We start from the raw sequence: 114,363 nt of genomic DNA, 5'->3' as shown, positions 1-114,363 counted from the left end.
ATCTTGTTCGGGTGGCTAGCACGTTCAAGACCGGCGAGACAAGAGGACAGGCCTTGCCATGGCAGCAAATCCGGCACAGGTATTGATCCATGACAGAACCTGCTGAACCCGGATTTCTCCTTGCCCACCGCCGGCTGAAACTCGACACCCTGGTGCGGTTGCGCTGGCTGGCTGTGGCCGGACAGACCGTTGCCCTGCTGATTGTCCATCTCGGTCTCGGCTACCCGCTGCCGGTTGCCCCTGCGTTCGCGCTTGTGGCGCTGTCCGCCTGGGTGAACGTGTTCCTGAAAATCCGTTCCCCGTCGGCGCTGCGGTTGTCCGACCGCTCCGCCGCTGTCCAGCTTGCCTATGACATCCTTCAGATGTGCGGGCTGCTCTATCTCACAGGCGGTCTGGGCAATCCCTTTGCCTTCCTGCTGCTTGCCCCGGTGATGGTATCGGCGACCGGCTTGTCCGGCCGCCTGACCCTTGCACTCGGCCTGCTGGCGACCGCATGCGCGACAGCGATTGCATTTTTCCACCTGCCGCTGCCCTGGCCAGACACGGCCGTCTTTGCGCTGCCTGTTGTTTATTCGGTCGGCATCTGGATCGCGCTGGTCTGCTCGCTTGCCTTCATGGCGGCCTATGCCTTCCGTGTGGCGGTCGAAGCACGCCAGCTTGCCGATGCCCTGGCCGCCAGTGAGCTGGTGCTGGCGCGCGAGCAGCATCTCAACGCACTGGATGGCCTTGCCGCCGCCGCCGCGCACGAGCTTGGCACGCCGCTCGCCACAATCTTCCTGACGGCGAAGGAACTCAGCCGCGAGTTCGAGCCGAGTGATCCACGCGCCGAGGATGTTGCCCTGATCCGCTCGCAGGCCGAACGGTGCCGCGATATCCTGCGCCAGCTGACGACCCTGTCCAGCGACAAGGACATGCACTTCCAGCGCATGCCAATGTCGCAGCTGATCGAGGAAGTGGTCGAGCCGCATCGCGGCTTCGGAATCGCAATCAAGGTCGCCATGAGCGGGGAAGGCTCCGAGCCCGTAGGCTCGCGCAATCCGGCGATCCGCTACGGCCTTGGAAATCTGCTCGAGAACGCCGTCGACTTTGCCAAATCGACCGTCCAGATCACCTGCAGCTGGGATTCCCGGACCGCGCGCATCATCATCACTGACGACGGACCCGGATTTTCCGCGGACGTATTGTCGCGGATCGGCGAGCCTTACATCTCGGCGCGCGGCGCGCGGAGTGCCGTCAACCATCCCGGTGGCGGCCTCGGACTTGGCTTCTTTATCGCGAAAACATTGCTTGAACGGACCGGTGCACGGCTGTCGATGGAAAACCGAGCCCCGCCCGAGACCGGCGCCATCGTGCGCATCACCTGGCCGCGCGCCAGCATCGAGGCACAGCGCAATATGGACCCGGCTTCGGATTCCGGCCATAACAGCTTTCATGGTCCCGGCACATTGCTGCCGTGAACCGGGAGGACGTTGCTTACGTAAACCCAGACAACAGGATCGCAGGACCCATGACTGACCCCGAGCTTCGCCAGATCGAGGCTGACGACAAGAGCCTCCTGATCGTTGACGATGACAAGGCCTTCCAGACCCGGCTCGCCCGGGCCATGGAAAAACGAGGCTTTCTCACCGACACCGCTGAAGGTGTTCGCGAAGCGGTGGCCAAGATTGCGGCATCTGCTCCGGCTTTCGCCGTGGTGGACATGCGCCTGGGTGATGGCAGCGGACTGGACGTCATCGAGGCCCTGCGCCAGCACCGCCCGGATGCCCGGGCCGTGATCCTGACCGGATACGGCAACATTGCCACCGCCGTCACGGCGGTGAAACTTGGGGCAATTGACTATCTGTCGAAGCCTGCCGACGCGGATGACGTGTTCGTGGCGCTGACCCGCGAAGGCGACGAAAAGGCCATCCCGCCGGAAAACCCGATGTCCGCGGACCGTGTGCGCTGGGAGCATATCCAGCGGGTCTACGAAATGTGCGAGCGTAACGTGTCTGAAACGGCGCGCCGGCTCAACATGCACCGCCGGACGCTTCAGCGCATCCTCGCCAAACGCGCGCCCCGATGACCGTCAGGGCGCGACCGCAAGCTTCGCGCCAGCCTGACCGGTAACCCTGCCGCCAAATGCTCGCCACGTTCTGATTTTACAGCGCGGCAATCACATGTATCGGGCTTGTCCTGCTGCATGTGTTCTTGCGTCTGTTTGTGCCCGGCGGCTAAATGCCGCGACAGGAAACGCGGGTTCAAGCGATGGTGAAATCCGTGCGGATTTGGTGTGAGGGGCGGATGCGGTTGAACGGTTACTGCGCAACGACGAACCTGGATTCGCAGACGTTTCTGGCGCGCGGGCGGCTCGCCCCGGCCAAGGCCGGGCTCACTGCCGTGCTTGCCGTGATCCTGTGTTCGACAGGAACGGCCATCGCCCAAACCCCGCCCAAGGAGATGCGAGTCCAGGTCGTACCGGCCGAGCCGGGCATCCGCTCGATCCTCGTCAACAAGCGCTATCGCCCGATCATCTCACGCGGCATCGAAGGAGCCGTCGTCGAGACCGTCACCGGCAACGTCGATCCTGGCACAGTGGGCTGTCAGGTCGATCTCGAGATTACCCTTGAAAACAGCCGCGTGCTGCGCCGGGCTGCCGACATCTGCGGCTCTGGCGGTACGGTTGTTGTCGACGTCAACAAGGACCCAGGCCTCGGCCGGCCACGCGTCGTTGGCACAGATGCGGCGCCGGTGGCACCGTCTCAGCCCGCTGCCGCCTCGACCACGCGCCAGCCTGCAGAGCCTGCAACACAGCCTGCCCAGTCAAAGGCACCCGCGGAAGCCGGATCGGCGGCTGTCACTGTGCAACAGCCAGCCCAGGCACCTGCCCAGCAATCTGCCCAGCCGACGGCTCCAGCCGCGCCCGCACAGGCCCAGTCACAGGTACAGTCTCAGGCACAGGCACCGGGGCAGGTGCCTTCCGTTGTCACCGAAGCCCTCACACGCCAACCGGATGCGCAGCAGCCCTCGGTTGGCGCCCTGCCAGCAACAATTCCGGGCGCCGCACCAATCGTTCCAATTGCGCCGGTCGAACGCATATGGAGCACAACGGGCACACAGCTTGGCTCGAAGACCGCAGGCCTGCTTCACGCCTCAGCGCAGGGAACGGACCGTGACTTTGAGGCCAGCTGCACGCCGCAGTCGGGCTTTGCGACGCTACGTGTGGCCAGGGTTTCGCCGCGCATCACGCCCGGCAGCACGGTACCGGTCGCGATCCGGGCGGAAGAGTTTTATGCCACCTATGACGCGGTCGGGACCACGCCTGGTAATGGCGCCGGCAGCTGGCCCGAGTTTACCGTGAGCCTCACCGATCCGTTGTGGGATGCCATGGCGCGCAAGTCGCAGCTGGAAGTCATCATCGACGGCCAGACGGAGGCGATCTCACTGAAGGGAAGTGCGCAACCCGTCCGCCTCTTCACGGCAACCTGCGCCGAACCGCAAAAGATCGTTGAGGAGAGCCAGGATCCGGCCCTCGCAGGGGCAGGCGAACTGTCCTGCGCGGAGTATGGATCTGTCCGCTCGCTGGACGGCGGTTTTCGTGGACGCATGGTGTTCCGCAACGCGCGCTCGGAACCGGTGGACGTCTCCTGGATCGACTATTCCGGCGGCCAGCGTTTCTATGCAAGGCTGCTTCCTGGACAGGTGCTGGACCAGGAGTCCATTCTGTCCAACGCGTGGCTGGTCACAAATGCCGGTGGCCAATGCCTTGGCCTCTACGTCAGCCGCGCGCCGCGTCAGGATGTCGTGATCGGCAATCGTGCGTCCGGTGGTGCCAACACATCAGCCACCCTTCCGGCGCCGCTGCCAACTGGCCCGCTTCCGCCTGCGCCGGTCGGCGGTGTCGACCCTGTCAACTATCTCTGCACGGCCGGGATCGATCTTCAGGTGCTGTTCGACGGCACACGAGATGTTGCCGTAGTGACCGAGTTCGGCCAGATCTCGGTTACGTTGCCGCGCGTTCCGAGCGGATCCGGATTCCGCTACGAAAGCAATGGCTATAGCTTCGCCGGGCAACGCGACAACGCGACCTGGTCGCGGCCAGGCCTCTATGACGCATTCTGTGGTCGAAACTAGATGCGAGCTAACGATCAGTCGCATCTTTATCTTTTCCATAAGAAAGGAAGTATTTACCTCTGACACCGAGAGTTCTTCTAGGGAAGAAACGACTCGGAAGCCACGAAGATGTCCTTTACGCGCCTGCCGCTGGTTTGGAAGATCTCCATACCTATCGTCACTATTTTTGCCTTCACGGTTGTTCTCGGCCTCGTCAGCCTGAATTCGCTCAGCAAAGCAATGCTGGATGAGCGTTTGCATTCAATCCGCGAGCTGTCCAAGGCATCGCAGGCCATTGCAGGCGCATATCACGCAAAGGAAACAAGCGGTGAGCTAACCCGCGACCAGGCGCAAGCAGCGGCAAAGCAGGCCATCGGTGCAATTCGGTTCGACGGCGACAACTACATGTTTGTCTACGACGAGACGGGCAAGAACCTCGTTCATGTGAATGCAAAGCTCATCGGCACCGACATGAGTGGCGTCCAGGACCAGAACGGCACCCGGATCGTGATGGAGCTGGTCAAGGCTGCGCGGGCGGGCGGTGGATCACTTCTCTATCCGTGGCCGCGCCCAGGAAGCGATGTTGCTATCGACAAGTGGGGCTGGGCCGAAGGTTTTGCGCCTTGGGGCTGGATGATCGGGACCGGCGTTTACGTTGACGATCTGGATGCAGCATTCTGGAACCAGGCGATGGTGATCGTCGCGATTGCAGCAATCGGTGCGCTGGTCGCCGGACTGATTGCTTTCGCTGCAGTGCGCAGCATCGGTCGTCCGATTGCCAACCTGACGGCCAACATGCGCCGACTTGCAGATGGGGAAAGCAACATCTCCATCGAAGGCTCGGATCGCGGCGACGAAATCGGCCAGATGGCAGCTGCCATGGAAGTGTTTGTTCGCAACGAGCAGGCTCGCAAGGCGTTGGAAAGCGATCAGCTGGCCCGCCAGGAAGATGCTGCCCGCCGTGGGTCGGAAGTCCAGCGCCTGAGCGCCGATTTCGACAGCCAGATCACCGCCATGATGGGTGTCATCGAACAGTCGGTGAAGAAGCTGCAAGACGCCTCGCACGAGATGATCCGCGGCGCAGAGCAGACCACCCGTCAGACTGGCTCGGTGACATCGGCCTCCGAACAGGCGGCCCGGAACGTCGAGACCGTGGCCGCCGCAGCTGAGGAACTCTCTGCCTCCGTCGCCGAGATCCGCCGCCAGGTGCAGCAGTCGACCCAGATCGCCTCGAAAGCCGCATCGGAAGCCAGCTCCACCAACAAGCGCATGAACGGCCTGTCGGAAGCTGCTGGCCGCATCGGCGAAGTCGTCAACCTGATCCAGGCAATCGCCGAGCAGACCAACCTTCTCGCGCTCAACGCCACTATCGAGGCGGCACGTGCCGGTGAAGCCGGTCGCGGATTTGCCGTCGTGGCCGCTGAGGTGAAGGAGCTGGCCAACCAGACTTCCAAGGCGACCGAGGAAATCTCCAGCCAGATCTCCGCGATCCAGTCGGAAACCGAGAAAGCCGTGCATGCGATCTCGTCGGTCACACAGATCATCGACCAGATGAACGAAATCGCAGGGTCCATTGCCTCTTCCGTGGAAGAGCAGGGCGCGGCGACGTCCGAGATTGCCCGCAACGCCACCGAAGCCTCGCGCGGCACGATGGAAGTGACCACCAATATCTCGGAAGTCTCGCGCGCGGCTGAAACCACCCGCATGACGGCAGGCACGGTGGATGCCGCCGCCCAGCAGCTCGAACAGAATGCCGGCCAGCTCCGCCGCCAGGTTGCCGACTTCCTTGGCGGCGTCCGCCGCCAGGCTTCCTGACAACCATACCGCCTCAAACACAAAGCCCCGCCGGCATGACACCGGCGGGGCTTTTGCTATCGGGGTTGAGGTCAGCAGTCAGATCTTGCGCAGGGCGACCTTGGCGATGCCGTGGCTTGCATCCTTGGTCAGGATCAGGTCAGCGCGGGGCCGGGTCGGGAAGATGTTCTCGCGCAGGTTCTGGAGGTTGATGTTCGTCCAGATGCTCTTGGCCTTGGCCAGCGCTTCGTCATCCGTGATGCGCGAATAGCGATGGAAATAGGAATTCGGGTCACGGAACGCGGTTTCGCGCAGGCGCATGAAGCGGTCGATATACCACTTCTCGAGGATGTCCTCGGGAGCGTCGATGTAGACCGAGAAATCGAAGAAGTCGGAGACGAAGGGCACGGCGCGGCCATCCTTTGGCAGTTCGCGCGTCTGCAACACGTTGAGCCCCTCGACGATCAGGATGTCCGGCTTGTCGACGGTCACGGTCTGTCCGGGCATCACGTCATAGTAAAAGTGGGAATAGACCGGCGCCGAAACGTTTCGCTTTCCTGCCTTGATGTCCGACAGGAATTTAAGCAGCGCCGGACGGTCAAAGCTCTCCGGGAAGCCCTTTCGCTGCATCAGGCCTTCCTGTTCCAGCACCGCATTAGGAAACAGGAAGCCGTCTGTGGTGATCAGATCGACCTTCGGGCTCGCAGGCCAGCGCGCGAGCAGGGCGCGCAGGATGCGGGATGTGGTCGACTTGCCGACGGCAACCGATCCGGCAATGCCGATGATGAAGGGCGTCTTGCCCTCTTCAACGTCGAGAAACCGCTTGGTCGCCTGATGCAGGATCAGCGTGGCTTCAGCGTAATAGGCCAGCAGACGCGACAGCGGCAGATAGACGCTTTCGACATCTGCCATCGAGATGGGATCATTGAGACCACGCAGCTCGTTGACCTCGACGGCCGTGAGGGTCATCGGGGTGTCGGCGCGCAGATGCGACCACTCGTCCTTGGTGAAGACCCGGTAGGGCGAAAGGTCCATGCTGTCAGCGCGGGGGGCGGTCTGGTCCATCGCAAGTTCCGGTTTCAGGCGTATGTATCGTACGGGTTCATGGCCGTGTCCCGGGCCAGCGGTCCGGGGTTGCTGCGGACTTCCCGCGACAGGAATCAGTCCGCCGGGCGCGATGCCTTTTCCTCAAGCCCGGTGCGTCCGGTCCGCGAGGCCAGTTCCGCCATGACGGCGGACAGGGGCACATCACAAACCTTGAGCACCACGAGCAGGTGGTACAGCAGGTCGGCTGCCTCCCCCGTCAGGCCCTCGCGGTCGCCCTGGACAGCAGCAATCGCCGCTTCCACGGCTTCCTCGCCCAGTTTCTGGGCGCATTTGCCGACACCCTTGCCGACCAGCTTGCGGGTGTAGGACGCCTCGTCCTCGCTGGCCGCACGGGTGGCAACGATGGCGTCGAGGTCGGCCAGGGTAAAGGCGGTCATCTGATCAGCGTCTTTTCTCGTTTGGGAAAGTCTTACACCGGATCTTTTCGCAAATCAGGTATCCATTCGCATAGGTATCCCAGCGGCAGCCATATGCGCCTTGGCCTCTGCGATGGTGTAGGTGCCGAAGTGGAAGATCGAGGCGGCCAGCACGGCGGTGGCGTGGCCATCGCGCACACCGTCTACCAGATGATCAAGCGTGCCGACGCCGCCCGAGGCGATCACCGGCACTGGCACCGCATCTGCAATCGCGCGGGTCAGCGGGATGTTGTAGCCGGCCTTGGTGCCGTCGCGGTCCATCGAGGTCACCAGCAGCTCGCCGGCGCCCAGCTCCACGACCTTGCGGGCAAACTCGACCGCGTCGATGCCGGTGGCGTTGCGACCGCCATGGGTGAAGATCTCGAAGCGATACGGCTCGCCCTCGGCACTGACCTGCTTGGCATCGATGGAGACAACGATGCACTGCGAACCGAACTTTTCGGCCGCCTCGCGCACGAAGTCCGGATTGGTGACGGCAGCGGTGTTGATCGACACCTTGTCCGCGCCGGCGTTGAGCAGCTTGCGGATGTCTTCCACCTTGCGCACGCCGCCGCCGACAGTCACCGGCATGAAGCAGGCCTCGGCGGTGCGGCGCACCACGTCATAGATGGTATCGCGGCCGTCGCTGCTCGCCGTGATGTCGAGGAAGCAGAGTTCGTCGGCGCCGGCAGCGTCATAGGCCTTGGCGGCCTCCACCGGATCGCCGGCATCGACCAGATCGACGAAGTTGACGCCCTTGACGACGCGGCCGTCCTTGACGTCGAGACAGGGGATGATGCGGGCCTTGAGGGTCATGCGCGGGCCTTTGCATTTTCATGGCCACGCAGATATGGAATCTGAATGGCAGAGGCAGACAGCTCTTACATCTTCTATGCAGACGAAAGCGGTGATCATTCGCTGACGTCCATCGACGTGAACTTTCCAGTTTTTGCCTTGTCGCTCTGTGGCTTCAAAAAATCAAGCTATTGCAACCAGATCGTTCCCCGCTTCCAGCGGATCAAGTTCCGCTATTTCGGCCATGATGCGGTCATTCTGCACGAGCACGAGATCAGAAAGCAGAAGGGCGATTTCAGGCTTTTCACTGATCAGAGGCTGCGCGAAAGCTTCCTGCAAGATGTGTCAGACTGCATCGAGGCTTCGTCCTTCCGGATCGCCGGATGCGTCATCCTGAAAAGTGAGCTGAAGCTGGATTTCTTTCCGGACAATCCTTACGCCATCGCTCTCGGGGTCTGTCTTGTGAAGGTTTACCAGTTTCTCAAGGCGAAGAAGGAAGCCGGCAGGCGGACGTTCTTCATCTTCGAGAAGCGCGGGGCACGTGAGGATCAGGAGCTGGAACTGGCCTTTCGCCGGATCATTGCCGGAGACAACCAGATCCGGAAGCCAATGCCCGGCTTTGAGGTGATTTTTCTCGACAAGAAATCCAATTCAACGGGTCTACAGATTGCCGATCTAACCGCCCGGCCCCTGGCCCTCAGCGTTTTCCGCAAGGATCAGCCGAACCGGGCCTTCGAGATCCTGTCCCAAAAGATGATCGGCGGCATATCCCTGGATGCGAAGGGACGTGGAACCTTCGCCTGAAAAGCGAAAGGCCCCGGATTACTCCAGAGCCTGACGCCGACCGGGAACCCCCAATCCATTTGGATCAAAGATAAGGGATTTTCAGATTTTGTCAAGCCTTTTCATAGACTTAAGCAAACAGTTCCAACCCCTTCATCTGATTCAGCTTTCCCTTGCCGCCCGGATCAACCGCATCGCCTCGGCCGGGTCGAGCCGGCCGTCATAGAGCGCGCGGCCGGAGATCGCGCCCTCGAGGATCGCGCAATCGGGCTCCAGCAGGCGATGGATGTCGTCGATGGAGGCAAGCCCGCCCGACGCGATCACGGGGATAGAGACTGCGCGGGCGAGTTCCAGCGTCGAGGGGATGTTGAGGCCCTTCAGCACGCCGTCGCGGTCGATGTCGGTGTAGATGATCGCCGACACGCCGGCGTCCTCGAAGCGGCGGGCGAGATCGACGGCTGTGAGTTCCGAAGTCTCGGCCCAGCCCTCGACGGCCACATGGCCACCGCGGGCGTCGATGCCGACGGCAACCTTGCCCGGAAAGGCCTTGCAGGCCGCCTTGACGAGCTCCGGATCACGCACGGCCACCGTGCCGAGGATGACGCGGGCGATGCCCTTGGCAAGCCAGGCCTCGACATGGGCCAGCGTGCGGATGCCGCCACCAAGCTGCACCGGGTTCTTCGTTGAAGCCAGAATGGCGTCCACGGCGTCACCGTTGCGGCTCTCGCCGGCAAAGGCGCCGTTGAGGTCGACCACATGCAGCCATTCGAAGCCCTGGTCCTCGAAGGTCTTGGCCTGGGCGCCGGGATTGTCGTTGAAGACGGTGGCCTCGTTCATGTCGCCGAGCTTCAGGCGAACGCACTGGCCGTCCTTGAGGTCAATGGCGGGGAAGAGAATCATACTACGCTCCGTGCCTCTTTTGTTCTTTTTGACCGGCTTTTTCCACAACCGCAGAAAATACGCTGCAATCGAAATCTGAATAAATATTTGAAAATATTATAATTTCCCGCTGATGCCCTACTGCCTTGCATGAAGGCTTTCAGTATAGGCATCGCGACCGACTCGCCATATGATCTTAGTTTGTAGAAATCAAAAGAAAAGTCGGGATTCCGGCCCGACTTTTCTTGCCCGACCAACATAAGAGCACTGGCGGGCGTTGCACTTGTAAATGCGTCTATGACGGAATCATACCCATCTCGGGCCGTCAATATGGAAATTGTATGCAACTTGGTTCCAGTGCCCTGGCTCAGAATACGAGGTAGCATATGAGTGCTGGTAAGTTGACTGAAGATGAAGCCATAGCGGGTACCATTGAACGATGGCAAGGGAGAAAAGTCCGTGAGCTTGTCGCCAAGTACGGAGTTGATCCGCGCCGTTGGTATGAGGTTTGGCAAGGGAAAGTACACCCTGAAGCGCTTCCAAAAGCATACAAAAAGCTTTGCCAAATTGACCCTACGCTTTCTAAATCCATAAATCCGAGTCCAAGCAAGCCAAGATTTAAGGTAATGGCGATACCTCAGGACCGTGATCAGCTAGATTTGTTCGAGTAAGAAAATCCCAACTGGGCGCCTCAGGGCGCCCAGTCCAGGAAATTGGCGATCAGGCCGAGGCCAAGCCGCTGGCTCTTTTCCGGGTGGAACTGCGTGCCCACCATGTTGTCGCGTGCCACCATGGCGGTGAAGGTGCCGGCGTAGTCGAAAGTGGCCAGCCGATGCTCGTCCTTCGTGCAGGCGAAATGGAACGAGTGGACGAAATAGGCGTGCAGGCCATCGGGGCCAACATCGAGACCCTTGAGAACCGGATGGCTCTGCGGACGAACGGCAATCGTGTTCCAGCCCATATGCGGGATCTTGAGCGCCGGGTCTGAGGGCTGCATGGCCGCGACATCGCCCGGGATCCAGTCGAGGCCGGCCACGGTCTCGAACTCGAGCCCGCGCGAGGCCATCAGCTGCATGCCGACGCAAATGCCGAGGAACGGCCGCCCCTTGCTGCGGACGGCTTCTTCCAGCGCCTCGGTCATGCCAGAAACAGCGTCGAGACCTCGGCGGCAGTCAGCATAGGCGCCAACGCCCGGCAGCACGATGCGGTCCGCCTTCGCGACCCGGTCCGGATCGGCGGTGACGAACACATCCGGCACGCGCGCGTGCTCTCGGGCCGCGCGCTCGAAAGCCTTGGCGGCGGAGCGCAGGTTGCCGGAACCGTAATCGATGATGGCAACGCTCAACGGATGCCTCCCTGGCCAAGCGTGAGACCGACGACCGGCTGGGTGCCGATGCGCGGAACGATGCCGCCAGCAGGCGCAGACGGGCGGGGGGAAACGGGACGCGGGGTCTGCGTGCCCATGAAGTAGCGGATTTCTGCTTCCTCGGCGGTGTCTGCGGCGACGACCGCCGCAAAGCGGTAGCCGCGCCGCTCAAGCTGCCAGCGGCGCAGGGTGCCGGCCTCGAAGCCGATCAGCAGGCTGGCGCAGAAGGCCGCAATGCCAGGAACAGAATTGCCGAGCGCCAGCGTGCCGAGCTCAAGGCCCAGCGTCAGCACCAGATACCCGAGAAACGGCAGCCAAAGCCGGTTCCACAGCATCCAGAGCCCGGAAAAGACGAAGGCCGGGGCCGAAAACCCGTCGCGCACGAACACGACCCGCTCCGCCGCACGCGGCGACGGCAGGCCGGACGGCGCGACCGCATCCGCTTCGGGCGGAAGCATCACCATGTAAACGCTCATGTCTCGCCTCGTTCAGCCGCCGAGCTGGCCCTTGGTGGTGGGAACGCGGCCGGCCTGGCGCGGATCGACCTCGATGGCCTTGCGCAGGGTCCGGGCCACCGCCTTGAAGCAGGTTTCGGCAATGTGGTGGCAGTTGGAACCGTAGAGATTGGCGATATGCAGGGTGATCCCGGCATTCATGGCGAAGGCGCGGAAGAATTCCTCGAACAGCTCCGTGTCGAAGTCCCCGACCTTCGGGCGCGGGAACTCGACCTGCCAGACAAGGAAGGGCCGGCCCGACACATCCAGCGCGCAGCGCGTCAGCGCCTCGTCCATGGCCAGATGGGTGTCGGCATAGCGGGTGATGCCGGACATGTCGCCCAGCGCCCGCGACAGCGCCTGACCGAGCGCGATGCCGACATCCTCGACCGTGTGATGAAAATCGATGTGGGTGTCGCCCTCGGCGCGGATCTTGATGTCGATCAGCGAATGTCGCGCAAGCTGTTCCAGCATATGGTCAAAGAAACCGACGCCCGTCGCCACGTCATAGGCGCCGGTGCCGTCCAGGTTGATCTCCACCTCGATGCGGGTTTCCTTGGTGTTGCGCGAGATCGTCGCTGTGCGCATCTGTCGTCCTTCCCTCGGCCGGTGAGGAGCACCGGCGAAACCGCGGTGTTTTAGCAGGCGCGGGAAGCCATTGAAACAAAAATGGACTGACCGGTCCATTGGCCGCAAGAACCGGAAAGGACCGGCTTGCTTTCCCTGCTGCTGCACGCAAACGACTGGCGGAAGCGCAGGGCTGCTGGTACTAGACCGCCACACCAAACGTGCCATCGCCCTGTCAAATGGAGCCTCCCATGACGCGCCGCAGTCCCTTTGCCCCGCAGTCTGCCACCGGCCGGCTCGTGCTGCCCCTGGACGTGCCGACAGTTGCCGAGGCGCGGGATCTGATCGCGGCGACCAAGGGGGCGGTCGGCGTGTACAAGATCGGGATGGAGCTGCAGTTTGCCGGCGGACTGGAGCTGGCCCGCGAACTGGCGGGCGAGGGCATCGACGTGTTCCTCGATGTGAAGCTGCTCGACATCGACAACACCATCGCCAGCGCCGTGCGCAACATCGCCCGCATGGGCGTGCGCTTCGTCACGCTGCATGCCTATCCGAAGACCATGCGCGCCGCCGTGACCGCGCTTGAGGACACAGGCATCACCGATCTCTGCCTGCTCGGCGTTACCGTGCTCACCTCGATGGACGAGGCGGACGTGACTGCCGCCGGATACGGCAAGCAGGTGCGCGATCTCGTCACCAGCCGGGCCGCCGATGCCCGGGCCGCCGGAATGGGTGGCCTCGTCTGTTCGCCGCTGGAAGCGCCGCTGGTGCGGCCGCTGGTTGGCGAGGAGCTGGTGATCGTGACGCCGGGCGTGCGCCCCGCCGGCAGCGACCACGGCGACCAGAAGCGCGTGATGACCCCGGCGGACGCAATCCGCGCGGGGTCCGACTATCTCGTCATCGGCCGGCCGATCAGCCGGGCTGCCGATCCGCGCCGGGCCGCCGAGGCCATCGTCGAAGAGATTGCCTCGGCGCTGTGATCCTCGGGACCATCGAGACTCAGGTGCGGGGCTCTGCCATTGCGCCTGCATCAAGGTTCAGGACCGGATCTTGCTCCGGCCCCGCACCTGACCAGTCCAGCTTGCGGGTTGCGAACATGGTCACCGCAATGGCCGCAAAGGCGATGAACGAGCCGACCAGCATGGCATAGTCTTCCTCGCGCATCAGCAGGTAGAGCGTGCCGTAGACACTGGCGAGCACCAGACCCATGACGAGGCCAGCCCGGCGGCTGGCAACCAGCAGCCCGATGTAGATCGCAATGAGCAGGGTCACCGCAGTGGATGCCGCCAGATAGGCGATGTCGTAGCCGACGTGTTCGGCCAGCGCGAGCAGCATCACATAGAACACGACCAGCGCCAGGCCCGTCAGGCCATACTGGGTCCAGTGCACGCGCCCCGGCGCCCGCATCTCGATCAGAAACACGGCGAGGAAGGTGAGCGTGATGAAGAAGATCGCGTATTTCACCGACCGGTCGATGGTCTGGTAAAGATCGACCTGCTGCACGAGGTTGACGCCGAGCGTACCCAGCTCGAACGGCAGCCTGCCATCGAACTCGACATCGGGCAGACCGCGGGCAAGGTTCGGCAGCGACCAGCTGGCCGTGAACCCGTCCGCCGTGATCTCGCGCTGATCCGGCAGCAGGCCACCGGCAAAGCCCGGATGTGGCCAGTTCGACGTGAGGCTCACCTGGGTTGTCCGTCCCATCGGCGCAACATGGAAGGCGCTCGACCCGTTCAGCACGATCGGGATCTCGAAGCCGAAGCCGCTGGTGGCTTCAGCCGGCGTCACGGTGCTGTTGATCGCATAGCCCGTGTTGCCGGGCAGGCCCGTGCCGGCAGTCCCCGGTTCGAAGGCGCGCGGCTTGCCACCATCAACGACCAGGAGAATTTCCGACTTCACGGAGCGAAGTTCGCTCAAGGACGCGATCACGCGCGGCTGTTCATCGGACGCCCGAACCTGGCCGCCGTGGCGGGGCGGCACCCTGTCCGCCGTCATCGGCGCGAAGTGACCGGTGAGGCGAATGTCGGCGCGGTAAACCGGCAGGCTGTAGAGCGACAGCTTGCGGTCTTCCGTTGCGATCTTCGCACGGATGTCGAGGTCGCGCGGAAGCGACACGGCCCAGCGCCTGTATCGTTCCGTGCGGCGGCGCACTTCGCCGTTCACGGTCTCCTCCCGAGGCACCTCCTCGATGAAATAGGACACCAGAACCGGGCCGATGACTGTCTGCTTGCGACCCCAGCCGGCCGCGATGTCCTCGGCTACATCGCGGGCCCGGAATTGCCGCTCGTCAACGAGGCTGGACACCATCACGGTTGGAATGAGCAGAAACAGGGTCAGGACTGAAATGATTCCGGCCTTGAATGCCGGCGACGCCAGAACCCGGCGCAATGCACCGAGCAGGGCCATGCAGAATTGCGCAAACGTCATGATCAAAAGCCTTCTCGAAATGGAAGTGCAGTATGATCAGGCGCCTGATCTTGGCGTTTCAGATGATGGTTTGGAGAATTCTTCGCGGCGGCGCTGTGACCCTTTTGGACATGTGTGACCGGGATCACGATTTCTGCCCAGTTTACCGTTCGCGCGTTTCCTGGATCGGCAAGGGCCGCTGTTCCTCGATGGCTTCCATCGCGAAATAGGAGGTCACACTATCCAGTTCGACGCCTGCAATCAGGCGGCGATAGACGGAATCGTAACTGGCCATGTCCCGGGTGACGACCTTGAGCAGGTAGTCGTAGTCCCCGCCGATGCGGAAGAAGTCGATGACCTCGGGAATGGTCTGTACATGGCGGCGGAAGGTCTCGAGCCATTCGGCCGAATGGTGCCGGGTACGGATCATGGCAAACACCACCAGATCAAGCCCGAGACGGGTGCGGTCAAGCTGCACGGTCTGGCCGGTGATCACGCCCTCTTTCTTGAGGGTCTGGATGCGGTTCCAGCAGGCGTTGGGAGAAAGGTTCACCTTCTCTGACAATTCGCGCTGGGTCAGGCTGCCATCCTGCTGCAGGGCCTTCAGGATGGCCTTGTTGAACTGGTCAATCATTCCCGGGTTCCATCGAACAAATTTCAGGTCATTGATCTCCAGAGTGTGAAATTTTGGAATTCATCTCAAGAGGCATCGCATAAATTCTTCCGAATTCGCTCTTTTGCAGGATGCCCGCCATGCCGATGTCCCTTGCCGATTTCCGTGACCACCTGGCCGCAAACCCATCGCTCGTTGATACGCTGCGCGCCGGATTGATCGGCGAAGGCATCGAGATCGAAGGCGCGTTCGGGTCGCGCAAGCTGGTCTATGCGGATTACACCGCTTCCGGCCGGGCCCTGCGGCAGGTGGAGGAGTTCATCCTCGCCGAGGTGCTGCCCTATTACGCCAACAGCCACACGGAAGCGTCCTGGTGCGGCGCGCGCATGACGCAGCTGCGGCGCGAGGCGCGGGCCCTGATCGCAGAGGTTACGGGCGCGGGCGAGGACTGCACCGTCATCTTCACCGGCTCGGGCGCGACGGCGGCAATCAACCGGGCGGCCAACCTGTTCGGCGTCGCGGGCCTTCATGGCACGACAGGCGACGACCGGGCGGCGGTCCTGATCGGCCCCTACGAGCATCATTCCAACATCCTGCCCTGGCGCGAGAGCGGCGCCGAGGTGATCGAGATCGCCGAGGCGGCCGAGGGCGGCCCCGACATGGCGCAGCTTCAGGCCGAGCTGATCCGTCTGGCCGGCCGGCCCCTCGTCATCGGCGCCTTTTCCGCCGCCTCCAACGTCACCGGTCTCTTGACCGATGTGGACGCAGTGACGCGGCTGCTCAAGGCGCATGGGGCGCTGGCGCTGTGGGACTATGCCGGCGGCGGCCCCTATCTGCCGATCCGCATGAACTCCGGCAGCGACTGTGCCAGGGATGCAATCGTTGTCTCGCCACATAAGTTCCCCGGCGGACCGGGCGCCTCGGGCATCCTGATCATCCGCAATTCGGCCGTCCGGGCGGTGAAGCCGACCTGGCCGGGCGGCGGCACTGTGTCTTTCGTCTCGCCCTGGGGGCACGACTATTCCGCCTCACTGGCGGCCCGTGAGGAAGCCGGCACGCCCAATGTCATCGGTGACATCCGCGCCGGCCTTGCCTTCCTGATCAAGGATACGGTCGGCGAGGACTTCATCCTCTCCCGCGACAAGGCCCTCGCCCGGATGGCCTTCGCGGCCTGGGCCGGACACACGAGCCTGAAGATCCTCGCAGGCGACAAGCAGGACCGGCTGCCGATCTTCGCCTTCCAGATCGAGGATGCGGCCGGCAACCGGGTGCATCCGCAGCTGTTCACACGGATGCTGTCGGATTTCCACGGCATCCAGGCACGCGGCGGCTGCGCCTGCGCCGGGCCCTACGCACACCGGCTGCTCGGCATCGACCAGACGCGCTCGGAAGAGCTTCGCGCCTCGATCCAGGCGGGCGAGGAGATGGAGAAGCCGGGCTGGACACGGCTCAACTTCAGCTACCTGATGGACGATGCCACCGCGCGCTTCATTCATGAGAGCGTGGCGCAGCTGGCCCGCGACGGCCAGGAACTGGCCAAGCTCTATGTCGGCGATCCGCGCACCGCGCGGTTCCGCAAGGCCGGTTGAGCCCTCGCATATCGGGTGGCTGAACCGGGGTAGGGCGGGGTAAGGTCAGGCAGTATTCAATGCCCGACCTTGCCGAGTGATCCAGATGGCCAATGCCTCCCAGTCCGACCTGTTTGCCGCCACCGATCTGGCGACCGCCCGCGCCAATGCGGTTAGCGCCGAGCTGATCCCTGCCATCGCCACCGGCGAGGATGCAGCGCGCGACTATCAGGTCGTGCGCGAGACGTTGGAGCGCATCACCGAGACCTGGCGCGACCAGCCGCAGCTTGATGATCTGGCGCGGCAGGTGGGCCTGCAGCCGATCCAGCTGCAGCGCGTGTTCTCTCGCTGGGCCGGGCTGACACCGAAGCAGTTCGTCCAGGCGATCACGCTCGACCACGCCCGCGCGCTGTTGCGCGATGCGGCCAGCATCCTCGACACGTCCTACGAGGTCGGCCTGTCCGGTCCCGCCCGGCTGCACGACCTGTTCGTGACGCATGAGGCGATGACACCGGGCGACTACCGCGGCCGCGGCGCCGGCGTCACCATCCGCTACGGCTTCCACCCTTGTCCCTTCGGCCAGGTGCTGCTGATGATCACCGAGCGGGGACTCGCGGGCCTTGCCTTTGCCGATCCGGGAGAGGAAACGTCAGCATTCGAGGACATGAGCAGCCGCTGGCCGGCCGCCAGTTTCGTCGCCGACCAGGAGGCAACGCTGCCCTATGCCGTGCGGGTGTTTGATCCCTCGGCCTGGGCGTCCGACACGCCGCTCAATGTCGTCTTCATCGGCACCGATTTCGAGATCCGGGTGTGGCAGACGCTGCTGAAGATCCCGATGGGCCGGGCCACCACCTATTCCGACATCGCCCGCAGCCTCGGCAAGCCCAGCGCGGCGCGGGCGGTGGGCACGGCGGTCGGGCGCAACCCGATCTCCTTCGTCGTGCCCTGCCACCGGGTGCTCGGCCGCACCGGCGGCCTCTGCGGCTACCACTGGGGCCTGACCCGCAAGCGGGCGATCCTCGGCTGGGAAGCCGGACTGACGGGGCCTGTACTGCAGATGGGCTGAAGCGCAGGCCCTATACCGGCCCTGAGCAATTCAATGCGCTTCATCCCAGGTATCGGCAGCGCGGGCGTCGACCTGCAGCGGCACCGTCAGGCGAAGGGATGGTTCGCAGGCTGTCTCCATCACATGGCGGATGACAGGAATGGCCTGATCGACGCCGGCCTCATCCACCTCGAAGATAAGTTCATCGTGAACCTGCAGCAGCATGTCGGCAGATGAGTTGGCAGCGGCGAGCGCGCCCTCCATCCGCACCATCGCCCGGCGCAGGATGTCGGCGGCCGATCCCTGGATCGGCGCGTTGATCGCCGCCCGCTCGAAGAAGGCACGCATGGACGGATTGGACGTGTTTACGTCCGGATAGTGCGCCTTGCGGCCGAAGATGGTGGTGACATAGCCCTTGTCATGCACCTCCCGCTTCACCGCTTCCATGTAGTCGCGGATGCCGGGGAAGCGCTGGAAATACATCTTGATGTAATCGCTCGCCTCCCCACGCGAGATGCCGAGCTGGGCAGCAAGGCCAAAGGCCGAGATGCCATAGATGATGCCAAAGTTGATCGCCTTGGCGCGGCGGCGGACCATCGGATCCATGTCCTTCACCGGCACGCCGAACATCTCGCTCGCCGTCATGGCGTGGATGTCGAGACCATCCGCAAACGCCTTCTTCAGCTGCGGGATATCAGCGATATGGGCCAGCACGCGCAGCTCGATCTGGCTGTAGTCGGCCGAGATCAGCTTGCGGCCCTTGTCTGCCACGAACGCCTTGCGGATCTTGCGACCAGCTTCAGTGCGGACCGGAATGTTCTGCAGGTTCGGCTCCGACGAGGACAGGCGGCCGGTCGTCGTCGAGGCCAATGAGTAGGATGTGTGGACGCGCCGGGTTTCGGGATTGATGTAACCGGGCAGCGCATCGGTATAGGTGGACTTCAGTTTGGCCAGCTGACGCCACTCGACGATCTTGACCGGCAGTTCGTGTCCTTCAGCTGCCAGATCGTCGAGCACGGAGACCGAGGTGGACCAGGCGCCCGTCTTGGTCTTCTTGCCACCGGGTAGGCCCATCCGCCCAAACAGAATGTCGCCCAACTGCTTCGGCGAGCCAATGTTGAACGTCTCGCCGGCCAGCGCGTAGATCTCAGACTCGACGGCCGCCATGCCTTGCGCGAATTCACCGGACAGGCGCGACAGCATCTGCCGGTCGATGGAAATGCCGCGCCGCTCCATGCGGGCCAGCACCGGCACCATCGGCCGCTCCAGCGTCTCGTAGACCGTGGCCATGGCCTCGGCGGCCAGACGCGGCTTCAGCACGCGCCAGAGCCGCAGGGTCACGTCCGCATCTTCGGCGGCATAGGCTGTCGCCTTGTCGATCGCCACCTTGTCGAAGGTGATCATCGACTTGCCCGAGCCGGCCACGTCCTTGAAGGAAATCGGCGTGTGCCCGAGCCAGCGCTCCGACAGCTCGTCCATGCCGTTGCCGCCCTTGCCCGCGTCCAGCGCGTAGGACAGAAGCATGGTGTCGTCGAGCGGGCCGATGGCAACGCCGTAGCGCAGCATCAGGAGATAGTCATACTTGAGGTTCTGGCCGATCTTGAGGACGCCGGCGTCCTCCAGCAGCGGCTTGAGCACATCCAGCGCCTCGCGCATCGGGATCTGACCGGGAACCAGACCGCCGCCGCCAAGTAGATCACCTTCGCCGTCGACATGGCCAAGCGGCACGTAGCAGGCACGGCCAGGCCCTGTCGCCAGCGACACGCCGACGAGGCTCGCCTGCATCGCGTCCAGCGAGGTGGTTTCCGTGTCGAAGGCAACGAGACCAGCTTCGGTCGCCTCGGCGACCCAAGCCTTCAGCCGGTCGAGATCGCGGACGGTCTCATAGGCCGCGTGGTCGATCTTGAGGCTGCGGGCTTCTTGCTGCCGCGCATCCACGAGCGCGCGGGCCGTCATCAGTCCGGCAGGAACGTCGGCCGAGACAGCCGCGGAACGAGGGCTTGCCGAGGCGTCCGGGAGATCGACGGATGCTGGGGCGTCGCCGCGCTCCATCTGGCGGCCCTTCGCATCAGGTGTGTGCCAGCCGGCAATCTCGAACTCGGACGGTTCGATATTGGCAACCTCGGCCCCTGTCGCATCGGCGACGCGGCGGGTGAGGGTGGTGAACTGCATCGCCTTGAGGAACCCGACAGCCTGGGGCCCGTTCACCGGCTCCACGGCCAGATCCGTTACGGGAATGAGGACCGGGACATCGGTCTTCAGCGTCACCAGCTGCTTGGAAATGCGGGCCTGTTCGGCAAATTCGATCAGATTTTCACGGCGTTTGGTCTGCTTGATGGTGTGCGCGTTGGCAAGCAGCGTTTCCAGATCGCCGAACTCCAGAATGAGCTGCGCTGCCGTCTTGAGCCCAATGCCGGGAACACCCGGCACATTGTCGACACTGTCGCCAGCCAGCGACTGGACCTCGATGACCTTGTCCGGACCGACGCCGAATTTCTCGAACACCTCCGGTTCGCCGATGACCTTGTTCTTCATCGTGTCGATCATGCCGACGCGGGGACCGATCAGCTGCATCAGATCCTTGTCGCCGGACACGATGGTGACACGCGCGCCCATCTCCGCCGCCTGGCGGGCATAGGTGGCGATCAGGTCGTCAGCTTCAAAGCCTTCCTGCTCGATCGAGGGCACATTGAAGGCACGGGTGGCCGTGCGGATCAGGCCGAACTGCGGGATCAGATCTTCCGGCGGTTCGGGGCGCTGGGCCTTGTAGGCCGGATAGATCTCGCTGCGAAAGGTCTTCGAGGAGTGGTCAAAAATGACGGCAAAATGGGTCGGCTCATCGCCCTTCTCCGGCGTCAGACCTTCGGTCAAGAGCTTCCACAGCATGTTGCAGAAGCCGGAGACCGCGCCGACCGGCAGCCCGTCCGACTTGCGAGTCAGGGGTGGCAGCGCGTGATAGGCGCGGAAAATGAAGGTGGAACCGTCGACCAGAATGAGGTGGTCGTCAGCGGTGAGCGCGGGGGAGGAAGCATCGTTCGACATGGCGCGGATCATGCCCGCTTGGCCCGGAGGATGAAAGGGCGAATGTGCGTCCGCAGCATTGCCCAGGGGGCTGATCATTCCGCCGCCGCGCCTGCTTCTTTGTGTGCGACTTGCCGTGTGACATGCGCCCAGGCAAGGCGCCTGAACAGGAACCAGCCGTAACCTGTGCGCTTGACGGCGAAATAGAGGATGAGCGGTCCGGTCACGGCGGCAATCGTAACCAGCAAGGACAGTGTACCGGTATCGAACAGTCCCAGCTTGGGCAGCAGAATCCGCGCCACCGCCATCGGAAAGAAGAAAGCGAGATAGATGACGATGGAATGCGCGCCCATCCAGCGCAGCCCGGCAAGCCGGCCTGACGAGGCAAGAAGACTGGAGATGAGCACCACAGCGACACCGCCTGCAGCACCCAGGGCCAGTGACAGGCCAGGAAGCTGATAGATGCCGGTCGCAACCGATGCCGCGTTCAGGCAAGCCCAGATGACGATTGCAGACAAGGCGGCCGCTCGTCTTTCCGTCGCAAAGGCGGCGAGGGAAAACAGGCGCGGCGCAAAAATGTAGCCTGCGAAGAAGAAGACATAGCGCTCGGCGAAATAGTCGACGATGTAGACGCCGGTTTCGATGGAAGTTATTTGCAGCAAGGCTGCAACGCCCAGTGTCAACTGCCAGGGAATCTTGAGGTCATGCAGAATTTTCGTGACGACAAAGAAGATTGCCAGAAGGTAGACGAACCACAACGTGCCAAACGGTTGCACGAAGGCGAAAAAATACTCACCCACTGTTGCCCCGACACCCTCTGACGCAATCATGCCGGGCGCCTTGACCGCGAACTGGATGGTCAGCCACAGGATGTAGAAATACAGGAAATGCACGACCTTGCGGTCCAGATAGAGCCGCCAGTCCCTGTCGAGGACATTGGCGACAAACAGGCCGGAGATCAGGAAAAAGTCCGGCATCCGGAACGGGGTTGCAAACAGGACAACCGGATGCATCCAGCCGGCTTCACCGGCGGCAAATTCCATCCCCAGAACACTGTGCATCATGACAACCAGCACGATGCAGATCCCGCGCGCGTGATCGATCCAGTCGATGCGGGGCGGTCGGGCTGAGCGCATGTCGGAGGGCGTGTCGGTTGTCATGGTCCAACCATAGCGCGAATTGCTGGCCGCTGTCGGTTAACGTTGCAGCGCAAACTGTCACATCTGACGAGGTTGCGGTCACAAGCTTGTGAAGGCCGAGCCGCGGCTTCCGGTCGTCAGTTGTTCCGGTCGTCCGGCTTCTGCCAAGGGCTGCCCAGCGCGGGACGGTTTGAAGAAGTGCTGTCTTCTGAAGGGGTTGCGTCTTCCCGGTGCCAGTCCTGTGCGTCCAGGTCAACGACTGTCGGACCACGGGTTCCGGAGCGCTTGGCAGCGATGATCGTTGCGCGGCTGGCCATGCGCCGGACCAGAAGGCTGCGCAGCGGCGGAATGAACAGCAGCAGGCCGAGCGTATCCGTGATGAACCCCGGCAGAAGCAGAAGGATGCTGGCGGTGACCATCAGCACACCATGCATCATTTCCTCGCCCGGCACCCGGCCAGCGTCCAGCTCGCCCTGCATCTTGCGGACAAGCGACAGGCCCTGGTGCCGCAGCATGGCCGTTCCGGCGACGGCGGTGGCGACTGTCAGGAGGACAGTCGGCAGGATTCCGATCTCCTCACCGACCATGATGAAGACGGAAATCTCCGCCAGCGGGAGAAGGATGAGACCGGCAAGAACCAGAAAGGCCACGAAATACCTGACGTTGACTGTTGGCTAACCCGCCCAAGATAAGGTGCCTTGAACGGGATTGCGAGTATCCAGCCGGGGGCGTCCAACAATCGCCTTGCTCTTGGCACTGGATGCTGGTTCAAGAACCCCTACATTCAAAGGAACCTGACCGGTGGATCCGGGGTGCGCCGACGGCATCCGGACATCAGGTCAGGGATCACAAGCCGGTAGCACCCATGAGCGACGTTCTGGACATCTACAACATCATCCTCCTGGCACTGGCTGTCTTCGTGTTCTTCAAGTTGCGCTCGGTTCTGGGCAAGCGGACGGGCAGCGAGCGGCCGCCGTTTGACCCCTATTCCAAGCCTTCCCAGGACCGGGAAGACCGCGACAATTCCAAGCCTTCGCGCGACAATGTCATCCCATTGCCAGGCGCTCAGACAGGTCCTGCGCCGGAAGAGCCGGTTGCCGGCGATGTCGTCCTCGACAAGGTCGCCCCCTCCGGCACCGCCCTCAACGCTGCGCTGCGCCAGATCCTGTCGGTGGACCGGACCTTCGAGCCGGAACAGTTCCTGCAGGGTGCCAAGGCAGCCTACGAGATGATCGTCACTGCCTTTGCCGAAGGCGACCGCAAGACGCTGAAGCAGCTCCTGTCGAAGGACGTGTTCGAAGGCTTCGTGACTGCGATCAACGACCGCGAGACGCGCGGCGAGGTGGTCGAGTCCACGTTCGTCGGCATCAACAAGGCCGAGATCGTGGAAGCGGCGCTGAAGGGCTCGACCGCTCAGGTCACGGTGCGGCTGCAGAGCGAACTGATTTCCGCCACCCGCGACCGCGACGGGCACGTCATCGATGGCGACCCGACCAAGGTCAGCGAAGTCGTCGACATCTGGACCTTTGCCCGTGATACGGGCACCCGGGACCCGAACTGGAAGCTGGTCGCGACCGAATCGGCGGAATGACGCCTCTCGTTTCGCGCTTCGGCGCGTTGTTCATGATCCTGACCGCCGCCCTGAGCCCTGCTCCGGGCGGCGCATTTGCAAAACCGGGGAAAGCAGCGTCCGTGTCCGATGATCTGACATCACGCCTTGCTGCCGGTTCCTTCGCTGACATGCCCGGCTGGGACCAGGACGACCATGCGGCGGCCCTCACTGCCTTCCGACGCCTCTGCGACATCCGCGATGACGCCCAGCCGGGCGCGCCGGCGACGGCCGAGCCGCAGAAAATGCTGCTGGCCGAACTAAAGCGGATCTGTGACCGGGCACCGGAAACAGCATCAGCAAAGACGGCGCGTGCGTTCTTTGAGGAAGCGTTTGTTCCGGCCCGGTTCGACGCGCCGGGTTTTGTCACCGGCTACTATGAGCCCGAAGTCGAGGGGTCGCGCCGCCCGTCGGCCACCTATGCAACGCCGCTTTATGCTGCCCCCGAAGGGCTGACGCTCGTCAACGACCGCAACCGGCCGAAGGGATGGCCGGAGGGGGTCACCCATGGGGTGATGCGGGGCGGCAAGATGGAAGCGATGCCGGACCGGCCGGCCATCATGGAAGGCGCGTTGAAGGGCAAGGGGCTGGAGCTGATCTGGCTGAAAAGTCCGGTTGATGCGTTTTTCGTGCATGTGCAGGGCTCGGCCCGCGTACGGCTTGAAGACGGTTCGGTGATGCGCGTGGGATATGCCGGCAAGACCGGGCATCCCTACACGGCAATCGGCCGGGTGCTGGTGCAGGCGGGCGAGGGCACGCCGGAAGACTTCACCATGACCGGCCTGAGAGCCTGGCTGGCGCGCAATCCCGACCGGATGGACTGGCTCTTCGCGCATAACCGCTCTTTCATCTTCTTCCGCGCGATCGACGACATTGATCCTGCCGAAGGCCCGATTGGTGCTGCCGGCGTCCCGCTGATTGCCGGTCGCAGCATCGCCATGGACCGGACTTTGCACACCTATGGCATGCCGGTCTTTGTTGATGCTGATCTCGGCGGATCCGGACTTGCCGATCCGCGCTGGCAGCGGCTGATGATTGCCGACGACACCGGCTCGGCCATCAAGGGCCCAGCGCGCGGCGATCTGTTCATCGGGTCCGGTGCTGAAGCCGGGGCAATTGCCGGGGCCGTCCGGCATCCGGCGACCATGGTGCTGCTGTGGCCGCGCCGGCTGGTTCACCTGCTGGAGCCGCGCTCTTGAGCGGCGGACGGCGCAGGGGGCCACGCAACCTGTCGGGCGAAGAGCGCGAGCTGTGGAGCAAGGTTGCCTCGACAGCGACGCCGCTGAAGTCGACAGCTTGGCCGCCGCCCGACATGCCACCGCCACCGCAGCCGCAGCCCGCCGCTGACGAGACAAGTGCAACAAGCGCTGCCACATCCCCCCCGGCCACAGAAACGGCGATGCGCCCGGCACCGCAGCCGAAAGGACCGCCGCCGCTTGCGCCGATCGAGCGCCGGGTGCGGCAGAAGGTGGTGCGTGGCCAGCGCCGCATCGACTCGCGCATTGACCTGCATGGCCTGACGCAACATCAGGCGCATGACCGGCTGCGCGGGTTCTTGCGTCTGGCCCAGCAGCAAGGCCATACATTCGTGCTTGTGATCACCGGCAAGGGCGGTTCCGGCGCCATGGCGGCCTACATGGACGAACGCGGCATCCTGCGCCGTGTCGTGCCGCAGTGGCTGGCGATGGCAGACCTGCGAACCATCGTTCTGGGGTTCGAGGAGGCGCATCTGACCCATGGGGGCTCGGGTGCATTGTATGTGCGGCTGCGCAAGCTGAAGGACAGCTAGAGCATCCTGCGTTCCGGAGCGCGCGGGGTGATCCTGCAACTGAAGACTGACCAGCATCCGGATGGAAAACCCGCGCCGGTGGGCCATCCGCTGATCTGAGGGAACCGGGCATGACACCGCTGGGGGCAAAACTGCGGGAGATGCGGGCAAAGCGCGGCATCTCGCTGAAGGAGATGGCGGCAGGCCTCGCCGTTTCGAGCGCCTATCTGTCCGCGCTGGAACATGGCAAGCGGGGCAAGCCGACCTGGTTCCTGGTGCAACGCATCATCGCCTATTTCAACGTGATCTGGGATGAAGCAGAGGAAATCCAGCGTCTTGCCGAGATGTCGGATCCGAAGGTGACGCTCGACACCTCCGGCCTTGATCCCCGGGCCACCGAGCTGACCAACCTGCTGGAGCGCAAGATCGGCGGGCTCAGTCCTGAGTCCCTCGAACATCTGTTGCACCAGCTGCGCGTGGTCGCGGCCCGCGACAAGGTGTGATGCCGAGCTTGTACCGGCCTGTCATGGGGCTATTGTCCCGCAACATGGTGGCGAAAGCCGCCCTTCCAGAGAGACAAGGATCCGCAAAGGACCATGAGCCACCATCCTTCCGACTATTCCGACCTGATCGATGCCGAGGCGTTGCGGGCAAAGCTGACCAGCCTGACGGCGGCCCATGACGGACTTGGGACGGATTTCAAGGTCCGGGCGGCGGTTCTGGCCGAACTGAAGGCGGCAATGCGCGCTGGCCGTGAGGTGGCACAGGAGCATCTGCGCCGCGAAGGCGGCGGCCTTGCCTGCGCCCGGCGGCTGAGCCATCTGCAGGATGAGCTTATCCGCGTCGTCTATGACTTCGCGCTGGCGCATGTCTACCGGATCACCAATCCCTCGACGGCCGAGCGCATGGCTCTGGTTGCCGTCGGCGGCTACGGACGCGGCACGCTGGCCCCCGGCTCGGACGTCGATCTCCTGTTCCTGCTGCCCTACAAGCAGACCCCCTGGGGCGAGCAGGTGGTGGAATACATCCTCTACATGCTGTGGGACCTGGGCCTGAAGGTCGGCCATGCCACCCGCAACATCGAGGAATGCATCCGCCTGTCGCGGTCCGACATGACCATCCGGACGGCCGTGCTGGAAGCGCGGTTCGTCTGGGGTGAGGAGACCCTGTTCCAGGAGCTGCAGGCGCGGTTCGACGCGGATGTCGTGGCCGGCACCAGCTCCGACTTCATTGCCGCAAAGCTTGCCGAACGCGACGAGCGCCACAAGCGGCAGGGCATGTCGCGCTATCTGGTCGAGCCGAACATCAAGGAAGGCAAGGGCGGTCTGCGCGACCTCAACACCCTGTTCTGGATCGCCAAATATCACTACCGGGTGCGGCGCCAGTCGGAGCTGGTGTCGAAAGGCGTCCTGTCCCGGTCGGAATACAATCTCTTCGTCAAATGCGAGGACTTCCTGTGGGCAGTCCGCTGCCATCTGCATTTCCTTACCGGGCGGCCTGAAGAACGGCTGTCCTTTGACGTCCAGCGCGAGATCGCGATCCGGCTTGGCTACACCCAGCATCCCGGGCTGAAGGACGTCGAGCGCTTCATGAAGCACTACTTCCTGGTCGCCAAGGACGTGGGCGACCTGACGCGCATCCTGTGTTCGGCCCTTGAGGCGCAGCATGTGAAGTCGCCCCATGGCACGGGGTTCACCGGCCTGATGCTGCGGCTGAAGAGCCCGCGCGGTCCGGCCGCGCAGCCGATCCGCGAGGCGCCGGGCTTTGTCGCCGAGAACGGGCGAATCAATGCGGCCAGCGACATGGTGTTCCGGGAAGATCCCGTGAACCTGATCCGCGTGTTCCAGGTGGCCGACCGGCTGAACTACATCCTGCATCCGGAGCTGATGCAGCTGATCCATCGCTCGCTGTCATTGATTAACAGCGCCTTGCGCGACAATCCGGAAGCCAACCGGCTGTTCGTGTCGATCCTGACATCGCGATCGCAGCCGGAAGCGACCTTGCGCGCCATGAACGAGGCCGGCGTGCTGGGCCGCTTCGTGCCGGACTTCGGCAAGGTCGTGGCGATGATGCAGTTCAACATGTACCACCACTACACGGTGGACGAGCACCTGCTGCGCTCCATCGGCGTTCTGGCCGAGATTGAACGAGGCGGAGCCGAGGGCGAAAATCCGCTCGCCAGCCAGCTGATCAAGTCGATCCAGAACCGGCGCGTGCTGTATGTGGCGATGTTCCTGCACGACATTGCCAAGGGGCGCCCCGAGGATCACTCGGTCGCCGGTGCAAAGATCGCGCGCAAGCTGTGCCCGCGGCTCGGCCTCAGCGCAGCCGAGACAGATACGGTCGCCTGGCTGATCGAGCATCACCTCGACATGAGCACCTATGCGCAGTCGCGCGATCTCTCCGACCGCAAGACGATCACCGACTTTGCCCAGATCGTGCAGAGCCTGGAGCGGCTGAAGCTGCTGCTGATCCTGACGGTTGCCGATATCCGCGCCGTTGGTCCCGGGGTCTTCAATGGCTGGAAAGGCCAGCTGCTGAGGACGCTCTACTACGAATGCGAGCCGCACCTGACCGGCGGACACAGCCAGTTGAGCCGCAAGGAAGTGGTGACCGACGCCAAGGAACGGCTCCTGGAAAAGCTCACCCACTGGACCACGAGCGAACGCCAGTCCTATGTCGGCCGGCACTATCCCGCCTACTGGATGCGGGCGGAAATCGACCGGGCGATTGCCCATGCCGAGCTGATCCGCCGGGCCGACGCGCGCAACGAGAAATTTGCCGCCGAGGTGCGCACGCATGCCTTCGAGGGCGTCACGGAAATCACCATCCTTGCGCCGGACCATCCGCGCCTGCTGTCGTCGATTGCCGGGGCATGTTTCGTCACAGGCGCCAACATCGTCGATGCGCAGATCGACACGACGACGGATGGCTTCGCGCTGGATTCGATCTTCGTTGGCCGCGAGCTGCCCGATGATGCCGACGAGCGCCGGCGCGGCGAACGCATCACCGACATCATCCTGAAAACCCTGCGCGGTGAGATGCCTCTGCCGGAACACATCGCCAAGAAGGCCAACATGAAGGGGCGCATGAAGGCGTTCCGGGTGGCGGCCGAGGTGCTGGTCAACAATTCCTGGTCGGACAGCTACACCGTCGTGGAAGTCAGCGGGCTGGACCGGCCGGGACTTCTGTACGAGCTGACCCGGGCGATTGCCGGGCTCAACCTCAACATCGCCTCCGCGCATATCTCGACCTTCGGCGAGCGGGTGGTGGACGTGTTCTACGTGACCGACCTGACGGGTCAGAAAATCTCCAACATCAGCCGTCAGGAGACGATCCGCGAGCGGCTGACCGAGGCGGTGGAAGGAAAGCCGGAGCCTGCCCCTGTAACGTCTGGCTGATGGAACGCCAATGAGCCTGATCCGCAACTTTGCAACGGTCGGTGCGGCAACGCTTGCCAGCCGCATTCTTGGCTTCGTGCGTGATGCCATGCTGGCGGCCGTGCTGGGAGCCGGACCGGTGGCCGACGCCTTTGTTGTGGCCTTCCGTTTGCCGAACCTGTTCCGTCGGCTGTTTGCCGAAGGGGCCTTCAACTCCGCGTTCGTGCCCCTGTTCGGGCGGGCGCTGGAGGAGGAGGGCGAAACGAGGGCGCGGCAGGTGGCCGGCGAAATCGCGTCCGGCATGCTGTTCGTGCTGCTCATCCTGCTGGCCATCGCCGAAATGGCGATGCCCGCCGTGGTCTGGGTTCTCGCACCGGGCTTTCTGGAGGATCCGGCCAAGTTTGACCTGACCGTGCTGATGTCGCGGATCACCTTTCCCTATCTGGTGTTCATGTCGATGCTGGCGCTGATCGCGGGCATCCTGAACACCTATCACCGCTTCGCCGCCGCTGCCTTTGCCCCGGTGATGCTGAATGTGGTGATGATTGCCGTGCTGGCGGGCATCGTCCTCTCCGGTGTGATCGAGGAACGGCAGATCGGCCTCATCCTCTGCCTCGGCGTTTCCGTTGCCGGGGTGGCGCAGCTCGCTGTCGTGCTGTGGGACATGAAACGGCTGGGCTTTCGCCTCACCCTGCCACGGCCGCGCCTGACGCCGGCGGTGCGCCGGCTGGTGACGCTGGGCGTACCCGGGCTCATTGCCGGTGGCATCACCCAGATCAACATCGTCGTCGGCCAGGTGATCGCGTCGGCGCAGGCGAGCGCGAATGCGCTGCTTTACTACGCCGACCGGCTGTATCAGCTGCCGCTCGGGGTCATCGGGATTGCCATCGGCGTCGTGCTGCTGCCCAGCCTGACCCGGCAGCTGCGGGCCGGCGAGGATGCGCAGTTCCAGAAGACGCTGAACGGGGCGATGGAACTGTCCTTCGCCCTGACGCTGCCGGCCTCTGTTGCGCTAGTGGTGATCCCGGATGAAATCGTCTCGGTGCTGTTCGGGCGCGGGGCCTTCGATGCGGCGGCGGTGAGCGGAACGGCGGCGGCGCTGGCGGCTTTTTCTTTTGGATTGCCGGCCTATGTGCTGAACAAGGTGTTCTCGCCCGGCTATTTCGCCCGCGAGGACACGAAGACACCGATGTGGTTTGCCGGACTCAGTGCGCTGATGAATGTCGTGCTGTCGTTGCTGCTGTTTCCGGTGCTGGCGCATGTGGGCATCGCGCTGGCGACGACGGTTGCCGGATGGGTCAACGCGCTGGCGCTTGGGGTGGTGTTGTGGCGACGTGGGCATTTTGAGCCGGATCTGGTAGTCCTGCGCAAGATCGGGCTGCTGGCGGTGGCAAGCGCCGTCATGGGCGTGTGCGTTCATCTCGGGGCAGAGGCCCTGGCGGGCGCGCTGGGCGGGCCATCGCTGGGCATTCGTGTGGCCGCGCTGGGTGTGCTGGTGGCCGGCGGGGTCACGGTCTTCGCCGGTCTGGCGCAGGTCACCGGCGCGGCCGACCTCATTGGCCTTGCGCGGATGATCCGCCGGCGCAAGACCGGGGCATGAGGCGCGTTGCTGCCGCTTGCCTTGCTGCGGGCGCCACGCCATAAGTCCAGCGGCATCCTGCCTTTCCCAATTTCAGGCCCTTCCAACCGGCCGACTGTTTCAGGGATTTTACATGACAGCGCTCCAGCCCCGCTGCTTCTCCGGTGTTCAACCGACCGGCAACCTTCACCTCGGCAATTACCTCGGCGCTGTCTCGCGCTGGGTGCCGATGCAGGATCTGATGCCGACGATCTTCTGCGTCGTCGACATGCATGCGATCACGGCCGGCTTCCCCGATGCGAAGGACCTCACCAACGCAACCCGTGAAGTCACCGCCGCCTTCATCGCCGCAGGCATCGACCCCAAGCGCTCGGTGATCTTCAACCAGAGCCAGGTGAAGGAACACGCCGAGCTGGCGTGGATCTTCAACTGCGTGGCGCGCATGGGCTGGCTGAACCGCATGACGCAGTTCAAGGACAAGGCGGGCAAGAACAGCGAGAACGCTTCGGTCGGCCTCTTTGCCTATCCGAACCTGATGGCGGCCGACATTCTGGCTTACCGCGCGACGCATGTTCCGGTGGGCGATGACCAGAAGCAGCATCTGGAGCTGACCCGCGACATCGCGCAGAAGTTCAACAACGACTTTGCCGAGCGGATCAAGGAACTGGGGCTGGGTTCGCCCAACCCGACGCCGTCGCCGGAAAGCCCGGAGCAGATCTATCTGCCGCTGCCCGAGCCGATGATCGCCGGCCCCGCGCCGCGCGTGATGAGCCTGCGCGACGGCACGAAGAAGATGTCGAAGTCCGACCCCTCGGATCTGTCGCGCATCAATCTGGCGGACGACGCCGACATGATCGCCAAGAAGATCAAGAAGGCCAAGACCGATCCGGAGCCGCTGCCGGGTGAACTGGAAGGCCTCAAGGGCCGGCCGGAAGCCGAGAACCTGGTCGCGATCTATGCCGCGCTCGCCGGCAAGACCAAGGACGCGATCATCGCCGAATTCGGCGGTCAGCCGTTCTCCGTGTTCAAGCCGGCGCTGGCCGAGCTTGCCGTGGAGCGGCTTGCGCCGCTGAACGCCGAGATGCGCCGGCTGATGGCCGATCCGGCGGAAATCGACGCCGTCCTGAAGAACGGCGCCGAACAGGCTTCCGCCATCGCCGAGCCGGTGCTGCGCGACATGCGCAAGATCATCGGCTTTCTGGATGTGAGGTAAGCGGATCGACCCCATATGGGTGAGATCGCACCACGTACCGGACAAGGAGACAGTCCATGGACTTCATGAAGATGATGAAGCAGGCGAAGCAGCTGCAGGAGAAGATGGGCTCGCTGCAGGAAGCCTTTGCCAATATCGAGACCGAAGGCAGCTCAGGCGGCGGCATGGTGAAGATCACCATTGCCGGCAAGGGCGAGATCCGCGGTATCAAGATCGATCCGTCGCTGCTGAAAGAAGAAGAGGCCGAGATCCTCGAGGACCTGATCATCGCGGCCCACAACGAGGCGCGGATCAAGGCCGAGACCCTGATGCAGGAAAAGACCCAGGAACTGATGGGTGGCATGGGGCTTCCGGCCGGCATGAAGATGCCGTTCTGACAGACCGGCTGCGGGCCGGGCGCCAGCGCGCCGGCCCGCGTGCGGACAAGAAAACAGGGAACACGAGATGGCAGGGCGCAAGGTCGCAGGTCCGGAGATCGAACGGCTGATCCAGCTGCTCGCACGGCTGCCCGGGCTCGGGCCGCGGTCGGCCCGGCGCGCGGCCCTGCATCTCATCAAGAAGAAGGAGCAGCTGCTGGTTCCGCTCGCAGACGCCATGGGCGTGGCGGTGGAGAAGGTTGGCATCTGCTCGGTCTGCGGCACGGTCGACACCTGCGACCCTTGCACAATCTGCTGCGACGATGGCCGGGACGAAACCGTTCTGGTCGTGGTGGAAGATGTCGCGGACCTGTGGGCGCTCGAGCGCGCCGGGGCCATCAACGCCCGCTACCATGTGCTGGGCGGCACCCTGTCGCCGCTGGACGGAATTGGCCCGGAAGATCTCAACATTGCCGCGCTGGTTGCCCGCGTCGAGGCGGGATCGATCCGCGAGGTGGTGCTGGCAGTGAATGCGACGGTCGAGGGCCAGACCACGGCACTCTACATCACCGATCAGCTTTCCAGCCTTGATGTCACCGTCACACGGCTGGCGCATGGCGTGCCGGTGGGCGGCGAGCTGGACCATCTCGATGAAGGCACGCTGATGCAGGCGCTGAAGGCGCGAACCCGGTTCTGAGCGGTCATTGCGATTGCCGGTCGGCCTGCCTATGTGAGGGCGGTGACCGAAATGAAGGAACCAGGACGAATGTTGTCTGATGCGCTGCGGGCCTTTGGCCAGGTGTTTGAACCCGCCTTTCGCACCATCCTGATCAAGTCGCTGGCCTTCTCGATTGCGGTTCTCGCGGTGATCTGGATCGCCCTGCAGGGCGTTGTCGCCGGCTATGTCGAGCTGCCCTATCCCTGGCTCGACACGGTGGTGTCGATCCTGACCGGCATCGGCGCGATCTTTGTCCTTGGCTTCCTGGTTGCTCCAGTGACGGCGCTGTTTGCCGGACTGTTCCAGGACGATGTGGCAGCGATTGTCGAGCAGACCAACTACGCTCACGAACAACCTGGCCGTGCCATGCCGCTGGGTGCTTCACTTGCCGCAACCGTCAAGTTCACCGGTGTTGTCATTCTCGGCAATATTGTTGCGCTGGTTCTGCTGCTGGTTCCCGGCGTCAATCTGATCGCGTTTCTGGTGGTCAACGCCTACCTGCTCGGCCGCGAGTTCTTCGAGTTTGCCGCCACGCGCTTCATGAGCCCCGTCGAGGCCCGCGCGCTGCGAAAGGCGCACTCCGGAACAGTGTTCATGGGTGGGTTGCTGATCGCCGGCCTTCTGGCTGTCCCTGTGCTCAACCTCGTGACACCGGTCTTTGCGACCATCTTCATGATGCATGTCATGAAGAGGACATTGCGTCGCAGGTGATTGCAGTTTGCTGACTTTCACCCTCAGGTTAATTTCGACGGCTGATCTAATCGATTTTGTCCCGGAACGGGTCTGATCCTTGTCCGTGGCGGTGAAGACCTTTTCAGATTTCACCCTTAGGATACTTTGACGCGTCCGTTCGTTGGCGCTATTACGCCTCTAGACAACGCCAGCTGATGCTTACGTTTACGCAAACGTAAGGTTGGCGTCGGACGGGAGAGAAAGTCCATGCCGGATGTCGATATGAAGGGCAGCCGCCCTCTGTCGCCCCATCTTCAGATCTACAAGCCGATCCTGACGATGGTGATGTCGATCCTGCACCGCATCACCGGTGCAGCGCTGTACTTCGGGACGCTGCTTCTTGCCTGGTGGCTCATTGCCGCCGCCAGCGGCCCGGCCTATTTCGATTTCGTGAATGACCTCATGGGGTCGATCCTCGGCCGCCTGGTGCTGTTCGGCTTCACCTGGGCCCTGGTGCATCACATGCTTGGCGGTCTGCGCCATTTCGTCTGGGACATGGGCGCGGGCTTCGGACGTGAAGCGCGCGAATGGCTGGCCCGGGCAACCATCATTGGCTCCGTTGCGCTGACGATCCTGCTGTGGGTCATCGGCTACATGGTTCGCTGAGGAGACACGAATGACCGATATGCGCACTCCGCTCGGCAAGGTCCGTGGCCTCGGCTCGGCCAAGGAAGGCACCGAGCATTTCTGGCGCCAACGCGTCACCGCGGTGGCCAACGTGTTCCTGATCTCGTTCTTCGTGGTTCTCGTGATTTCCCTGCAGGGCGGTAGCCATGCGGATGTGGTCGCGGCGCTGAAGAACCCGCTGATCTCGATCCTGCTGCTGCTCGTCATCCTGTCCGGCGTCTATCACATGAAGCTCGGGATGCAGATCATCATCGAAGACTATGTCCATGGTGACGGCGTGAAGTTCCTCGCGCTGATGGCCAACATCTTCTTCTGTGCCGCCGTCGGGCTCGGCTCGGTGTTCGCGGTTATCAAGATCGGCTTTGGAGGCTGACCCACATGGCCAAGACCTATGAATTCGTCGAACATACCTTCGACGTGGTGGTGGTCGGTGCCGGCGGTGCCGGCCTGCGCGCCACGCTCGGCATGGCCGAGCAGGGCCTGCGCACGGCCTGCATCACCAAGGTGTTCCCGACCCGCTCGCACACCGTTGCAGCACAGGGCGGCATTGCCGCCTCGCTGAAGAACATGACGCCGGACTGCTGGGAATGGCACATGTTCGACACGGTGAAGGGCTCCGACTGGCTCGGCGATGCCGACGCCATGGAGTATCTCGCCCGTGAGGCACCGAAGGCCGTTTACGAGCTGGAACACTACGGCGTGCCCTTCTCGCGCACCGAAGACGGCCGCATCTACCAGCGCCCCTTCGGCGGTCACATGCAGAACTACGGCGATGGCCCCCCGGTGCAGCGCACCTGCGCCGCAGCCGACCGCACCGGCCACGCCATCCTGCACACGCTCTATGGCCAGTCGCTGAAGAACAACGCAGAGTTCTACATCGAGTATTTCGCGCTCGACCTGATCATGTCGGATGACGGCGTGTGCCAGGGCGTGATCGCCTGGAACCTCGATGACGGCACCATCCACCGCTTCTCCGCCAAAATGGTGGTGCTGGCGACCGGTGGGTACGGCCGAGCCTATTTCTCGGCAACCTCCGCCCACACCTGCACCGGCGACGGTGGCGGCATGGTCGCGCGTGCCGGCCTGCCGCTGCAGGACATGGAATTCGTGCAGTTCCATCCGACCGGCATCTACGGCTCGGGCTGCCTCATCACCGAAGGCGCGCGCGGCGAAGGCGGCTATCTGGTCAACTCCGAAGGCGAGCGCTTCATGGAGCGCTATGCCCCGTCGGCCAAGGACCTTGCCTCCCGCGACGTGGTGTCGCGCTGCATGACGATCGAGATCCGTGAAGGCCGCGGCGTCGGCAAGAACAAGGATCACATCTTCCTGCACCTCGACCACCTGGATCCGGCGCTTCTGCACGAGCGCCTGCCGGGCATCTCGGAATCGGCCAAGATCTTTGCCGGCGTCGATGTGACCAAGGAGCCGATCCCGGTCCTGCCGACCGTGCACTACAACATGGGCGGCATCCCGACCAACTACTGGGGCGAGGTGCTGAACCCGACGGCGAGCGACCCGAACCGCATCCAGCCGGGCCTGATGGCCGTGGGTGAAGCGGGTTGCGCCTCGGTGCATGGCGCCAACCGCCTCGGCTCCAACTCGCTGATCGACCTGGTCGTCTTCGGCCGCGCTGCTGCCATCCGTGCCCGCGAGGTCGTGGATCCCAAGAGCGCCGTGCCGACGCCGAACGAGCGGTCCTGCGAAGAAATCATGGCCCGCTTCGACAAGACGCGGCATGCCAGCGGCTCGACGCCGACGGCCGTGCTCCGCGAGAAGATGCAGCGCGCCATGCAGGAAGACGCGGCCGTGTTCCGCACCCAGGAAAGCCTGGAACAGGGCTGCAAGCGCCTGTCCGCGATCTGGGGCGAAATGTCCGACATCAAGGTCACCGACCGCTCGATGATCTGGAACTCGGACCTTGTCGAAACCCTCGAGCTGCAGAACCTGATGGCCAACGCCATCACGACGGTCTACGGCGCCGAGGCCCGCAAGGAAAGCCGTGGTGCCCACGCACGTGAGGACTACAAGGATGGTCCGCTCGGCGGCCGCGACGACGTCAACTGGCGCAAGCACACGCTGGCCTGGGTCGACGAAGCCGGTGCCGTCAAGCTCGACTACCGCGCCGTGATCACCGAGCCGCTGACCCGCTACGAAGACGGCGGCATCGACCCGAAGAAGATCGCCCCGAAGGCGCGCGTCTACTAAGGACTGTCCATGGTTGCCGCTCTCGCCCGGCCTGACATCACCTCGCCCTTCGGCACATACCGTGCCGAGGGACTGGTGAAGTTTGCCTGGGCGCTGGCGGACCGGCACGACCTGTCGGCCTTCCTGCGCAAGCGGATCCGCAGCCTCGTCGCCCGGGTGTTTTCCGGCCCTTATGACACCGTGGTGGAGGGACTGAAGTTCCGCCTCTATCCCGGTGGCAATTACGATGACCGGAAAATGATGGCCAAGGGCCGCCTGCCCGAACAGGCAGAACACCGGCTGATTGCGCCTCTGCTCGGCAAGGACCGTGTCTTTGTCGACGTGGGGGCCAACATCGGCACCTACAGCCTGTTTGCCGCCGCAAGCGGAGCCGAGGTTCTGGCCGTCGAGGCGAGCCCCGACACGGCCGACAAGCTGGCCTTTAACCTCGCTGCCAACGGCGCGTCGGATGTCCGCATCGCCCGCACGGCCGTGGGCGCTGAGGACGGCGAACTGTCGCTGTGGCGCGAGCCCTCGAACGCCGGCTTTGCGACGCTGGTCGAAGACCTGACCCAGGGCGAGTGGGCCGGCAACTGGAGCGCTTTCCGCGTGCCGGTGCGCCCCCTGGCCGATGTGGTGGCCGAGGCCGGACTGACGCGGATCGACGTGATGAAGATCGACGTGGAGGGATTTGAGGACCGTGTGCTGGTGCCCTATCTCTCCACCACCAGCCGGGACCTCTGGCCCCGCGCCATTCTGCTTGAAACAAACTGCCGGCCGCATTGGACCGAGGACTGCCTGAGCCTGCTCACGCGCCTTGGCTATGAACAGGCCGGCGAAACCAGAGACAACATCCTGTTCAGCCTGAAGGCCTGACGGGGAACCCATTGGCCCGGACATCCATCCGGCGCCGTAACGCGGAGCGACGAGAATGGTTCAGCTGACGCTTCCAAAGAATTCCAAGGTGACCGAGGGCAAGGTCTGGGACAAGCCGAAGGGCTCCACCAACCTGCGCGAATACCGGATCTACCGCTGGAATCCGGATGACGGCCGCAACCCGCGCGTGGACACCTATTTCGTCGATCTCGACGATTGCGGTCCGATGATCCTGGACGGGCTCATCTACATCAAGAACAAGATCGACCCGACGCTGACCTTCCGCCGTTCGTGCCGCGAGGGCATCTGCGGCTCCTGCGCGATGAACATCGACGGCACCAACACCCTTGCCTGCACCAAGGGCATGGACGAGGTGGGCAAGGGCGCGATTGCGATCTACCCGCTTCCGCACATGCCGGTGATCAAGGACCTGGTTCCGGACCTGACCCGCTTCTACGCCCAGCACCGCTCGATCGAGCCCTGGCTGAAGACCGTGTCGCCGGCCCCGGAAAAGGAATGGCGCCAGAGCCACGAGGACCGCGCCAAGCTGGATGGCCTCTATGAGTGCATCCTCTGCGCCTGCTGCTCGACCTCCTGCCCGTCCTACTGGTGGAACGGCGACCGCTACCTCGGCCCCGCAGTGCTGCTGCAGGCCTATCGCTGGCTGATCGACAGCCGCGACGAAGCCAAGGGCGAGCGCCTCGACAACCTCGAGGATCCGTTCCGCCTGTACCGCTGCCACACGATCATGAACTGCGCCCAGGCCTGCCCCAAGGGCCTGAACCCGGCCAAGGCCATCGCAGAGATCAAGAAGATGCTGGTGGAGCGCCGCGTCTGACGCGACGCCGGAGCGCATCGGAATTGTTTGGGGGGCAGTCGCAAGGCTGCCCTTCTTTTTGGGCTTCCAGCCGGCGTGACCGGGCTATAGGCTCGCCGCTCGCGCATCGGGACCATAGCCCTTGCGGTTGAACGAACGTCAGGCAGTCATGTCCAGAATTCCAGTCAAGATCTGTGGTCTTTCGACCGAGGAGACCCTGCAGACGGCGATTGACGCCGGTGCGGACATGATCGGGCTGGTGTTCTTTCCCAAAAGCCCGCGGCATGTGTCCCTGAGTGATGCCTGCCGCCTGGCGGATATGGCGCGCGGCAAGACCGAGATCGTGGCGCTGACAGTCGATATGGATCTGGCCGGGCTGCAGCGGATCAACGAGCTGGTGAAGCCGGACCTGTTCCAGTTTCACGGCTCGGAAACGCCGGAAGCCTGTGCTGCGGCGCGGATCATGTTGCGCACCCGCATCATCAAGGCGATTGGCGTGCGGGAGAAGGCTGACACCGAGAAGGCACTGCCCTATGTCACGGTGGCCGAGTGGATCCTGTTCGATGCCAAGCCGCCGGCGGACTCGGATGTGCCGGGGGGTCACGGGGTTCCCTATGACTGGACGATCCTCAAGGCGCTTGACCTGCCGCGCCGCTTCATGCTTTCCGGGGGGCTCGATCCAGAGAATGTGGGCCGTGCCATCGCCATGAGCGGGGCGCCGGCCGTAGATGTGTCCTCGGGCGTGGAACGCGCCAAGGGCGTCAAGGACAGCGATCTGATCCGCGCCTTTATGGCGGCCGTTCGATCGGCGGAAGATGTGAAGGAGTGACGAGACGTGACCACAATGGCCAACACCCTGCGCTCGGGACCGGACGAGCGCGGCCACTTCGGGATCTTCGGCGGCCGCTACGTGGCCGAGACGCTGATGCCGCTGATCCTCGACCTCGAGAAGGCCTATAACGACGCCAAGGCGGATCCTGCCTTCAAGGCGCAGCTCGACGATCTCAACACCCATTACACCGGCCGGCCGTCGCCGCTGTATTTCGCCGAGCGCCTGACCCAGCATCTGGGTGGTGCCAAGATCTACTTCAAGCGCGACGAGCTGAACCACACCGGCAGCCACAAGATCAACAACTGCCTCGGCCAGATCCTGCTGGCCATGCGCATGGGCAAGACCCGCATCATCGCGGAAACCGGCGCCGGCCAGCACGGCGTGGCAACTGCCACCGTCTGCGCCCGTTTCGGCCTGCCTTGCGTCGTCTACATGGGCGCGACCGATGTGGAGCGCCAGAAGCCGAACGTATTCCGCATGAAGCTGCTGGGCGCCGAGATCGTTCCGGTCACCGCCGGTGCTGGCACGCTGAAGGACGCCATGAACGAGGCGCTGCGCGACTGGGTCACCAATGTCGACAACACCTATTACCTGATCGGCACCGCCGCTGGCCCGCATCCGTATCCGGAGCTGGTGCGCGACTTCCAGTCTGTGATCGGCAAGGAAACCCGCGAGCAGATGCTGGCCGCTGAAGGCCGCCTGCCGGACGCGATTGTTGCTGCCGTCGGCGGCGGCTCGAACGCGATCGGCCTGTTCCATCCGTTCCTCGACGACAAGAGCGTCGAGATCTGGGGCGTGGAAGCTGGTGGACGTGGTCTTGAGGGCAACGAGCATTGCGCCTCGCTGAACGCCGGCAAGCCGGGCGTGCTGCATGGCAACCGCACCTATCTGTTGCAGGACGCCGACGGCCAGATCCTGGAAGGCCATTCGATCTCGGCCGGCCTCGACTATCCCGGCATCGGACCGGAGCATTCGTGGCTGAAGGAAATCGGCCGGGCCAACTATGTGCCGATCACCGATGACGAGGCGATGGAAGCCTTCCAGCTGCTGACACGCATCGAAGGCATCATTCCGGCGCTGGAGCCGGCGCATGCACTGGCCCAGGTGATGAAGCTGGCGCCGAAGATGCGCAAGGATCAGATCCTCGTCATGAACCTGTGCGGCCGTGGCGACAAGGACGTGTTCACTGTCGGCAAGATGCTGGGCTTCGACCTGTAATCACAGGATCAGACGCGCGAAACCAAAAGGCACCGGATCGTCAGATCCGGTGCCTTTGTCGTTTCAGTCGATCACTTCATCGGGATAGACGCCGAAGAGGCGGGTCTGTTCGACCCAGCCATCATAGTCGCGGCCTTCGATGCGGCACCAGCCCTTGGCGCAGGACTTCACATTGGCCAGCACCTTCGGCGCGAGATAGGCAACGACGCCCGAATCGACATCGGCCTGAGCGTAAAGCGGCGTGTTCTCTCCGCTCGTATCCCAGGGCGTCACCAGCACGGTGCGGCGGCCGGACAGGAGCGAATGGAACAGCCAGCCTTCCTTGCCTTCCCAGTCGCGGACGCGGCGCCAATTCTCGAATTCCTGGGTGATCTCGATCGGCAGGCCCGACTTGACGTAGGTCCAGGCGATCTCGTGCCCGTCGGAGGGGCCAAGACGGACGTTGGAACGGTCTGACTTGAGGCTGACGAAGCGGGGGATCGGCTGGCCACTGCTGCCGGTGCGGGTGGTTTGCGCCTGCACCAGGGGAGCCGCAATCAGGATCAACGAAAGCGCGAGAAGGGCGCCAAGGCCGCAAGAAACCGTCCTGTTGCGCCGGGGCTTGGATTGCCTGTTCATGCCTTCCTCTTGTTCTGCCTTTTCCCCGTTTAACGGGTTCGCGGGATGGTTTCCAGATCTGCCCTGGCCGGATTGCCGGCTTCTGCCCAGCCATCACGCAGATCCGCCGGACACCGGATACCCGACCAATGTCGGGTCCCTGCGCCTTTTGGCTCCCCTTGTATCTGGCGGACCATCTGGTAAGGAGAACGGGAGAGGCTGGTTGGTGCCGACGCCATCCGGCTGAAGTGTAATTCCGTTAGGGTTAAGGCGCCCTCAACGCAACGCAGAAGGCAAGTGGCATGGCGAAGAAGAAGCCTGTGGTTGTCGTCACGCGCAAACTTCCGGACGTCGTCGAGACGCGGATGCGGGAACTGTTCGAGACGCGCCTGAACGAGAGTGACCGGCCCTACACCCAGGCCGAACTGGTCGAGGCCGTAAAGACCGCAGATGTCCTGGTGCCGACCGTGACCGACCGCATCGACGCGGCGCTGCTGTCGCAGGCCGGTCCGGACCTGAAGCTCATTGCCAACTTCGGCAATGGCGTCGACAACATCGACGTGGTCAGCGCCAACAACCGCGGCATCAACGTCACGAACACGCCTGGCGTCCTCACCGAAGACACCGCCGACATGACGATGGCGCTGATCCTGGCCGTGCCGCGCCGTCTCGCCGAAGGCATCAAGGTGATGAACACCGGTGAATGGTCCGGCTGGTCGCCGACCTGGATGCTTGGCCACCGGATCTGGGGCAAGCGCCTCGGCATCATCGGCATGGGCCGCATCGGTCAGGCAGTCGCACGCCGGGCCAAGGCGTTCGGCATGTCGATCCACTATCACAACCGCCGCCGGCTGCATTCCGACATCGAGGAATCCCTCGAGGCCACCTACTGGGAAAGCCTCGACCAGATGCTGGCCCGCATGGACGTCGTGTCGATCCACTGCCCGCATACGCCGGGGACCTATCATCTGCTGTCGGCCCGCCGCCTGAAGCTCCTCAAGAAGGACGCCTATGTGGTGAACACGGCCCGCGGCGAGGTGATCGACGAAAACGCGCTGATCCGTCAGCTTGAAGCAGGCGAGCTCGCTGGTGCGGGTCTCGACGTGTTCGAGCACGAGCCCGCGGTCAACCCGAAGCTGGCGCAGATGGACAAGGTGCTGCTGCTGCCGCACATGGGGTCCGCGACGCTCGAAGGCCGTATCGAGATGGGCGAGAAGGTCATCATCAACATCAAGACCTTCATGGACGGCCACCGCCCGCCGGATCGCGTCCTGCCGTCGATGCTTTGAACTGACGAACGCAACGGTGTCACCCCGGCCAAGCGCAGCGCCGAGCCGGGGTCTACTCGTTTGCAGAGCAAAGCAATGTGCTGAAGTGCATAAAGAGCCTCGCAACAGCGTTTGCTCTGGGAGCGAGTAGGCCCCGGGTCTCCGCTTCGCTGCGCCCGGGGTGACACGGAGCAAGGGCTTGGCATAACGGCGTTTTTTGTTCTCCGCAGTCATCCCCGCCTTGTGCGGGGATCCATGCTCCATGGACCGCCTTCAGAAGCTATTGGTACGCCCTGGCTTGAGGCCTAGAAGCTGGATCCCCGCACGAGGCGGGGATGACCACTGGGGGCGGGGCTTGTCTGCAAGGTCTTTCCACCAGCGCTGCAGCGGTTCTCGCTTGAGGCAAGGCAGGTTTCTCACCTTGCCTGCCGTCAGCCAGCTTCCTTTGCCTCGTATTTCTTCCAGATCGCGCTGTCGCCCATGCCCTTGATGAAGCCGGCGTGGCGGTCGAGATCCTCGGCGGTGAGGCGCGAGGGCAGGGGGGTGGGGCGAGGGCGAGCCGGGGCGGACGTCATCTGGCCGTCTGCGCCACTGTCACCCCGGTTTTGTGCGCCAGATCCGGCCTGGTCGATGTCAAATCCCAGCGCCCGCTGCCGTCCGCCGATCAGCTCAAGGTAGACTTCGGCCAGCAGCTCACTGTCGAGCAGGGCGCCGTGCTTGGTGCGGCGCGAATTGTCGATGCCATAGCGCGAGCAGAGCGCGTCGAGCGAATTCGGCCCCATCGGATGCTTGCGGCGGGCCAGTTCGAGCGTATCGATGACCTGGGTGCGCGGGATCGGCGGCCGGCCGACACGGTTCAGCTCCATGTTGATGAAGCCCATGTCGAAGGACGCATTGTGGATCACGAGGGTCGAGTCCCCGACAAAGGCGAGGAAATCATCGACCACGGCCGCGAATTTCGGCTTGTCCGACAGGAACTCGGTCGACAGGCCGTGCACCGCGAACGCGCCCTCCGGAACATCCCGTTCCGGGTTGATGTAGACGTGGTAGGTGCGACCGGTCGGGACGTGATTCAGCATCTCGACGCCGCCAATTTCAACCAGGCGGTCGCCGTTGCGCGGATCGAGTCCTGTGGTTTCCGTATCGAAGGCAATTTCACGCATGGGCTGGGTCCGAATGGTCGGGCAGGGCTAGGGGCAAGACTCGCTTCTTACTGGCGGCCATGCAATCCGAAAACATCGTTATCCTGCCTTGCTTGCCAGCGGTGCCCGGCCTTTGGCTGCCGGGGCTCTAGCCCCGACCGGCCAGCGCACGCAGGATGCTGGCGACGGAGCGCCGCGCGGCGTCCACTCCATGATCAGTCTCGACGAGGAAATGCGCCCGGCGGCGCTTCTCGGCGTCCGGCATCTGCCGCGCGAGGATCGCCTCGAAACGTTCAACCGTCATGCCCGGCCGTGCCAGCGCACGCGCACGCTGGGTTTCGGGCCTGGCTGTAACGACCGCGACGGCATCGACACGGTGCTCGCCGCGCGTTTCGAACAGCAAGGGGATGTCGAGGGCGACAATCCGCCGTCCTTCCCTGCGGCTTCTGTCCAGAAACGCCAGTTCCTCCTCGCGGACGAGCGGATGCACGATGGCCTCGAGACGGGCAATGGCCTCGGGTTTGCCGAGCACTGCATTTCCAAGGCGTGTCCGGTCGACGATGCCACCAGCGACGGTACCCGGAAAGGCGGCCTCGATCAGTGGCGCAGCCCGACCAGAATACAGCGCATGCACCGTCGCGTCGGCGTCGTGCACCGGAACCCCGGCCTCGGCAAACAGCTTGGCCGTGGTCGATTTGCCCATGGCAATCGAGCCGGTGAGACCCAGACGGATCATTTGGCGGCATCCAGATCGGCGAGGATCAGGTTGCGCAGCTCTGTATCAACCTGCGGCCGAAAACCAAACCAGCGTTCAAAGCCATTTACAGCCTGATGCAGCAGCATGCCGAGACCATCGACGGAAACGTTGCCCCGCTCCCTTGCCGCGCGCAGGAGGCCGGTTTCCAGGGGAACATAGACCGCATCGGTCACCAGGGCATCCTGCGGCAATCCGGAAAGGTCGATGTCCAGCTCGGGCTTGCCCATCATGCCGAGCGATGTAGTGTTGACCAGAACCCGGGCCTGTTCAAGCACAGTCCCCAGCTTGTCCCACGCATGAGCCACAACGTCGCTGCCGAAATGATCTGCGATTGCCTTGGCTTTTTCCTCGGTCCGGTTGATCACGTGTACTGGAGCGAAGCCGCGCGAGAGCAAGGCCCAGACGATCGCCCGCGCAGCACCGCCTGCGCCCAGGACCACGGCCGCCCCCTTGGTCTTGTCCCAGCCCGGCGCAGCCTCGTCGAGGTTGCCCAGAAAGCCGAGACCATCGGTGTTGGCGCCGCACAGCCGGCCATTGTCCAGCCAAAGCGTGTTGGCCGCACCCATGGCCGTGGCCGCCGGATCCAGCCAGTCGCAAAGCGATGCCGCCAGCTCCTTGTGCGGCACCGTGACATTGCAGCCGGTGAGCCCGGATGCGGCCAGATCCCGGTAGAACCGTTCGGCATCTTCCGGTGCGACGGCCACGCGGCCATAGTCGCCGGCAATGCCATGCTTTTTCAGCCAGTAACCGTGAATGAGCGGGGAGCGTGACTGGGCGACGGGCCAGCCGGTGATCGCGGATCGGCGGAGGTCGGTCATACGTCGGTCTCCCCAAGGGCGCGAAGCTCGCCCAGCAGCGGCAGCAAGGGCAGGCCGAGAATGGTGAAATAGTCGCCTTCAATCCGCTCGAACAGCCGGACGCCGACGTTTTCCAGCTGATAGCAGCCGACGCTGGACAGGACCGCATCCCCGGCGAGCGCCAGATACCGGCCAATCTCAGCTGGGGACAGAGCTCGCATCGTCAGCCGGGCGGTCGAGACATGACGCCAGAGGACTTCATCACCGCGCGCCAGAACGACCGCAGAATGCAGCTCGTGAGTTTTGCCGGACAGGCCCAGCAGCTGGCGGCGGGCTGCTTCCATGTCAGCCGGCTTGGTGAAGCGCGCATTGCCAAGGCCAAGCACCTGATCCGCGCCGATCACCAGATCCTGCGGCCGGCGGCCGGCGACGTCGAGGGCCTTGGCCTCCGCCAGCACCTGGGCGATGTCCTCAGGGGGGAAGCCTGCCTCCAGCAGCGGCGCTTCAACGGCGCGTTCATCAACGGTTGCCGGGTCGACCGTGAAATCGAGCCGGGCATTTGCAAGCAGAGTGGCGCGAATCCGGCTTCCGCTGGCGAGCACAAGGGCCATGAGAGTTTCCGTTTGCTGGGCCGGTCAAGCGAGGGACTGAGCCTCTCCGGCGTTCCTGAAGTGGCGATAGAGTTCCATGATCTCTGCCGCCGTCTCTTCAATGGAGCGGCGGGTGACATCGATCAAGGGCCAGCCCTGTTCCACGCACAGCCGCCGGGTGGCCGCGATCTCCCGGGCGATCTCGCGCCGGTCGATGTAGAGATCATTATAGCCCTCGGAATTAAGCGAGAGCACACGGTTCTGACGGATCTGCTGAATGCGCTCGGGTGAGGCAATCAGGCCAACAACGAGCGGGCGCGTCAGGCGGGTCAGATCCTCAGGCAGGGGAATGTCGGGGACGATCGGGACGTTGGCGCATTTGATGCCACGATTGGCGAGATAGATGCAGGTCGGGGTCTTCGAGGTGCGGCTGATGCCGACGAGAACGATGTCGGCCTGATTGAGGTTATCCGCGATCTGACCGTCGTCATGCATCATCGTGTAGTTCAGCGCATCGATGCGCTTGAAGTACTCGGCATCAAGCGCGTGCTGCCCGCCGGGACGCCGGGTGAAGGGCACATTGAGGTAGGACTGAAAAACAGCGAAGACAGGATCGAGGATGTTAACGAAAGGGATACCAATTTCGCGGCAAAACCGTTCCAGCCGCTCGGCAATCTCCTTGTCGACCAGAGTGTAGAGCACGATGCCCGGTGCCTGCTCGATCTGGCCGATGACACGGTCGAGCTGCTTGTGGGTGCGGACCAGCGGATACATATGTTCGATGGCCTGCACCGCCTCGTACTGAACGGTCGCGGCACGCGCCACGGTCATCAGCGTCTCGCCGGTCGAATCGGACACGAGATGGAGGTGGAAGTAGTGTCTGGATTTTCCCACAACAAATCCTCTCGCATGTGGATGGCGGGGGACAACCCGGCCTCTCCAGCTCCAGGCAGGAAAAGTCATCCCCGCTGAGCCGATTTCATTAACAGATCGTAAAATCGCGGCAACCGATGCCGAAACGGTTCGGCACTCATGTGGATCAACAGGGCCTTCCGGCCTCACCCTCAGTTTATCCACTTCGGCCACAAGTCTTAAGGAAGCATTAACAACAGGCCAAGCTTTTGTTTTCGCTTCTTTTTTTGATTCAGCCGGATTCAATCCCCGATGCTTGTCCAGACCGCGCGGCGATTCATCCCGGCGCGAAAAGTCAGAGGATGGATTGTGGACAACGAATGATCCCGGTAATCCACCCTTAAGAATAAGAAACAGATTCAAATCTACCGAGACTCCCTTACTGGGGCCCTGACGGGAAAAAGGACCGAGCCATGAAATCGAACGACCGGGCCGTCATGCGCGTACTTGCTGGTGAAAGGCTCTACCCGCCACCGGTCTGGATGATGCGACAGGCAGGGCGGTATCTGCCCGAGTACCGGGAGACCAGGGCCAAGGCGAAGAACTTCCTCGACTTCTGCTACAATCCGGATCTGGCAACGGAAGTGACGCTTCAGCCGATCCGCCGTTACGGCTTTGATGCGTCGATCCTGTTCTCGGACATCTTCGTCGTTCCGGATGCCATCGGCTATCCGGTTCGCTTTGAGGAAGGGCGTGGACCTGTTCTCGAACCTCTGTCGCAGAATGTGCTGGACCGGCTTGAGCAGGGACGAGCAGAGGCTCATCTGGCGCCGGTGATCGAAACGGTCCGCCGTCTGCGCCGCGAGCTTCCGGAAGAGACCACGCTGCTGGGCTTCTGCGGAGCCCCCTGGACCGTTGCCTGCTACTCGGTCGCAGGTCATACGACGCAGGACCAGACAGCCGCCCGGGTTGGCGCCTATCGCGATCCGGCCCTGATGCAGCGGTTCATCGACGAGCTTGTCGTCGCATCCATCGCCTATCTGATCCGCCAGCTCGATGCCGGCGCCGACGCCCTGCAGATTTTCGACACGTGGGCGGGTGTTCTCGACGATGCCGGCTTTGCCCGCTGGTCGATCGAGCCAACCCGCCAGATCGTTGCCGGCGTGAAGGCAGCCCGGCCGGATGCGCGGATCATCGGCTTCCCGAAGGCATCGTCAGCCCGCCTGGCGGCCTATGTGGCTGGCACAGGTGTGGATGCTGTGGGCCTTGACTGGACCGCGCCGGATCACATCGCCCAGTCGATCCAGAAGTCGGTACCCATCCAGGGCAATCTCGATCCGATGCGACTGGTTGCCGGTGGCGCGGCGCTGGACGATGGCATCGCCCATGTGCTCGAGGCGCTGGGGCAGGGTCCGCTGATTTTCAATCTTGGCCATGGCGTAACGCCAGAGACTGATCCGGCGCATGTGGCCCGGATGGTCGAGCGCGTGCGGCAGGGATGAGGAGGACACGATGGATCTCTATCTCTGGCTGAAGTCGCTGCATGTCATCGCCATCATCGCCTGGATGGCCGGGATGCTGTATCTGCCCCGGCTGTTCGTCTATCACGCTGATGTTCCGGTCGGGTCACCGCAGTCCGAGACCTTCAAGGTCATGGAACGGCGGCTGCTGAAGGCGATCATCAATCCGGCCATGATCGTGGCCTGGATCCTCGGACTGTGGCTTGCCTATGAGCTGGATGCGTTTCGCGATGGCTGGTTTCACGCCAAGCTCACGCTGGTGCTTCTGATGTCCGGCGTGCATGGATACCTGTCGCGCTGCGTGAAGGTCTTTGCGCGCGACGAAAACACGCGGCCTGCACGGTTCTATCGCATCCTGAATGAAGTCCCGACGCTGCTGATGATTGGCATTGTTATCCTGGTTATCGTCAAGCCATTCTAAGTGCCGCTACGTATACACGAACTTCCAGGTTCCGCTGGCGCGATAACGCTCTTGCGGGACTTGGGCGAAGCAGCTATGTTCGCTGCCAACTTCACGAAAGGCGCGCGGGGTGCACCCCCGAAACGAGCCCAAGGGCGAAGCTAGTCGGCATCCCTCACGCCGGCACACGCCGAGACTTCACTTCTGTAGCCGATCTTCAATCGCGTTTCGGAAATCAGAAGCGTCCTTCCGCGTACTCATCTCCCACCCAACAGAGAACGACCCCAATTTATGCGGGAAATGAAACTCAAAGACCTGAAAGCCAAAACCCCGACCGAGCTTCTGACCTTCGCGGAAGAGCTTGAAGTTGAAAACGCCAGCACCATGCGCAAGCAGGAGCTGATGTTCGCGATCCTGAAGAACCTTGCGGCGCAGGATGTCGAGATCATCGGCGAAGGCGTGGTCGAGGTCCTGCAGGACGGCTTCGGCTTCCTGCGTTCGCCGGATGCGAACTATCTTCCGGGCCCTGACGACATCTATGTTTCGCCGTCACAGATCCGCCGCTTCTCCCTGCGGACCGGCGACACCGTCGAAGGCCAGATCCGCAGCCCGAAGGAAGGCGAGCGCTATTTCGCGCTGCTGAAGGTCAACACCATCAATTTCGAGGATCCGGAGAAGACCCGGCACAAGGTCCACTTCGACAACCTCACCCCGCTTTATCCCGATGAGCGGTTCAAGATGGAAATGGGCGATCCGACCTCGAAGGATCTCTCGTCGCGCATCATCGATCTTGTTGCGCCGCTCGGCAAAGGCCAGCGCGCCCTGATCACCGCGCCGCCGCGCACCGGCAAGACGGTGTTCCTGCAGAACATCGCAAAGTCGATCACCACCAATCATCCCGAATGCTACCTCATCGTTCTGCTGATCGATGAACGTCCGGAAGAAGTGACGGACATGCAGCGGACGGTGAAGGGCGAAGTGGTGTCCTCCACCTTCGACGAACCGGCAACGCGCCACGTGCAGGTTGCCGAGATGGTCATCGAGAAGGCCAAGCGCCTGGTAGAGCATGGCCGCGATGTGGTCATTCTGCTGGACTCGATCACCCGCCTCGGCCGCGCCTACAACACCGTCGTGCCGTCTTCGGGCAAGGTCTTGACCGGTGGTGTTGATGCAAACGCCTTGCAACGCCCGAAGCGCTTCTTCGGTGCCGCACGTAACATCGAAGAGGGTGGTTCGCTGACCATCATCGCGACCGCGCTGATCGACACTGGCAGCCGCATGGACGAAGTGATCTTCGAAGAGTTCAAGGGAACGGGTAACTCCGAAATCATCCTGGACCGCAAGATCTCCGACAAGCGCGTCTATCCGGCCATCGACATTCAGCGCTCCGGTACCCGCAAGGAAGAGCTGCTGGTACCGCAGGAACGTCTCAAGAAGACATTCGTCCTGCGCCGCATCCTCAACCCGATGGGTACGGTCGATGCGATCGAGTTCCTGCTCGACAAGCTCAAGCAGACCAAGTCGAACGACGATTTCTTCGACAGCATGAACACCTGATCCGAATCGGATCCGGTTCAGTTTCAAAGGCGCCGGCGGCAACACCGGCGCCTTTCGTTTTGACAGCTACCCCTCACTGGATTTGAATCGGACGCGTATCGAAAGGCATTCCCATGATCCGTCTTGAAACAGAGCGCCTCATTCTCCGCCCCTGGGAAGACAGGGATCTCGACGCGTTTGCAGCGATGAATGCCGATCCGGAGGTCATGCGATATTTTCCGTCGGTGATGGACCGGGACGGGACTGCTGCCATGATGGAGCGTGCGCGGGCAAAACTGGCCGCTGACGGCTTTTGCGTGTTTCCCGTGGAGCGGAAGGCGGACTGTGCCTTCCTCGGCTTCGTGGGGCTCAACAGGCCATCCTACGACAAGCCCTTGCCGTTCGATCCTTGCGTCGAGTTCGCCTGGCGTCTGGTCCGATCAGCGTGGGGGCAGGGCTATGCCACCGAGGCGGCCCGGGCCTGGATAGGATTCGGTTTCGAAACACTCGGCCTTGACGAGATCGTTGCCTTCACCACCGTGACCAATATCCCGTCACAGAAGGTGATGCAGCGGCTGGGAATGGTCCGCGACCCGGCGGACGATTTTCTGCATCCGATGCTGGCGCAAGATCATCTGCTCGCTCCGCATGTTTTGTATCGGCTGGCGCGGACATAGGGATCAGCGACGACATCCCCGATTCACGTGAAACATCGGTCGTGAAACAGCAGCCGTGGCAGCGCCGAAAATTGACCTCCATTTGAATCGGCGGCGGATTGATCGGGCAGTGACACGGGACGAGGCATGTCGTCTGCGCCGGATCGAATCGGCTGCGCATCGATCACGGCGCATGACTAGGCATCCGCTGCAGAAGCCTGTATGCGGCTGGGTCAGGTTATTTCGCTTGTTGCAGTCAGGTTCGGTTCAGTTCGATGCATGACACGATCTATGCCCTCTCCAGTGGTGCGCTGCCGTCCGGCGTTGCGGTGATCCGCCTTAGTGGCCCGTCGGCGCTGGCGGCCTTGTCGGCGCTGACTGGCCGGTCGTTTCCAGCGCGCAAGGCAAGCCTCAGTACACTCAAGGATCCGCAGACCGGCGAGGTGCTGGATCAGGCCCTTGTCGTCGTGTTCCCAGGACCAGCGAGCTTCACTGGAGAAGATGTGGTGGAACTGCAGTGCCACGGTGGCAGGGCGGTCGTTGCGGCGGTGCTGGCAGCGCTTGGACGGCTTCCTGACCTTCGTCCTGCCGAGGCCGGGGAGTTTACCCGCCGGGCTTTCGAACAGGGACGGATGGACCTGACAGAGGTCGAGGGTCTTGCCGATCTCATTGCGGCCGAGACCGAGGCGCAACGACGTCAGGCCTATCGGCAGATGGATGGCGCGCTCGGCCGGCTCTATGAGGGCTGGCGCAAACGTCTCCTGCACATGCGGGCGATGATCGAGGCGGACTTCGACTTCGCCGATGAGGACGATGTTCCCGGCAGTGTTGCCGATGAGGTCTGGCGGGAGGCGGGCGCGCTCCGCTATGAGGTGGCTGCCCATCTGGCTGCCGGGCCGCGTGGTGAACGTTTGCGGGAAGGGTTGCAGGTCGTTCTGCTGGGAGCGCCCAACGCCGGCAAGTCGAGCCTGCTCAATGCCATTGCCGGCCGGGATGTCGCCATTGTCACCGAGGAGGCGGGGACCACTCGCGACGTGATCGAAGTGCATCTGGATCTTGGTGGCTATCCTGTCACGCTGGCGGACACCGCGGGACTTCGAGGCGATGCGGGCCGGGTCGAGCTGGAAGGCATCCGCCGGGCGACCGAGCGAGGGCGTGCTGCCGACCTTGTTCTCTGGCTGCAGGAACCAGGTGGACCGGCACCAGATGATCGGGACAATGGACTGCCCGATGCCATCAGGATTGAGTCGGTTCCGGTCTGGTTGGTTCGGACCAAGACCGATCTTGAGACTCCTTCGAAACGAGACTCATCCGAAACAGAGCTTGGTTTTGCTTTGTCGATTGCAAAAGGGGAGGGGCTCGCCGGGTTGCTGGATGCGCTTTCTCATTTTGCTGGCGAGATGTTTGGGCGGGGTGAGACGTTGGTGGCGACGCGGCAGCGACACCAGCATCACCTCCGATCCTGTCTCGATGGTCTCGATGAAGCTCTTCGTCAGACGTATCTGCCGGTGGAACTCAGGGCAGAGGACTTGCGGCGGGCCGGCGATAGCCTGGGCCGGATCACCGGGCGGATCGACGTTGAGGATCTGCTCGATGTGATCTTCAGCGAGTTTTGTATCGGCAAGTGAATGTTTCACGTGAATCCGGTTCGTTGTCGAACCGACCCATGTTTCACGTGAATCATTTCAGGTTCGACGCAACTTGTTTCACGTGAATCAGCGGCCCGGTAATGCGTGGATCAGGCGGCGGGTGTTTCACGTGAATCCGTGTCGCCTTGGTAATTGTCCGGGTTGATTCACGTGAAATCACTTTGACCAAAGCAGGTCGGATTCCCTATAAGGAAGCGAATACGTGAACCGGTTTGGCCGGAGAGTCGCGCTGTCCGCAAGGCGGGTAGCCAGGTCAGGTTCCGGGCGTTCCTTCCAATTGAAACACGGTGACGGGCAGGCATTGGTCTGCGTCGAATGGGTGCGGTGCGGATGACTGAGTCGTTGCGATTTGATGTTGTGGTGATCGGTGGAGGTCACGCCGGCTGCGAGGCGGCTGCGGCTGCGGCGCGGCTTGGCGCGCGCACCGCTCTTGTCACGCATCGGTTCGAGACCATCGGGGTCATGTCCTGCAATCCGGCCATCGGTGGTTTGGGCAAGGGGCATCTGGTGCGCGAGATCGATGCGCTGGATGGTCTGATGGGGCGCGTCGCGGACCGGGCGGGTATCCAGTTTCGCATGCTCAACCGGCGCAAGGGTCCGGCGGTGCGTGGGCCGCGCGCCCAGGCGGATCGCAAGCTCTATCGCGAAGCCATGCAGGCGGAGATCCGGTCTGCGGCAAATCTCGAAGTCGTCGAGGGAGAGGCGGATCAGCTGCTGCGCCAGGATGGCGTGATTTGCGGTGTGGCGCTCAAGGATGGCCGCGCGATCAGCTGCGGTTCCGTGGTGCTGACGACGGGGACATTCTTGCGGGGGCTGATCCATATCGGTGATCGCAAGATCCCGGCGGGTCGTGTCGGTGAGGGTCCGGCGCTGGGTCTGTCGGCGTCGCTCGAAGACATTGGCTTTGCACTCGGGCGCCTCAAGACCGGAACGCCGGCGCGTCTGGATGGTCGCACCATTGACTGGGCGCAACTTGAAGAGCAGCCGGGGGATGACGAGCCGGTACCGTTCTCCACGATGACGACTGCAATCACGACGCCGCAGATCTCGTGCCACATCACCCGCACAACGGATGAGACGCACCGGATCATTCGCGAGAACCTGTCCAGGTCGGCGATGTATTCCGGCGAGATCAAGGGGCGCGGGCCGCGCTACTGTCCGTCGATCGAGGACAAGATCGTCCGCTTCGGAGATCGCGACGGACATCAGATCTTCCTGGAACCGGAAGGGCTCGACGACCATACGGTCTATCCGAATGGCATTTCCACCTCTCTTCCGGAGGATGCGCAGCTGGCGTTTCTCAAGACCATTCCGGGTCTCGAAAACGTGTCGGTGCTGCAGGTGGGTTATGCCATCGAGTATGACCACGTGGATCCACGTGAACTGACGACGACGCTGGAGGCCAAGCGTTGCAAGGGGCTGTTCCTCGCCGGCCAGATCAACGGCACGACTGGCTATGAAGAGGCGGGGGCGCAGGGGCTGGTTGCCGGCCTCAATGCCGCATTGCGCGCGGGCGGATCGGCCCGGGATTTCGTCGTGGATCGGGGGCAGGGCTATATCGGCGTCATGATCGACGATCTGGTGACGCGCGGCATCACCGAGCCCTACCGCATGTTCACGTCCCGCGCCGAATACCGTCTGTCGCTGCGGGCGGACAATGCCGATCAGCGGTTGACACCTTCGGGCATCGCGCTTGGATGTGTCGGGTCTTCCCGTCAGGCTGCGTTCGAGACAAAGCTTCAGGAACTCGATGCAGCGAGGGCGCTCATGCAGGGTCTGTCGATCACACCGGCCCAGGCGGTGAAACAGGGCCTACCGTTGAACCAGGACGGCATCCGGCGCAGCGCCTTTGATCTTCTGTCCTATCCCGACATGACGGTGGATCAGCTCTATCCGGTCTGGCCGCAGCTGGCCGACATTCCGGCCTCGATTGCGGAGCAGGTGGCGACGGATGCGCTCTATGCGGTCTATCTCGATCGGCAGGCGGCCGATATCGCTGCTCTTCGCCGCGATGAAGCTCTGACCATTCCGGATGCGTTCGATTTCTCTGCGCTGGCCGGGCTGTCGAACGAGATCAAGCAAAAGCTCGAAACGGTGCGGCCGGCGACGATTGGCCAGGCATCGCGCATGGACGGCATGACGCCGGCCGCCCTGACCTTGTTGCTGTCTCAGGTCAAGCGCCAGGAACGGCGCGGGGCGGCGTGAAGGACCTGTGAATATGGCTGGGACAAACCCCCTCGATGGCCCGCATGTTCTGCGGGAATACGCCTCTGTTTCACGTGAAACTGAAGCCCGGTTGAAAACCTACGTGGATCTGGTGCTGCGCTGGCAGCCGGCCCAGAACCTGATCTCACCGGCGACAATCCCGGAGATCTGGCGGCGGCACGTGGCCGACAGCCTGCAGCCGTATCTGGTGCGGCCGGAGGCGAAACGGTGGGTGGACCTCGGCAGCGGGGCGGGGTTCCCCGGGATCGTTACGGCGATCCTCCTTGCCGACACTCCGGGCGCCCATGTCTATTTCGTCGAGAGCAACCAGCGCAAGGCGGCGTTCTTGCGCACTGCCCTGCGCGAGACCGGATCGAGTGGCACCGTCATTCCGGCCCGGATCGAGTCGGTTGCGGAACAATGGACGCATGGTCCGGTGGATGCGGTTTCAGCGCGTGCGCTGGCGGCGCTGGACCTTCTGCTGGGGTTTTCCCGGGCGTTCATGGACCAGGGCGCGGTGGCTGTTTTCCACAAAGGGCGCGATTTTCAGCGTGAGGTTAATGAAGCGTCTCACGCATGGGCCTTTGATCTGGTAGAAAAGGCCAGTCTCATTGATCCCGAGAGCCGCATGTTGATCCTCTCCAACCTGACGGCCCGATCTGACGAGGAAGGTTCCCGCTGATGAACAGGCTTCCTGAAACCCCGCGCGTTCTGGCGCTGGCCAACCAGAAGGGTGGCGTTGGCAAGACGACGACGGCCATCAACCTTGGTACCGCTCTTGCCGCCATCGGCGAGCGAGTGCTGGTCGTCGACCTTGATCCGCAGGGCAACGCCTCGACGGGTCTCGGGATCGATCGCCGCGACCGGGCGCTGTCGACGTATGACGTGCTCTGTGGTGACTGCAGCATGGAAGAGGCGGTGAAGGAGACGGCGGTGCCGCGTCTCTGGGTCGCTCCGTCGACGATGGATCTTCTCGGCCTCGAGCTGGAAATTGCCTCCAGCGCCGATCGCGCCTATCGCCTGCGCAAGGCCATCGACGAGTTTGCCTCGTCGCGGCTGTTCCGCGAGATGGGCTTCTCCTATGTGCTGGTCGACTGCCCGCCGTCGCTGAACCTTCTGACGATCAACGCGCTGTCGGCGTCGCACTCGATCCTGGTGCCGCTGCAGTGCGAGTTCTTCGCGCTGGAAGGTCTGTCGCAGCTGCTGTCGACGGTCGAGCAGGTGCGCAACGCGCTCAACAACGAGCTGACCATCCACGGCATCGTGCTGACCATGTACGACAGCCGCAACAACCTCTCGAGCCAGGTGGTGGCCGACGTGCGCGAGACGATGGGCGATGCGGTCTACGAGACCATCATCCCGCGCAACGTGCGCATTTCGGAAGCGCCGTCCTATGGCAAGCCGGCGCTGCTCTACGACCTGAAGTGCTCCGGCAGCCAGGCCTATCTGCGGCTTGCTTCCGAGATCATTCAGCGTGAGCGGGAACTGCGCCGCGTCGCGGCCTGAGACCGGTTGGCCCGCGAGGGCTTGCAAAGCATGATATCCAACGCGGCGGCAGCGCCGCGTTTTCCATTCTGACGATATGACGAGCGCCAAGCGGAGACACACGATGGCTGAAGACGGTGGACGCAACAAGCGGCTGGGCAGGGGCCTTGCGGCACTGATCGGAGATGCGGGCATCGTTCCGGCCTCGCAGGATCAGGCGGCAGTGCAGGCGGACAAGACCCCGCCGCGCGACACGCGCAAGGTTCCGATCGAGTTTCTGGAGCCGAACCCGCGCAATCCGCGCAAGACCTTCCACGAGAAGGATCTGACGGAGCTGACCGACTCCATCCGCGAGAAGGGCATCATCCAGCCGATCCTGGTGCGTCCGGCCGCGGGCAAGCCGAACCATTTCGAGATCATCGCCGGTGAGCGCCGGTGGCGGGCCGCACAGCGGGCGGGCCTGCATGACGTGCCGGTGCTGATCCGCGAGATCACCGACCAGGAAGCGCTTGAGCTGGCGATCATCGAGAACGTGCAGCGCGCTGATCTCAACCCGATCGAAGAGGCGCTCGGCTATGAGCAGCTGACGGCCGAGTTCAACTACAGCCAGAATGATCTGGCGCGCCTGATCGGCAAGAGCCGCAGCCATGTCGCCAACACCATGCGCCTCCTCAAGCTGCCGAATGCCGTGAAAGACTATCTGTCGGAAGGGCTGATCACGGCGGGCCACGCGCGCGCGCTGATCACGCTGGAGGATCCGTCGGCGCTGGCCGAGCTGATCGTCGAGAAGGGTCTGTCGGTGCGCGAGGCGGAGAAGCTGGCACAGGATCCGGAGATCCTGTCAAAGCTGTCCGGCAGCAAGGATCCTGCGGCCAAGGTGGAGAAGGATGCGGACACTCGCGCCCTGGAAAAGCGCCTCACCGACAGCCTCGGGCTGAAGGTCGCCATCGGCCACAAGGCAGGCAAGGATTCGGGCGAGCTGAAGATCAAGTATGCCTCGCTGGAGCAGCTCGACGAGCTGTGCCGCAAGCTGGGCATCGAAACCCGTTAAGGGTTCGTTAGGATTTTCGAATCGGAAGCGGTCCGGATTTTCCGGGCCGCTTTTGTTTTATCTGCGAGATCTGCTGCGGGCTGTGGCGACGCGGGCTAGGGTCAGCAGGGCTTCGGACAGGACCGGCATGCCGATGCGGTCATTAAGGCGGGCGATGCGCATGGCGTCGTAAAGCCGGTCCATCGCCTTCTCCAGGTCCTGGGAGTTCCAGATCGACAGCTGCCGGGTGAGGGCTGGCTTGCGCTTGAAGAACACCGGCGGCTTCACCGTTTCGATGACCTGCGCGGCCGGGGTGCCGCTGTCAACGTCGGCGCGCAGGCGATGCAGCCACTGGAAATGCGCGAGGGTCTGACCGGCGATCACGGAGGCGTTGCTGCCTGCTGCATCCAGGCGTTCAAGCCCGTGGTCGAGGGCGGGCAAGTCGCCACCGGCTGCCGCGTCGATCAGCTCGGACAGTTCGAAGGCCGAAGCATCGCCGATGATCGCCTCGATATCATCCGTGTCGATGCGGCCCTTGCCGTGGGCATAGAGGCAGAGTTTGCGCAGCTCGCCACGGCTGGCCATACGGTCGGCGCCCAGAAGGCCGTGCAGGCTCGCGCGGGCTTCCCGGGTGATGGTGAGCCCGGCCGCCCGTGTTTCCTCGTCTATGAGCGTTTCCAGGTCCCTGGCTGTGTCCGCATAGCAGGGCACGGCGACGGCACGCTTGTCGTTCTCGAACAGCTTGCGCAGGCCTGTGCCCTTCTTCAGATCGCCGGCCTCGATCACCACCACGGCGGGGCAGTCGAGCAGGTTGACCACGGGAGTGACGGCAGGCAGCAGGTTGCGGCCTCCGGCATCCTTGACCCAGATGGTGCGGCGGCCGCCGAACAGGGGAATGGTGAGGGCCTCGTCGATCAGCCGATTCGGATCTGAAACGAGATCGCCGGCATCGAGCTTTGCCTGGCTGAAGGGGTCGTCGTTGCCGGCGCTGTAGGCGGCAACGAGGGCCTGTGCCCGTTCGGACACAAGCCCCGTATCGGGTCCGTAGACCAGGATCGCGTGGACATTCGCCGGCGGCTTGGCGACAAAACGATCAATGTCGCCGGCTTTCAGCGCGACCACGGGATCACCTCACTTGCGAGTGGCAAAGTAACCGGCGATGCGCGCCTGGACGTCCTGCGCCACCACCTTCGCCGCCCGCTCTTCCGCATCACGGCGGGCGCGCAGGTTGGCGAAGCGCTGGCTGGAGAAGTCGTAGGAGGCGGTTGCGAAGGACTTGCCGGTCATCAGGGTCCGGTTGTCGGCCGCATCCGCCAGCACGAAGGTCACGTTCATCGTCGTCGAGTAGGCCGAGGGCACGTCGGCAAGACGCTCCACACCGACCTCGGCAACGCCGATGTTCATGACCATGCGCAGGCGGTACTTCTTGGCCGGCGGATAGGTGCCGCGCTCGAAGCCGAACAGCAGCTCGTTGTAGAGCACGCGCCGGGCATCGGAGAGCCGGGTTTCATTGACGGTGTCGATCTTCTCGATCTCGATCGCCGCCAGTTCACCCTGCACGGTTTCCCCGGCCGGGCCGGACGTGGTTGGCAGCTGGCCATAGAGCGGCCGCACCTGGCAGCCGGCCAGCAGAACCCCGCTGGCCAGAACCAGAGCAATCCCGAAAGAGGTGCGGCGCCCGCGCGCCCAAGCGTCAGCCAACGACATTCACGATCCTCTGCGGCACGACGATGATCTTGCGCGGTGCGCGGCCTTCAAGCGCCCGCTGAACGAAGTCCTGTGCCACTGTGGCTGCTTCGACGTCCGCCGTCGAGGCATCACGTGCCACGGTGATCTCACCCTTCTTCTTGCCGTTGACCTGCACCGGCAGGACAATGCTGTCCTCGACGAGCAGCGCCTCATCCAGAACCGGCCAGCGGGCTTCGGCGACGAGGCCGGACTGGCCAAGCTCGGTCCAGCATTCCTCGGCAAGATGCGGCATCATCGGTGCCATCATCATGACAAGGTATTCGCAGGCTTCCCGGGCGGCCCAGGCGGCATCGGCGTCGGCCAGCCCGTTGTGGACGGTCTTGCCGATCTGGTTCACCAGTTCGTAGATGCGGGCAACGGCACGGTTGAAGCCGAGGCCTTCGATGTCACGCGACACGGCAGCCAGCGTCTTGTGGGTGGCACGGCGCAGCTCAAGCGCGGCATCGCCCATCTGCGGGGCCTCGGTGCTGCGCTTCGGCGTGGCGGCAACTTCGCCGACCAGACGCCAGACGCGCTGCACGAAGCGCCAGGAGCCCTGAACGCCTTCCTCGGTCCAGATGACATCACGCTCCGGCGGGCTGTCCGACAGCACGAACCAGCGCGCGGTGTCGGCACCATAGGTGGCGATGATGTCCGTCGGGTCGACCGTGTTCTTCTTCGACTTCGACATCTTCTCGATGGAGCCGATGGTCACCGGAGCGCCGGTGGCAATCTCGATGGCAGAGCGGGTCTCGCCTTCGATGAACTGCACCTCGGCCGGGCTGAGCCACTTGCCTTCCACGCTCTTGTAGGTCTCGTGCGTAACCATGCCTTGGGTGAAGAGGCCCTTGAACGGCTCCTTCAGGTCCAGCGCGCCGACCTTCTGCATCGCGCGGGTGAAGAAGCGCGAATAGAGCAGGTGCAGGATCGCATGCTCGATGCCGCCGATGTACTGGTCGACAGCCAGCCAGCCGTTGGCTGCTGCCGGGTCGGTCGGCTGGTCGTGGTGCGGAGCGGTGAAACGGGCGAAGTACCAGGAACTGTCCACGAAGGTGTCCATGGTGTCGGTCTCACGGCGCGCCGGCTTGCCGCATTTCGGGCAGGAGCAATGGCGCCAGGTGGCGTGCCGGTCGAGCGGGTTGCCCGGCTTTTCGAAATTGATGTCGTCCGGAAGCTTGACCGGCAGGTTTTCGTCCTTCTCCGGAACCACGCCGCAGTCGTCGCAGTGGATGACCGGGATCGGGCAGCCCCAGTAGCGCTGGCGCGAAATGCCCCAGTCGCGCAGGCGATAGTTCACCTGGCGGGTGGCCTGCGCCGCGCCGTCGATGATCACGGCCTCGAGCTTGCGGGCGACCGTCTCCTTGGCATCGGCGATGCTGAGGCCGTCGAGGAAACCGGAGTTGAAGATGGTGCCATCATCCGTGTAGGCGACGTCGGCGACGGTGAAGGCGGCCGGATCGGCATCCTTCGGCAGCACGACGGGCTTGACCGGCAGGCCGTACTTGCGGGCGAAATCGAGGTCGCGCTGGTCATGCGCCGGGCAGGCGAAGATCGCGCCGGTGCCGTAATCCATGAGGATAAAGTTGGCGACATAGACCGGCAGCTCGATGGAGGCATCCAGCGGATGCTTCACGCGCAGGCCTGTGTCCATTCCCTTCTTCTCGGCCGTCTCGATGGCTTCGGCCGAGGTGCCGATGCGGCGGCAGTCCTCGATGAAGGCGGCCAGATCCGGATTGCTCTCGGCGAGCTTCACCGAGATCGGGTGATCCGGCGACAGGCCCATGAACGAGGCACCGAACAGCGTGTCGGGGCGGGTGGTGAAGATCTCGAGTGTCTTGTCGCCCGTCGGGGCCGGAGCGGTGAACTCGAAACGGACGCGCAGGCCTTCCGACTTGCCGATCCAGTTCTTCTGCATCAGGCGGACCTTTTCCGGCCAGCGGTCGAGCGTGTCGATCGCTTCCAGAAGATCCTCGGAATAGTCGGTGATCTTGAAGAACCACTGGGTCAGTTCGCGCTGCTCGACGAGTGCGCCGGAGCGCCAGCCGCGGCCGTCGATCACCTGCTCGTTGGCGAGCACGGTCATGTCGACCGGATCCCAGTTGACCTTCGACTTCTTGCGGTAGACGAGGCCGGCTTCCAGGAACTTCAGGAACAGGCGCTGCTGCTGCGTGTAGTACTCCACGTCGCAGGTCGCGAACTCGCGGCTCCAGTCCAGCGACAGGCCCATGATCTTGAGCTGGCCGCGCATGAACGCGATGTTCTCGTAGGTCCAGTCCTTCGGATGGACGTTGTTCTGCATGGCCGCGTTCTCGGCCGGCATGCCAAAGGCATCCCAGCCCATCGGATGCAGCACGTTCAGGCCCATTGCGCGCTTGTAACGAGCGACCACGTCGCCCATGGCGTAGTTGCGCACATGGCCCATGTGAATGCGGCCGGACGGGTAGGGGAACATCTCCAGCACGTAATATTTCTCGCGCGGATCGTCATTGGACGTCTTGAACACGTCCTTCTCGTCCCACACCTTCTGCCAGCGCGCTTCGACGTCGCGTGCGTTGTAGCGTTCCCGTTCCGTAGCCATCAAATTCGCCATTTCACTGGCGCCCGCAAAGCAGGCGCATCAAACAAACATCTGCCGGACTGTCACCAGAATTTCCCGCAAGGGTCAACATGATTGGCTGAAATTGCGGCGCTTTTCGCGCCTGCAGCACTGTCTGAACCGTTGCCCAGAAACGCAGTGGCTTGAACCGGACAGGCTTGCCGCCGTATCAGGGCTGTCAGGGACCGATCCGGTCCGCATTTGCCGGAGTTACACCATGGCCGACACAGCAACAGATCGTCTCGCAACGGTCATCGCCGACATCCGGAGTGCCGAGGCCGAACACGGCCGCGAAGCGGGCGCCGTTACGCTCATCGCTGTTTCCAAGACATTCGAAGCCGATGACATCCGGCCAGTGCTTGTGGCTGGTCAGCGTGTGTTCGGGGAGAACCGGGTGCAGGAGGCCATGGGGAAGTGGCCGGCGTTGCGGCAGGACTTTGCCGGCATCGAGCTGCATCTCATCGGACCGCTGCAGTCGAACAAGGCGAAGGAAGCGGTCGCAACCTTCGACGTGATCCACACGATCGACCGGGAAAAGATCGCGCGGGCGCTGAAAGATGAAATGACGGCGCAGGGCCGGGATCTGCCGTGCTTCATCCAGGTGAACACCGGCGAGGAACCGCAGAAGGCAGGCATCGCGCCGAAAGAGGCCGATGCCTTCATTCGCCTGTGCCGGGAGGACATCGGCCTGACCGTGATCGGCCTGATGTGCATTCCGCCGGTCGAGGAAGCGCCGGGACCGCATTTCGCACTGCTGCAGAAGATCGCGCAGCGCAACGGTCTGTCGCAGCTGTCGATGGGCATGTCTGCCGACTATGAAACCGCCGTCTCCTTCGGGGCGACGCATGTGCGGGTCGGTTCGGCCATCTTCGGCGGCCGCGGCTGAGACGGGCGACACGGGAGATATCGGCCATGATGTTTGACGGCATCAACCTCGTCGGTGTGGCCCTTGCGGCCGTTGCCAGCTTTGCATTCGGCGCGCTGTGGTATGGCTTGCTCGGACGGCCGTGGCAGCGTGCGGCCAGAATGTCGGCCGATGCGGCGCGGCCGGGCCCGATCACCATGCTGGTGACATTCGCTGCCGAGCTGCTGATGGCCTTCATCTTTGCCGGCGTGATCTATCATGCTGGCGGCCTCAGCGTGAAAAGTGGCCTGATTTCGGCTGGCATGATCTGGACCGGATTTTTCCTCACATCGCTGGTTGTGTCGCATCGGCATCAAAAGACTAGCCCGCTCCTCCTGCTGATCGACGGTGGGCACTGGCTGGGTGTTCTCTTGATTCAGGGTGCCGTGATCGGACTTGTCGGGTGACCTAAGCACCGAATCTGTCTACGAAAGTTCGACTTATCCCTAATGGACGTTCCCCGCTTCGCTGAGCATAATGCCGCCGAAACGGGGTTCCCTTGGGGAAACCATCCGGAAGTCTGTAGGGAGGAAGGCATGTCTGACAACGTGTTCCCGGTGTCGGCGGAAGTGGCGGCGCACGCCCTCGTCGACAACGCGAAATATCAGGAAATGTATCGTCAGTCAGTGGACAACCCGGATGCGTTCTGGGGTGAACACGGCAAGCGCCTTGACTGGATCAAACCTTATTCTCGCGTCAAGAACACGTCGTATGACTATCACAACGTGTCGATCAAGTGGTTCGAAGACGGCACGCTCAACGTGGCCGCGAACTGTGTTGATCGTCATCTTGCGACACGCGGTGATCAACCTGCGATCATCTGGGAAGGCGATGATCCGTCCGAGCACAAGATCATTACCTACAAGGACCTGTCGCGGGAAGTGAACCGCTTCGCCAACGTGCTTCTCGCCAAGGGCGTGAAGAAGGGCGACCGCGTCACGATCTATCTGCCGATGATCCCGGAAGCGGCCTACGCGATGCTGGCCTGCGCCCGCATCGGCGCGATCCACTCGATCGTGTTTGGCGGCTTCTCGCCGGACAGCCTGGCGCAGCGCATTGCCGACTGCAAGTCGACCTGTCTCATCACCGCAGATGAAGGCCTGCGCGGTGGCCGCGGCGTGCCGCTCAAGGCCAATGCGGACAAAGCGGTCGAGAAGGCTCCGATCGAGACCATGATCGTGGTCAAGCGCACCGGTGGTGCCGTGACCATGACCCCGGGCCGCGATGTCTGGTACCACGAGGAAGTGGCCAAGGTTTCCGACGTTTGCCCGCCGGCCGAGATGAACGCGGAAGATCCGCTGTTCATCCTCTACACGTCCGGCTCCACCGGCAGCCCGAAGGGGGTGATGCACACCACCGGCGGCTATCTGGTCTATGCCTCGATGACGCATCAGTATGTCTTCGACTACCACGACGGCGACGTCTACTGGTGCACGGCGGACGTGGGCTGGGTCACCGGCCACAGCTACATCGTCTATGGGCCGCTGGCCAATGGCGCGACCACGCTGATGTTTGAAGGCGTTCCGACCTACCCGAACGCGGGCCGGTTCTGGGATGTGGTCGACAAGCACAAGGTCAACATCTTCTACACGGCGCCGACCGCGATCCGCTCGCTGATGGGCGCCGGCGACGAGCACGTGACCCGCACGTCGCGCAAGAGCCTGCGGCTGCTGGGCTCGGTGGGTGAGCCGATCAATCCGGAAGCCTGGATGTGGTACTACAACGTTGTCGGCGAGAAGCGGTGCCCGATCGTCGACACCTGGTGGCAGACCGAGACCGGCGGCATCCTGATCACGCCGCTGCCGGGCGCGACGGCGCTGAAGCCGGGCTCGGCCACGCGGCCGTTCTTCGGTGTCCAGCCGGCCGTGGTGGACGCGGAAGGCAACATCCTCGAGGGTGCGACCGAGGGCAACCTGGTCATCGTCGACAGCTGGCCCGGCCAGATGCGCACCGTCTATGGCGATCACGAGCGCTTCGTGCAGACCTACTTTGCCACCTACAAGGGCATGTATTTCACGGGTGACGGCTGCCGCCGCGATGCCGATGGCTATTACTGGATCACGGGCCGCGTCGATGACGTGATCAACGTGTCCGGTCACCGCATGGGGACGGCCGAGGTGGAAAGCGCCCTGGTTGCGCATCCGAAGGTGTCGGAAGCCGCTGTCGTGGGCTATCCGCATGACATCAAGGGGCAGGGCATCTACGCCTATGTCACGCTGATGGCCGGCGAAGAGCCGAGCGAGGCGCTGCGCAAGGAACTGGTGGCCCATGTCCGCAAGGAAATCGGCCCGATTGCCTCGCCGGACCTGATCCAGTTCGCGCCCGGCCTGCCGAAGACCCGCTCCGGCAAGATCATGCGCCGCATCCTGCGCAAGATCGCCGAGGACAGCTTCGAGAACCTCGGCGATACCTCGACGCTGGCCGATCCTACTGTGGTCGAGGACCTGATCGAGAACCGCCAGAACCGCGACTGATCCGGCCCCTATGCTGATCCCGAAAGGCCCGCCAAACGGCGGGCCTTTTGTTTTGGCTGGTCGCGTCAGCACCCGGTTTTCTGACTGAAACACCACCCGCTCCGGTCATCCCCGCCGCCGTGCGGGGATCCAGATTTTCAGGGATGATCCAGGTGGGGGGTAGGTGAACGGGTCAGATCCCCGCACGGGGGCGGGGATGACGTCCGTGGGTGTGGCAATGGCTCATGCCCAGTCTTGGCAAAGCACTGGCAGGGCCAACAAAAAACCCCGGCGCGATGCACCGGGGCTTGAGTTTTTGTCGCTCTGAAAAGGGTCAGCTCAGGCCCAGGGGCGGGACTGGGCGGCCTTGGCTTCGAAGCTGTCGATGGAGGCGGCCTTTTCCATGGTGAGGCCAATATCGTCGAGGCCGTTCAACAGGCAGTGCTTGCGGAAAGGGTCGATCTCGAAGCGGATCACGCCGCCGTCCGGGCCCTTGATTTCCTGGGTTTCCAGGTCAACCGTCAGGGTCGAGTTGGCGCCGCGCGAGGCGTCGTCGAGCAGCTTGTCGTGCTCTTCCTTGCTGACGACAACCGGCAGGATGCCGTTCTTGAAGCAGTTGTTGTAGAAGATGTCGGCGAAGGACGTGGAGATCACGCAGCGGATGCCGAAATCGAGCAGTGCCCACGGGGCATGCTCGCGGGAGGAGCCGCAGCCGAAGTTGTCGCCGGCGACGAGGATCGATGCGCCCTTGTAGGCCGGCTTGTTCAGGATGAAGTCGCCATTGTCCGAGCCATCCTCGTTGTAGCGCATTTCCGAGAACAGCGCGGTGCCGAGACCGGTGCGCTTGATCGTCTTCAGATACTGCTTCGGGATGATCATGTCGGTGTCGATGTTGATGATCGGCAGCGGTGCGGCGACACCCGTGAGCGTGGTGAACTTCTGCAAGGCGTTACTCCAAGGTCTCTGGTCTTTTGTTCTTGTGGCCCCGCCGTCAGGCGGCGAGGCTTGTTGCCGGGGCGACGCCCAGCAGGATGTTGAGGTTCTGCACGGCGGCACCCGAGGCGCCTTTGCCGAGGTTGTCATAGACGGCAATGATCGCGGCCTGGGCGCGCGCATCATTGGCGAAGACATAGAGCCGCATCGCATTGGTGCCGTTCAGCGCCTGCGGGTTCAACTCCGATGCCCGGTCAAGCGGCGACAGCGGCGCGACCTCGACGAACCCGTCGGTCTGGGCCGCAAAATGGTCGGCGATGGCGGCGTGAATCTCTGCGCCGGACGGCACCTTCGGCAGGAGGGCGAGGTTCAGCGGAACGCTGGTGATCATGCCCTTGTAGTAGTTGCCGACCGACGGCACGAACAGCGGCGCGGATGACAGGCCGCTGTAGCGCTGCATTTCCGGCAGGTGCTTGTGATTGAAGGCAAGGCCATAGGGCAGGAAGACGTTGGCCGCATCGCCCTTTGCCTCGTAGTCCTCGATCATCGACTTGCCACCGCCGGAATAACCGGAGATGCCATTGACGGCGACGGGGAAGTCGGCAGGAACCAGTCCGCCTGCAATCAGCGGCCGAAGTGCCGCGATCACGCCCTGCGGCCAGCAGCCCGGGTTGGACACGCGCTTGGAGGCCGCGATGGCGGCCGGCTGCGACTTGTCCATTTCGGCAAAGCCATAGGTCCAGCCTTCGGCCACGCGGTAGGCGGTCGATGCGTCGATGACGGCGGTGGTGTCGTTGGTGATCAGCGACACGCTTTCCTTGGCCGCCTCGTCTGGCAGGCAGAGAATGGCTACATCGGCGGCGTTGAGCAGTTCGGCGCGGGCGGAGAGGTCCTTGCGGCGCTCCTGGGAAATGGAGAGCAGCTCGATGTCGCGGCGTTCAGCAAGGCGCTCGCGGATCTGCAGACCCGTCGTTCCAGCCTCACCATCAATGAATACCCGCGCCACCATGGGCCTGTTCCTTTCCCTCATGTCGAATGTCTGGACTGCGATACGCGCATCGCAACGTGCCGGGTTTTACACGCAAACGGCCACCCTGTCACGGCACGCGCATCCCTTCAGTCCGGGCAGAAACTCAACGGGCCATTGAGTGATACTCATCATTCGGCCGCATGTCGGCGGCAGCTGCAACCCGGTTCGACATGTTGAAGAAGGCGGTGACCGATGCGATGTCCCAGATGTCGCGGTCGCTGAAGCCGACGTCGCGCAGCGCCTGGCGGTCATGCTCCTCGATCTCGGCCGGGCGCTCGGTCAGCTTGTGCGCGAAGTCCAGCATGGCCTTCTGGCGCGGGGAGAGGGGGGCGGCCCGATAGTTCATCACCATCATCTCGCCAAACATTGCGTTGCCAGACAGCTGCCTTACGGCGGCGCCATGGGCAGTCAGGCAATAGAAACAGCGGTTTACCGATGACACGACCACCGCAATCATCTCGCGCTCCAGCTTGCTGAGGGCCGAGGCGCCAAGCATCAGGTCGTTGTACATGTCAGTGAAGGCGCGCAATTTCGTGTCGTCAAAAGCGTAGGCAATCAAAACATTCGGAACAAGTCCGAGCTTTTCTTGACATTTTTCGAAATACCGTTGCGTCGTTTCGCTGAATTCGGCGGAGCCTTGCAGGTTCAGGGCAATCACTGGCGCATTCGACATTTTGTAATCCCTCCCGGTTATCGTCATTTTTTAGGCTAGTTCGCTAATCTAGCATGCTCGCCACTGAGTCGCGGACCAGGAGGAACAAGATGCCGCACGCAAGGGAACACCGGAAAGCCGAACTGATTGCAGAGGTGCGGCAGGCACTGGCAAGCGGACATCCGGGCCTCGCGGACTTTGCCGAGGAACTGTACCTGCGGGGTGCGGCCGAGGATCTTGTCGCCTACAGCGCCGACGAGCTCGCAGGCTTCGCCAAGGCAGCCTATGCCGGCTTTGAAGTTCACGCTGCGGGCACGCATCGCGTCAGCGTGACCAATCCGGCCTTCAAGGCCGCCGGCAAGATGGCCGGTGAGGTGACGGTTGTCGAACTGGTCAATGACAACATGCCGTTCCTGGTCGATTCGGTGATGGCCGAACTGCAGGACAGCCGCCTCGAAGTGCATCTGGTGCTGCACCCGATCTATTCGGTCGAGCGCGATGCCGGCGGCAAGCTGGTGTCCGTCGCCGGACGCAAGCAGGCCAGCGCACGCGAGGACAACCAGGAAAGCCTCATCCACATTCACGTCAGCCGCATCGGATCGGAAGAAGCCCGCAAGGCGCTCGCCGATCGGCTGAACCTGATCATGGCCGATGTGCATTCCGCGGTGACGGACTGGAAGCCGATGCGCAAGCGGCTGAACACCGCGATCAACACCTACAAGACCGCTGTCGTGAACGGCCGCGACGAACTGTGGGAGGCGATCCACTTCCTGGAGTGGATGGCGAATGACAATTTCATCTTCCTCGGCATGCGCGAGTACACGTTCAATGGCAGCGTCGAGGACGGCGAGCTGATCCCGGTCGACGGGACCGGTCTTGGTACGCTTGCCAATCCCGATGTCCGCGTTCTGCGCCGTGGTACGGAATTCGTCCAGATCACCCCGGAAATCCGCGAGTTTCTCAAGCGTCCGGATCCGCTGATCATCGCCAAGGCGAACGTGAAGAGCCGGGTGCACCGCCGGGTCTACATGGACTATGTCGGCACCAAGCTGTTCGACGAAAACGGCACCATGGTCGGTGAGCTGCGGGTCGTCGGCCTGTTTGCCTCGACCGCCTACAATGAGCCGACCGGCAAGATCCCGTTCCTGCGCCGCAAGGTCGCCAGTGTTCTGGCGAAGGCAGGCCTTGATCCTGACGGTCATTCCGGCCGCGCCCTCACCAATGTGATGGAAACCTTCCCGCGCGACGAGCTGTTCCAGATCGACCAGGAAACGCTCTACGATTTCGCCATGTCGATCCTGCAGCTCGACGAACGCCCGCGCATCCGCGTGCTGGCCCGCGCTGAAAAGTTCGACCGCTATGTGTCGATCCTCTGCTACATCCCGCGTGACCGCTACACGACCGAAGTCCGTCTCAACGTCGGGACCTACTTTGCCTCCGTGTTTGATGGAAGGTTGTCGGCCTGGTACGTGACCTATCCGGAAGGTCCGCTGGCCCGCGTGCACTTCATCATCGGCCGCGACAAGGGCAAGACGCCGGTCGTGGCGCAGGAGGACCTGGAACTGGCTGTCGCCTCCATGGTGCGCACCTGGCCGGATGGCCTGCGCGACGCCTTCAAGGAGCGCTTTGACCCTGAAACCGCGCACCGCCTGTCCGAACGCTATGCACTGGCTTTCCATGGCGGGTACAAGGAAGTCTATTCGGCCGAGATGGCGCTGGCGGACGTGGTCAAGATCGAGACCCTGTCGGAAGAGCGCAAGACCAGCATCACCTTTGCCCGTGCCTCTGCCAGCCAGGCGGACCGGCTGTCGCTGAAGGTCTACAATCTCGGTGCGCCGATCCCGTTGTCCGCGCGCGTGCCGCTTCTGGAAAACATGGGTTTCCGCGTCATCAACGAGCGCACCTATCGCATCACGCCGACGGACATGCCGCTCTACTACCTGCATGAAATGACGCTGGAAGCGACCCGTGGCTCCGACTTCGACCTGACGGCGGGCCTGAAGGACCGGCTTGAGGCGCTGTTCATGGCAGTCTGGCTGGGGCAGGCGGAAAACGACGGCTACAACGCGCTTGTCCTGAGCGCGGGCCTTGCCTGGCGGGATATCGCCATGCTGCGCGCCCTGTCCAAGTATCTGCGTCAGGTCGGCATCCGCTATTCCGAAGACTACATGTGGACGACACTCAACAACTACCCGGCGATTGCTGCGGCGTTGGTCGAGCTGTTCCACATCCGTTTCAATCCGGCCTTGTCCGACAGCGACCGCACGTTGAAGACGGCCAAGCTGGAGGATGAACTGACCACGGCCTTCGATGCCGTCGTCAGCCTGGACGATGACCGCATCCTGCGCCGGTTCCAGAATGTCATCGACGCGACGCTGCGGACCAACTTCTTCCAGCTCGGCCAGGACGGCAAGCCGAAGCCGACCTTTGCCTTCAAGATCAACTCCCGGGCCATCGAGGATCTGCCGCAGCCGCGCCCGTTCCGTGAAATCTCGGTGTACAGCCCGCGCGTCGAAGGCATCCACCTGCGATTCGGCAAGGTGGCGCGTGGCGGCCTGCGCTGGTCTGACCGCCCGCAGGATTTCCGCACCGAAGTGCTGGGCCTGGTGAAGGCACAGCAGGTGAAGAATGCCGTGATCGTTCCGGTCGGTTCCAAGGGCGGCTTCGTGCCCAAGCGCCTGCCGGTGGGCGGGGATCGTGAAGCCGTGTTTGCCGAAGGCACCGAAGCTTACAAGATCTTCGTCGGCTCGCTGCTCGATGTGACGGACAACCTCAAGGGTGATCATGTCATCCCGCCGCTGGAAGTCGTGCGGCATGACGAGGATGATCCCTATCTGGTGGTCGCCGCCGACAAGGGCACGGCAACCTTCTCCGATACGGCCAACGGCATCTCGACGAGCCGTGACTTCTGGCTTGGCGACGCCTTCGCCTCGGGCGGCTCGGCCGGTTATGACCACAAGAAGATGGCCATCACCGCGCGCGGTGCCTGGGAAGCGGTGAAGCGTCACTTCCGCGAGATGAACCGCAACATCCAGACCGAGCCCTTCACCGTTGCCGGCGTGGGTGACATGTCCGGCGACGTCTTCGGCAACGGCATGCTGCTGTCGAAGGAGATCCGGCTGGTGGCGGCCTTCGATCACCGCGACATCTTCCTGGATCCCAATCCGGATGCTGCCGTCAGCTTTGCCGAGCGTCAGCGCCTGTTCAACATGGGCCGCTCGTCCTGGGCGGACTACAACAGCGAGCTGATCTCCGCAGGTGGCGGCGTGTTCTCGCGCCAGCTCAAGTCGATCCCGCTCAGCGACGAGATTCAGGCACTGCTCGGTCTCGCCAAGGCCAAGGCAACGCCGCAGGAGGTGATGACCGCGATCCTGAAGCTCGACGTTGACCTCCTGTGGTTTGGCGGCATCGGCACCTACATCCGGGCCTCCAGCGAGACCGATGCGGATGCCGGCGACCGCGCCAACGACGCAATCCGCGTGACGGCGAAGGATGTCCGCGCCAAGGTCATCGGCGAGGGCGCAAACCTCGGCATGACCCAGCGTGCGCGCATCGAGTTCGGCCGCAAGGGTGGCCGCTCCAACTCCGACGCCATCGACAACAGCGCCGGCGTGAACTCCTCCGACATGGAGGTGAACATCAAGATCGCCTTCGGCGCGGCGGTGCAGGCGGGCAAGCTGGACATCCCGGCCCGCAACGTGATCCTGGCCGAAATGACCGATGAGGTGGCCGGTCTTGTGCTGCGGAACAACTACCTGCAGACGCTGGCCATCTCCATGACGGAACGGCGCGGGCTCGAGGATTTCGGCTATCAGGTGCGCATGATGCGCCAGCTGGAGCAGGCCGGGCATCTCGACCGTCAGGTTGAGTACCTGCCTGACGACCTGGCGATTGCCGAACTGGAAAAGGCCGGTCTTGGCCTCAGCCGCGCGGAACTCGGCGTGCTGCTCGCCTATGCCAAGATCACACTCTATGACGCGCTGCTGGACAGCGATGTTCCGGATGATGACTACCTGTCGCTGGAGCTGTTCCGCTACTTCCCCGACCGGATGGACAGCGAGTTTGCTGACGAGATCCGTGGCCATCGCCTGCGGCGCGAGATCATCGCCACCATGCTGGCCAACTCGATGGTCAACCGGGGTGGGCCGACCTTCGTGACCCGCATCGCAGACCAGACGGGAGCCAGCGAGGCAGACATTTCCCGTTGCTTTGTCGCGGTTCGCAATTCCTTCGGCCTGACCGGCCTCAACGAGGCGATCGATGCGCTCGACGCCCGCATCGATGGCGGCCTGCAGCTGGAACTCTATGCCGAGGTGCAGGACCTGTTCCTCGAGCAGGTGCTCTGGTTCAAGCGGCATGTGTCGTTCCGCGATGGTATCGCGGCGGTGGTTGACCGGTTCTCGGATGGCATTGCGGCGCTCGGCCAGCGTCTGGCCGATGCAGTGACGCCGGCGCAGGCAGAAGTTCTGCTGGCACGGGCGGCGAGCTTCGCGGAACGCGGCGTGCCGCAGGATCTGGCGCATCGCATCGCCTTCCTGCCGGTCGAAGCCACCATCCCGGATATCGTCCTGGTCGCCGGCGATGTCGGTGCTCCGCTTGAAACCGCTGCAAAGACCTTCTTCGAGGTTGCCCAGCACTTCCGCATCGGCGCGATGGATGCGCTCGCCCGGGATCTCACCATCTCCGACTATTACGACGGACTGGCGCTGGACCGGGCCCGCGCGACCCTGGCCAATGCCCACCGCGACCTGACCGCTGCGGCTGTGAAAGCCGGTGGCTTCAGCAACTGGCTGGGCGCGCATGAGGCAGAAGTGACGCGCACGACCCGCGCCGTTGGCGAGATCCTGGAAGGCGCGATCAGCGTGTCCAAGTTCTCCGTCGCGGCCAGCCTTCTGGCTGAAGTCGCCCGCTGATCGAGACAACGGGATTGCCCCGCCCGTTCAGGGCGGGGCAATCCGCTGAAAATACCGCCGGTCCGACCGTGACCGTCTTGCGCAACTTTCTGTTTTGCGAGCAATTTGGGCCGGTCTGGCCCTACAGCAACTCAGGAGAAATGCGCCTTGCACGATCATCAGCGAACGACAAGGCGCGGCCTGTTCGGGTGGGTGCTGTTTGACTGCGCTGCCCAGCCGTTTTTCACGCTGGTGACGACCTTCGTCTTTGCCCCGTTCTTTGCTGCAAGCCTGGCCGCAACGCCAGCGGAGGGGCAGGAACTGTGGGGCTATGCCACGGCAGCGGCCGGGCTGGTCACAGCGCTGCTGGCGCCGTTGCTGGGGGCGATCGCTGACGCCACCGGTGCACGCAAGCCCTGGATCGCCGGCTTTGCCGTGCCTTATCTCATCGCCTGTGTTGCGCTCTGGTACACGGCGCCGGGCGAGCCGCTGTCAGTGGTGATCGCGCTGACCGCCTTTGCCATCGGAACGGTGGCCATCGAATTTGCAACGCTGTTCAACAACGCGATGATGGGGGATCTGGTGCCGCGCAGCCGGCTGGGGCGCCTGTCTGGAACCGGCTGGGCGATGGGCTATGCGGGCGGGCTTGCCAGTCTGGTGCTGACGCTTGGTTTTCTGGCGGCCAGTCCCGATACGGGCCGGACGTTGCTGGGTTTCGAGCCGCTGTTCGGGCTGGATCCGGCAACCCGAGCCGGTGACCGGGCGGCAGGTCCGCTGTCGGCGCTCTGGTTTGTTGTCTTCGTGCTGCCCCTGTTCCTGTTCACGCCTGACGTGCCCCGGCGCATGGCCTATGGCGCAGCGATCCGGCAGGGCCGTGCACGTCTCGTTGCGGCCCTGATGGAAGCACGCCGCGTGCCGGGGGTAGGGCGGTTCCTTCTCGCCAACATGATCTTTGCCGACGGGCTTGTGGCGCTGTTTGCCTTTGGCGGGATCTATGCTGCAGGGGTTCTGGGCTGGACGACAATCCAGATCGGCACCTTCGGCATCCTGCTCACCATCACCGGCACGGCCGGGGCGCTGATCGGCGGCTGGCTGGACGACCGGATCGGTGCCAAGCCGGTCATCCTGGGCGCGCTGGGCGGGTTACTGCTGTGCGGCCTTGGCATCGTTTCGGTCGACCGCGACACGATCCTGTTCGGTATCGACGTCGCGCCGGCGACGCCGGGCGCGCTGTTCTCCTCGGCACCGGACCTGATGTTCCTCGTTCTGGGTGGTGTCATCGGTGCGATGGCCGGACCATTGCAGGCATCGGCGCGCAGCCTGCTGGTGCATCTCAGCCCGCCGGAGCGGGTGGGTGCGTTCTTCGGGCTGTTCGCCCTGTCCGGCAAGGTCACGAGTTTCTTCGCCCCCCTGTCCGTAGCTCTTGTAACGGCAGCAACGGGCAGTCAGGCGGCCGGGATGGCGGTGATCCTGATCTTCTTCGGGCTCGGTGCGCTGGTCCTGTCGGGTGTGCGTCAACCGTGATCCGGAAAAAAGAAAAGCCGGCGCTGGGCCGGCTTTTCGAGTTTCACAGACTGTGTGATGCAGATCAGGCGCTCTGGCGGACGCTCGACAGGAAGACCTGAACTTCGCTGCGCAGCTGTTCGGCTTCCTTCTGCAGCACAGCGGCGGAAGAGCTGACCTTGCGCGCTGTCTCGCCCGTGTCATTTGCGGCAGCCGACACGGCGACGATGTTACGCGCCACTTCCTGGGTGCCGTTCGAGGCTTCCTGGATGTTGCGGGCGATCTCGCGGGTGGCGATACCCTGCTGGTCGACCGAGACCTGGATGCCGCCGGAGATCTCGTTCATCCGTTCGATGGTTGCCGAGATGCCCTTGATGGCTTCGACGGCACCGTCGGTTTCTGCCTGAACCGACTGGATCTGGGTCGAGATTTCCTCAGTTGCCTTGGCCGTCTGGTTGGCCAGTTCCTTCACTTCAGCGGCCACGACTGCAAAGCCGCGACCGGCTTCACCGGCGCGGGCGGCCTCGATGGTGGCGTTGAGGGCGAGCAGGTTGGTCTGTTCGGCAATCGCCTGGATGAGGCTGACCACCTCGTTGATGCGGCTCGCTGCCCCGGCAAGGGCTTCGATCTTGCCGTTGGTCTGGTGCGCCTGCGCGACGGCCTGCCGGGCAATCTCGCTCGACTGGCTCATCTGACGGCCGATTTCACCAACCGAGGCCAGCAGTTCTTCGGCGGCGGAAGCGACAGCTTCCACGTTGGACGAGGCTTCTTCCGAGGCAGCAGCCACGGTCGTGCTCTTGGAGCTGGTGTCATCGGCACCGCGCGTCAGCGTAACGGACGCGGAGTTGAGGTCGGCCACCAGCGAGGAGACCGTGTCGGTCAGACGCGAAATCTTGGCGTCGAAATCCTGCGACACGCCGCGAATGGTTTCGGCCCGGGCAACGCGGGCGCGCTGCTGTTCGTCCTGCTCGGCAGCCAGCTCTTCGGCCTGGCGGGCCTTGTCGCGGAACACCTCCAGTGCCTTGCTGATTTGGCCGATTTCGTCGCCGCGGTCGGTGTCAGCAATGCGCACGTCGTAACGGCGATCGATGAGGGCATTGATCGTGCTGACGGCGCGTTCCAGAGGACGGCGGACGATGGCATTGCCGACCAGCTGGATGGAGAGAGCAACGACGACCAGAAGTGCCACGCCAACGCCGACAATCGTGGTGATGATCGATGTCGATGTCGCGTTCAGTGTCGAAGTCGGAACCGAGACGACAACGGACAGGCTCGAACCGGTGTCACCGATCTTCACCGGCACGATGATGTTCATCACATCTTCGCCCGCCTGGGCCGAATAGGCCATGTAAGAATAGGGCTGTGCCGACTTGACCGCGTTCATGACCTTGGCGACCACGTCCGCTGGCTGACCGTTGGAGGCCTCGGTGATCGGCTTGCCGCGAGCATCGGGATCAGCGTTGGCGACCCACACGCCGGCCTGCGACAAAAGCGATACGGTACCGGTGCCGAGCGGCTTGTTGTTGGCGAGCGTGTCGGAGAGGGCGGTCAGGATGATATCCGTGCCGACGACACCGATCACCTTGTTGCCGTCACGAAGCGGCACGCTGAAGGATACGCCGGTGATCTGCTTGCCTTCCACTTCCCAGCTGTAGGGTTCGGTCACGCGGTCCTTGCCAGATGTGTAGGCATCGAAGAACCAGGCATCGGCCGGGCTGCTTGCATTGACGGCTTCAATCGCGCGATAGCCGATCTTGCCGTCCGGCAGGCGGTAGTAGTAAGGGCGCCACGCGCCGCCGGCGTCATGCTTTTCGGCATTGGCGAACTCGGCGTCGCGGCCGTCGAGCTGGTTGTCAAGAACCATGCCCCACGCACCGGAAAGCTCCTTGTTTTTCACCGCAACGTCTTCGACGATGTTGATCCACGCAAGCCGATCAACCGGTCCGCTGCGCTTCAGGCCGTTCAGCGTGTTGGAAAGGCTCTGGGCAACCGTCAGGCCATGTTCCATGGTTCTGCGGACATATTCGGCCTGCTCGCGTGCGACAGCTTCTGCCTGCTCGAAGGCCAGCTCGTGTGTCGTATCCGAGGCTTTCCAGCCGATATATCCGATGCCTAACACCAGCACGGCGGCAAGCGCCGAAATGCTGACGCTGACCAACTTGGTCGTTACCTTGGCGTTCTTGAACATCCGGTGCTCTCCGACTAGCCCGTCAAAATTCGCGACGCCCTTCTGGCGCGCTATTGCAGTGCATCGAAGTAAACACGCTCAGTATTAAAAAAGGCTTCCGGTTGTGTCGCTACTCGACGTAACGGAAGCCTTCAGATTCAATTTAAGATTGTAAGTTGTTCAATGTGACACTTCAGTGACGGAAGTGCCGCATCCCCGTCAGAACCATCGCAAGGCCAGCTTCATCTGCGGCAGCAATGACATCGTCATCGCGCATCGAGCCGCCGGGCTGGATCACCGCCGTGGCGCCGGCTTCCGCAGCCGACAGCAGGCCGTCGGCAAACGGGAAGAAGGCATCCGAGGCAACGACGCAGCCCTTGGTCAGCGGCGTAGCAAGACCGGCGGCCTCAGTCGCATCAAGAGCCTTGCGGGCCGCGATGCGGGCGCTGTCGACCCGGCTCATCTGGCCTGCACCAACGCCAACCGTCGCGCCGTCCTTGGCGTAGACGATGGCGTTGGACTTCACGTGCTTGGCAACGCGGAAGGCAAACTTCAGGTCAGCCAGTTCCTGGGCGCTGGGGGCACGCTTGGTCACGACTTTCAGGTCGAGGTCGTCGACCACGCCGTTGTCGCGGGACTGAACCAGCAGGCCGCCGGCGACCGACTTCACAGCGAGGCCCGGAGCGCGCGGATCGGCGAGACCACCGGTGACCAGCAGACGCAAGTTCTTCTTCTTTGCCACGATCTCGACGGCCTCGTCGGTCGCTGCCGGGGCGATGATTACCTCGGTGAAGATCTTGACGATCTCTTCGGCTGCATCGGCATCCAGAATGTCGTTCAGCGCGACAATGCCGCCGAAAGCCGAGACCGGATCACAGCGCAGCGCCAGCTCGTAAGCGGCCTTGATCGACGCGCCTTCGGCAACGCCGCAGGGGTTGGCGTGCTTGATGATGGCCACGGCCTTGGTCCGCGCCGGATCAAATTCACTGACCAGCTCGAAGGCCGCGTCGGTGTCGTTGATGTTGTTGTAGGACAGGGTCTTGCCCTGCAGCTGACGCGCGGTTGCCACACCGAAGCGGCGTTCGCCATTGGTGTAGAAGCCGGCCGACTGGTGCGGGTTCTCGCCGTAGCGCATCACTTCGGCGAGCTTGCCGCCCATGGCGCGGTAGTCCGGAGCCTCGTTGCCGATCTGGGCAGCGAGCCAGTTCGACACGGCGGCATCATAAGCGGCGGTGCGGGCGAAGGCCTTCTGCGCCAGACGCTTGCGCAGGTCGATTGGCGACTGGCCGTTGTTTTCGTCCAGGGCCGCAATGACGGCGGCATAGTCAGCCGGATCGACGACCACGGTGACATAGGCGTGGTTCTTGGCGGCAGCGCGGGTCATGGCCGGGCCGCCGATGTCGATGTTCTCGACGCCGGTGGCGTAGTCGGCGCCGGAGGCGACCGTGTCCTCGAAGGGATAGAGATTGACGCAGAGCAGGTCGATGCTGCCGATGCCGTGTGCCTGCATCGCTGCGGTGTGGTCCGCGTCATCGCGGATGGCGAGAAGGCCGCCATGCACCATTGGATGCAGCGTCTTCACGCGGCCATCCATGATTTCCGGGAAGCCGGTGACTTCGGAAATGTCCTTTACCGGCAGGCCGGCATCGGCCAGTGTCTTGCGGGTGCCGCCGGTGGAGATCAGCTCCACGCCGCGATCGGCAAGGTCCTTGGCGAATTGCAGCAGTCCGGTCTTGTCGGAGACGGAAAGAAGCGCGCGCTTGACGGAAACGAGCGGGGGAACGGGAACCCCCTTGGACACCACGGCCATGGCCTTGCCTCGCAGATCAGAGGTTGGGAAGTGGCCGTGGCCCTAACACGAATGACGGCGCAACGGAAGGACGCAAGGTCCGCAAGCCGGCAAATCAGTCGTCGAGCGGTGGGTAGAGCCCGTCCTCGTCCGTACGGAAGCGACGTTGCGGGCGGGCGAGGACGGTGCGACGGAATTGCCAGGCGATCTGGCTGGCCTGGCTGATCCGGCCATAGATCACCAGCTGCTGCGTGCGCCGATGGCCGTAGACGTCAGACAGATAGACGGATTCTTCGAGTGCCAGTTCGCCGCCGCTGGCGTCGAACTCCCAGGTCTCGCCATCCGGGCACACCAGCTCTGCGCCGGATCCGCCGCGCAGCAGCTCGGGCTTCACGAGCGGGTGCAGGTGGAACCGCAGGGTGAAATGATCCTGCTCGCTGAGCGCACCGGAACTGGTGAAGAGATCCAGTCCGTCCAGCACGGAGCCATCAGAGGCAAGCCGGATGTCGCGTTCATGCAGGACGTGGAACCGCGCGGCATAGCCGTTGTGGGAGGCGGTCACCCGCGTCCCCATCGCATCCTCGATCCGTTCGACCGGGACACTGGTCGGGCCGGCAACGACCGGGGCGCCGAGCCAGCGGCCAAAGGGCTTGTCAGCGAGGAACCGGCAGGACGAACTGTCCTCGATGCCAGCGGTGGAATGGGCGGCTGTTGACCGCGCCACCTGGCGCCAGCCGTCGCTGGCCCGGCTGGATACGCCGCAATTGACGACAATACGGTGCCGGCCGGACGACAGTTCCAGCGACAGGCACCCGGCGTGGGCTGCCTCGCTGAGATGGACAGGCGGTGGCACGCCGGTGTCCATCAGAACAACGGTCTCGCCGCCGGACAGGCGCTGGTATCCCGCATGCGGGGCATTGCCGGGAGGCGCGCCGCGCGCGTCGTCATAGGCAAGGATCGTGGCCACGAGATCTGTCGGCGTCGACCCCATGCCATTGAAGTGGGCGAATGCGCCGTCCGCATGGCGGAAGAACCGGACCATGGGCATCATGCGGTCAATCGCCTGCATCATGCCGGCCGGTGTCTCGAGGCCTTGTGTGACAAAGGCCTGCCGGATCGGCAGCAGGTCGGTCAGGATATCGAGGATCGCACGCGGATTGCGGGAGACATGGCCGCCATCCGGAAGGATCTGCCGCTGCAGTTCATATTCGAGGCGGCGCATGCTCTGACGAACAAAGCGGCCCTGGCCGGCCATGGAGACACTGGCGGCGGCGACAGCGAGCGCGGCCTGCAGGCGCGGTACGCCGTCTGGCGCTTCGTTGATCGTCCGGCGCAGGAAGCGGACCTGGCGGCCGAGCGAGCGCAGGAAGCGGCGGTAGAACTCCGCGTCACCTTCTTCCAGCACCAGCGGCGACTGGGCAAGCCAGGACAGGACACGGCGCGCGACGACTGGCTGCTCCCAGCCGATGTCGTGCCAGCGGCCGCAATGCTTGATCCAGTCATCGACAAGCGCGCGGGCGTTCTGGCGGGCGACCTTGCTTTCGGCAGCGCGCAGGTCGCGCAGCCAGCCGAAGGAATGCAGTTCCCGCTGCCAGCCGTCGTCCTCGCCCTTCAGCTCAAAGGGCGAGCGGCCCCTGGCTTCCACCACCTGTCCGCTGAACAGGAAGCGGCCGCCGTAGATGTCCATGGCATTGGTCTGGTCAGCCGTGCGCAGGTCTTGCGGTGCGATGAGCAAACGGGAGGGCGTTCCGGCGAAGGGTTGCAGGCGGAACAGAGGTCCACCGTGCAGCCATCGCAGGCTGGTTTGCCAGAGATGGTGACCCAGAAGGCGCATGATGCGCCCCTGTTCGCCGACCGTCTTCAGGGCCATGCCGGGCTCCTGCCCTTGATGCGCCGTTGCCGACTGGAAATGGAAATGCCCTCGTATGAACTTTGAACGTAACGATTTGTTAGGGTTAGCGACGTGTTGCTCAATTGCGCGGCAGAACGGTTACGGGGCCGTTAAAGACGGCGCAGACGGGCGGCAAAAAAGCCGTCCAGACCGCCGTCGGGGGCCGTTCCACCAGAAAAATGACAGGGGAGGGTCCGTAAATAGCCCTCCGGCGTGATGCACTCATCGAGACCGCCGATCTCGCCGGCAGTGACCGGAACGAGTTCGAAGCCCGGACAATCGGACAGGAAGGCACTGATCTGCGCTTCGCCTTCTTCCGGCTCCATGGAGCAGGTGCAGAAGACGATCATCCCGCCGGGCTTCAGCCAGCCAGAGGCGCGGCGCAGCAGTTCGCCCTGAAGCGCGGCGAGGGTGACGATGTCAGAGGGCCGCTTGGTCCAGGCCACGTCCGGATGCCGCCGCATGGTGCCGGTGGCGCTGCAGGGCGCGTCGAGAAGGATCGCATCGAACGGCTCGTCAGGCGTATAGGCGCGCACGTCCGCCGCAACCACTTCCGCTGACAGTCCAAGCCGGGCGAGATTCTCCCGGACGCGGCCCAGGCGCTTCTCGGAGATGTCGAGGGCCGTCACCTCGGCGCCAGCTGCGGCCAGCTGCGCGGTCTTGCCGCCAGGGGCGGCGCAGAGGTCAATGACGCGCTTGCCGGCGATGTCGCCAAGCAGGCGGGCTTAGCAGGGACGCTGCCGCATCCTGGACCCACCAGCCCCCGTCGCCGAAGCCGTCGAAATCCTCGACCGCACCCTTGCGCTGAAGCCGCACGGATCCGGCGGCGACGACCCGGCCGCCAAGACGCTCGGCCCAGCCGGCCGGATCGGACTTCACGCTGAGATCGAGCGCAGGTTCGCTGGCCTGTGCCGCCAGGATTTCGCCGAGCCGGGCCTCACCGTAGACCTCGGTCCAGCGGGTGGCGAGCCACAGCGGCAAACCGGCCGCGCCTGCGACCGGCTGCGCCAGCAACGTTTCTTTTTCGCGGCCGAGCCGGCGCAGGACGCCATTGACCAGACCCTTGTACAGCCGGGCGCGCTTGTCGGCCGCGGCCATGTCGACTGCAAGCGAGACGGCGGCGCGGTCGGGGATGTCGAGGAACAGCATCTGCGCGGCGGCGACATGCAGGATGTCCATCACCCGGCCGGTTTTCTCCGGGATCGGGCGATCGAGCAGGGTCTGCAGGATGGACTCGATCTGGCTGCGACGGCGGAGCGCTGCGCCGAGGATGGCGCGCACCAGTGCGCGGTCCTTGGCCTCCAGCGCCCGGAAGCCAGGATGGCCGCCGGAAGGGTCCAGCTCCAGGTCCAGCGGACGATGCTTGTGCACCACATTTCCCAGCACATCCACCGCCGCACGGCGCGCGGCCATGCCGGGTACCGGCGCTCCTGGCCCCGGCCCCTTGTCGGGCGAGGGACGGCGGCGCGGCGGTTTCTGCGGGGTATCGGTCACTGCGCGGTCTCTTCCGTTGCGGGCCAGAACTGGCCTGATGAGTCAAAACGCCGCGAACCGTCTCCAGCTCGCGGCGTAGTCATCCAAGTGTTAACTGTCATTTACCGTTGGCGAAAGATCTATCAAGTCCCATTGCGAAGGGTGCAACCGGCGTCCACAAGCGGTTGCGGGCCTGCCGCAGGGGCGACAAAGCGGTCACTCCAGCGACTTTTTCAGCCCCACGGACCCTTGCGAGGCGGGGTTTCAGTGCCGCCGCCGCGCGAGCCACTGCCGCCCCAGGGGCCGGTCGGGCTTGCGGCGGGCCGCGAAGACGAGCCGGAGGAGGAGCGCGAAGCGTCCGTCGCCGTGTATCCGCTTGCGCCCATCTGCTGCTGCTGCTCGCGCAGTGCGGCGATGCGGTTCTGGGTTGCCGGGTGAGTGGAGAACAGGTTGTCCATCCGCTCACCGGACAGCGGATTGATGATGAACATGTGGGCGGTCGCCGGGCTGCGCTCCGCGTCCGGGTTGTGAATGTGCTCCACGCCGTCGGCGATCTTGGCCAGGGCCGAGGCGAGCCACATCGGCTGGCCGCAGATTTCAGCGCCCATCCGGTCGGCTGCGTATTCGCGTGTGCGGGAGATCGCCATCTGCACCAGCATCGCTGCCAGAGGGGCGACGATCATGGCCACGATGGTGCCGATCATGCCGACGCCATTGTTGTTCTCGCGGTTGCCGCCGAAGAAGAAGGCAAAATTGCCGAGCATGGAGATCGCGCCGGCAATGGTGGCCGTCAGCGTCATGATCAGCGTGTCGTGGTTCTTGATATGCGCCAGCTCATGCGCCATCACGCCGGCGACTTCCTCTTGCGTCAGCGTTTCCAAAAGGCCGGTGGTGGCAGCGACGGCTGCGTTCTGCGGGTTGCGGCCTGTTGCGAAGGCGTTCGGCTGAGGGTTGTTGATGATATAGACCTTCGGCATCGGCAGTTCGGCATTGGCCGCCAGCTGCCGCACCATCTGGAACAGCTCCGGTGCCGAGCGTTCGTCGACCTCCTGCGCATGGTGCATCGAGAGCACCATCTTGTCGGAGTTCCAGTAGCTGAAAATGTTCATCGCCCCGGCAATGACCAGCGCGATCATCATGCCACTCTGTCCGCCAATGACATAACCGACGCCCATGAAGAGCGCCGTCAGCGCGGCCAGAAGCATGGCAGTGCGGAAGTAGTTCATCGGTTCGGGTTCCTGTCGCAGAAGTCCAGAGGTTTCCAGGTGGACGGTCTGTTCTATATGATGGGGAGCAAGACCAACCGCCGCAAGTGGACAGGCAGGGCAGGGTGCCGCCCGCAGGAGTTCAGACGATGCATGACGATCATAGCCACGACGAGACCCACACGACCGCCAAGGACCTGGGCGGCGCCAGTGCTGCGTCAAGCGCGGGCGCCGTCGTGCTGCCGTTCCCGGAACGGACGGTGCGCGTGACCACTGACGAGGCCGAGGCAGCGCCCGAACCACGCCGTCGATTCGAGGATCTTCCGCCGGCTGCGCAGCGCGCGCTGAAGGAAGCCGAAGCGCGCCGTGCCGAGATCGACGCCCGGCAAGAGGCCATGGAAGCAGAGGTTGCCGGGCGCGGCGGCCTTGAGCCAACCCGGTATGAAGACTGGGAAATCAAGGGCCTGACGGTGGATTTCTGAGCCGGGGCAGGCCGGATCGCCGTTGGTTAATGAGAGCTTTACCAACGGCAGGCTAGGGTCAGGCGATTGTCTGATTTCTTGTCCGGAACGCGTGATGACGTCCAATGAAGCTGCCGGGGCGCTGGCCCATACTCAGGCCTTGCCCGACGCCAATCCATTCCAGCGCCTGGCTGCGCTGCTCGGCGACACGCGGCCGGGCGCTGACCCCATCATCCTGACCATCGGTGAGCCGCAGCATGCGCTGCCGTCGTTCACCGGTGAGGTGCTGATGGAAAATCTGGCTGACTTCCGGCGCTATCCGCCGATCGAAGGCAGTCCGATGTTCCGCGCCGCCATCGCCAGCTGGCTCGACCGGCGCTACGGTCTTGGCAACACCATCGACAAGGATCGTGGCGTGCTGCCGTTGAACGGGTCGCGCGAGGGGCTGTCCTTCGGTGCCATTGCCGCGCGCGACCAGCTGGCCAAGGACGTTGCCCGCCCGGCGGTGATCCTGCCCAATCCGTTCTATCAGACCTATGCGGCGGCGGCGCATATTGCCGGAGCCGAGGCGGTCCTGCTCGACAGCGACGCATCGACCGGGTTCCTGCCGGACCTTGCCAAGCTGTCGCCAGATCTACTCGACCGCACTATCGCCTTCTACATCGCCTCGCCGGCCAATCCGCAAGGTGCGGTGGCAAGCCTTGGCTATTGGCAGCAGCTGATAGGCCTGGCGCGCAAGCACAGCTTCTTCATCTTTGCCGACGAGTGCTATTCGGAGATCTATCGCCAGACGCCGCCCGCCGGCGTTCTGGAAGCGGCCCACGCCATGGGCGAGGGCTACTCGCGCGTGATCAGCCTGAACTCGCTGTCGAAACGGTCGAACCTGGCTGGCCTGCGCTGCGGCTTTGCGGCCGGCGATCCGGAGTTCCTCAGCCGCTGGGTAAAGTTCCGTGGGCTTGCCGCGCCGCAGGTGCCGCTTCCGGCCCAGGCTGTGGCTGCCCGCGCCTATGCGGATGAAACGCATGTGGCCGAGAACCGGCGGCTTTACAACGAGAAATACGCCATCGCCGAAACGCTTCTGTCGCCGATCCTCGGACCGGTGACGCCGGAGGGAGGCTTCTTCCTCTGGCTGGATGTCAGCCGCTGGGGCGCTGGCATCGAGGTGACCAAACGGCTTTGGAGCGAGGCCGGTCTGAAGGTCATTCCGGGGGCCTATCTGGCAATGTCCGGCCCTGATGGCAGCAATCCCGGCGATCCCTATATCCGCATCAGTCTGTGCGCGCCGGTCGGGCTGACGCGTGACGCGATGGAGAGGCTCGCCAAGTGGCTCGGAGACAACGCATGAGACGCGCCACAGCAACGCGGGGCTCCGGTCGCGGAGCCGCCCACATGCTTGACACGGAAAGCCCGCTGAAGCGTTTCCTGCGCCGCAATCTGGTGGGACTGGCCGGGCTTTGCGTCATCGCATTCGCGGCAGCTCTTGCTGCGGCCCTGGCGACTTGGTCGGTCACCGATCCCAGCCTCAATCATGCGACGACCGAGCCTGTGCGCAACGCGCTGGGCACGCCGGGAGCAATCCTGTCCGATGTCCTGATGCAGTCTGTCGGCCTTGCCACGGCTGTCTTTCTTGTTCCGGTGGTGCTCTGGGGCTGGCGCCTGCTGGCCGGCAAGCCGATGCGTATTGCCGCGCGGCGGATCCTGTTCTGGTTCGCCGGCACGCTGCTGGCTGCAGGTGCGGTTGCCTCGCTGCCGGTGCCGGACACCTGGCCGCTGCCGACCGGCCTTGGCGGCTTCATGGGCGATGCCGTGCATTACCTGCCGCAGAAGCTGACGCAGAACATGGCCCCCGGCACGGCCATGATCATCGGCTCCATCGGTCTCGGCCTGCCGGCTGTGTTCCTGCTGATCGCAGCTGGTGGCTGGTTCGGCAAGGCGCGCGCCGACGAGGACGATCTGCCCTTGCCAAAGCAGGTGAAAGGCAAGCGGACACCGGTGCAGCAGCAGCTGTTCGACGACGAGGACGACGACGGAGAGGACGACACGTCCCGGTTCTCGGCCCTGATGGGTGCGGCAGGCCACTGGCGCCTGCAGATCCAGTCGACGTTGCAGCGCGTGACGGGGCTTGGCCGTCCATCCGGACGCAACCCGCGCGAAGCCGCCGATTATTACGATGCAGACGAGGACGCGGAAGACTACGAGGAAGCACCGCGCCGGCGCGGTATTGGCGCGCTCAGTCGCGGCCTTGTCGGGCGTCTTCTGCCGGGCGAAGAAGACGATGGCCTGGATGAGCTGTATCCGGCCGAGGGCAACCGCCGCGATACGGTGCGCGAGCACGGCCGTCCGCCCGTCACCGGGCCGCGCATCACGGGCAGCGGACGTCACGCGCCCGATGACTATGATGACGATGAAACCGACGGTTATGCCGACGCCGGTGATGATGCGGATGACGGCTATAATGCCGCCTATGACGATGTTCCCTTTGACCTCGACGACGAGGATGAGGCGGATGCCCGGCTTGCCCATGGCCGCGATGGCCGCGGCGGAGCGCGCGATCATGGCCGCGACAGTGCGCCGCTGGATCGTACGCCGCTGGCACGCCCGGTCGGCATAGCTTCTCCTGGCGCTGCTCCCAGCCGCGGCCCGGCTGCGCGCGGCCCTGCCGGTCCGGCCGCACAGGGAGGCGCCCGCGTTGTGCCGCAAGCCGCCCGGCCGCAGCCCGGCAAGCGCATCCAGCAGGAAGCCCAGGCCTCGCTGCTCGGTGCCCCTGAGGTCTATGAGCTGCCGCCGCTGCGGCTTCTGGCCGAGCCGAAGCCTGCCGGGAAGTCACCCGGCCTGTCGCCGGACGCGCTGGAACAGAATGCCCGCATCCTTGAAGGCGTGCTGGAGGATTTCGGCGTGCGCGGCGAGATCATCGAGGTGCGCCCGGGCCCGGTCGTGACCCTTTACGAGCTGGAGCCGGCACCCGGCATCAAGTCGTCCCGCGTCATCGGTCTTGCCGACGACATCGCCCGCTCCATGAGCGCCATCTCGGCGCGCGTGGCCGTCATTCCGGGCAAGAACGCCATCGGCATCGAGCTGCCCAACCAGAAGCGCGAGACCGTCTATCTGCGCGAGCTGCTGGCCGCGCAGGACTTCGAGAAGAGCAAGCACAAGCTGGCGATGGCGCTGGGCAAGACCATCAACGGCGAGAGCGTGATTGCCGACCTTGCCCGCATGCCGCATCTGCTCGTGGCCGGCACCACCGGCTCGGGCAAGTCGGTGTCGATCAACACCATGATCCTGTCGCTGCTGTACCGGCTGACGCCGGACCAGTGCAAGATGATCATGATCGACCCGAAGATGCTGGAACTCTCCATCTATGACGGCATTCCGCATCTGCTGACGCCGGTCGTGACCGATCCGAAGAAGGCCGTCGTGGCGCTCAAATGGACCGTCCGCGAGATGGAAGAGCGCTACAAGAAGATGTCCAAGATGGGCGTCCGCAACATCGACGGCTACAACACGCGTGTGAAGCAGGCGCTTGAGAAGGGCGAGAGCTTCTCCCGCACCGTCCAGACCGGGTTCGACCGCGAGACCGGCCAGCCGATCTACGAGGAAGAAGATCTGCCGCTGGAGCAGATGCCCTACATCGTCGTCATCGTTGACGAGATGGCCGACCTGATGATGGTCGCCGGCAAGGACATCGAAGGCGCGATCCAGCGCCTTGCCCAGATGGCCCGCGCCGCCGGCATCCACATCATCATGGCAACGCAGCGTCCCTCGGTCGACGTGATCACCGGCACGATCAAGGCGAACTTCCCGACGCGTATCTCGTTCCAGGTGACGTCGAAGATCGACAGCCGCACCATCCTTGGCGAACAGGGGGCCGAGCAGCTCCTCGGTATGGGCGACATGCTCTACATGGCTGGTGGCGGACGCATCCAGCGTGTGCACGGGCCCTTCGTCGCCGACGAGGAAGTCGAGCATATCGTCGCGCATCTGAAACTTCAGGGCTCGCCGCAGTATCTTGAGGCGGTGACCGAGGAAGAGGACCTGTCCGAAAGCCCGTATGACGCGGTGTCGAGCGGGGACGAGAGCAACGATCTCTATGACAAGGCGGTGGCTGTCGTCCTGCGCGACAAGAAGGTTTCCACCTCCTACGTCCAGCGCCGCCTTGGTATCGGCTACAACCGGGCTGCGTCGCTGATCGAGCGTATGGAGAAGGAAGGTCTCATCAGCGCCGCCAACCACGCGGGCAAGCGAGAACTTCTGGTCAAGAACGGCGTTGATGAAGACTATTGAGCGGGCCAGGGGCTTGACCCCTGCCGCAACCTTGCCACAAGCAGGAACTAGATGAGATGCGATGAAGGGCCGGGCATGATGTCCAGTGACCATGCCTTGCCTGCTAGATGGAGCTGCGCCCGATCATGAGGTTTTCCCGTTTGCCCCGGCTGCGCGCCAATATCGCTGCTCTCGCGCTGTCCCTTGCTGCTGCCTTTGCGCCGCTGCCGCTGATGGCAGCCGGAACGCCGGCCGGACAGCTGTCACCGGCCGAACAGGAAACGCTGGGCGAGATCAACACCTACTTCAACTCGGTGAAGACCATGCACGGCGATTTCGTGCAGTTCGGTCCCGATGGCGACCAGGTTGAAGGCAAGTTCTATCTCGAGCGGCCGGGCAAGATCCGTTTCTACTACAATCCGCCGGCGCAGCTGGACATCATTGCCGATGGCAAGTCCGTTTCGGTGAAGGACCGCAAGCTCAACACCCAGGACATCTGGCCGCTGAATGAAACGCCGCTGCGCTTTCTGCTCGCCGACCAGATCGACCTGACCAAGGACACCAATGTGGTCGGCGTCGTCGTGGAAACCGATCTCGTGACCATCGTTGTCGAGGACCGGACCACGTTCAACTCGGGCAAGCTGACGCTCATCTTCGACGCGCAGACCTTCGACCTGAAGCAGTGGACCGTGACCGACGCGCAGGGGATGGATACGTCCGTCGCGATCTACAACATCACCGCGAACGGTCCCTCGAACCCGAAGCTGTTCGTGATCGACTATCTGGCCAATGCGCGCCAGAACAGCGCTCACTAAGTTTGCTGCCTGCAGCGACTTCCATGGCTGATCAGCCCACTTCTGGCCGCCGCGAACCGCTGGCCCTGCAACTGTTGCGGCGGTTTTGTGCCGGCCACGGGTTCAGTGTCGTCGCTGAGCCGCAATATGGCTATGCCGGCTACGTCGAGGCTCCAAATGGCCAGCGTCATTTCTTCAAGGGCGCCGGATTTGATCTCAATGGCGCTGGCGCAGCGGCCATTGCCCGCGACAAGGGCTATAGCGCCTATTTCCTCGGCGAGGCCGGTTTGCAGGTGCCTGAAACCCTGCTGGTGGCAACGCCGCGCTTCATTGCCGATATCCGGATGAAGAACCCGGCGGTTGCCGATCGTCTGGCGGGTCCCGATGCGGCGCTGGAGTTTGCTTCACGCACCGGTTTTCCCGTGTTCGTCAAGCCGAACGAGGAGTCCGAGGGGCGCGGCGTTCTGCGGGCCGCAACTCCGGAACAGCTCGTCAGGGCGCTGGACCTTCTGGGCGGTGACTATGACCGGCTGCTGGTGCAGCAGGAAGCGCGCGGGCGGGACTACCGCATCCTGATGCTTGATGGCGTGTGTCTTGCGGTGTTCGAACGCTGGCCGTTCCGGGTCACCGGCAATGGCTCCAGCAGCATAGCGGATCTCATCCTGTGCGAGACGGCGGGATTTGCCGCCGATGGCAAGGGCCGCAAGATCGGGGCCGATGATCCCCGGATCCTGTCGCATCTGACCGCCTGTGGCCTGAGCCTCGACCATGTGCCGGGTGCGGGAGAGAGCATCTCCTTGCTGCCGAATTCGAACCTGTCCTCCGGAGGGACGGCAATAGATGTGAGCGACCGGATTGCGCCGGAGCTGACGCGCATCGCCGCCGAGGCCGGCCGGGCCATTGGTCTCCGCTTCTACGGCCTTGACCTGATCGTGCCGGATATCGCTTCGGCCGAGGGCTACCGGATTCTCGAACTGAACGCTGCCCCGGGGCTCAGCCATTTTCACCGGCTTGGCGCTTCCGAGGCCGCAAAGGTCGAGCTGATCTATGAGCACGTCTTTGCGGCCATTGCCAAGGATCTCACGCCGGGCTGACTCAGGTCCGCTTCAGCCGGATCAGCCCTTCCTGAGCGGTGGAGGCGATGAGCTGGCCGTCGCGGCTGTACAGCGTGCCCCGGTTCATGCCGCGCCCGCCCGAGGATGACGGGCTGTCGGTCGTGTAGAGCATCCACTCGTCGGCCCGGAAAGGGCGGTGGAACCACATCGAGTGGTCAAGGCTTGCCGGCTGGATATCCGGGCTGAAGACCGATTTGCCATGCGGGAACAGGGACGTGTCCAGCAGGGTCATGTCCGAGGCATAGGCCAGCACGCACTGGTGAATGCGCTGGTCATCCGGAAGCGGATTTGTCGCGCGCACCCAGACATGCTGGACAGGATCCAGCTTCTTGGAGCTGAAATAGTGGGTGAGGTCGACGGGCCTCAGCTCGATCGGCCGTTCCCGTTCCCAGTACTTTCGGACATTGGGCGGGGCCACCTGCAGCAGCTTTTCCTTCAGGTCCTGCTCACTGGGCAGGTCTTCCGGCATCGGGACGTTCGGCATCTCCACCTGGTGCTCCAGACCGTCCTCCAGTGTCTGGAACGAGGCGGACATGGAGAAGATCGCCTGGCCATGTTGGATGGCGACGACGCGCCTTGTGGTGAAGCTGCCGCCATCACGGATGCGGTCAACGTCATAGATGATCGGCACTGCCGGATCGCCCGGACGCAGGAAATAACCGTGCAGGGAATGGATGTGCCGGTCTTCGCTCACCGTGCGCGAGGCCGCCACCAGGGCCTGGCCGATGACCTGCCCGCCATAAACCCGCTGCCAGCCAACCTGGGGGCTGCGACCTCTAAACAGATTGTGTTCCAGCGGTTCGAGGTCGAGAATGGACAAAAGTGTCTCGATGGCCGTGTTCATCGCCGCAATCCTTGCTACATGGTCCTTGGGCTGCAGCAGCCCGTGAGGGTGTGGGGATGCCGGTGACCGGCCGGCCACCGCACGTTTCTATCTGACTTGGACGTGCGCCGGGACCACAAGTCAATGCTGTCCAAAGGGAAGGGGGCGCCCCATATCAAGGTGCCGTCTTGCGAGTTCTGAAGGAGAAGACCATGGGCGTGTCCGAAGCGGATGCCGAGCGGATTGACGTCGCGATTGCCGGTGGCGGCTATGTCGGGCTGTCGCTGGCGCTGGCGCTGAAGCAGGCGGATCCGTCGATGTCGGTCGCCGTCATCGATCCGAAGCCCATGGACACGCTGGGCAAGGATCCCCGCGCGTCCGCCATTGCCGCTGCCGCCTGCCGCATGCTGGACCAGCTCGGCATCTGGCAGGACATCAAGTCCAAGGCGCAGCCGATCAACGAGATGATCGTCACGGACAGCCGCTTGCGCGATGCGGTTCGGCCCGTCTATCTGACCTTCGCCGGTGACCGGCAGGCGGGTGAAGCCTTTGCGCATATGGTGCCGAATGGCGTCATGCTTCCGGCGCTGCATGCGGCCGCTGCGGCGCTGGGCGTCGTGTTCCACGCCCCCGATACCGCCCGGGACTTCAGCACGGCTCCTGACCGGGTTGAAATTCACACGGCCTCCGGCAAGACCCTGTCGGCCCGGCTGCTGGTTGCCGCTGATGGAGTGAAGTCGCGGTTGCGCGACCTTGCCGGCATCCGGACGGTGCACTGGGCTTATGGCCAGTCCGGCATCGTGACGACGGTCAAGCACGAGCGGCCGCACAACGGCCGCGCCGAGGAGCATTTCCTGCCTGCTGGCCCCTTTGCCATCCTGCCGCTGCCCGGCAACCGCTCCTCGCTGGTCTGGACCGAGCGCACCGCCGATGCGGACCGCCTGGTGCGCGGCGATGACTTTACCTTCGAGATCGAGCTGGAGCGCCGCTTCGGCCACCATCTCGGCAAACTGGAACTGGATGGCCCGCGCCACGCTTACCCGCTGGGGCTGACCCTTGCGCGTGAATACATCCGCCCGCGCTTTGCCCTTGCCGGTGATGCGGCGCATGGCATTCACCCGATTGCCGGACAGGGGCTCAACATGGGCTTCAAGGATGTGGCGGCGCTGGCGGAAGTGCTGGTGACGGCCCGCCGCCTGGGCCAGGACATCGGCGCGCTCGATGTGCTGGAGCGGTACCAGACCTGGCGTCGCTTCGATGCGTTCCAGATGGGTGTGGTGACGGATGTGCTCAACCGGTTGTTCTCGAATGATATCGACATCCTGCGCGGAATCCGCGACTTTGGCCTCGGTCTCGTCGAGCGGATGCCGAGGTTGAAAACCGGATTCATCCGCGAAGCGGCGGGATTTGCCGGTCCTGCGCCGAAGCTTTTGACCGGCGAGCCGATCTGACGCTTGAGGATTGAACTTCGTTTATGACGGACCTTGCAGAACCGGGCAGCGCGGCCGCTCGCAGCATACTCATCACGGGCTGTTCCAGCGGTATCGGTGCCTCGGCGGCGCGGCTCTTGCGCGGCCGCAACTGGCGCGTCTTTCCCACGGCTCGGCGGCTTGAAGACGTTGCCGAGCTGAAGGCGCAGGGTTTCGAGGCCTTCCTTCTCGACTACGAGAACGAAGCGACAATTCACGCTGCGCTGGGCGAAATCCTCGAGCGCAGCGGTGGCCGTCTTGATGCGCTGTTCAATAATGGCGCCTATGCCGTTCCCTGCGCGCTGGAGGACTTACCGACGGACGCGCTGCGCGGCCTGTTCGAGGCGAACTTCTTCGGCTGGCACGCGTTGACGCGTCAGGTCGTGCCCGTCATGCGGGCGCAAGGGGCGGGGCGCATCGTGCAGTGTTCCTCGATCCTGGGCTTTATCGCGATGAAGTACCGGGGCGCCTACACCGCATCGAAATTTGCCCTTGAGGCCTATTCCGACACCCTGCGGCACGAGCTGCACGGCACGGGCATCCATGTGGCGCTGATCGAGCCGGGGCCGATCGATACCGCCTTCACGGCCAATGCGATGGCCAATTTCCATCGCTGGATCGGGCGGGAAGGCCTGGAAGCGTCTGTTCATCGCGCAGCCTATGAACGGCGGCTGAAGCGCATGGAAAACGGCGAACCGGGCCGGTTCAAGCTGCAGCCGGAAGCAGTTGTCGAGCAGCTGATCCATGCCATCGAGTCACCTCACCCGAAGGCGCGCTATCGCACGACGGTTCCGACCAAGGTCATGACGGTGCTCAAGCGCCTGCTCTCGACCAGGGCGCTGGACCGCATGCTCATGAATGCGGCCGACAAGCAAGAATGATCAATCAATGAGGTCTGCCGGCGCAGCGCCGGCGTAAGACGACATCCGCTGCCGGGGCTGTGGCGGACGACAGGACGGAACCATTATGGGCAACATTCTCTACAATCTTGTTCCGGTCGCGGTGGGCGCGGTCGCAGTCGTGCTCTTTCTCGGACTGTGGAACATGTTCCGCGGTGGCTCTGCGAGCAAGTCGCAGCAGCTGATGCGCTGGCGTGTTGGCCTTCAGTTTCTTGCCATCGTCATCATCATGGCGACGCTCTATTTCCTCGGGCCGAAGCCCTGATCGTCAGCATTGAGAAGGGCAGGGGGAAGACATGGTTGTCCTGAACAAGATCTACACGAAGACCGGTGACAACGGCACAACCGCGCTGGGGTCCGGCGAACGCCGTCCGAAGTATGACCTGCGCATCGAGGCCTATGGCACCGTCGACGAGACGAATTCGGTGGTCGGGCTTGTGCGCCTTGCCCTTGGCGAATCAGATCCGCAGGTGGATGGCATCCTGTCGCGGATCCAGAACGACTTGTTCGATCTTGGCGCCGATCTGGCGACACCGGATACCGGCCAGGACCTTGGCTATGAGCCGCTGCGCATCACGGATCACCAGGTGACCGCGATCGAGGAGGCCATCGACCTGCTCAATGCCGACCTGAAACCGCTGCGCTCCTTCGTGCTGCCGGGCGGAACGCCGGCGGCGACCTATCTGCATCTCGCCCGCACCGTGTCACGCCGTGCCGAGCGGCTGATGGTCGAACTCGCGGACCGGGAACAGGTCAATCCCGCCGCCACGCGCTACATGAACCGCCTGTCGGACTTCTTCTTCGTCGCCTCGCGCTATCTTAATGACAAGGGTGCGCTTGACGTTCTGTGGGTGCCGGGCAAAAACCGGTAAGGCCGTTTCGGCCGGTACGGAGCTGCGGCGGGTATGTTCATTCCACTTCACGACCATAACCCGCTGCGCCATGTGCTGCGGCCGTATGTCACATGGGGGCTGATCCTCGCCAACGTACTGACCTATGTTCTTCTGCAAGGTGCAGGCAGTGAAGAGGCCGTCGCAGCAGGGGCGTTTTCGTTCGGGCTTATCCCGTCGGTCCTGTTCGACATCCGGGACCTGTCGCCTGAGCTGATCGCGGTGCCGGAAAACGCCACGCTCGTGACTTATGCGTTCCTGCATTCCGACGTGTGGCACCTGGGCGGCAACATGCTCTTCCTGTGGGTGTTCGGCGACAACGTCGAGGATGCCATGGGACACGTGAAGTACCTGGCGTTCTACCTGCTGTCGGCCGCGGCAGGCGGTTTCGCCTATGCGCTGCTGTCGCCTGATTCCGACATGCCGCTGATCGGCGCGTCAGGAGCGGTGTCCGGGATCGTGGCGGCCTATGTGATGTTGCATCCGCGCGTGCGCGTCTGGGTTCTGGTGCTGGGCCGCATTCCCTTGCCGATCCCCGCGCTCTGGGCGCTGGGGGCCTGGATCGGGTTGCAGTTCTTCAATCTCCTGACGGACGGCGACAGTCAGGTGGCCTGGTCTGCCCATGTCGGTGGGATTGTCGCCGGTGCCGTTCTGGTGATGGTGCTCAGGCGGCGCGGTGTGCCATTGTTCGACAAAGGGCTCTGAGACGGGCCCGAATGACCTAGCCAAAGGGATGATGCTGGCTCCTGCAATGCAGCAAATAGCGGATGCCGCTTCCCTTGCGCCATCGTTGACACCTGACGTGCGGGTGATTACCGTCGCCCGCCATACGCAGAGTTTGGCCGAAACCCGCCGTTTTCCGGGAAGGTTCGTAAGCCGGCTCGATCCATTGATGCGGTGCGGCAGAAACGCCGTCCGAGCGGGAGGATAAAACCGATGAAGATCCTTGTGCCCGTGAAGCGGGTGATCGACTACAACGTCAAAGTACGTGTAAAGCCGGATGGCTCGGGCGTGGACCTTGCCAACGTGAAAATGTCGATGAATCCCTTCGACGAGATTTCCGTTGAAGAGGCCCTTCGCCTCAAGGAAGCCGGCAAGGCAACCGAAGTGGTTGTCGTATCCGTCGGCCCGGCCCAGGCGACCGAGACCCTGCGCACGGCGCTGGCGATGGGTGCTGACCGCGGCATTCTCGTGAAGACCGATGCGACCACCGAGCCGCTCGCCGTTGCCAAGATCCTCAAGGCGCTGGTTGACGCGGAAGCACCTAGCCTTGTCATCGTTGGCAAGCAGGCCATCGACGACGACTGCAACCAGACCGGCCAGATGCTGGCTGCGCTGCTCGGCTGGGGCCAGGGCACCTTCGCCTCGAAGGTCGACCTTGCCGGCGAAACCGTCGATGTGACCCGCGAAGTCGACGGCGGCCTGCAGACCGTGAAGCTGAAGCTGCCGGCCGTGGTGACCACGGACCTGCGCCTCAACGAGCCGCGCTATGCGTCGCTGCCGAACATCATGAAGGCCAAGAAGAAGCCGATCGACGAAAAGACCCCGGAAGAGCTCGGCGTCGACATCGCTGCGCGCCTGACCGTGCTGAAGACCGTCGAACCGGCGTCGCGCCAGGCCGGCGTCAAGGTCGGCTCCGCCGCTGAACTGGTAGCCAAGCTGAAGAACGAGGCCGGCGTCCTCTGAGGGACCCGTCGCAGGAGGAACTGATCCATGACCACCCTTCTCGTGGCCGAACATGCCGGTGGCGCGCTGAATGACGCGACCGCGAAGGCCCTGACCGCCGCTGCCAAGCTTGGCGGTGATGTCCATGTGCTGGTGGCCGGCAACGGCGCCCGCGCGGTTGCCGCTGAAGCTGCCAAGCTGTCCGGCGTTGCCAAGGTTCTCGTGGCCGAAAGCGATGCTCTCGCGCATCAGCTCGCCGAGCCGATGGCTGACCTGATCGTCTCGCTCGCTGGCGGCTACTCCGCCATCGTTGCGCCGGCGACGGCCAACGGCAAGAACACCCTGCCGCGCGTTGCAGCTTTGCTCGACGTGATGCAGATCTCTGAAGTGACCGCCGTGATCGACGCCGACACGTTCGAGCGCCCGATCTACGCCGGCAACGCCATCCAGACCGTCAAGTCCAGCGATGCCAAGAAGGTCCTGACCGTTCGCACGGCCTCCTTCGCGGCGGCCGGCCAGGGCGGTTCGGCGGCGATTGAAGACGCAGCTGTTCCGGCAGCCGCCGGCCTGTCGTCCTTCGTTGGCGAAGAGCTGTCGAAGTCTGACCGTCCGGAACTCGCCTCGGCGAAGATCATCATCTCCGGTGGTCGCGCGCTTGGGTCCTCCGAGAAGTTCCAGGAAGTCATCCTGCCGGTGGCGGATGCGCTGGGTGCAGCCGTTGGCGCGTCCCGTGCCGCCGTCGATGCGGGCTACGCCCCGAACGACTGGCAGGTGGGTCAGACCGGCAAGGTCGTCGCCCCGCAGCTCTACATCGCTTGCGGCATTTCCGGCGCGATCCAGCATCTGGCTGGCATGAAGGACTCCAAGGTCATCGTGGCGATCAACAAGGACGAAGAGGCCCCGATCTTCCAGGTGGCGGACTACGGCCTGGTTGGCGACCTGTTTGACATTCTGCCGCAGCTCAAGGCCGAGCTGGAAAAGGCATAACCGGATGGCCCGCGGCAGAACGCTGTCGCGGGCCATTTGTGTCTGGGCATCCGGCTTTTGTCCGCCGGTGCCACAGCCACGACACACAACTTAACGAAAACTTCGGGGCGGGCAGCTTTTCCGCCCGGAGTTCTTGCCGCGGCGCGCCAGTCTTGTAAAGAATAGCGCGGTTCGTGTGGGGGTCCGAAGCGGCCGTTGCCCGACTGACCGTGGCTTGCAACAGAATCGGATTGAACGATGGTGGTCGAGATCAAGAAAATCGGCGTGATCGGATCGGGCCAGATGGGCAGCGGCATTGCTCATGTCTGCGCCTTGGCTGGATATCAGGTCCAGCTCAACGACCTGTCCCGCGACCGGATCGAATCCGGCCTCGCCTCGATCAATGGCAATCTGGCGCGTCAGGTCAGCAAGGGCCAGATCTCGGAAGAGGAGCGCTCGGCCGCGCTTGACCGTCTGTCCGGCGCCGAAAACCTCGACATGCTCGCCGATGTGGATCTGGTCATCGAGTCCGCCACCGAAAACGAGCAGGTGAAGCGCAAGATCTTCGCTCAGCTCTGCCCGGTGCTGAAGCCGGAAGCCATGCTGGCGACCAACACCTCCTCGATCTCGATCACGCGCCTTGCCGCCACCACGGACCGGCCGGAGCGCTTCATCGGCATCCACTTCATGAACCCGGTTCCGATCATGGAGCTGGTCGAGCTGGTGCGTGGCATCGCCACCGAAGACGAAACCTTCGAGGCGGCCAAGGGCTTCGTCTCGCGCATTGGCAAGACGGTCGCCGTTGCCGAGGACTTCCCGGCCTTCATGGTCAACCGCATCCTGCTGCCGATGATCAACGAGGCGATCTACACGCTTTACGAGGGTGTCGGTTCGGTCGAGGCCATCGACACGGCGATGAAGCTCGGTGCGAATCACCCGATGGGCCCGCTGCAGCTGGCCGATTTCATCGGTCTCGACACCTGCCTGTCGATCATGCAGGTGCTCTATGAGGGCCTCGCCGACAGCAAGTACCGTCCGTGCCCGCTGCTGGTGAAGTATGTCGAGGCCGGCTGGCTGGGCCGCAAGACCCGCCGTGGCTTCTACGACTATCGCGGCGACATTCCGGTTCCGACCCGCTGACGCGATGAACCTCGCCCGCTATTGCCTCACCAACGCTGCGCCGGCTGCCACGGATGTCGCGCTGGAGGTGGTGGGGCCAGCGGGTGCTCCGCTCGAGACCTGGACATATGGCCGCCTGGAAGACACGATCCTGCGTGTCGCCGGCGGCCTTCGTCGTCTTGGGCTGGTGCAGGGTGACCGTATTCTGCTCCGCATCGGCCATTCCAGCGACTTTCCGCTGGCTTTCTTCGGCGCTATCGCCGGAGGCTTCGTGCCGGTACCGAGTTCCGCGCTGCTCACAGCTTCGGAATGCGACCTGATCCTTGCCGACAGCGGCGCGGTCTGCGTGCTGCATGACGGGGCGACAAGCCTGCCCGCCGAACGCACCGGCGTCCGCTTTCTCGGGCCGGATGTGCTAACCGATCTGAAGGCGGCACCTGCCGCTACCTATGCTGAGACGCAGCCGGATGATCCGGCCTTTCTGATCTACACGTCCGGCACCTCCGGTTATCCCAAGGGCGTGCTGCATGCCCAGCGTGCCGCACTCGGGCGCCGTCCGATGGACCGCGGCTGGTACGGCATGACGCGCCAAGACAGGCTGCTGCATGCCGGCGCGTTCAACTGGACCTACACGCTCGGCGTCGGGCTCATGGATCCCTGGGCGAATGGTGCGACGAGCATTGTCTATGACGGACCGCGCGATCCTGACGTCTGGCCCGGCGTCCTGGAGGGCTGCCGGGCGACGCTGTTTGCCGCAGTGCCCAGCCTTTACCGGCGTGTGCTGAAGTATGGCGCGGTGACCCCGCAGTCATTTCCCTTGCTGCGCCATGGCCTGACGGCGGGCGAGGCCCTGTCCGCGAGCCTTCATGCAGACTGGTGCGAGAGGACAGGACGGCCACTGTTTGAGGCGCTCGGCATGAGCGAGATCTCCACTTATGTCTCCAGCGGACCTCGGGTGCCGACACGGCCGGGCAGCCCGGGCAAGCCCCAGGCCGGCCGCCGTGTTGCCGTGCTCGACGAAGCCAGCGATGAGGCGCGGCTCCTGCCCGGCGGCGACGTCGGGCTTCTTGCCGTGCATCGCTCGGACCCTGGACTGATGCTCGGCTACTTTGGCCGGAGGGCCGAGACGGAGGCCGCATTCCGGGGCGAGTGGTTCCTGACAGGCGATCGTGCGCGCTTCGATGCGGAGGGTTATCTCTGGTACGAAGGGCGCGCCGATGACGTCATGAACGCCTTTGGCTACCGTGTTGCGCCGGAGGAGGTGGAACGGGTGCTTGCGAGCCATCCTGCGGTAGCGGAAGTTGCCGTGACCACTTTGACCCGCGGCCAGGGGCTGGACCTGATCGCGGCCTTCGTGGTGGCCCGCGAGGGCTTTGCGCCTGACGAGAGCGATCTTGCCACCTTCGCGGCCGACCGGCTTGCGGAATACAAACGGCCGAAGCTGTACCGGCTTGTTGCCGAGTTGCCGCACACGCCCTCTGGCAAGCTGCAACGCCGCCGTCTGCAGAACAGTTAACCGGGTGTTAACCCGATTGGTCGAAACTGAGGCAATCTGCAACCACATGGTGGTGTCATGGATAGTGTTTCGATCGCCACTTCGCTCGTCTCCGCGCAGCAGGCCCAGACCCGGGACCAGATGCAAACCAAGATGACGAAGATGGCGCTTCAGTCTGATCAGGCCATCGTTGCCCTGCTCGACCAGGCTGCTCAAAGCGGCGCGGCGCGTTCTGCCCCCGCCGGCATGGGCGGTTCCCTCGACGTGAGCGTCTGATCCCAGCCAATCCCCGCTGCCTGGTCCTCGCCGTGGCAGCCTCCTGAACCCGCGCTTTGCGCGGGTTTTTTGTTTTGTCTGGCAAAGGCCAGGCATGACCGGTTGATCAATCAAGAGCGAACTCGACTAAATTTTGAATCAACATCTCTGCGTAATCTTTAGTCTTCGCAATCTTCATTCTTAGATTAATCTGGACGTTTACACATAATATCCTTCGCTCGCTTATCTATTGGCGGTGTCTTTCCATGAATTGGGAGGGAAGGAGGCCAGAATGGCGGAAATCACCACCTATCGCACCGGCGCTCCTGCCGCGCTGGATGCTGACCGCAGTCTCGCCGAGCGCCGCAACGCCCGGCTTGAGCAGGTCAACCAGAACAGATCCGAAGCGCAGGCAGATGCGGTGCGCCAGCAGGCCGAAATCAAGGCCAACCGGGCTGAAGAGCTGCAATTGAACGCGGAACGCATCGACAACAAGGCCAGGTCCGGCGGACTTGGTGGGCGCGTCGACATTTCGATCTGACCGAAGGCACCACGGTCGCACCACAGGGTGTGCGACCGGGACAGGCAGAAAAGGAGCAGACCATGACTGCCATTCAGGGGACAGTGTCAGCCGATCGTTTCGCGCCGGCACGGCGCGAGGAGCAGGCACAGCAGGCTGCGCAGGCGCGCGAAACGAAGGCGCAGGAAAGCCGTCAGCAGGTCGAAACCGACCGCAAGGACGTGCCGCGCGAGACCGAACGCCGCGAGGCCCGCAAGATCCCGGGTCTCGGCAACGCCGTCGATATCACGGCCTAACTGCGCCAGCGCGCAATCACGTCCGATGACCGCCGCGTTCAGCGTTTCGGCTGGGCGGCGGTGATCAGCGCCTTGGCGTCCGGCGATGCCCACTCGGCCGGGCCATAGAGCGTCCCGAGTTCGCAGCCTTCCGGGCTGACGAGCAGGGTGGTCGGCAGCCCCGTCGCCCGGGCCTTTGACCGCAGGTCGTTGAAGACCTTGTTCGTCGCGTCGGAGTAATAGGCGAGGTTCGCCACGCCGATTTCCTCGAGGAAGGCTTTCGGCTTTTCCGGACCGCCCCGGTCCAGGTTGACTGCGACGACTTCGAACTTGTCGCTGCCCATCTCCTTCTGCAGCTCATCCAGCGCCGGCATTTCCTTGCGGCACGGGGCACACCAGGTTGCCCAGAGGTTGACCAGCAGTGTCTTGCCCTTCATCTGACTGATCGAGACATTCGATCCATCGGGCGCAAGAAAAGTCAGCTCCGACAGGGACAGCGGCTTCTGCGCTGGCAGGAATGCGGCGACTTCCCCCTTTGCCAGATCCTTGAGTGTCTGAGCTGTTTCGAGGCTCGCCTTGCAGCTTTCCCCGGCTGGCGAGTTGCCACCAGGCACGCCAATCACGTATACCGCCCCGATGACGGCGAGAATGCCGGCAACACTGGCGAGCACAAGCGGCTTGGCGGTTCTGGCCCGCGGTTCATTCGGCGTCGTCATCTTGTGTTCACCTGCCAACAGCACCTCGTCCGGGGGCGTCTACCAAGGGGCAATCCAATGAGCAACCGCATGTGGGGCGGCCGGTTCGCCGAAGGCCCGGACGCGATCATGGAAGAGATCAACGTGTCCATCGGCTTCGACCAGAAGCTATATAAGCAGGACATCGAGGGTTCAAAGGCCCATGTTCGCATGTTGGCGGCGCAGCAGATTGTCGCTGGCGAGGATGCCGAAAAGATCGCTCACGGTCTCGACACGATCCTGTCAGAGATCGAAGCTGGCCAGTTCACCTTCTCCCGTGCGCTTGAAGACATCCACATGAACGTGGAGGCCCGGCTTGCCGAACTGATCGGCGCGCCCGCCGGACGCCTGCACACCGCCCGCTCACGCAATGACCAGGTGGCGACCGATTTCCGGCTCTGGGTGCGCGATACGCTGGACACGCTCGACGTCCAGCTCGCCGACCTGCTTCTGGCGCTGGCTGAAAAGGCAGAAAAGCACGCCGGCGACGTCATGCCGGGCTTCACCCATCTCCAGTCGGCGCAGCCGGTGACCTTTGGTCATCACATGATGGCCTATGTCGAGATGTTTGCCCGCGATCGCAGCCGTTTTGCCGATGCACGCAAGCGCATGAACGAGTGTCCGCTCGGGTCCGCCGCGCTTGCCGGCACCTCCTTCCCGATCGACCGGATGATGACGGCCAAGGCGCTTGGCTTTGACCGGCCGATGGCCAACTCGCTGGACGGCGTTTCCGACCGCGACTTCGTCATCGAGGCACTCTGCGCAGCCTCCATCAGCGCGATGCATCTGTCGCGCTTTGCCGAGGAAATCGTGCTGTGGTGCTCGGCCCAGTTCGGTTTCATCAAGCTGTCGGACAAGTTCTCGACCGGCTCGTCGATCATGCCGCAGAAGAAAAATCCGGATGCAGCCGAGCTGGTGCGCGCCAAGTCCGGGCGCATCTATGGTGGCATGATGGCGCTGCTGGTCATGATGAAGGGCCTGCCGCTCGCCTATTCCAAGGACATGCAGGAAGACAAGGAACAGGCTTTCGACGCCCTGTCGTCCCTGTCGCTGGCGCTTGCCGCCATGACCGGCATGGTGCGGGACATGGAACCGCAGGTGAAGCGCCTGAAGAAGTCGGCCGGTGCCGGCTATGCCACGGCGACCGATCTGGCAGACTGGCTGGTTCGCGTGCTTGGCGTGCCGTTCCGCGATGCGCATCACATCACCGGCAAGATCGTCGGCCATGCTGTGGCCGAGGGCATCGACCTCGACAAGGTGCCGCTTGCCGTTATGCAGGAGATCGAACCGCGCATCACCCGGGACGTCTATGCCGTGCTCACGGTCGACAAGTCGGTGAAGAGCCGCGTCAGCTATGGCGGCACCGCGCCGGCGAATGTGCGCAAGCAGGCGCGCCGCTGGCTGAAGATCCTCGGCAAGGCCTGATCTTGAGCGCCGCCCGGGCAGGGTCCGGGCGGTTCGCGCTGGCGGGGCGTATCCGCCCTTGCCCGAAATCGTGGGTCATGCGAGGAGTGGGTGGCAACGTCAGGACAGTGCCGTGCCGCAAGCAGGGGTTCAGCCGGAATGAAGTTTACATCCCGTCAGTGGGCCGTGCTGGCCCTCGGTCTTTGTGTCGGTCTCGGGATTTCGGGCTGCGGCCGCCGCGGTCCGCTTGAGCCCCCCTCAGCTGCGACCGGCCCGGTTGCGGCCACGCCTTCTGTCTCCGCGCCCGCGGGCACGGCGGCGGCAGAAGCCAAGCCGATGACCGAGCATTTCTTCCTCGACGCACTCATCAAGTAATCGCGCCCGTCCGGGTGCCTCAGGTCAGGGTCTTCCGCCGTGCATCATTTCGCCTACAGGAACGGCATGCTTCATGCCGAGGACGTCGATGTCACCGAGATCGCCCGTGCGGTCGGTACGCCGTTCTACTGCTATTCCACCGCGACCCTGACCCGTCACTACAACGTCTTCTCCTCGGCCTTTGGCGATATTCCCGCGCTTGTCTGCTATGCGATGAAGGCCAACTCGAACCAGGCCGTCCTGACCACCCTGGCACGCCTTGGCGCGGGCATGGACGTCGTGTCCGAGGGCGAGCTGCGCCGTGCGCGCGCCGCCGGGGTCCCGGGCGAGCGGATCATGTTCTCTGGCGTCGGCAAGACCCGGTCCGAACAGGCGCTCGGCCTGTCTGAAGACATCCTCTGCTTCAATGTCGAATCGGAGCCGGAACTCTGGCAGCTGTCCGCTGTCGCCCAGTCGATGGGCAAGACGGCCCGCGTCTCCATCCGCATCAACCCGGATGTCGATGCCAAGACCCACGCCAAGATCTCGACGGGCAAGTCCGAAAACAAGTTCGGCATTCCGTGGAAGCGCGCCCGGGAAGTCTACGCCGAAGCTGCCAAGCTGCCGAACATCGAGGTGTCCGGCATCGACATGCATATCGGCTCGCAGATCACCGAGCTGGCCCCGTTCGATGCCGCGTTTTCGCGTCTGGGTGATCTGATCCGCGACCTGCGCGCGGACGGTCATCACATCGAGCATGTCGATCTGGGTGGTGGTCTGGGCATTCCCTATGTCACCAACAACACCCCGCCGCCGCATCCCGATGCCTATGCCGAGGTGGTGAAGCGTCACGTTCGCGAGCTCGACTGCCGCATCATCTTCGAGCCAGGCCGACTGATTGCCGGCAATGCCGGGATCCTCGTCACGGAAGTGGTCTACGTTAAGGAAGGCGAGGGCAAGACCTTCGTCATCGTTGACGCGGCCATGAACGACCTGATCCGCCCGACGCTGTACGAGGCGCATCACGAAGTCGGCCCCGTTGTCGAAGCCTCACCTGACGCATCTCGAATCATCGCCGATGTGGTTGGACCGGTCTGCGAAACCGGTGACTATCTGGCGCTGTCGCGTGAAATTCCGGCCGTTTCTGCCGGGGACCTGATGGCGGTCTATTCGGCCGGAGCTTATGGCGCGGTTCAGGCCTGCACCTACAACACGCGCCGGCTGATCCCGGAAGTGCTTGTAAACGGTCCGGAATATGCCGTCATCCGGCCTCGTCCCAGCTATGACGACCTGATCGGTCTCGATCGCTTGCCGGACTGGCTCGCCAAAGAGTGATGTCTCACACGTCATTTGGTGGTTTCGACAGCTTGCCGGAATGACGCTCTTGCCGCACCTTAAGTTCAAGGCTGGACTGGCGGTTCGCGGAGGCATGCAGCTTGGCGCAGACAGACAGGGCGGCGGCGGCCGTCGATCAGGTGCCCGGCAAGGCCGAGGCTGAACGTCGTCTGAGGTCGGTCCTCGGGCGTAGCCGGCTGGCCTTGCTGTGGGAACGGCTGTGGCCGGAGCTGTATCAGCCCCTCATCATTACCGCGTTGTTTGTCGGGGTCTCCTGGCTCGGGCTCTGGCTTGCGTTGCCTGGATGGGCGCGGCTCGCCGGGGTTGCCGCCTTTGCATTGGCGTTTATCGTCAGCCTGCGCGGCCTTGCCCGGGTTCGCATGCCCTCTGCTGCCGAAACCCTGCACCGGGTGGAACTGTCCAGCGGCTATGACCATCGCCCGCTGACCGCGCTCATCGACGATCTGCCGCAGCCGTCATCAGATCCCGTGACCATGGCCCTGTGGCAGCTGCACAAGCAGCGCATGGCCGAGGCTCTGCGCAACCTGCGGGCAGGTCTCGCACATCCCGAGGCGTTCCGCCGCGATCCTTATGCGCTGCGCGTCGTTGCCTTTCTCAGCCTGATCGTCGGCGCATCCGTTGCCTCGGGTGACCGGCTTGACCGGCTGACTTCTGCCTTCCGCAGCCCGCTCGAAACGGTCGAGATCGCCACCCGGCTGGATGTCTGGGTCACACCGCCTGTCTACACGGGGCGTCCGCCTGTCTATCTGACCGGTGAAACCGCTGCGCTGCGCGATCCGCTTGCACCGATCCGGGTTCCGGCCGGCAGCGAACTGATCATCCGGGCGCAGGGCCATCCGGGCTTTACCGTTTCCGCGCCTGCCGCGACTCCTGTTGCAACTCCGCAAGCCGCGACGGCGCCGGCTGTGGCCACGCCAGCCCCTGAAGGCATTTTCGAGACGCGGCTGGTCCTGTCCGCGAGCGGTCCGGTGGACCTGGCCGATGAGGGCGGCAAAGTTGCGGCCTGGATGTTCGAGGTCGATCCGGACGCACCGCCCACCATTCGCCTGCTTGATGATCCGGAAACCCAGCTCAGCGGCGCGTTGAAGCTCAGCTATCTCGCTGCGGATGACTACCGTGTGCTGTCGGCTGATGCCTCCATTGCACCGGCACCGAAAGCCGGCGCCGCAAGCCAGCACCCGCCAAGACCTTTGGTCGAAGCGCCGCAGTTTCCCCTGTCTCTGCCTCCGCGCAGCGCTGCAACGCAGAATGCCGAGACGATCCGCGATCTGACCTCTCATGCCTGGGCCGGGTCTGAAGTTGATCTGACGCTCTCCGCCCGTGACGAGGCCGGGCAGGTGGGTCAGTCTGCTCCCCATCCTTTCACCCTGCCGCAGCGCGCGTTCTCCAAGCCGCTGGCGCGTGCCGTGGTCGAGCAGCGCCGCGAACTGGCGCTGGATGCCAATTCCCACAGCCGTGTCATCACCGCCTTCGATGCCCTGTTGCTTGCACCTGACGTGTTCGAAGAACGGCCGAAGGCGCATCTTGGGTTGTCCTTTGCCTACCGCAATCTCGTTGCTGCCAGGTCCGATGACGATCTTCGGGCGCTTCTGCCGCTGCTCTGGGATCTGGCTCTGACGATCGAGGACGGCGACCTGTCGCTGGCTGAACGGGCGCTCCGCGAGGCACAGGAAAACCTGCGCAAGGCGCTGGAAGAGGGGGCCTCCGATGAGGAAATTGCCCGCCTGACAGACGAGCTTCGCAAGGCTTTGCAGGAGTACATGCAGGCGCTGGCCGAACAACTGCGCCAGAACCCGCAGGCCATGCAGCCGTTCAATCCCAACCAGCAGTCGATGAAGCCGCAGGATCTCGAAGAGATGCTGAAGCGCATCGAGGAACTGGCCAAGACAGGTTCACGGGATGCCGCGCGTGAGCTGCTGGCCCAGATGCAGCGCATGCTCGAGAACCTGCAAACCGGCCGTCCGCAGATGGCACCCGATGGGCTCACCAACGAGATGATGGAGATGCTCAACCAGCTCGGCCAGATGATCCAGCGCCAGCAGGAGCTGATGGACGAAACCAATCGCCTCAACCGCGACCAGCGTCAGCAGCAACAGGGACAAGAGGGTCAGCAAGGCCAGCCTGGCGAACAGGGCCAGCCGGGCGAGGGCGGGCAGCAACCCATGACAGCCGAGCAACTGCGCGAGCTTCTGGAGCAGCTTGAGCAGGGGCAGGGCGATCTGGCGCAGCAGCTGCAGCAGCTGATGGATCAGATGGGCCGCAACGGCATGGGCGAGAATGACGGCCTTGGCGAGGCCGGTGACGCCATGGGTCAGGCGCAGCGGTCGCTGGGGCAAGGCGAAGGCGAGCAGGCGGCCGGGCAGCAGGGCAATGCGCTGGACGCGTTGCGCCGTGGTGCGCAGCAGCTGGGCGAGCAGATGATGGGCGAGGGCGAGGGCCCTGGCATGGCGCAGCAGCGCTCGCCGCTCAACGAAGATCCGCTCGGCCGTCCGCGTCGCACCGAGGGGCCGGATCTCGGCAGTCAGGTGAAGGTGCCGGACGAGATCGATGTCCAGCGTGCGCGCCGCATTCTTGATGAGCTGCGCCGTCGCTTCTCCGACCCGGGGCGTCCGCGGCTCGAACTCGACTACCTCGAGCGTCTCCTGAAAAACTACTGACCGGACGATGTCCCCGCCAGGAAGCGGCTGACCTCGTCCGGCCATTCAAGCGGCAGGTATCGCGCGCTTACTTCGACAGGTAGATCGCCTGGATCTGGTTGGCGATCTTCTGGAACGCAGAGATCAGCGCGGCTGAATCTGTTGCCTTGAAGTATGTGCTGCTGGATGATGCGCAATACTTCATCAGCTTCTCTGCATTTGCCGTTGATCCAACGCCGGACGTGAATAGTACCGTATAGACGGCAATGTCCTTAGATTTCATTGCGTCGCAGAAGGATCTTGCGCGTACCGAGGGCGGATCTTCGTAATTTCCGTTTGTGAAATACTGGCCGAGCCAGTAGTTTTTTGTTCCCTTCGCGCAGCCAGATTTTTTTGCGTCAGGTAGCCAATAGTAGCCACTTCTTTGGTCGTGATTGCTTTGCCCCTGATAGGTTCCATAGCTGAAACCGGCTCTTTTTTTACAGGTGGCCTCATCAAGCGGGGTGAAGTCATAGAAATCATTGAAATCGCCATCCGTCATGATGAGCGCGATTTTCTTCATCTTGTCTGTCTTGTAAGCAACCGGGCGGGAGGCAGACGGCCACAGATTGTTCCAGTTTGGCGAAAGCGTATACCAGCCCCACGCGATCCCCATCTGGCCGCCGGTGCCACCGCCATCTTTCAGCGCGTTGATCGCGGTCTTGAGCTTGGAAGAATCGGCAGTCAGCGGAACAATACTCGACGTCGACGGAGGGCAAGCCGTCGAACCACCACCGAAGAAATTTGACGATGCACCAGCATAATTATAAGTCGCATCGGTGAATTTCTGCGGACCATATCGTTCAGTGACGCAGTTTCCGCCTGAGGTCGCTCCGCTGGTAACGGTCGTCGCATAGCTTCCAAGGTTGACACCTTGGCTATAGGGAACCATTGACATTCGAACCTTTGACTCGTCTGGTTTCGTGCCCGGTGGAATCAAGATGTCCGTGATTGCAGTTGCCGCGGTTCTCAGTGCGACCATTTGGTTTCTCATCGAACCAGTGACGTCAAGCACCATCGCGAGTTCGATGTCAAACAGCGAATAGGTCGATTGTGCCTGGACACTGACAGGGATTGTGTCCGGGCCGATGCCACCCATGAAGATGAAGTTTGTCGGAACATTCGCGGTCGTCTGCGCCGTGACGAGCCCTTCGGTCGGGTCAATCGAATAGGTGATCGGCGCGACGCTGATCCCGGTCAGACCGCCAGATTCGAGGTTTGCAGCAAAGGTCTTGTTGATCGCGGTGGCGATTTCGGCGTCGGTCATCAGCTTGACCGACAATTCACGAGCAACAGTCAGAACGGCCGAGTCCAGGGCGTGGGCGATTGACGAACGCGCCATCACGGCCCGTCCGTAGTCGATGCCAGCGCCGGCGATGACGATCATCAAAAGGATGAGGACGCCAAACAGGGGAAGAATGGACGCGCGCGTTTCACCTGCAAAACCGCGCAGCTTTCGAACCAGTCGCGTCAGGAACGGGGAACGCATGGCATCACTCCAGTTTCATTACTGGAGGGATTAATCGGCAAATCCTCTTTCCAATCACTAAAATTCGACACAAATCGCTACGGCATCTTCGGCGTTGGTTGATGCAGCCTTAAGTGATGCTGCCGAATTCCGTTAATGACTGTTAAGGTTCGAGCTCGGTGTCCCAGTAGAGAAAGTCGAGCCAGCTGTCGTGCAGATAGTTCGGCGGGAAAGCCCGGCCGTTGTTGTGCAGATCCTGGATCGTCGGCTGGAAGGGCATGTGCATCGGCCACATGTCCAGCTGCTCGCAGCTCTTGTTGGCCTTGTGCAGGTTGCACGGCGAACAGGCCGTGATGACGTTCTGCCAGGTGGTCTGGCCGCCGCGGGAGCGGGGGATCAGGTGATCGAAGGTCAGATCGTCCTTCGAGCCGCAATACTGGCACTGGAACCTGTCACGCAGGAACACGTTGAAGCGGGTGAAGGCGGGGTATCGGGACGGTTTTACGAAGGTCTTGAGCGAAACCACGCTCGGAAGCTGGAACTCGAAGCTCGGACTTCGCACCGCCGTATCATAGACCGATACGATGTTGACGCGGTCCAAAAAGACCGCCTTTACCGCGTCCTGCCACGACCAGAGGGACAGCGGATAGTAGCTTAAGGGCCTGTAGTCCGCATTCAGCACCAAGGCCGGATGGGCGCCCGAGGGTACGGCAATCGTCACCTGCGGCTCCTTGCCTTTTCAATCCTTGTCATCACAACCAGGACCGGCACCGGCAACCCGACGCCGGGTACTACCTTAACATGCTGTTCATATAGTAGTGCCGAGGTGACAGTCTTGTGAAGCCCGTAAAATACATGAGGTGGCAGGTAGCTGCGCCGTTGTCCCGTAGCGGAAAATGAGATGACATGTCCCTGAATTCAATCAGCAATCAGCGTTGCCGGCACAGTGTAAAACGAAACTCGACCTCGTGTTTTTCCCCTGTTGTCCAGGTCGCGCAGCCGTGAAATGTGGCGGTGCACGGCAGCTCACGACTGCTTCGCCGCAAAAAAGAAAGCCCCCGGACCGGCCGGGGGCTTGCGAATCATTTCACAGCATTGGCTGAGCCGATCAGGCGGTCTGCCACTCGCGGATATCGACGAAGCGGCCAGCGATTGCCGCGGCTGCGGCCATGGCCGGCGAGACGAGGTGCGTGCGGCCTTTGAAGCCCTGGCGGCCTTCGAAGTTGCGGTTCGAAGTCGACGCACAGCGTTCGCCTGGCTGGAGCTTGTCGGCATTCATGGCCAGGCACATGGAGCAACCCGGCTCGCGCCATTCAAACCCGGCCGCCTTGAAGATCTTGTCCAGACCTTCGGCTTCTGCCTGTTCCTTCACAAGGCCGGAACCCGGCACGACCATGGCCTTGACGCCGTCCTTCACCTTGCCATTGCCGATGGCCGCGGCTGCAGCGCGAAGGTCCTCGATGCGGCCGTTGGTGCAGGAGCCGATGAAGACCACATCGATCGGAATGTCGGTGATCTTCGTGCCCGGCGTCAGGCCCATGTATTCCAGCGCGCGCCACTTGGACTTGCGGGTGTTTTCGTCGGCGATCTCGTCCGGGTTCGGCACGACGCCGGTCACGGACACCACGTCCTCCGGCGAGGAGCCCCAGGTGACGATGGGCGGCAGGTTTGCTGCGTCGAGCTTCACCACCTTGTCGAAATGCGCGCCTTCATCGGTGTGCAGCGTCTTCCAGTAGGAGATCGCCTGCTCGAGCGCAGCACCCTTCGGAGCCTTCGGACGGCCCTGGATATAGGCGAAGGTGGTCTCGTCCGGTGCGATCAGGCCGGCGCGTGCGCCGCCTTCGATGGACATGTTGCAGACCGTCATGCGGCCTTCCATCGACAGGGAGCGGATGGCTTCGCCGGCATATTCCATGACGTAGCCAGTGCCGCCGGCGGTGCCGATCTCGCCGATGACGGCGAGGATGATGTCCTTGGCAGTGACGCCGGCCGGGATCTTGCCATCCACCTGGATGAGCATGTTCTTGGCTTTCTTCTGGATCAGCGTCTGGGTCGCCAGAACGTGCTCCACTTCGGACGTGCCAATGCCATGCGCCAGCGCGCCAAACGCGCCGTGGGTCGAGGTGTGGCTGTCGCCGCAGACGATGGTCATGCCGGGCAAGGTGAAGCCCTGTTCCGGACCGACGATGTGCACCACGCCCTGGCGGTGATCCAGCTCGCTGTAATACTCGACGCCAAACTCGGCGGCGTTGTCAGCGAGGGTCTGGACCTGCAGCGCGGATTCCGGATCGTCGATGCCGTGGCTGCGGTCGGTGGTCGGTACGTTGTGGTCGACAACGGCCAGGGTCTTTTCCGGCTGACGGACCTTGCGGCCGGTCATGCGCAGGCCTTCGAAGGCCTGCGGGCTGGTGACTTCGTGGACGAGATGGCGGTCGATGTAGAGCAGGCTCGTGCCGTCTTCCTGGGTTTCGACGACGTGGTCGTCCCAGATCTTGTCGTAAAGGGTCCGCGCTTTCGTCATGGGAAGTCTCCTGAAACCTGGCCGGGTCGCGCCTTTGCCACTGTGATGGCCGCCGTCCTCGTTTGCGCTTCCGGGCGGCGGTTTGCCGGCTCCGGTATTGCCTGATTCAATGCCTCGAAGGCAGGGCAGGGGTCAAGCGCGTTCGACAGCGCGCAAACTTGAGGTTTCTTCAAGTGAGCGGGAAACAGGCCGCCGAAAAAAGAAAGGCGGCCCGAAGGACCGCCTTTCGAAATCCGGTTTGTGCGTCCGATTACTCGGCGGCGCCTTCCGCAGCAGCAGCCTTGGCAGCAGCAGCAGCAGCCTTGGCAGCCACGACTTCGGCGCGGGCGTCTTCGTTGAGACGCTTGGCGCGGGCATTGGTTGCCTCGACGATACGGGCCGACTTGCCGCGACGGTCGCGCAGGTAGTACAGCTTGGCGCGACGAACCTTACCGCGACGGACGACTTCGACGCTTTCGATCAGCGGCGAGCAGGTCGGGAACACGCGCTCAACGCCTTCGCCGTAGGAGATCTTGCGAACGGTGAAGCTCTCGTTGATGCCGCCGCCCGAACGGGCAATGCAGACGCCTTCGTAGGCCTGGGTACGGGTGCGGGTGCCTTCGACAACCTTCACGTTGACCTTGACGGTGTCGCCCGGCGAGAATTCCGGCAGCTTGCGAACGGCTTCGACCTTGGCCTGCTCTTCGGCGTTGATCTGTTCGATGATGTTCATGGCAGTTTTTCCTTTTCAATTTTGCGGTCAGAGCGTCCTGCTGTCTCGCCCTTTCGGGGAGACTTCAGGACGGATACACCGTCTTGGCCATGGCCTTGGATTAGGGCCTGCCAGCTTCAGGTTTCGTCAGCCTGTTGAGGCGACGGCATCGGGAGCTGGCGGTTCTCGGAGTTCGCCTGGGCATGCAGGAGCACGCCTTCGGGCCAATTCCACTGAACGCGAGCGGGGACATACAGCATCTTCACCGCATTGTCATGTGGATTCTGGCCGTTCGCCTCAGGTTTCGCCCTGTTCGTTGCCCGCTGGACGAGGTGCCTTCACCCGCTTCCGTTTGACGGGCTTGGGTGGGTGGGCTGCCTCATAGGCAGCCCATAGATCAGGCCGCCGCCGTGCGGTCAGGGCGATTGCCTCCTGCTGGCGCCATTCGGCGATCTTCTTGTGATTGCCAGAGGTGAGGATCTCGGGGATTCCCATGCCCTCGAACTCGGCAGGGCGGGTGTAATGCGGATGCTCAAGCAGACCGGTCTCGAAACTCTCCGTCTCGCCACTTTCCTGATTGCCCATCACACCCGGCAGCAAACGGACCACGGCATCCAGCAGCGTAATCGCTGCGATCTCGCCGCCCGACAGGATGTAGTCGCCGATCGAGACTTCCTCCAGCGCGCGCGCCTCGATGACGCGCTGGTCCACGCCTTCAAATCGGCCGCAGACGATGATCGCGCCGGGTCCGGCCGCCAGGTCCCGCACACGTGCCTGGGTCAGCGGTTTGCCGCGCGGGCTCATCAGCAGGCGGGGGCGTGGGTCGTCGGGCAACGTGGCGGCATCAATCGCAGCTGCGAGAATGTCAGCCCGCAGCACCATACCTGCGCCGCCGCCAGCGGGCGTATCGTCGACGGACCGGTGCCGGTCGGTGGCATGATCCCGGATCTGCCGCGCCTCCAATGACCATTTTGCCTCGCTCAGGGCGCGGCCGGACAGGCTTTGGCCGAGCGGCCCTGGAAACATGTCGGGATAGAGGGTCAGGATTGTCGCGGCGAATGTCATCAAACTGGCTCCGGCCATCTGGTCGATCCATAGGCGACACGATGGAAAAAGGAAAGCTGTGCCGAGATCGGTAAAATTCGACAGATTTAGCTAGTGATCATTTAACTATATGAGATCAAACATGAATTTCTCATCTCTCCAATCTCTCGATCTAACTCCGGCTTAACTTCGAACCGCGATGCTGACGGCAGATCCAAGGAGAAGTCTTCCCGTGCCGTCCATCCGCTTTCACCTGCCTGCCTTTGTCCGCCGCCATGTCGATGCCCATTACATCGACATTTCGCTCAGCCGCGTGCTGCCGCTCGGTGTGCTGATCGTTTTCGGACTGGCGGTGGGTGTGGTGTTCAATCACGGACTGGCGCATCCGTTCGACAAGGTGCTGCATGTCGCCTTCTACGGCCTGCTGACCCTGTCCATTCACGCCTTCTTCTGCTGCCGTCTGCGTATTTCGGCCCTTGTTGCCTTCGGTTTCGGCATTGGCGGAGAGATCCTGCAGGCGTTCATCCCTGGGCGCGAGGCGTCGATGCTGGATGCTGCGGCAAACGGGATTGGCGTCGCGCTGGTCGTGTTCGGGATTGCGCTCTGGCGCTCCGAGCAGCGCCGCGCCCAGGCGGAAGCCGAAAACTACGAAAAACTGATGTCGCGTGTCGAGCCGGTGCTCAACCGGGTCCGGGTTCAGCCGGCGGTCGCGTCGTCGTTGCCGTCGTCGCGCGGGCTCTCTGACAGGTAATCCGGCGGCAGGATGCAAATGACCTTGCCTTCGGCAAGGCTCACCGTTGGCACGAACTCGCGCGTGAACGGAATGTAATAGGACTTTCCGCTGGGCGGCCGGATCTCGATCAGATCGCCAGCACCGAAGTTCTGCACCGTGACAATGCGGCCGAGAGATGTCCCGCTCTCGTCTTCCGCTGTCAGGCCAATCAGGTCGGTGTGGTAGAACTCGTCTTCTTCCGGCTCAGGCAGCCGGTCGCGGGGGATGTACAGTTCAAGCCCGTTCAACGCTTCGGCAGCATTGCGGTCGTTGATCCCCTTGAATTTCGTTACGACAACAGTCTTCTGCACTCGGGCATTGACCACCGTGAACCGGCGGGACCCGTCTGCAGTTTCCAGCGCGCCATAATCGGTAAAGGACAACGGGTCATCGCCATAGGGCTTGACCCGCACCTCACCGCGAATGCCGTGGGCAGCCCCCACAACGGCCATCAGGATCTTGTCCGAGGGAGCGCTGCTCATGCCTGTGCTCCTGTCGCCAAGGTCCGGATGTCTGTCGTGAAGGCTGCCGGCATCACAGGATTATTCCGCGTCAGCGGCCGCAGCGGCGGCTTCTTCGGCCTTCTTCTTGGCAGCGGCAGCCTTTTCAGCAGCCTTCTTGCCCATCTCGGCCTTCTTCGGGTTGTTGCGGGCTTCGCGGGTCAGCAGGCCGGCGTCGTTCAGGAAACGGTGCACGCGGTCGGTCGGGGTTGCGCCGTTGGCGAGCCAGTACTTGACGCGCTCGACGTCGAGAACGACGCGGGTTGCCGATTCCTGCGGCTGCATCGGGTCGTAGGAACCGACCTTCTCGATGAAGCGGCCGTCGCGCGGAGCGCGGACGTCGGTCACGACGATGCGGTAGAACGGACGCTTCTTGGCGCCGCCACGGGCGAGACGGATCTTGGTAGCCATTTCAGTTTCTCCAGTTGTTCAGTTGCCGGTCTTTGCGGCAATGGCTTCATGGTGCCGGATCACTTCCTTGACGATGAACGCCAGGAACTTCTCGGCAAAGTCAGGATCAAGGTTTGCGTCGACGGCAAGGCGGCGCAGGCGCTCGATCTGAATCTGTTCGCGCGCCGGATCAGCCGGCGGCAGGTCGTGGGTCGCCTTGAGGTGGCCCACCTTCTGGGTGCACTTGAAGCGCTCGGCCAGCATGTGCACGAGGGCAGCGTCGATGTTGTCGATGGACGCACGCAGGGCGCGCAGTTCCACCATGGCGGCGCTGTCACCAAGCTGGGTGTCGGCCTCGGTCTTGCGGACGTCGGTCATCACTTCTTGCCCTTTCCAAAGCCGGGCAGGCCGCCGAGGCCGCCAAGACCGGGAAGCTTCGGACCGCCAAGGCCCGGGAAACCGCCCGGAAGGCCGGTCGGAAGGCCGCCGGGCAGGCCCTTGGCAAGATCGGCCGCGCCGGGCAGCTGTCCGCTCTTGGCCAGCTGCTCCAGCTGCTTGGGATCGATGTTCGGCATGCCGCCGCCCATTCCGCCCATGCCGCCGCCAAGCATGCCCATCATCTTGCCGAGCATGCCCTTGTTCTTGCCCATCATCTTCATGACGTCGGCCATCTGGCGATGCATCTTGAGGAGCTTGTTGACCTCGGACACGTCGACGCCCGAGCCGGATGCGATGCGCTTCTTGCGGCTTGCCTTCAAGAGGTCCGGCTTGCGCCGTTCGGTCGGCGTCATCGACTGGATGATGGCGACCTGGCGCTTGAACATGCGCTCGTCGAGATTGGCCGCATCCAGCTGCTTTTTCATCTTGCCGATGCCGGGCAGCATGCTCATCATGCCGGACATGCCGCCCAGCTTTTCCATCTGCTTGAGCTGTTCGGCCAGGTCTTCCAGGTCGAAGTTGCCCTTCTGCAGCTTGGCGGCCATCTTGGCCGCCTTTTCCGCGTCGATGGCTTCGGCGGCCTTTTCGACCAGGCTGACGATGTCGCCCATGCCGAGAATGCGGTCGGCGATCCGGCGCGGATGGAAATCCTCCAGCGCGTCGGACTTTTCACCGGTACCGATCAGCTTGACCGGTTTGCCGGTGACGGCCCGCATCGACAGGGCAGCGCCGCCGCGGCCGTCGCCGTCCATACGGGTCAGTGCAATGCCGGTGATGCCGACGCGCTCGTCGAAGCTCTTGGCCAGATTGACGGCGTCCTGACCGGTCAGCGAATCGGCGACCAGCAGGATTTCATGCGGATTGGTCGCGGCCTTCACTTCGGCCATTTCCAGCATCAACGCTTCGTCGATGTGGATGCGGCCGGCGGTGTCGAGCATGACCACGTCATAGCCACCGAGGCGCGCAGCCTGGATGGCGCGCTTGGCAATCTCGACCGGGCCCTGACCCGCAACGATCGGCAGCGTGTCGACGCCGTTCTGTTCGCCGAGAACCTTCAGCTGCTCCTGCGCAGCCGGACGGCGCGTGTCGAGCGAGGCCATCAGAACCTTGCGCTTGTCGCGCGTGGCCAGGCGGCGGGCGATCTTGGCCGTCGTCGTCGTCTTGCCCGAGCCCTGCAGACCGACCATCATGATGGCGACAGGCGCGGGCGCATTCAGGTCGATCGGCTCGGCATCGGCACCGAGCATTTCCACGAGCTGATCGTGGACGATCTTGATCACCATCTGGCCCGGGGTGATCGACTTCACCACCTCGGCGCCGACGGCGCGGTTGCGAAC

The 114,363-nt window shown here is 63.5% G+C and carries 102 protein-coding genes and 1 pseudogene (1 of these 103 running past the window's edge); 63 read left to right on the top strand and 40 right to left on the bottom strand.

The window, feature by feature from the left end; genetic code table 11:
* Window positions 1–89: 89 nt before the first annotated feature.
* The 4 genes from OVA12_RS12430 (at window position 90) to OVA12_RS12415 (ending at window position 5,907) form a co-directional block, all read left to right on the top strand.
* Complete coding sequence (locus OVA12_RS12430) at window positions 90–1,457, top strand: ActS/PrrB/RegB family redox-sensitive histidine kinase (RefSeq protein ID WP_268137757.1); 1,368 nt, start codon at window positions 90–92, stop codon at window positions 1,455–1,457.
* Window positions 1,458–1,507: 50 nt separating this feature from the next.
* Window positions 1,508–2,065, top strand: coding sequence for an ActR/PrrA/RegA family redox response regulator transcription factor (locus tag OVA12_RS12425; protein ID WP_268137756.1), 558 nt, complete (start codon window positions 1,508–1,510; stop codon window positions 2,063–2,065).
* Between the two features lie 218 nt (window positions 2,066–2,283).
* Window positions 2,284–4,113 carry an MliC family protein gene (locus OVA12_RS12420; RefSeq protein WP_268137755.1) on the top strand — a complete coding sequence of 610 codons (1,830 nt, stop codon included), beginning with the start codon at window positions 2,284–2,286 and terminating at the stop codon, window positions 4,111–4,113.
* 108 nt (window positions 4,114–4,221) lie between these two features.
* Entirely contained in the window at window positions 4,222–5,907 is a 1,686-nt protein-coding gene (locus OVA12_RS12415; protein ID WP_268137753.1) for a methyl-accepting chemotaxis protein, read from the top strand.
* 78 nt (window positions 5,908–5,985) lie between these two features.
* Here OVA12_RS12415 and coaA read toward each other — a convergent pair whose 3' ends face one another.
* From coaA to hisF, 3 genes are all read right to left on the bottom strand, one after another.
* On the bottom strand, window positions 5,986–6,951 hold the full coding sequence (gene coaA / locus OVA12_RS12410; RefSeq protein WP_268137751.1) for a type I pantothenate kinase: 966 nt from the start codon (window positions 6,949–6,951) through the stop codon (window positions 5,986–5,988).
* A 95-nt stretch (window positions 6,952–7,046) separates the two neighbouring features.
* Window positions 7,047–7,370 (bottom strand): phosphoribosyl-ATP diphosphatase, encoded by a 324-nt coding sequence (locus OVA12_RS12405; protein ID WP_106754429.1) that lies wholly within the window; start codon window positions 7,368–7,370, stop codon window positions 7,047–7,049.
* 54 nt (window positions 7,371–7,424) lie between these two features.
* Window positions 7,425–8,204 carry an imidazole glycerol phosphate synthase subunit HisF gene (gene hisF, locus OVA12_RS12400; RefSeq protein ID WP_268137749.1) on the bottom strand — a complete coding sequence of 260 codons (780 nt, stop codon included), beginning with the start codon at window positions 8,202–8,204 and terminating at the stop codon, window positions 7,425–7,427.
* Between the two features lie 45 nt (window positions 8,205–8,249).
* Here hisF and OVA12_RS12395 point away from each other — a divergent pair, with 45 nt between their 5' ends.
* On the top strand, window positions 8,250–8,987 hold the full coding sequence (locus OVA12_RS12395; protein ID WP_268137746.1) for a DUF3800 domain-containing protein: 738 nt from the start codon (window positions 8,250–8,252) through the stop codon (window positions 8,985–8,987).
* A gap of 141 nt (window positions 8,988–9,128) precedes the next feature.
* Here OVA12_RS12395 and hisA read toward each other — a convergent pair whose 3' ends face one another.
* The gene (gene hisA / locus OVA12_RS12390; RefSeq protein WP_268137744.1) at window positions 9,129–9,866 is read right to left on the bottom strand and encodes a 1-(5-phosphoribosyl)-5-[(5-phosphoribosylamino)methylideneamino]imidazole-4-carboxamide isomerase; all 738 of its coding nucleotides are present in this window, start codon (window positions 9,864–9,866) and stop codon (window positions 9,129–9,131) included.
* A gap of 365 nt (window positions 9,867–10,231) precedes the next feature.
* Between hisA and OVA12_RS12385 the strand changes: the two genes are divergently transcribed.
* Window positions 10,232–10,516, top strand: a complete 285-nt coding sequence (locus OVA12_RS12385) for a hypothetical protein (RefSeq protein ID WP_268137742.1) — start codon at window positions 10,232–10,234, stop codon at window positions 10,514–10,516.
* Window positions 10,517–10,536: 20 nt separating this feature from the next.
* Here OVA12_RS12385 and hisH read toward each other — a convergent pair whose 3' ends face one another.
* The 3 genes from hisH to hisB are packed head-to-tail and all read right to left on the bottom strand — an operon-like array spanning window position 10,537 to window position 12,293.
* Complete coding sequence (gene hisH, locus OVA12_RS12380; RefSeq protein ID WP_268137740.1) at window positions 10,537–11,190, bottom strand: imidazole glycerol phosphate synthase subunit HisH; 654 nt, start codon at window positions 11,188–11,190, stop codon at window positions 10,537–10,539.
* A complete protein-coding gene (locus OVA12_RS12375; protein WP_268137738.1) occupies window positions 11,187–11,687 on the bottom strand; it encodes a DUF2628 domain-containing protein in 501 nt (166 codons plus the stop codon). The genes hisH and OVA12_RS12375 overlap by 4 nt, the downstream gene beginning before the upstream one ends.
* 12 nt (window positions 11,688–11,699) lie before the next feature.
* Window positions 11,700–12,293 carry an imidazoleglycerol-phosphate dehydratase HisB gene (hisB, locus tag OVA12_RS12370; protein WP_161709522.1) on the bottom strand — a complete coding sequence of 198 codons (594 nt, stop codon included), beginning with the start codon at window positions 12,291–12,293 and terminating at the stop codon, window positions 11,700–11,702.
* Between the two features lie 230 nt (window positions 12,294–12,523).
* Between hisB and pyrF the strand changes: the two genes are divergently transcribed.
* On the top strand, window positions 12,524–13,252 hold the full coding sequence (gene pyrF / locus OVA12_RS12365; RefSeq protein ID WP_268137735.1) for an orotidine-5'-phosphate decarboxylase: 729 nt from the start codon (window positions 12,524–12,526) through the stop codon (window positions 13,250–13,252).
* Between the two features lie 19 nt (window positions 13,253–13,271).
* On the opposite strand, the gene creD is transcribed toward pyrF, so the two are convergent.
* Together creD and OVA12_RS12355 are read right to left on the bottom strand one after the other, a co-directional pair.
* The gene (gene creD / locus OVA12_RS12360) at window positions 13,272–14,699 is read right to left on the bottom strand and encodes a cell envelope integrity protein CreD (protein ID WP_268137733.1); all 1,428 of its coding nucleotides are present in this window, start codon (window positions 14,697–14,699) and stop codon (window positions 13,272–13,274) included.
* Between the two features lie 142 nt (window positions 14,700–14,841).
* Window positions 14,842–15,312, bottom strand: coding sequence for an Lrp/AsnC family transcriptional regulator (locus OVA12_RS12355; RefSeq protein ID WP_268137731.1), 471 nt, complete (start codon window positions 15,310–15,312; stop codon window positions 14,842–14,844).
* 119 nt (window positions 15,313–15,431) lie between these two features.
* Here OVA12_RS12355 and OVA12_RS12350 point away from each other — a divergent pair, with 119 nt between their 5' ends.
* Both OVA12_RS12350 and OVA12_RS12345 read left to right on the top strand, forming a co-directional pair.
* Complete coding sequence (locus tag OVA12_RS12350; protein WP_442793865.1) at window positions 15,432–16,880, top strand: aminotransferase class V-fold PLP-dependent enzyme; 1,449 nt, start codon at window positions 15,432–15,434, stop codon at window positions 16,878–16,880.
* A gap of 85 nt (window positions 16,881–16,965) precedes the next feature.
* A complete protein-coding gene (locus tag OVA12_RS12345) occupies window positions 16,966–17,925 on the top strand; it encodes a bifunctional helix-turn-helix domain-containing protein/methylated-DNA--[protein]-cysteine S-methyltransferase (protein ID WP_268137729.1) in 960 nt (319 codons plus the stop codon).
* Window positions 17,926–17,955: 30 nt separating this feature from the next.
* Here OVA12_RS12345 and polA read toward each other — a convergent pair whose 3' ends face one another.
* The 3 genes from polA to OVA12_RS12330 form a co-directional block, all read right to left on the bottom strand.
* Entirely contained in the window at window positions 17,956–20,946 is a 2,991-nt protein-coding gene (gene polA / locus OVA12_RS12340; protein WP_442793864.1) for a DNA polymerase I, read from the bottom strand.
* Between the two features lie 74 nt (window positions 20,947–21,020).
* Window positions 21,021–22,085 carry an acyltransferase family protein gene (locus OVA12_RS12335; protein ID WP_268137725.1) on the bottom strand — a complete coding sequence of 355 codons (1,065 nt, stop codon included), beginning with the start codon at window positions 22,083–22,085 and terminating at the stop codon, window positions 21,021–21,023.
* Between the two features lie 116 nt (window positions 22,086–22,201).
* On the bottom strand, window positions 22,202–22,714 hold the full coding sequence (locus OVA12_RS12330) for an FxsA family protein (RefSeq protein WP_268137723.1): 513 nt from the start codon (window positions 22,712–22,714) through the stop codon (window positions 22,202–22,204).
* 215 nt (window positions 22,715–22,929) lie between these two features.
* On the opposite strand from OVA12_RS12330, the gene OVA12_RS12325 reads away from it, so the two are divergent.
* The 17 genes from OVA12_RS12325 to trpB all read left to right on the top strand — a co-directional run bounded on the left by OVA12_RS12325 (window position 22,930) and on the right by trpB (window position 39,973).
* Window positions 22,930–23,655, top strand: a complete 726-nt coding sequence (locus OVA12_RS12325) for a Tim44/TimA family putative adaptor protein (RefSeq protein WP_268137721.1) — start codon at window positions 22,930–22,932, stop codon at window positions 23,653–23,655.
* Window positions 23,652–24,872, top strand: a complete 1,221-nt coding sequence (gene mltA / locus OVA12_RS12320) for a murein transglycosylase A (protein WP_268137719.1) — start codon at window positions 23,652–23,654, stop codon at window positions 24,870–24,872. The genes OVA12_RS12325 and mltA overlap by 4 nt, the downstream gene beginning before the upstream one ends.
* Window positions 24,869–25,462 carry a Smr/MutS family protein gene (locus OVA12_RS12315; RefSeq protein WP_268137717.1) on the top strand — a complete coding sequence of 198 codons (594 nt, stop codon included), beginning with the start codon at window positions 24,869–24,871 and terminating at the stop codon, window positions 25,460–25,462. The genes mltA and OVA12_RS12315 overlap by 4 nt, the downstream gene beginning before the upstream one ends.
* Window positions 25,463–25,572: 110 nt before the next feature.
* Window positions 25,573–25,944 carry a helix-turn-helix domain-containing protein gene (locus OVA12_RS12310; protein WP_268137715.1) on the top strand — a complete coding sequence of 124 codons (372 nt, stop codon included), beginning with the start codon at window positions 25,573–25,575 and terminating at the stop codon, window positions 25,942–25,944.
* An 18-nt stretch (window positions 25,945–25,962) separates the two neighbouring features.
* Window positions 25,963–28,842, top strand: coding sequence for a [protein-PII] uridylyltransferase (locus OVA12_RS12305; protein ID WP_268138695.1), 2,880 nt, complete (start codon window positions 25,963–25,965; stop codon window positions 28,840–28,842).
* Window positions 28,843–28,852: 10 nt separating this feature from the next.
* Entirely contained in the window at window positions 28,853–30,421 is a 1,569-nt protein-coding gene (gene murJ / locus OVA12_RS12300) for a murein biosynthesis integral membrane protein MurJ (RefSeq protein WP_268137713.1), read from the top strand.
* 112 nt (window positions 30,422–30,533) lie between these two features.
* Entirely contained in the window at window positions 30,534–31,613 is a 1,080-nt protein-coding gene (gene trpS / locus OVA12_RS12295; protein WP_268137711.1) for a tryptophan--tRNA ligase, read from the top strand.
* A 56-nt stretch (window positions 31,614–31,669) separates the two neighbouring features.
* Window positions 31,670–31,990, top strand: a complete 321-nt coding sequence (locus tag OVA12_RS12290) for a YbaB/EbfC family nucleoid-associated protein (protein ID WP_268137709.1) — start codon at window positions 31,670–31,672, stop codon at window positions 31,988–31,990.
* Between the two features lie 67 nt (window positions 31,991–32,057).
* On the top strand, window positions 32,058–32,666 hold the full coding sequence (recR, locus tag OVA12_RS12285) for a recombination mediator RecR (protein ID WP_268137707.1): 609 nt from the start codon (window positions 32,058–32,060) through the stop codon (window positions 32,664–32,666).
* Between the two features lie 69 nt (window positions 32,667–32,735).
* Entirely contained in the window at window positions 32,736–33,398 is a 663-nt protein-coding gene (locus OVA12_RS12280) for a sulfate transporter family protein (RefSeq protein ID WP_268137705.1), read from the top strand.
* A gap of 228 nt (window positions 33,399–33,626) precedes the next feature.
* Window positions 33,627–34,025, top strand: a complete 399-nt coding sequence (gene sdhC / locus OVA12_RS12275) for a succinate dehydrogenase, cytochrome b556 subunit (protein WP_268137702.1) — start codon at window positions 33,627–33,629, stop codon at window positions 34,023–34,025.
* 10 nt (window positions 34,026–34,035) lie between these two features.
* Window positions 34,036–34,419, top strand: coding sequence for a succinate dehydrogenase, hydrophobic membrane anchor protein (gene sdhD, locus OVA12_RS12270; protein WP_268137700.1), 384 nt, complete (start codon window positions 34,036–34,038; stop codon window positions 34,417–34,419).
* A gap of 5 nt (window positions 34,420–34,424) precedes the next feature.
* Window positions 34,425–36,251 carry a succinate dehydrogenase flavoprotein subunit gene (gene sdhA, locus OVA12_RS12265; protein WP_268137698.1) on the top strand — a complete coding sequence of 609 codons (1,827 nt, stop codon included), beginning with the start codon at window positions 34,425–34,427 and terminating at the stop codon, window positions 36,249–36,251.
* A 9-nt stretch (window positions 36,252–36,260) separates the two neighbouring features.
* The gene (locus OVA12_RS12260) at window positions 36,261–37,106 is read left to right on the top strand and encodes an FkbM family methyltransferase (protein WP_268137696.1); all 846 of its coding nucleotides are present in this window, start codon (window positions 36,261–36,263) and stop codon (window positions 37,104–37,106) included.
* Window positions 37,107–37,161: 55 nt separating this feature from the next.
* Window positions 37,162–37,944 carry a succinate dehydrogenase iron-sulfur subunit gene (locus tag OVA12_RS12255; RefSeq protein WP_106752809.1) on the top strand — a complete coding sequence of 261 codons (783 nt, stop codon included), beginning with the start codon at window positions 37,162–37,164 and terminating at the stop codon, window positions 37,942–37,944.
* 148 nt (window positions 37,945–38,092) lie between these two features.
* Window positions 38,093–38,752 (top strand): phosphoribosylanthranilate isomerase, encoded by a 660-nt coding sequence (locus tag OVA12_RS12250; protein WP_268137693.1) that lies wholly within the window; start codon window positions 38,093–38,095, stop codon window positions 38,750–38,752.
* A 15-nt stretch (window positions 38,753–38,767) separates the two neighbouring features.
* Complete coding sequence (gene trpB / locus OVA12_RS12245; RefSeq protein WP_268138693.1) at window positions 38,768–39,973, top strand: tryptophan synthase subunit beta; 1,206 nt, start codon at window positions 38,768–38,770, stop codon at window positions 39,971–39,973.
* 63 nt (window positions 39,974–40,036) lie between these two features.
* Here trpB and OVA12_RS12240 read toward each other — a convergent pair whose 3' ends face one another.
* Window positions 40,037–40,591: an SH3 domain-containing protein gene (locus tag OVA12_RS12240; protein WP_268137691.1), complete on the bottom strand. Its 555-nt coding sequence runs from the start codon at window positions 40,589–40,591 to the stop codon at window positions 40,037–40,039.
* A 281-nt stretch (window positions 40,592–40,872) separates the two neighbouring features.
* On the opposite strand from OVA12_RS12240, the gene OVA12_RS12235 reads away from it, so the two are divergent.
* Window positions 40,873–41,859 (top strand): 2-hydroxyacid dehydrogenase, encoded by a 987-nt coding sequence (locus OVA12_RS12235; RefSeq protein ID WP_268137689.1) that lies wholly within the window; start codon window positions 40,873–40,875, stop codon window positions 41,857–41,859.
* Window positions 41,860–42,269: 410 nt separating this feature from the next.
* Here OVA12_RS12235 and dnaQ read toward each other — a convergent pair whose 3' ends face one another.
* The 5 genes from dnaQ to OVA12_RS12210 form a co-directional block, all read right to left on the bottom strand.
* Window positions 42,270–43,001, bottom strand: a complete 732-nt coding sequence (gene dnaQ / locus OVA12_RS12230) for a DNA polymerase III subunit epsilon (protein WP_268137687.1) — start codon at window positions 42,999–43,001, stop codon at window positions 42,270–42,272.
* 127 nt (window positions 43,002–43,128) lie between these two features.
* Complete coding sequence (coaE, locus tag OVA12_RS12225) at window positions 43,129–43,716, bottom strand: dephospho-CoA kinase (protein WP_268137685.1); 588 nt, start codon at window positions 43,714–43,716, stop codon at window positions 43,129–43,131.
* A complete protein-coding gene (locus OVA12_RS12220) occupies window positions 43,713–44,555 on the bottom strand; it encodes a shikimate dehydrogenase (RefSeq protein WP_268137683.1) in 843 nt (280 codons plus the stop codon). The genes coaE and OVA12_RS12220 overlap by 4 nt, the downstream gene beginning before the upstream one ends.
* On the bottom strand, window positions 44,552–45,145 hold the full coding sequence (locus tag OVA12_RS12215) for a Maf family protein (RefSeq protein ID WP_268137682.1): 594 nt from the start codon (window positions 45,143–45,145) through the stop codon (window positions 44,552–44,554). Before OVA12_RS12215 ends, OVA12_RS12220 begins: the two co-directional genes overlap by 4 nt.
* Window positions 45,146–45,169: 24 nt before the next feature.
* The gene (locus OVA12_RS12210; RefSeq protein WP_268137681.1) at window positions 45,170–46,018 is read right to left on the bottom strand and encodes a pyruvate, water dikinase regulatory protein; all 849 of its coding nucleotides are present in this window, start codon (window positions 46,016–46,018) and stop codon (window positions 45,170–45,172) included.
* 431 nt (window positions 46,019–46,449) lie between these two features.
* Between OVA12_RS12210 and hemE the strand changes: the two genes are divergently transcribed.
* From hemE to OVA12_RS12165, 9 genes are all read left to right on the top strand, one after another.
* Window positions 46,450–47,478 (top strand): uroporphyrinogen decarboxylase, encoded by a 1,029-nt coding sequence (gene hemE / locus OVA12_RS12205; RefSeq protein ID WP_268137680.1) that lies wholly within the window; start codon window positions 46,450–46,452, stop codon window positions 47,476–47,478.
* Between the two features lie 10 nt (window positions 47,479–47,488).
* Complete coding sequence (gene hemJ / locus OVA12_RS12200) at window positions 47,489–47,917, top strand: protoporphyrinogen oxidase HemJ (protein WP_268137679.1); 429 nt, start codon at window positions 47,489–47,491, stop codon at window positions 47,915–47,917.
* Between the two features lie 270 nt (window positions 47,918–48,187).
* Entirely contained in the window at window positions 48,188–49,453 is a 1,266-nt protein-coding gene (gene rho, locus OVA12_RS12195; RefSeq protein WP_268137678.1) for a transcription termination factor Rho, read from the top strand.
* A gap of 113 nt (window positions 49,454–49,566) precedes the next feature.
* Window positions 49,567–50,109 (top strand): GNAT family N-acetyltransferase, encoded by a 543-nt coding sequence (locus tag OVA12_RS12190; protein WP_268137677.1) that lies wholly within the window; start codon window positions 49,567–49,569, stop codon window positions 50,107–50,109.
* Between the two features lie 254 nt (window positions 50,110–50,363).
* A complete protein-coding gene (gene mnmE, locus OVA12_RS12185; RefSeq protein WP_268137675.1) occupies window positions 50,364–51,716 on the top strand; it encodes a tRNA uridine-5-carboxymethylaminomethyl(34) synthesis GTPase MnmE in 1,353 nt (450 codons plus the stop codon).
* A 351-nt stretch (window positions 51,717–52,067) separates the two neighbouring features.
* Window positions 52,068–53,942: a tRNA uridine-5-carboxymethylaminomethyl(34) synthesis enzyme MnmG gene (gene mnmG, locus OVA12_RS12180; protein ID WP_268137673.1), complete on the top strand. Its 1,875-nt coding sequence runs from the start codon at window positions 52,068–52,070 to the stop codon at window positions 53,940–53,942.
* A 13-nt stretch (window positions 53,943–53,955) separates the two neighbouring features.
* On the top strand, window positions 53,956–54,624 hold the full coding sequence (gene rsmG / locus OVA12_RS12175) for a 16S rRNA (guanine(527)-N(7))-methyltransferase RsmG (protein ID WP_268137671.1): 669 nt from the start codon (window positions 53,956–53,958) through the stop codon (window positions 54,622–54,624).
* Window positions 54,624–55,448: a ParA family protein gene (locus OVA12_RS12170; protein ID WP_106754466.1), complete on the top strand. Its 825-nt coding sequence runs from the start codon at window positions 54,624–54,626 to the stop codon at window positions 55,446–55,448. The genes rsmG and OVA12_RS12170 overlap by 1 nt, the downstream gene beginning before the upstream one ends.
* A gap of 103 nt (window positions 55,449–55,551) precedes the next feature.
* Entirely contained in the window at window positions 55,552–56,478 is a 927-nt protein-coding gene (locus tag OVA12_RS12165; protein WP_268137668.1) for a ParB/RepB/Spo0J family partition protein, read from the top strand.
* A 57-nt stretch (window positions 56,479–56,535) separates the two neighbouring features.
* Here OVA12_RS12165 and holA read toward each other — a convergent pair whose 3' ends face one another.
* The 3 genes from holA to leuS are packed head-to-tail and all read right to left on the bottom strand — an operon-like array spanning window position 56,536 to window position 60,763.
* Window positions 56,536–57,579 (bottom strand): DNA polymerase III subunit delta, encoded by a 1,044-nt coding sequence (gene holA / locus OVA12_RS12160; protein WP_268137666.1) that lies wholly within the window; start codon window positions 57,577–57,579, stop codon window positions 56,536–56,538.
* Between the two features lie 9 nt (window positions 57,580–57,588).
* Window positions 57,589–58,164: an LPS assembly lipoprotein LptE gene (locus OVA12_RS12155; protein WP_268137664.1), complete on the bottom strand. Its 576-nt coding sequence runs from the start codon at window positions 58,162–58,164 to the stop codon at window positions 57,589–57,591.
* A complete protein-coding gene (leuS, locus tag OVA12_RS12150) occupies window positions 58,151–60,763 on the bottom strand; it encodes a leucine--tRNA ligase (protein ID WP_268137662.1) in 2,613 nt (870 codons plus the stop codon). The genes OVA12_RS12155 and leuS overlap by 14 nt, the downstream gene beginning before the upstream one ends.
* Window positions 60,764–60,998: 235 nt before the next feature.
* Here leuS and OVA12_RS12145 point away from each other — a divergent pair, with 235 nt between their 5' ends.
* The 3 genes from OVA12_RS12145 (at window position 60,999) to acs (ending at window position 64,159) form a co-directional block, all read left to right on the top strand.
* The gene (locus OVA12_RS12145; RefSeq protein ID WP_268137660.1) at window positions 60,999–61,667 is read left to right on the top strand and encodes a YggS family pyridoxal phosphate-dependent enzyme; all 669 of its coding nucleotides are present in this window, start codon (window positions 60,999–61,001) and stop codon (window positions 61,665–61,667) included.
* Window positions 61,668–61,693: 26 nt separating this feature from the next.
* Window positions 61,694–62,092, top strand: a complete 399-nt coding sequence (locus OVA12_RS12140; protein WP_268137658.1) for a DUF1761 domain-containing protein — start codon at window positions 61,694–61,696, stop codon at window positions 62,090–62,092.
* A gap of 129 nt (window positions 62,093–62,221) precedes the next feature.
* Window positions 62,222–64,159: an acetate--CoA ligase gene (gene acs / locus OVA12_RS12135; protein WP_268137656.1), complete on the top strand. Its 1,938-nt coding sequence runs from the start codon at window positions 62,222–62,224 to the stop codon at window positions 64,157–64,159.
* A gap of 318 nt (window positions 64,160–64,477) precedes the next feature.
* On the opposite strand, the gene leuD is transcribed toward acs, so the two are convergent.
* The 3 genes from leuD to OVA12_RS12120 all read right to left on the bottom strand — a co-directional run bounded on the left by leuD (window position 64,478) and on the right by OVA12_RS12120 (window position 66,774).
* Window positions 64,478–65,083, bottom strand: coding sequence for a 3-isopropylmalate dehydratase small subunit (gene leuD, locus OVA12_RS12130; protein ID WP_268137654.1), 606 nt, complete (start codon window positions 65,081–65,083; stop codon window positions 64,478–64,480).
* Window positions 65,084–65,129: 46 nt separating this feature from the next.
* On the bottom strand, window positions 65,130–66,080 hold the full coding sequence (gene argC, locus OVA12_RS12125) for an N-acetyl-gamma-glutamyl-phosphate reductase (protein WP_268137652.1): 951 nt from the start codon (window positions 66,078–66,080) through the stop codon (window positions 65,130–65,132).
* A 124-nt stretch (window positions 66,081–66,204) separates the two neighbouring features.
* Window positions 66,205–66,774 carry a peroxidase-related enzyme gene (locus OVA12_RS12120; protein WP_268137649.1) on the bottom strand — a complete coding sequence of 190 codons (570 nt, stop codon included), beginning with the start codon at window positions 66,772–66,774 and terminating at the stop codon, window positions 66,205–66,207.
* Window positions 66,775–66,863: 89 nt separating this feature from the next.
* Here OVA12_RS12120 and OVA12_RS12115 point away from each other — a divergent pair, with 89 nt between their 5' ends.
* Both OVA12_RS12115 and OVA12_RS12110 read left to right on the top strand, forming a co-directional pair.
* On the top strand, window positions 66,864–71,666 hold the full coding sequence (locus tag OVA12_RS12115) for an NAD-glutamate dehydrogenase (RefSeq protein ID WP_268137647.1): 4,803 nt from the start codon (window positions 66,864–66,866) through the stop codon (window positions 71,664–71,666).
* Window positions 71,667–71,813: 147 nt separating this feature from the next.
* On the top strand, window positions 71,814–73,169 hold the full coding sequence (locus tag OVA12_RS12110; RefSeq protein WP_268137645.1) for an MFS transporter: 1,356 nt from the start codon (window positions 71,814–71,816) through the stop codon (window positions 73,167–73,169).
* Window positions 73,170–73,233: 64 nt separating this feature from the next.
* On the opposite strand, the gene OVA12_RS12105 is transcribed toward OVA12_RS12110, so the two are convergent.
* The 5 genes and pseudogenes from OVA12_RS12105 to htpX all read right to left on the bottom strand — a co-directional run bounded on the left by OVA12_RS12105 (window position 73,234) and on the right by htpX (window position 81,694).
* On the bottom strand, window positions 73,234–75,336 hold the full coding sequence (locus tag OVA12_RS12105; RefSeq protein ID WP_268137641.1) for a methyl-accepting chemotaxis protein: 2,103 nt from the start codon (window positions 75,334–75,336) through the stop codon (window positions 73,234–73,236).
* Between the two features lie 172 nt (window positions 75,337–75,508).
* Window positions 75,509–77,125: a bifunctional phosphoribosylaminoimidazolecarboxamide formyltransferase/IMP cyclohydrolase gene (gene purH / locus OVA12_RS12100; protein WP_268137639.1), complete on the bottom strand. Its 1,617-nt coding sequence runs from the start codon at window positions 77,123–77,125 to the stop codon at window positions 75,509–75,511.
* A gap of 94 nt (window positions 77,126–77,219) precedes the next feature.
* Window positions 77,220–78,974 carry a heparinase II/III family protein gene (locus OVA12_RS12095; protein ID WP_268137636.1) on the bottom strand — a complete coding sequence of 585 codons (1,755 nt, stop codon included), beginning with the start codon at window positions 78,972–78,974 and terminating at the stop codon, window positions 77,220–77,222.
* 131 nt (window positions 78,975–79,105) lie between these two features.
* A pseudogene (rsmB, locus tag OVA12_RS12090) lies at window positions 79,106–80,489 on the bottom strand (16S rRNA (cytosine(967)-C(5))-methyltransferase RsmB).
* 212 nt (window positions 80,490–80,701) lie between these two features.
* Entirely contained in the window at window positions 80,702–81,694 is a 993-nt protein-coding gene (gene htpX, locus OVA12_RS12085) for a zinc metalloprotease HtpX (RefSeq protein WP_268137634.1), read from the bottom strand.
* A gap of 239 nt (window positions 81,695–81,933) precedes the next feature.
* Between htpX and OVA12_RS12080 the strand changes: the two genes are divergently transcribed.
* The 5 genes from OVA12_RS12080 (at window position 81,934) to OVA12_RS12060 (ending at window position 88,282) form a co-directional block, all read left to right on the top strand.
* Window positions 81,934–82,155, top strand: coding sequence for a DUF1674 domain-containing protein (locus OVA12_RS12080; protein WP_268138691.1), 222 nt, complete (start codon window positions 81,934–81,936; stop codon window positions 82,153–82,155).
* A gap of 94 nt (window positions 82,156–82,249) precedes the next feature.
* Window positions 82,250–83,479: an aminotransferase class I/II-fold pyridoxal phosphate-dependent enzyme gene (locus OVA12_RS12075; protein ID WP_268137632.1), complete on the top strand. Its 1,230-nt coding sequence runs from the start codon at window positions 82,250–82,252 to the stop codon at window positions 83,477–83,479.
* Window positions 83,476–86,415: a DNA translocase FtsK gene (locus OVA12_RS12070; RefSeq protein ID WP_442793862.1), complete on the top strand. Its 2,940-nt coding sequence runs from the start codon at window positions 83,476–83,478 to the stop codon at window positions 86,413–86,415. Before OVA12_RS12075 ends, OVA12_RS12070 begins: the two co-directional genes overlap by 4 nt.
* Window positions 86,416–86,540: 125 nt before the next feature.
* Window positions 86,541–87,209 (top strand): outer-membrane lipoprotein carrier protein LolA, encoded by a 669-nt coding sequence (locus OVA12_RS12065; protein WP_268137628.1) that lies wholly within the window; start codon window positions 86,541–86,543, stop codon window positions 87,207–87,209.
* Window positions 87,210–87,232: 23 nt separating this feature from the next.
* Window positions 87,233–88,282, top strand: a complete 1,050-nt coding sequence (locus OVA12_RS12060; RefSeq protein ID WP_268137626.1) for an ATP-dependent carboxylate-amine ligase — start codon at window positions 87,233–87,235, stop codon at window positions 88,280–88,282.
* Window position 88,283: 1 nt separating this feature from the next.
* Here the strand turns inward: OVA12_RS12060 and tesB are convergent, their stop codons facing one another.
* Complete coding sequence (gene tesB, locus OVA12_RS12055; protein ID WP_268137624.1) at window positions 88,284–89,147, bottom strand: acyl-CoA thioesterase II; 864 nt, start codon at window positions 89,145–89,147, stop codon at window positions 88,284–88,286.
* 191 nt (window positions 89,148–89,338) lie between these two features.
* On the opposite strand from tesB, the gene OVA12_RS12050 reads away from it, so the two are divergent.
* The 12 genes from OVA12_RS12050 to OVA12_RS11995 all read left to right on the top strand — a co-directional run bounded on the left by OVA12_RS12050 (window position 89,339) and on the right by OVA12_RS11995 (window position 98,700).
* Window positions 89,339–90,577, top strand: coding sequence for a ubiquinone biosynthesis hydroxylase (locus tag OVA12_RS12050; RefSeq protein ID WP_268137622.1), 1,239 nt, complete (start codon window positions 89,339–89,341; stop codon window positions 90,575–90,577).
* A 23-nt stretch (window positions 90,578–90,600) separates the two neighbouring features.
* The gene (locus tag OVA12_RS12045; RefSeq protein ID WP_268137620.1) at window positions 90,601–91,476 is read left to right on the top strand and encodes an SDR family oxidoreductase; all 876 of its coding nucleotides are present in this window, start codon (window positions 90,601–90,603) and stop codon (window positions 91,474–91,476) included.
* Between the two features lie 85 nt (window positions 91,477–91,561).
* A complete protein-coding gene (locus OVA12_RS12040; protein ID WP_106754494.1) occupies window positions 91,562–91,759 on the top strand; it encodes a twin transmembrane helix small protein in 198 nt (65 codons plus the stop codon).
* Between the two features lie 31 nt (window positions 91,760–91,790).
* Window positions 91,791–92,366 (top strand): cob(I)yrinic acid a,c-diamide adenosyltransferase, encoded by a 576-nt coding sequence (locus OVA12_RS12035; RefSeq protein WP_268137618.1) that lies wholly within the window; start codon window positions 91,791–91,793, stop codon window positions 92,364–92,366.
* A gap of 33 nt (window positions 92,367–92,399) precedes the next feature.
* Complete coding sequence (locus OVA12_RS12030; RefSeq protein WP_268137616.1) at window positions 92,400–93,089, top strand: rhomboid family intramembrane serine protease; 690 nt, start codon at window positions 92,400–92,402, stop codon at window positions 93,087–93,089.
* A gap of 231 nt (window positions 93,090–93,320) precedes the next feature.
* Window positions 93,321–94,070 carry an electron transfer flavoprotein subunit beta/FixA family protein gene (locus OVA12_RS12025; protein ID WP_268137614.1) on the top strand — a complete coding sequence of 250 codons (750 nt, stop codon included), beginning with the start codon at window positions 93,321–93,323 and terminating at the stop codon, window positions 94,068–94,070.
* A 27-nt stretch (window positions 94,071–94,097) separates the two neighbouring features.
* The gene (locus OVA12_RS12020; protein ID WP_268137612.1) at window positions 94,098–95,036 is read left to right on the top strand and encodes an electron transfer flavoprotein subunit alpha/FixB family protein; all 939 of its coding nucleotides are present in this window, start codon (window positions 94,098–94,100) and stop codon (window positions 95,034–95,036) included.
* Window positions 95,037–95,273: 237 nt separating this feature from the next.
* Window positions 95,274–96,155, top strand: a complete 882-nt coding sequence (locus tag OVA12_RS12015) for a 3-hydroxybutyryl-CoA dehydrogenase (RefSeq protein WP_268137610.1) — start codon at window positions 95,274–95,276, stop codon at window positions 96,153–96,155.
* 4 nt (window positions 96,156–96,159) lie between these two features.
* On the top strand, window positions 96,160–97,650 hold the full coding sequence (locus OVA12_RS12010; RefSeq protein ID WP_442793878.1) for an acyl-CoA synthetase: 1,491 nt from the start codon (window positions 96,160–96,162) through the stop codon (window positions 97,648–97,650).
* Window positions 97,651–97,707: 57 nt separating this feature from the next.
* Window positions 97,708–97,905 (top strand): hypothetical protein, encoded by a 198-nt coding sequence (locus tag OVA12_RS12005; RefSeq protein ID WP_268137606.1) that lies wholly within the window; start codon window positions 97,708–97,710, stop codon window positions 97,903–97,905.
* A gap of 271 nt (window positions 97,906–98,176) precedes the next feature.
* Window positions 98,177–98,425, top strand: coding sequence for a hypothetical protein (locus tag OVA12_RS12000; RefSeq protein ID WP_268137604.1), 249 nt, complete (start codon window positions 98,177–98,179; stop codon window positions 98,423–98,425).
* Between the two features lie 62 nt (window positions 98,426–98,487).
* Window positions 98,488–98,700 carry a hypothetical protein gene (locus tag OVA12_RS11995; protein WP_268137603.1) on the top strand — a complete coding sequence of 71 codons (213 nt, stop codon included), beginning with the start codon at window positions 98,488–98,490 and terminating at the stop codon, window positions 98,698–98,700.
* A 38-nt stretch (window positions 98,701–98,738) separates the two neighbouring features.
* Here OVA12_RS11995 and tlpA read toward each other — a convergent pair whose 3' ends face one another.
* Window positions 98,739–99,395, bottom strand: coding sequence for a thiol:disulfide interchange protein TlpA (gene tlpA, locus OVA12_RS11990; protein WP_268137602.1), 657 nt, complete (start codon window positions 99,393–99,395; stop codon window positions 98,739–98,741).
* 57 nt (window positions 99,396–99,452) lie between these two features.
* On the opposite strand from tlpA, the gene argH reads away from it, so the two are divergent.
* The 4 genes from argH to OVA12_RS11970 all read left to right on the top strand — a co-directional run bounded on the left by argH (window position 99,453) and on the right by OVA12_RS11970 (window position 105,184).
* Window positions 99,453–100,838, top strand: a complete 1,386-nt coding sequence (gene argH, locus OVA12_RS11985; protein ID WP_268137601.1) for an argininosuccinate lyase — start codon at window positions 99,453–99,455, stop codon at window positions 100,836–100,838.
* A gap of 138 nt (window positions 100,839–100,976) precedes the next feature.
* Complete coding sequence (gene lptM / locus OVA12_RS11980; protein ID WP_268137599.1) at window positions 100,977–101,192, top strand: LPS translocon maturation chaperone LptM; 216 nt, start codon at window positions 100,977–100,979, stop codon at window positions 101,190–101,192.
* Window positions 101,193–101,231: 39 nt separating this feature from the next.
* Window positions 101,232–102,506, top strand: coding sequence for a diaminopimelate decarboxylase (gene lysA, locus OVA12_RS11975; protein ID WP_268137597.1), 1,275 nt, complete (start codon window positions 101,232–101,234; stop codon window positions 102,504–102,506).
* A gap of 101 nt (window positions 102,507–102,607) precedes the next feature.
* The gene (locus OVA12_RS11970) at window positions 102,608–105,184 is read left to right on the top strand and encodes a TIGR02302 family protein (RefSeq protein ID WP_268137594.1); all 2,577 of its coding nucleotides are present in this window, start codon (window positions 102,608–102,610) and stop codon (window positions 105,182–105,184) included.
* A 67-nt stretch (window positions 105,185–105,251) separates the two neighbouring features.
* Here OVA12_RS11970 and OVA12_RS11965 read toward each other — a convergent pair whose 3' ends face one another.
* The 5 genes from OVA12_RS11965 to trmD form a co-directional block, all read right to left on the bottom strand.
* Window positions 105,252–106,691: a TadE/TadG family type IV pilus assembly protein gene (locus OVA12_RS11965; protein ID WP_268137592.1), complete on the bottom strand. Its 1,440-nt coding sequence runs from the start codon at window positions 106,689–106,691 to the stop codon at window positions 105,252–105,254.
* A 142-nt stretch (window positions 106,692–106,833) separates the two neighbouring features.
* A complete protein-coding gene (locus OVA12_RS11960; protein ID WP_268137590.1) occupies window positions 106,834–107,391 on the bottom strand; it encodes an HNH endonuclease in 558 nt (185 codons plus the stop codon).
* A 387-nt stretch (window positions 107,392–107,778) separates the two neighbouring features.
* Window positions 107,779–109,191 (bottom strand): 3-isopropylmalate dehydratase large subunit, encoded by a 1,413-nt coding sequence (gene leuC, locus OVA12_RS11955; protein WP_268137588.1) that lies wholly within the window; start codon window positions 109,189–109,191, stop codon window positions 107,779–107,781.
* A 250-nt stretch (window positions 109,192–109,441) separates the two neighbouring features.
* Window positions 109,442–109,903, bottom strand: coding sequence for a 50S ribosomal protein L19 (rplS, locus tag OVA12_RS11950; protein WP_268137586.1), 462 nt, complete (start codon window positions 109,901–109,903; stop codon window positions 109,442–109,444).
* 276 nt (window positions 109,904–110,179) lie between these two features.
* Window positions 110,180–110,947: a tRNA (guanosine(37)-N1)-methyltransferase TrmD gene (gene trmD / locus OVA12_RS11945; protein ID WP_268137584.1), complete on the bottom strand. Its 768-nt coding sequence runs from the start codon at window positions 110,945–110,947 to the stop codon at window positions 110,180–110,182.
* A 211-nt stretch (window positions 110,948–111,158) separates the two neighbouring features.
* Between trmD and OVA12_RS11940 the strand changes: the two genes are divergently transcribed.
* Window positions 111,159–111,677 (top strand): VanZ family protein, encoded by a 519-nt coding sequence (locus OVA12_RS11940; RefSeq protein ID WP_268137582.1) that lies wholly within the window; start codon window positions 111,159–111,161, stop codon window positions 111,675–111,677.
* Here the strand turns inward: OVA12_RS11940 and rimM are convergent.
* The 4 genes in view from rimM to ffh are tightly spaced (at most 60 nt apart) and all read right to left on the bottom strand, a layout consistent with a single transcriptional unit that may run on beyond the window.
* Window positions 111,623–112,180 (bottom strand): ribosome maturation factor RimM, encoded by a 558-nt coding sequence (rimM, locus tag OVA12_RS11935; protein ID WP_268137580.1) that lies wholly within the window; start codon window positions 112,178–112,180, stop codon window positions 111,623–111,625. The two genes, OVA12_RS11940 and rimM, sit on opposite strands and share 55 nt — an antisense overlap.
* Window positions 112,181–112,240: 60 nt before the next feature.
* Window positions 112,241–112,609 carry a 30S ribosomal protein S16 gene (gene rpsP / locus OVA12_RS11930; RefSeq protein ID WP_268137578.1) on the bottom strand — a complete coding sequence of 123 codons (369 nt, stop codon included), beginning with the start codon at window positions 112,607–112,609 and terminating at the stop codon, window positions 112,241–112,243.
* 18 nt (window positions 112,610–112,627) lie between these two features.
* Window positions 112,628–112,966 (bottom strand): chorismate mutase, encoded by a 339-nt coding sequence (locus tag OVA12_RS11925; RefSeq protein ID WP_442793861.1) that lies wholly within the window; start codon window positions 112,964–112,966, stop codon window positions 112,628–112,630.
* Window positions 112,966–114,363 carry the 3' portion of a signal recognition particle protein gene (gene ffh, locus OVA12_RS11920; protein ID WP_268137576.1) on the bottom strand. 162 nt of this gene lie beyond the right edge of the window, so only the last 1,398 of its 1,560 coding nucleotides appear in the window; its start codon lies beyond the right edge, outside the window; it ends in the stop codon at window positions 112,966–112,968. Before ffh ends, OVA12_RS11925 begins: the two co-directional genes overlap by 1 nt.

The organism is Pannonibacter sp. SL95 (assembly GCF_026672425.1).
Taxonomy (GTDB): domain Bacteria; phylum Pseudomonadota; class Alphaproteobacteria; order Rhizobiales; family Stappiaceae; genus Pannonibacter.
The sequence above is the reverse complement of the archived record's forward strand: the minus strand, read 5'-3'. Positions and strand labels throughout refer to the sequence as shown.

Excerpts from the sequence above, each read along its gene's own strand:
- OVA12_RS12015 (WP_268137610.1), top strand. The coding sequence starts at position 95,274 with ATGGTGGTCGAGATCAAGAAAATCGGCGTGATCGGATCGGGCCAGATG.
- hisB (WP_161709522.1), bottom strand. The coding sequence starts at position 12,293 with ATGCGCACAGCGACGATCTCGCGCAACACCAAGGAAACCCGCATCGAG.
- OVA12_RS12235 (WP_268137689.1), top strand. The coding sequence starts at position 40,873 with ATGGCGAAGAAGAAGCCTGTGGTTGTCGTCACGCGCAAACTTCCGGAC.
- OVA12_RS12190 (WP_268137677.1), top strand. The coding sequence starts at position 49,567 with ATGATCCGTCTTGAAACAGAGCGCCTCATTCTCCGCCCCTGGGAAGAC.
- recR (WP_268137707.1), top strand. The coding sequence starts at position 32,058 with ATGGCAGGGCGCAAGGTCGCAGGTCCGGAGATCGAACGGCTGATCCAG.
- OVA12_RS12215 (WP_268137682.1), bottom strand. The coding sequence starts at position 45,145 with ATGGCCCTTGTGCTCGCCAGCGGAAGCCGGATTCGCGCCACTCTGCTT.
- hemJ (WP_268137679.1), top strand. The coding sequence starts at position 47,489 with ATGGATCTCTATCTCTGGCTGAAGTCGCTGCATGTCATCGCCATCATC.
- mnmE (WP_268137675.1), top strand. The coding sequence starts at position 50,364 with ATGCATGACACGATCTATGCCCTCTCCAGTGGTGCGCTGCCGTCCGGC.
- OVA12_RS12310 (WP_268137715.1), top strand. The coding sequence starts at position 25,573 with ATGACACCGCTGGGGGCAAAACTGCGGGAGATGCGGGCAAAGCGCGGC.
- rpsP (WP_268137578.1), bottom strand. The coding sequence starts at position 112,609 with ATGGCTACCAAGATCCGTCTCGCCCGTGGCGGCGCCAAGAAGCGTCCG.
- OVA12_RS12115 (WP_268137647.1), top strand. The coding sequence starts at position 66,864 with ATGCCGCACGCAAGGGAACACCGGAAAGCCGAACTGATTGCAGAGGTG.
- OVA12_RS12260 (WP_268137696.1), top strand. The coding sequence starts at position 36,261 with ATGGTTGCCGCTCTCGCCCGGCCTGACATCACCTCGCCCTTCGGCACA.
- OVA12_RS12345 (WP_268137729.1), top strand. The coding sequence starts at position 16,966 with ATGGCCAATGCCTCCCAGTCCGACCTGTTTGCCGCCACCGATCTGGCG.
- OVA12_RS12045 (WP_268137620.1), top strand. The coding sequence starts at position 90,601 with ATGACGGACCTTGCAGAACCGGGCAGCGCGGCCGCTCGCAGCATACTC.
- coaE (WP_268137685.1), bottom strand. The coding sequence starts at position 43,716 with ATGATCCGTCTGGGTCTCACCGGCTCGATTGCCATGGGCAAATCGACC.
- creD (WP_268137733.1), bottom strand. The coding sequence starts at position 14,699 with ATGACGTTTGCGCAATTCTGCATGGCCCTGCTCGGTGCATTGCGCCGG.
- polA (WP_442793864.1), bottom strand. The coding sequence starts at position 20,946 with ATGTCGAACGATGCTTCCTCCCCCGCGCTCACCGCTGACGACCACCTC.
- rsmG (WP_268137671.1), top strand. The coding sequence starts at position 53,956 with ATGGCTGGGACAAACCCCCTCGATGGCCCGCATGTTCTGCGGGAATAC.
- tesB (WP_268137624.1), bottom strand. The coding sequence starts at position 89,147 with ATGAACACGGCCATCGAGACACTTTTGTCCATTCTCGACCTCGAACCG.
- mltA (WP_268137719.1), top strand. The coding sequence starts at position 23,652 with ATGACGCCTCTCGTTTCGCGCTTCGGCGCGTTGTTCATGATCCTGACC.
- rimM (WP_268137580.1), bottom strand. The coding sequence starts at position 112,180 with ATGAGCAGCGCTCCCTCGGACAAGATCCTGATGGCCGTTGTGGGGGCT.
- OVA12_RS12335 (WP_268137725.1), bottom strand. The coding sequence starts at position 22,085 with ATGACAACCGACACGCCCTCCGACATGCGCTCAGCCCGACCGCCCCGC.
- sdhC (WP_268137702.1), top strand. The coding sequence starts at position 33,627 with ATGCCGGATGTCGATATGAAGGGCAGCCGCCCTCTGTCGCCCCATCTT.
- rho (WP_268137678.1), top strand. The coding sequence starts at position 48,188 with ATGCGGGAAATGAAACTCAAAGACCTGAAAGCCAAAACCCCGACCGAG.
- OVA12_RS12050 (WP_268137622.1), top strand. The coding sequence starts at position 89,339 with ATGGGCGTGTCCGAAGCGGATGCCGAGCGGATTGACGTCGCGATTGCC.
- lptM (WP_268137599.1), top strand. The coding sequence starts at position 100,977 with ATGAAGTTTACATCCCGTCAGTGGGCCGTGCTGGCCCTCGGTCTTTGT.
- OVA12_RS12155 (WP_268137664.1), bottom strand. The coding sequence starts at position 58,164 with ATGTCGTTGGCTGACGCTTGGGCGCGCGGGCGCCGCACCTCTTTCGGG.
- leuC (WP_268137588.1), bottom strand. The coding sequence starts at position 109,191 with ATGACGAAAGCGCGGACCCTTTACGACAAGATCTGGGACGACCACGTC.
- acs (WP_268137656.1), top strand. The coding sequence starts at position 62,222 with ATGTCTGACAACGTGTTCCCGGTGTCGGCGGAAGTGGCGGCGCACGCC.
- trpS (WP_268137711.1), top strand. The coding sequence starts at position 30,534 with ATGACAGCGCTCCAGCCCCGCTGCTTCTCCGGTGTTCAACCGACCGGC.
- leuS (WP_268137662.1), bottom strand. The coding sequence starts at position 60,763 with ATGGCTACGGAACGGGAACGCTACAACGCACGCGACGTCGAAGCGCGC.
- sdhD (WP_268137700.1), top strand. The coding sequence starts at position 34,036 with ATGACCGATATGCGCACTCCGCTCGGCAAGGTCCGTGGCCTCGGCTCG.
- OVA12_RS12405 (WP_106754429.1), bottom strand. The coding sequence starts at position 7,370 with ATGACCGCCTTTACCCTGGCCGACCTCGACGCCATCGTTGCCACCCGT.
- htpX (WP_268137634.1), bottom strand. The coding sequence starts at position 81,694 with ATGAACTACTTCCGCACTGCCATGCTTCTGGCCGCGCTGACGGCGCTC.
- OVA12_RS12145 (WP_268137660.1), top strand. The coding sequence starts at position 60,999 with ATGGCCGACACAGCAACAGATCGTCTCGCAACGGTCATCGCCGACATC.
- OVA12_RS12005 (WP_268137606.1), top strand. The coding sequence starts at position 97,708 with ATGGATAGTGTTTCGATCGCCACTTCGCTCGTCTCCGCGCAGCAGGCC.
- OVA12_RS12220 (WP_268137683.1), bottom strand. The coding sequence starts at position 44,555 with ATGACCGACCTCCGCCGATCCGCGATCACCGGCTGGCCCGTCGCCCAG.
- rplS (WP_268137586.1), bottom strand. The coding sequence starts at position 109,903 with ATGAACATCATCGAACAGATCAACGCCGAAGAGCAGGCCAAGGTCGAA.
- OVA12_RS11965 (WP_268137592.1), bottom strand. The coding sequence starts at position 106,691 with ATGCGTTCCCCGTTCCTGACGCGACTGGTTCGAAAGCTGCGCGGTTTT.
- OVA12_RS11995 (WP_268137603.1), top strand. The coding sequence starts at position 98,488 with ATGACTGCCATTCAGGGGACAGTGTCAGCCGATCGTTTCGCGCCGGCA.
- OVA12_RS12420 (WP_268137755.1), top strand. The coding sequence starts at position 2,284 with ATGCGGTTGAACGGTTACTGCGCAACGACGAACCTGGATTCGCAGACG.
- trmD (WP_268137584.1), bottom strand. The coding sequence starts at position 110,947 with ATGACATTCGCCGCGACAATCCTGACCCTCTATCCCGACATGTTTCCA.
- argH (WP_268137601.1), top strand. The coding sequence starts at position 99,453 with ATGAGCAACCGCATGTGGGGCGGCCGGTTCGCCGAAGGCCCGGACGCG.
- hisF (WP_268137749.1), bottom strand. The coding sequence starts at position 8,204 with ATGACCCTCAAGGCCCGCATCATCCCCTGTCTCGACGTCAAGGACGGC.
- OVA12_RS12040 (WP_106754494.1), top strand. The coding sequence starts at position 91,562 with ATGGGCAACATTCTCTACAATCTTGTTCCGGTCGCGGTGGGCGCGGTC.
- OVA12_RS12010 (WP_442793878.1), top strand. The coding sequence starts at position 96,160 with ATGAACCTCGCCCGCTATTGCCTCACCAACGCTGCGCCGGCTGCCACG.
- mnmG (WP_268137673.1), top strand. The coding sequence starts at position 52,068 with ATGACTGAGTCGTTGCGATTTGATGTTGTGGTGATCGGTGGAGGTCAC.
- OVA12_RS12255 (WP_106752809.1), top strand. The coding sequence starts at position 37,162 with ATGGTTCAGCTGACGCTTCCAAAGAATTCCAAGGTGACCGAGGGCAAG.
- OVA12_RS12415 (WP_268137753.1), top strand. The coding sequence starts at position 4,222 with ATGTCCTTTACGCGCCTGCCGCTGGTTTGGAAGATCTCCATACCTATC.
- OVA12_RS12030 (WP_268137616.1), top strand. The coding sequence starts at position 92,400 with ATGTTCATTCCACTTCACGACCATAACCCGCTGCGCCATGTGCTGCGG.
- trpB (WP_268138693.1), top strand. The coding sequence starts at position 38,768 with ATGGCCAACACCCTGCGCTCGGGACCGGACGAGCGCGGCCACTTCGGG.
- OVA12_RS12430 (WP_268137757.1), top strand. The coding sequence starts at position 90 with ATGACAGAACCTGCTGAACCCGGATTTCTCCTTGCCCACCGCCGGCTG.
- OVA12_RS12075 (WP_268137632.1), top strand. The coding sequence starts at position 82,250 with ATGACGTCCAATGAAGCTGCCGGGGCGCTGGCCCATACTCAGGCCTTG.
- OVA12_RS12060 (WP_268137626.1), top strand. The coding sequence starts at position 87,233 with ATGGCTGATCAGCCCACTTCTGGCCGCCGCGAACCGCTGGCCCTGCAA.
- OVA12_RS12280 (WP_268137705.1), top strand. The coding sequence starts at position 32,736 with ATGTTGTCTGATGCGCTGCGGGCCTTTGGCCAGGTGTTTGAACCCGCC.
- OVA12_RS12025 (WP_268137614.1), top strand. The coding sequence starts at position 93,321 with ATGAAGATCCTTGTGCCCGTGAAGCGGGTGATCGACTACAACGTCAAA.
- OVA12_RS12250 (WP_268137693.1), top strand. The coding sequence starts at position 38,093 with ATGTCCAGAATTCCAGTCAAGATCTGTGGTCTTTCGACCGAGGAGACC.
- OVA12_RS12355 (WP_268137731.1), bottom strand. The coding sequence starts at position 15,312 with ATGATTGACCAGTTCAACAAGGCCATCCTGAAGGCCCTGCAGCAGGAT.
- OVA12_RS12140 (WP_268137658.1), top strand. The coding sequence starts at position 61,694 with ATGATGTTTGACGGCATCAACCTCGTCGGTGTGGCCCTTGCGGCCGTT.
- OVA12_RS12325 (WP_268137721.1), top strand. The coding sequence starts at position 22,930 with ATGAGCGACGTTCTGGACATCTACAACATCATCCTCCTGGCACTGGCT.
- OVA12_RS12425 (WP_268137756.1), top strand. The coding sequence starts at position 1,508 with ATGACTGACCCCGAGCTTCGCCAGATCGAGGCTGACGACAAGAGCCTC.
- OVA12_RS12375 (WP_268137738.1), bottom strand. The coding sequence starts at position 11,687 with ATGAGCGTTTACATGGTGATGCTTCCGCCCGAAGCGGATGCGGTCGCG.
- OVA12_RS12000 (WP_268137604.1), top strand. The coding sequence starts at position 98,177 with ATGGCGGAAATCACCACCTATCGCACCGGCGCTCCTGCCGCGCTGGAT.
- OVA12_RS12035 (WP_268137618.1), top strand. The coding sequence starts at position 91,791 with ATGGTTGTCCTGAACAAGATCTACACGAAGACCGGTGACAACGGCACA.
- OVA12_RS11925 (WP_442793861.1), bottom strand. The coding sequence starts at position 112,966 with ATGACCGACGTCCGCAAGACCGAGGCCGACACCCAGCTTGGTGACAGC.
- OVA12_RS12120 (WP_268137649.1), bottom strand. The coding sequence starts at position 66,774 with ATGTCGAATGCGCCAGTGATTGCCCTGAACCTGCAAGGCTCCGCCGAA.
- OVA12_RS12065 (WP_268137628.1), top strand. The coding sequence starts at position 86,541 with ATGAGGTTTTCCCGTTTGCCCCGGCTGCGCGCCAATATCGCTGCTCTC.
- purH (WP_268137639.1), bottom strand. The coding sequence starts at position 77,125 with ATGGCCGTGGTGTCCAAGGGGGTTCCCGTTCCCCCGCTCGTTTCCGTC.
- tlpA (WP_268137602.1), bottom strand. The coding sequence starts at position 99,395 with ATGACGACGCCGAATGAACCGCGGGCCAGAACCGCCAAGCCGCTTGTG.
- OVA12_RS12095 (WP_268137636.1), bottom strand. The coding sequence starts at position 78,974 with ATGGCCCTGAAGACGGTCGGCGAACAGGGGCGCATCATGCGCCTTCTG.
- OVA12_RS12240 (WP_268137691.1), bottom strand. The coding sequence starts at position 40,591 with ATGAACAGGCAATCCAAGCCCCGGCGCAACAGGACGGTTTCTTGCGGC.
- OVA12_RS12385 (WP_268137742.1), top strand. The coding sequence starts at position 10,232 with ATGAGTGCTGGTAAGTTGACTGAAGATGAAGCCATAGCGGGTACCATT.
- OVA12_RS12165 (WP_268137668.1), top strand. The coding sequence starts at position 55,552 with ATGGCTGAAGACGGTGGACGCAACAAGCGGCTGGGCAGGGGCCTTGCG.
- pyrF (WP_268137735.1), top strand. The coding sequence starts at position 12,524 with ATGACGCGCCGCAGTCCCTTTGCCCCGCAGTCTGCCACCGGCCGGCTC.
- OVA12_RS12290 (WP_268137709.1), top strand. The coding sequence starts at position 31,670 with ATGGACTTCATGAAGATGATGAAGCAGGCGAAGCAGCTGCAGGAGAAG.
- argC (WP_268137652.1), bottom strand. The coding sequence starts at position 66,080 with ATGGTGGCGCGGGTATTCATTGATGGTGAGGCTGGAACGACGGGTCTG.
- OVA12_RS12070 (WP_442793862.1), top strand. The coding sequence starts at position 83,476 with ATGAGACGCGCCACAGCAACGCGGGGCTCCGGTCGCGGAGCCGCCCAC.
- coaA (WP_268137751.1), bottom strand. The coding sequence starts at position 6,951 with ATGGACCAGACCGCCCCCCGCGCTGACAGCATGGACCTTTCGCCCTAC.
- sdhA (WP_268137698.1), top strand. The coding sequence starts at position 34,425 with ATGGCCAAGACCTATGAATTCGTCGAACATACCTTCGACGTGGTGGTG.
- OVA12_RS12020 (WP_268137612.1), top strand. The coding sequence starts at position 94,098 with ATGACCACCCTTCTCGTGGCCGAACATGCCGGTGGCGCGCTGAATGAC.
- hisA (WP_268137744.1), bottom strand. The coding sequence starts at position 9,866 with ATGATTCTCTTCCCCGCCATTGACCTCAAGGACGGCCAGTGCGTTCGC.
- OVA12_RS12395 (WP_268137746.1), top strand. The coding sequence starts at position 8,250 with ATGGCAGAGGCAGACAGCTCTTACATCTTCTATGCAGACGAAAGCGGT.
- hemE (WP_268137680.1), top strand. The coding sequence starts at position 46,450 with ATGAAATCGAACGACCGGGCCGTCATGCGCGTACTTGCTGGTGAAAGG.
- OVA12_RS12350 (WP_442793865.1), top strand. The coding sequence starts at position 15,432 with ATGCCGATGTCCCTTGCCGATTTCCGTGACCACCTGGCCGCAAACCCA.
- dnaQ (WP_268137687.1), bottom strand. The coding sequence starts at position 43,001 with ATGCGTGAAATTGCCTTCGATACGGAAACCACAGGACTCGATCCGCGC.
- OVA12_RS12170 (WP_106754466.1), top strand. The coding sequence starts at position 54,624 with ATGAACAGGCTTCCTGAAACCCCGCGCGTTCTGGCGCTGGCCAACCAG.
- OVA12_RS12105 (WP_268137641.1), bottom strand. The coding sequence starts at position 75,336 with ATGTTCAAGAACGCCAAGGTAACGACCAAGTTGGTCAGCGTCAGCATT.
- murJ (WP_268137713.1), top strand. The coding sequence starts at position 28,853 with ATGAGCCTGATCCGCAACTTTGCAACGGTCGGTGCGGCAACGCTTGCC.